Annotated in this window: 78 protein-coding genes, 2 tRNA genes and 1 other RNA gene; 45 read left to right on the forward strand and 36 right to left on the reverse strand. The window is 64.8% G+C overall.

Going from position 1 to position 89,039, the window contains the following annotated elements; genetic code table 11:
• Positions 1-67 precede the first annotated feature (67 nt).
• Positions 68-1,207, forward strand: a complete 1,140-nt coding sequence (locus BLR75_RS12285; protein WP_084312583.1) for a DUF262 domain-containing protein — start codon at positions 68-70, stop codon at positions 1,205-1,207.
• A gap of 121 nt (positions 1,208-1,328) precedes the next feature.
• Positions 1,329-2,021, forward strand: coding sequence for an MAE_28990/MAE_18760 family HEPN-like nuclease (locus tag BLR75_RS26520; protein ID WP_245726140.1), 693 nt, complete (start codon positions 1,329-1,331; stop codon positions 2,019-2,021).
• A gap of 10 nt (positions 2,022-2,031) precedes the next feature.
• On the opposite strand, the gene BLR75_RS12290 is transcribed toward BLR75_RS26520, so the two are convergent.
• From BLR75_RS12290 to BLR75_RS12325, 8 genes are all read right to left on the reverse strand, one after another.
• Positions 2,032-3,921: a site-specific integrase gene (locus BLR75_RS12290; RefSeq protein ID WP_084312585.1), complete on the reverse strand. Its 1,890-nt coding sequence runs from the start codon at positions 3,919-3,921 to the stop codon at positions 2,032-2,034.
• A 113-nt stretch (positions 3,922-4,034) separates the two neighbouring features.
• Positions 4,035-4,392: a transfer-messenger RNA gene (gene ssrA / locus BLR75_RS12295) on the reverse strand.
• Between the two features lie 75 nt (positions 4,393-4,467).
• Positions 4,468-5,145, reverse strand: coding sequence for a type 1 glutamine amidotransferase domain-containing protein (locus BLR75_RS12300; RefSeq protein ID WP_084312587.1), 678 nt, complete (start codon positions 5,143-5,145; stop codon positions 4,468-4,470).
• A gap of 82 nt (positions 5,146-5,227) precedes the next feature.
• Positions 5,228-6,238 (reverse strand): sodium:calcium antiporter, encoded by a 1,011-nt coding sequence (locus BLR75_RS12305; protein ID WP_084312589.1) that lies wholly within the window; start codon positions 6,236-6,238, stop codon positions 5,228-5,230.
• Between the two features lie 169 nt (positions 6,239-6,407).
• A complete protein-coding gene (locus BLR75_RS12310; protein WP_371858129.1) occupies positions 6,408-6,689 on the reverse strand; it encodes a hypothetical protein in 282 nt (93 codons plus the stop codon).
• A gap of 142 nt (positions 6,690-6,831) precedes the next feature.
• Positions 6,832-9,636 carry an FAD-binding and (Fe-S)-binding domain-containing protein gene (locus BLR75_RS12315; protein WP_084312593.1) on the reverse strand — a complete coding sequence of 935 codons (2,805 nt, stop codon included), beginning with the start codon at positions 9,634-9,636 and terminating at the stop codon, positions 6,832-6,834.
• Between the two features lie 168 nt (positions 9,637-9,804).
• On the reverse strand, positions 9,805-10,950 hold the full coding sequence (gene lldD, locus BLR75_RS12320) for an FMN-dependent L-lactate dehydrogenase LldD (protein WP_084312595.1): 1,146 nt from the start codon (positions 10,948-10,950) through the stop codon (positions 9,805-9,807).
• 79 nt (positions 10,951-11,029) lie between these two features.
• Positions 11,030-12,703 carry a lactate permease LctP family transporter gene (locus tag BLR75_RS12325; protein WP_084312597.1) on the reverse strand — a complete coding sequence of 558 codons (1,674 nt, stop codon included), beginning with the start codon at positions 12,701-12,703 and terminating at the stop codon, positions 11,030-11,032.
• 311 nt (positions 12,704-13,014) lie between these two features.
• On the opposite strand from BLR75_RS12325, the gene BLR75_RS12330 reads away from it, so the two are divergent.
• Positions 13,015-13,782, forward strand: a complete 768-nt coding sequence (locus tag BLR75_RS12330) for an FCD domain-containing protein (protein WP_084312599.1) — start codon at positions 13,015-13,017, stop codon at positions 13,780-13,782.
• A gap of 31 nt (positions 13,783-13,813) precedes the next feature.
• Here the strand turns inward: BLR75_RS12330 and smpB are convergent, their stop codons facing one another.
• Positions 13,814-14,293, reverse strand: coding sequence for an SsrA-binding protein SmpB (smpB, locus tag BLR75_RS12335; RefSeq protein WP_084312601.1), 480 nt, complete (start codon positions 14,291-14,293; stop codon positions 13,814-13,816).
• Positions 14,294-14,473: 180 nt separating this feature from the next.
• On the opposite strand from smpB, the gene BLR75_RS12340 reads away from it, so the two are divergent.
• Together BLR75_RS12340 and BLR75_RS12345 are read left to right on the forward strand one after the other, a co-directional pair.
• A complete protein-coding gene (locus tag BLR75_RS12340) occupies positions 14,474-14,908 on the forward strand; it encodes a type II toxin-antitoxin system RatA family toxin (RefSeq protein ID WP_084312603.1) in 435 nt (144 codons plus the stop codon).
• On the forward strand, positions 14,901-15,215 hold the full coding sequence (locus BLR75_RS12345) for an RnfH family protein (RefSeq protein WP_084312605.1): 315 nt from the start codon (positions 14,901-14,903) through the stop codon (positions 15,213-15,215). The genes BLR75_RS12340 and BLR75_RS12345 overlap by 8 nt, the downstream gene beginning before the upstream one ends.
• Positions 15,216-15,254: 39 nt before the next feature.
• Here BLR75_RS12345 and BLR75_RS12350 read toward each other — a convergent pair whose 3' ends face one another.
• On the reverse strand, positions 15,255-15,788 hold the full coding sequence (locus tag BLR75_RS12350) for an outer membrane protein assembly factor BamE (protein WP_084312607.1): 534 nt from the start codon (positions 15,786-15,788) through the stop codon (positions 15,255-15,257).
• Positions 15,789-15,884: 96 nt separating this feature from the next.
• On the opposite strand from BLR75_RS12350, the gene fur reads away from it, so the two are divergent.
• Complete coding sequence (fur, locus tag BLR75_RS12355; RefSeq protein ID WP_084312609.1) at positions 15,885-16,289, forward strand: ferric iron uptake transcriptional regulator; 405 nt, start codon at positions 15,885-15,887, stop codon at positions 16,287-16,289.
• 64 nt (positions 16,290-16,353) lie between these two features.
• Here the strand turns inward: fur and recN are convergent, their stop codons facing one another.
• Positions 16,354-18,030, reverse strand: a complete 1,677-nt coding sequence (gene recN, locus BLR75_RS12360) for a DNA repair protein RecN (protein ID WP_084312610.1) — start codon at positions 18,028-18,030, stop codon at positions 16,354-16,356.
• Positions 18,031-18,198: 168 nt separating this feature from the next.
• Here recN and grpE point away from each other — a divergent pair, with 168 nt between their 5' ends.
• The 9 genes from grpE (at position 18,199) to BLR75_RS12405 (ending at position 29,016) form a co-directional block, all read left to right on the forward strand.
• Positions 18,199-18,762: a nucleotide exchange factor GrpE gene (grpE, locus tag BLR75_RS12365; RefSeq protein ID WP_084312612.1), complete on the forward strand. Its 564-nt coding sequence runs from the start codon at positions 18,199-18,201 to the stop codon at positions 18,760-18,762.
• A gap of 90 nt (positions 18,763-18,852) precedes the next feature.
• Positions 18,853-20,769, forward strand: coding sequence for a molecular chaperone DnaK (gene dnaK, locus BLR75_RS12370; RefSeq protein WP_084312614.1), 1,917 nt, complete (start codon positions 18,853-18,855; stop codon positions 20,767-20,769).
• Positions 20,770-20,891: 122 nt separating this feature from the next.
• Positions 20,892-22,025, forward strand: coding sequence for a molecular chaperone DnaJ (dnaJ, locus tag BLR75_RS12375; RefSeq protein ID WP_084312616.1), 1,134 nt, complete (start codon positions 20,892-20,894; stop codon positions 22,023-22,025).
• 79 nt (positions 22,026-22,104) lie between these two features.
• Positions 22,105-22,911, forward strand: a complete 807-nt coding sequence (gene dapB / locus BLR75_RS12380) for a 4-hydroxy-tetrahydrodipicolinate reductase (RefSeq protein ID WP_084312618.1) — start codon at positions 22,105-22,107, stop codon at positions 22,909-22,911.
• Positions 22,912-23,095: 184 nt separating this feature from the next.
• Entirely contained in the window at positions 23,096-24,232 is a 1,137-nt protein-coding gene (carA, locus tag BLR75_RS12385; protein ID WP_084312620.1) for a glutamine-hydrolyzing carbamoyl-phosphate synthase small subunit, read from the forward strand.
• A 10-nt stretch (positions 24,233-24,242) separates the two neighbouring features.
• On the forward strand, positions 24,243-24,893 hold the full coding sequence (gene leuE / locus BLR75_RS12390; RefSeq protein ID WP_084312622.1) for a leucine efflux protein LeuE: 651 nt from the start codon (positions 24,243-24,245) through the stop codon (positions 24,891-24,893).
• 19 nt (positions 24,894-24,912) lie between these two features.
• Positions 24,913-28,134 carry a carbamoyl-phosphate synthase large subunit gene (gene carB / locus BLR75_RS12395; protein WP_084312624.1) on the forward strand — a complete coding sequence of 1,074 codons (3,222 nt, stop codon included), beginning with the start codon at positions 24,913-24,915 and terminating at the stop codon, positions 28,132-28,134.
• On the forward strand, positions 28,131-28,607 hold the full coding sequence (gene greA, locus BLR75_RS12400) for a transcription elongation factor GreA (RefSeq protein WP_084312626.1): 477 nt from the start codon (positions 28,131-28,133) through the stop codon (positions 28,605-28,607). Before carB ends, greA begins: the two co-directional genes overlap by 4 nt.
• A gap of 10 nt (positions 28,608-28,617) precedes the next feature.
• On the forward strand, positions 28,618-29,016 hold the full coding sequence (locus tag BLR75_RS12405; protein ID WP_084312738.1) for a DUF4149 domain-containing protein: 399 nt from the start codon (positions 28,618-28,620) through the stop codon (positions 29,014-29,016).
• Between the two features lie 40 nt (positions 29,017-29,056).
• On the opposite strand, the gene yhbY is transcribed toward BLR75_RS12405, so the two are convergent.
• The gene (gene yhbY / locus BLR75_RS12410) at positions 29,057-29,371 is read right to left on the reverse strand and encodes a ribosome assembly RNA-binding protein YhbY (RefSeq protein WP_084312627.1); all 315 of its coding nucleotides are present in this window, start codon (positions 29,369-29,371) and stop codon (positions 29,057-29,059) included.
• Between the two features lie 78 nt (positions 29,372-29,449).
• Here yhbY and rlmE point away from each other — a divergent pair, with 78 nt between their 5' ends.
• From rlmE to BLR75_RS12490, 16 genes are all read left to right on the forward strand, one after another.
• The gene (gene rlmE / locus BLR75_RS12415; RefSeq protein WP_084312629.1) at positions 29,450-30,073 is read left to right on the forward strand and encodes a 23S rRNA (uridine(2552)-2'-O)-methyltransferase RlmE; all 624 of its coding nucleotides are present in this window, start codon (positions 29,450-29,452) and stop codon (positions 30,071-30,073) included.
• 199 nt (positions 30,074-30,272) lie between these two features.
• Positions 30,273-32,183: an ATP-dependent zinc metalloprotease FtsH gene (ftsH, locus tag BLR75_RS12420; RefSeq protein WP_084312631.1), complete on the forward strand. Its 1,911-nt coding sequence runs from the start codon at positions 30,273-30,275 to the stop codon at positions 32,181-32,183.
• Between the two features lie 9 nt (positions 32,184-32,192).
• Positions 32,193-33,062: a dihydropteroate synthase gene (folP, locus tag BLR75_RS12425; protein WP_084312633.1), complete on the forward strand. Its 870-nt coding sequence runs from the start codon at positions 32,193-32,195 to the stop codon at positions 33,060-33,062.
• Positions 33,059-34,399 (forward strand): phosphoglucosamine mutase, encoded by a 1,341-nt coding sequence (gene glmM / locus BLR75_RS12430; RefSeq protein ID WP_084312635.1) that lies wholly within the window; start codon positions 33,059-33,061, stop codon positions 34,397-34,399. The genes folP and glmM overlap by 4 nt, the downstream gene beginning before the upstream one ends.
• 65 nt (positions 34,400-34,464) lie before the next feature.
• Complete coding sequence (gene tpiA / locus BLR75_RS12435) at positions 34,465-35,220, forward strand: triose-phosphate isomerase (RefSeq protein WP_084312637.1); 756 nt, start codon at positions 34,465-34,467, stop codon at positions 35,218-35,220.
• 3 nt (positions 35,221-35,223) lie between these two features.
• Positions 35,224-35,613, forward strand: a complete 390-nt coding sequence (gene secG / locus BLR75_RS12440) for a preprotein translocase subunit SecG (protein WP_084312639.1) — start codon at positions 35,224-35,226, stop codon at positions 35,611-35,613.
• Positions 35,614-35,622: 9 nt separating this feature from the next.
• A tRNA-Leu gene (locus tag BLR75_RS12445) sits at positions 35,623-35,708 on the forward strand.
• Between the two features lie 93 nt (positions 35,709-35,801).
• Positions 35,802-35,878, forward strand: a tRNA-Met gene (locus BLR75_RS12450).
• A gap of 126 nt (positions 35,879-36,004) precedes the next feature.
• Positions 36,005-36,463, forward strand: a complete 459-nt coding sequence (gene rimP / locus BLR75_RS12455) for a ribosome maturation factor RimP (RefSeq protein ID WP_084312641.1) — start codon at positions 36,005-36,007, stop codon at positions 36,461-36,463.
• 45 nt (positions 36,464-36,508) lie between these two features.
• Positions 36,509-37,990 (forward strand): transcription termination factor NusA, encoded by a 1,482-nt coding sequence (gene nusA / locus BLR75_RS12460; RefSeq protein WP_084312643.1) that lies wholly within the window; start codon positions 36,509-36,511, stop codon positions 37,988-37,990.
• A 27-nt stretch (positions 37,991-38,017) separates the two neighbouring features.
• A complete protein-coding gene (gene infB, locus BLR75_RS12465) occupies positions 38,018-40,525 on the forward strand; it encodes a translation initiation factor IF-2 (protein ID WP_084312645.1) in 2,508 nt (835 codons plus the stop codon).
• A 104-nt stretch (positions 40,526-40,629) separates the two neighbouring features.
• Complete coding sequence (rbfA, locus tag BLR75_RS12470; protein WP_084312647.1) at positions 40,630-41,013, forward strand: 30S ribosome-binding factor RbfA; 384 nt, start codon at positions 40,630-40,632, stop codon at positions 41,011-41,013.
• A gap of 3 nt (positions 41,014-41,016) precedes the next feature.
• Positions 41,017-41,931 carry a tRNA pseudouridine(55) synthase TruB gene (gene truB, locus BLR75_RS12475; protein WP_084312649.1) on the forward strand — a complete coding sequence of 305 codons (915 nt, stop codon included), beginning with the start codon at positions 41,017-41,019 and terminating at the stop codon, positions 41,929-41,931.
• Positions 41,932-42,030: 99 nt separating this feature from the next.
• Complete coding sequence (rpsO, locus tag BLR75_RS12480; protein ID WP_017518939.1) at positions 42,031-42,300, forward strand: 30S ribosomal protein S15; 270 nt, start codon at positions 42,031-42,033, stop codon at positions 42,298-42,300.
• A 166-nt stretch (positions 42,301-42,466) separates the two neighbouring features.
• Complete coding sequence (gene pnp, locus BLR75_RS12485; RefSeq protein ID WP_084312651.1) at positions 42,467-44,572, forward strand: polyribonucleotide nucleotidyltransferase; 2,106 nt, start codon at positions 42,467-42,469, stop codon at positions 44,570-44,572.
• Between the two features lie 270 nt (positions 44,573-44,842).
• Positions 44,843-45,190, forward strand: coding sequence for a BON domain-containing protein (locus BLR75_RS12490; RefSeq protein WP_084312652.1), 348 nt, complete (start codon positions 44,843-44,845; stop codon positions 45,188-45,190).
• Positions 45,191-45,226: 36 nt separating this feature from the next.
• Here BLR75_RS12490 and BLR75_RS12495 read toward each other — a convergent pair whose 3' ends face one another.
• The 17 genes from BLR75_RS12495 to dksA all read right to left on the reverse strand — a co-directional run bounded on the left by BLR75_RS12495 (position 45,227) and on the right by dksA (position 66,166).
• Entirely contained in the window at positions 45,227-45,523 is a 297-nt protein-coding gene (locus BLR75_RS12495) for a DUF2845 domain-containing protein (RefSeq protein ID WP_084312740.1), read from the reverse strand.
• Positions 45,524-45,541: 18 nt separating this feature from the next.
• A complete protein-coding gene (locus tag BLR75_RS12500) occupies positions 45,542-45,832 on the reverse strand; it encodes a DUF2845 domain-containing protein (protein ID WP_084312654.1) in 291 nt (96 codons plus the stop codon).
• Positions 45,833-45,834: 2 nt separating this feature from the next.
• Complete coding sequence (locus BLR75_RS12505; RefSeq protein WP_084312656.1) at positions 45,835-48,945, reverse strand: DUF748 domain-containing protein; 3,111 nt, start codon at positions 48,943-48,945, stop codon at positions 45,835-45,837.
• Positions 48,946-49,106: 161 nt separating this feature from the next.
• Positions 49,107-50,285 carry an acetyl-CoA C-acetyltransferase gene (locus tag BLR75_RS12510; RefSeq protein WP_084312658.1) on the reverse strand — a complete coding sequence of 393 codons (1,179 nt, stop codon included), beginning with the start codon at positions 50,283-50,285 and terminating at the stop codon, positions 49,107-49,109.
• Between the two features lie 89 nt (positions 50,286-50,374).
• The gene (locus BLR75_RS12515; protein WP_084312660.1) at positions 50,375-51,253 is read right to left on the reverse strand and encodes an oxygenase MpaB family protein; all 879 of its coding nucleotides are present in this window, start codon (positions 51,251-51,253) and stop codon (positions 50,375-50,377) included.
• A 104-nt stretch (positions 51,254-51,357) separates the two neighbouring features.
• Positions 51,358-53,295 (reverse strand): acetate--CoA ligase, encoded by a 1,938-nt coding sequence (acs, locus tag BLR75_RS12520; RefSeq protein ID WP_084312662.1) that lies wholly within the window; start codon positions 53,293-53,295, stop codon positions 51,358-51,360.
• Between the two features lie 150 nt (positions 53,296-53,445).
• Positions 53,446-55,110 carry a glucose-6-phosphate isomerase gene (pgi, locus tag BLR75_RS12525; protein ID WP_084312663.1) on the reverse strand — a complete coding sequence of 555 codons (1,665 nt, stop codon included), beginning with the start codon at positions 55,108-55,110 and terminating at the stop codon, positions 53,446-53,448.
• 76 nt (positions 55,111-55,186) lie between these two features.
• Entirely contained in the window at positions 55,187-55,567 is a 381-nt protein-coding gene (panD, locus tag BLR75_RS12530; protein ID WP_084312665.1) for an aspartate 1-decarboxylase, read from the reverse strand.
• A gap of 77 nt (positions 55,568-55,644) precedes the next feature.
• Positions 55,645-56,496 (reverse strand): pantoate--beta-alanine ligase, encoded by an 852-nt coding sequence (gene panC / locus BLR75_RS12535; protein WP_084312667.1) that lies wholly within the window; start codon positions 56,494-56,496, stop codon positions 55,645-55,647.
• The gene (gene panB / locus BLR75_RS12540; protein WP_084312669.1) at positions 56,493-57,293 is read right to left on the reverse strand and encodes a 3-methyl-2-oxobutanoate hydroxymethyltransferase; all 801 of its coding nucleotides are present in this window, start codon (positions 57,291-57,293) and stop codon (positions 56,493-56,495) included. The genes panC and panB overlap by 4 nt, the downstream gene beginning before the upstream one ends.
• A gap of 174 nt (positions 57,294-57,467) precedes the next feature.
• The gene (gene folK / locus BLR75_RS12545) at positions 57,468-57,956 is read right to left on the reverse strand and encodes a 2-amino-4-hydroxy-6-hydroxymethyldihydropteridine diphosphokinase (RefSeq protein ID WP_084312671.1); all 489 of its coding nucleotides are present in this window, start codon (positions 57,954-57,956) and stop codon (positions 57,468-57,470) included.
• The gene (locus BLR75_RS12550) at positions 57,953-59,353 is read right to left on the reverse strand and encodes a polynucleotide adenylyltransferase PcnB (protein WP_084312673.1); all 1,401 of its coding nucleotides are present in this window, start codon (positions 59,351-59,353) and stop codon (positions 57,953-57,955) included. The genes folK and BLR75_RS12550 overlap by 4 nt, the downstream gene beginning before the upstream one ends.
• A 774-nt stretch (positions 59,354-60,127) precedes the next feature.
• A complete protein-coding gene (locus BLR75_RS12555; protein WP_084312675.1) occupies positions 60,128-61,561 on the reverse strand; it encodes a sigma-54-dependent transcriptional regulator in 1,434 nt (477 codons plus the stop codon).
• Positions 61,562-61,586: 25 nt separating this feature from the next.
• Positions 61,587-64,538 (reverse strand): sensor histidine kinase, encoded by a 2,952-nt coding sequence (locus tag BLR75_RS12560; RefSeq protein ID WP_084312677.1) that lies wholly within the window; start codon positions 64,536-64,538, stop codon positions 61,587-61,589.
• Positions 64,522-64,698, reverse strand: a complete 177-nt coding sequence (locus BLR75_RS12565) for a hypothetical protein (protein WP_090416064.1) — start codon at positions 64,696-64,698, stop codon at positions 64,522-64,524. Before BLR75_RS12565 ends, BLR75_RS12560 begins: the two co-directional genes overlap by 17 nt.
• A gap of 79 nt (positions 64,699-64,777) precedes the next feature.
• Positions 64,778-65,662, reverse strand: coding sequence for a tRNA glutamyl-Q(34) synthetase GluQRS (gene gluQRS, locus BLR75_RS12570; protein ID WP_084312678.1), 885 nt, complete (start codon positions 65,660-65,662; stop codon positions 64,778-64,780).
• Positions 65,663-65,722: 60 nt separating this feature from the next.
• On the reverse strand, positions 65,723-66,166 hold the full coding sequence (gene dksA / locus BLR75_RS12575) for an RNA polymerase-binding protein DksA (RefSeq protein ID WP_084312680.1): 444 nt from the start codon (positions 66,164-66,166) through the stop codon (positions 65,723-65,725).
• A 190-nt stretch (positions 66,167-66,356) separates the two neighbouring features.
• Here dksA and BLR75_RS12580 point away from each other — a divergent pair, with 190 nt between their 5' ends.
• Together BLR75_RS12580 and sfsA are read left to right on the forward strand one after the other, a co-directional pair.
• A complete protein-coding gene (locus tag BLR75_RS12580) occupies positions 66,357-67,529 on the forward strand; it encodes a pyridoxal phosphate-dependent aminotransferase (RefSeq protein WP_084312682.1) in 1,173 nt (390 codons plus the stop codon).
• On the forward strand, positions 67,529-68,236 hold the full coding sequence (gene sfsA, locus BLR75_RS12585) for a DNA/RNA nuclease SfsA (RefSeq protein WP_084312684.1): 708 nt from the start codon (positions 67,529-67,531) through the stop codon (positions 68,234-68,236). The genes BLR75_RS12580 and sfsA overlap by 1 nt, the downstream gene beginning before the upstream one ends.
• A 129-nt stretch (positions 68,237-68,365) precedes the next feature.
• Here the strand turns inward: sfsA and BLR75_RS12590 are convergent, their stop codons facing one another.
• Positions 68,366-68,686, reverse strand: a complete 321-nt coding sequence (locus BLR75_RS12590) for a Rieske (2Fe-2S) protein (RefSeq protein ID WP_084312686.1) — start codon at positions 68,684-68,686, stop codon at positions 68,366-68,368.
• Between the two features lie 86 nt (positions 68,687-68,772).
• Positions 68,773-70,977, reverse strand: coding sequence for a TonB-dependent hemoglobin/transferrin/lactoferrin family receptor (locus BLR75_RS12595; RefSeq protein ID WP_084312688.1), 2,205 nt, complete (start codon positions 70,975-70,977; stop codon positions 68,773-68,775).
• Between the two features lie 190 nt (positions 70,978-71,167).
• Here BLR75_RS12595 and BLR75_RS12600 point away from each other — a divergent pair, with 190 nt between their 5' ends.
• The 5 genes from BLR75_RS12600 to BLR75_RS12620 are packed head-to-tail and all read left to right on the forward strand — an operon-like array spanning position 71,168 to position 75,836.
• Positions 71,168-72,226: a hemin-degrading factor gene (locus BLR75_RS12600; protein WP_084312690.1), complete on the forward strand. Its 1,059-nt coding sequence runs from the start codon at positions 71,168-71,170 to the stop codon at positions 72,224-72,226.
• A gap of 10 nt (positions 72,227-72,236) precedes the next feature.
• On the forward strand, positions 72,237-73,127 hold the full coding sequence (locus tag BLR75_RS12605) for a heme/hemin ABC transporter substrate-binding protein (RefSeq protein WP_084312692.1): 891 nt from the start codon (positions 72,237-72,239) through the stop codon (positions 73,125-73,127).
• Positions 73,128-73,171: 44 nt separating this feature from the next.
• Positions 73,172-74,158 carry a FecCD family ABC transporter permease gene (locus tag BLR75_RS12610; RefSeq protein WP_255312801.1) on the forward strand — a complete coding sequence of 329 codons (987 nt, stop codon included), beginning with the start codon at positions 73,172-73,174 and terminating at the stop codon, positions 74,156-74,158.
• Positions 74,158-74,925 (forward strand): heme ABC transporter ATP-binding protein, encoded by a 768-nt coding sequence (locus BLR75_RS12615; RefSeq protein ID WP_084312696.1) that lies wholly within the window; start codon positions 74,158-74,160, stop codon positions 74,923-74,925. The genes BLR75_RS12610 and BLR75_RS12615 overlap by 1 nt, the downstream gene beginning before the upstream one ends.
• An 11-nt stretch (positions 74,926-74,936) precedes the next feature.
• The gene (locus BLR75_RS12620; RefSeq protein WP_084312698.1) at positions 74,937-75,836 is read left to right on the forward strand and encodes a ChaN family lipoprotein; all 900 of its coding nucleotides are present in this window, start codon (positions 74,937-74,939) and stop codon (positions 75,834-75,836) included.
• Between the two features lie 1,149 nt (positions 75,837-76,985).
• On the opposite strand, the gene BLR75_RS12625 is transcribed toward BLR75_RS12620, so the two are convergent.
• The 3 genes from BLR75_RS12625 to BLR75_RS12635 all read right to left on the reverse strand — a co-directional run bounded on the left by BLR75_RS12625 (position 76,986) and on the right by BLR75_RS12635 (position 79,895).
• On the reverse strand, positions 76,986-77,786 hold the full coding sequence (locus BLR75_RS12625) for a Crp/Fnr family transcriptional regulator (RefSeq protein ID WP_084312700.1): 801 nt from the start codon (positions 77,784-77,786) through the stop codon (positions 76,986-76,988).
• Between the two features lie 101 nt (positions 77,787-77,887).
• Positions 77,888-78,160 (reverse strand): TfoX/Sxy family protein, encoded by a 273-nt coding sequence (locus BLR75_RS12630; RefSeq protein WP_084312702.1) that lies wholly within the window; start codon positions 78,158-78,160, stop codon positions 77,888-77,890.
• A gap of 172 nt (positions 78,161-78,332) precedes the next feature.
• Complete coding sequence (locus BLR75_RS12635; RefSeq protein WP_084312704.1) at positions 78,333-79,895, reverse strand: bifunctional aminoglycoside phosphotransferase/ATP-binding protein; 1,563 nt, start codon at positions 79,893-79,895, stop codon at positions 78,333-78,335.
• Between the two features lie 216 nt (positions 79,896-80,111).
• On the opposite strand from BLR75_RS12635, the gene mrcB reads away from it, so the two are divergent.
• Genes mrcB through BLR75_RS12650 form a run of 3 tightly spaced genes read left to right on the forward strand, consistent with a single transcriptional unit; the run spans position 80,112 to position 83,534 of the window.
• Complete coding sequence (mrcB, locus tag BLR75_RS12640; protein WP_084312706.1) at positions 80,112-82,436, forward strand: penicillin-binding protein 1B; 2,325 nt, start codon at positions 80,112-80,114, stop codon at positions 82,434-82,436.
• 16 nt (positions 82,437-82,452) lie between these two features.
• Positions 82,453-83,202 (forward strand): tetratricopeptide repeat protein, encoded by a 750-nt coding sequence (locus tag BLR75_RS12645; protein ID WP_084312708.1) that lies wholly within the window; start codon positions 82,453-82,455, stop codon positions 83,200-83,202.
• Entirely contained in the window at positions 83,202-83,534 is a 333-nt protein-coding gene (locus tag BLR75_RS12650) for a YqcC family protein (RefSeq protein WP_084312710.1), read from the forward strand. The genes BLR75_RS12645 and BLR75_RS12650 overlap by 1 nt, the downstream gene beginning before the upstream one ends.
• Positions 83,535-83,547: 13 nt before the next feature.
• Here the strand turns inward: BLR75_RS12650 and BLR75_RS12655 are convergent, their stop codons facing one another.
• Positions 83,548-83,985 carry a DUF4124 domain-containing protein gene (locus tag BLR75_RS12655; protein WP_084312712.1) on the reverse strand — a complete coding sequence of 146 codons (438 nt, stop codon included), beginning with the start codon at positions 83,983-83,985 and terminating at the stop codon, positions 83,548-83,550.
• A 401-nt stretch (positions 83,986-84,386) separates the two neighbouring features.
• On the opposite strand from BLR75_RS12655, the gene BLR75_RS12660 reads away from it, so the two are divergent.
• From BLR75_RS12660 to pssA, 4 genes are all read left to right on the forward strand, one after another.
• The gene (locus BLR75_RS12660; protein ID WP_084312714.1) at positions 84,387-86,117 is read left to right on the forward strand and encodes an acetolactate synthase 3 large subunit; all 1,731 of its coding nucleotides are present in this window, start codon (positions 84,387-84,389) and stop codon (positions 86,115-86,117) included.
• Positions 86,118-86,119: 2 nt separating this feature from the next.
• Positions 86,120-86,611, forward strand: a complete 492-nt coding sequence (ilvN, locus tag BLR75_RS12665; protein WP_084312716.1) for an acetolactate synthase small subunit — start codon at positions 86,120-86,122, stop codon at positions 86,609-86,611.
• Between the two features lie 45 nt (positions 86,612-86,656).
• Positions 86,657-87,673 (forward strand): ketol-acid reductoisomerase, encoded by a 1,017-nt coding sequence (gene ilvC, locus BLR75_RS12670; protein WP_084312718.1) that lies wholly within the window; start codon positions 86,657-86,659, stop codon positions 87,671-87,673.
• A 139-nt stretch (positions 87,674-87,812) separates the two neighbouring features.
• A complete protein-coding gene (gene pssA, locus BLR75_RS12675) occupies positions 87,813-88,628 on the forward strand; it encodes a CDP-diacylglycerol--serine O-phosphatidyltransferase (RefSeq protein ID WP_084312720.1) in 816 nt (271 codons plus the stop codon).
• A 21-nt stretch (positions 88,629-88,649) separates the two neighbouring features.
• Here pssA and BLR75_RS26865 read toward each other — a convergent pair.
• A partial coding sequence (locus BLR75_RS26865) for a hypothetical protein (protein WP_217633608.1) occupies positions 88,650-89,039 on the reverse strand: 390 nt, incomplete at its 5' end.

Consider the following 89,039-nt stretch of genomic DNA (forward strand, 5'->3'; position numbering starts at 1 on the left):
AGCACGATGTCTGAGGTGTGAGTCGAAGGATTAGATTTCTTACTTAATTCATTTCAAAGGATAAAAAATGATCAACGAGGAAGAGGTTGACAGCTTCGGCGTAGAGGAGGCACTGGGGGATGCACCTTACGAGCCGGCTAGTGAGCGAAAAGTCCTTATTCAGCAGTACGATTACGCAGTCAGAACGCTAATGGATATGGTGATAGAGGGTGACCTAACTCTTGATCCTGACTATCAGCGGCAATATCGGTGGCCTGACGAAAAGGCCTCTAGGTTTATTGAATCTATACTTCTTAATATTCCGGTTCCGGTTGTCTATCTTGCTGAGGAGGCTGATGGGTCTTTTAGTGTGATTGATGGGCAACAACGGCTTACATCTTTGTTTCGGTTCCTAAAGCCGGCCGAGTTGGCTGGGCTTTTTGATGACGCTGGCGTTGAAGAGCTAACCCTTGAGGGATTAAAGGTTAGATCAGAGCTAAATGGAAAGAAATACATGGAGCTTCATCGTGTTGATCGCTCCGCCATAGCTAAACGGCCAATTAGATGTATTGTGGTTTTGAATGAGTCGGATTCAACGCTGAAGTTTGAGGTGTTCGAGCGCCTTAATACTGGTAGTGCGTCTCTGACGGATCAGGAGGTCAGGAATTGTATATATCGGGGTTCGCTGAACTCCTTGCTAAAGAAGCTTGCGCGCAATCCTAAGTTTCAAGAGATGATTGCTTTGCCAGAGGCCTCTCGGCGCGATATGAAAGACGCTGAATTGGTGCTTCGATTCTTCGCTTATAGAGAGCTTGCGGAGGCTACGGAATATTCTGATAACTATACAGAGTATTTGAACTCGTTCCTTGAGGAAAATAGGGAGGTCGGTGATGCCGTGTGCGAGCAGTTAGAGAGTTTGTTTAACTCTACTGTGGATCTGATTTATGAGGTTCTAGGCCCTGGTGTTGCATTCAGAAAGCCTTTGGCAAGAGAACATGCTGAAGATGAAGGGTTTGCATTAAATTTGATAAATGGCGCCATATATGAGTCCCAGATGATTGCCTTCTCACGATTGATAGAGGTTGGGCGCTCTGCCGAGGATGCTAGGGAGAATGCTTTTAGCGCATTCTGCGATGACGACTATTGGAGTGCTCTGTTCTCGGGTACGGCTCAAAAAAGTAAGGCTATTCGTCGAAGCAACGTATTAACCGCTCTTCTGCTTGGGTAACGCTATGGCTATGGATTGCTACTCGACTCTTCAGGACAGCCTCTCTGAAGTGCGATTGATTGTTGCAGCGGCAAGAGAGGCGTTAGAGGAAGGGGCGGAAGGGCGCGTAAAGTGCAATGCTATGACGAGAGCAGGGTTGGTTCTGCTCTGCGGTTATTTTGAGGGGTTTATACGTGACTTGGTAGAGGAGTACGTCGATGCCCTTAACGACGAGGGTGTGAGCGTTAGTTCGTTGCCTGATTCGCTTTTCTGTGCGGTGTTGGAAGGGCAGGTTTCTAGCTATAGAGGTAATTCGCTCACTGATTTTATAAGTTTGAAAGGGGCGATAACTAATAGTGGGGCGGTTAAACTTAACTCTAAAGTGTTGTCAAAGACCGGGGGTAATCCATCGGTAGATAATGTTGAGTCAATTTTCTCTGGGATTGGGATTGATGCAATTATTGATAGGCTAAGTATTGCTGACTATTCCGTTGACTCAACTTATGTTTTGGAGTCTCAGGTCGATGCTAAGTTTAAAAGGGCTATTGAGGCAGCGTTGGCGGATGTAGAGGGTGCGGCAGTTGACCCGGTGTCTCGCATAGTGGGGATAATAGAGGGGAAGTGGCAGCCAAGAAAGAAACGGCGCAAGGTCGGCTATGTTAGTGAGATTGAAGAGCTTCTTAAGAAGCGCAATCGCATAGCCCATGGAGAGGGGCGTGAGCAAGTCACGCCAGATGATCTACAGGGACACTGCGAAATGGTGGCTAAATTGTCTTCTGGTTTGCATGATGCCGTTTTCCAGGAATTAGGGAATATGACAGCGGTGGGGGCTTAGTCAATTAAGGTTAAGCTGTCCGAGGTCGCCTGCGTCGATGGCTAGCAATGCTTTTGATCAGCGTCTCGCCGAATCGATCCATAAAATCTACTTGATAGCTGGTAAGCCGTTTAATGGCATCAGGTATCGGTAGCAAATTTAGAGCTTCCAACTTTTGCCGAATCGAAGCGCCGCCATCGTAGTGCCTTCCTCCCATGTCCTGTGCGACTCGCCCTGAGATTGCATCGGTCACAGTCTTGTCGATTGACTTCTTCGCCTGGTCTTCGGGGGTATGACCTGTAATTGCGTCAATGAGGGACTGCTCTGCGTTGCGTTTCCCATCGCGACGGGCGTGTCGCAAGTTGGTTTCGAGTGTATGTCGGAATGAGTAGAGGCTCTTGCCATCGTGGGGCTTGTGAACGCCTATGGCGACCAAGTAACCCTTTTCGCCTTCGTTAAAGAACTTGCCGGCGCTCTTTGCCCATCCTTCTTTGTTGTGGTCAACGCCTTCGCTTCGCGGCGGTAGATAGGCGAGCCCATCTCCAAACAGCTTCTTCTGTCTAGCTTCCCGCTGGCTCTCCACATAGTCGAGAAAGCCGAGCTCAATCAAGCGTGGATGAATAGGAACCTGTCGAGCCTCCTCGGTCTTTACTCGTTTGGCCTCAAAAACCTTAGGATCGTCCGGGCAGATGTCGAAGCAGGGGTAACCGTCAATTTCTCGGATGTCAGCAGTGTCGAGCTGGGCAATTTCGTTTGTCCGGGCACCTGTGAAATAGGCGACCAGCGGGAGCCAGAACCAGAATGGGTAAGCCTTGGTTCTGTTCTCTGGCAGAGGGCCTTGGTAGATGTAGCCGGAGAAAATGGTTTCAATGTCAGTTGATGAGAACGGTACGCCATCATGAGTACGTGCTGTTTTCCGCTTTTGCACCGGCTTAATCAGCAACTCATCTGCTCGGATTGTGGTTAGGTCAAGAAAGCGTGCGTGATCCTGAATCTGCTTCATTGAACCAATAAGCGCGCTTACGCGCTGATGCCCGGTCATCTGTTCTGGGTCATCGGTTAGCAGTTCGCTGAGTGCCGTGGGCGGGTCGATTGATGCCGTGGCTCCGGCCTTCATTTTGCGAGCTGCATCGTAGGCAGCTTGCCAGTCTTGCTTGGTCAACTGGCATACGGGTTTATGTCGCGTAAGTACCGTCATTACTCGCGCGCGACGTTGGCGCTCTTCCAGCGTACCGCCATGCCTAGCCTGGCCTCCTCTCTCGGTGGCGTCTGCCCTATCGCGTTCCAACTGGTGTTGCCATACCTGATAGAGGGTCCAGTCGGCCATTGCCGGGTCATAGCTTGGCGATGATTGGGCTGCTCCCATTGCAACGTCGCTGCTGCCAGTGGGAGCAAGGCTGCGTAGCACCAGCTCATCCCGCAGCCTCGGCAATACTTTCCGGAGTTCGGTTGGTTGATAGGGGCGGGAGAGTTCCAGCAACTGCTTGGCCAGAGCCTCGTGTTCGTTTGGGATCGGCCGGCCATGGGCGCCAGTCAGCAGCCGTGCCACTTCTTGGCGACGTTGACGAGCCTCGATTTCCTCATTCGAAAGGATGGGCTCAGCAGGTTGACTGTCATCTTTGGGGCTGGAGAAGTCTGGGAACAGGCCCTTCATCTCTAGCTCCATCATCTCTAAGTAGTAGGCATCAGAAAAGCCAAGCTCGTCGCGCTTTGTCACGCTCATTACCTTGTCGCAGGCAGCTTCAAACCGGGCAGCATACTGGCGGGCTCGTTTTAGGGCCAAGCGTTGGCTGTCAGTTTTCAGGGTACGCCTGATTTCTCGCTGCCCGTTGAAAAGGCTACGCAGTGGACGAGGAATGACCGCACGGAAGTAATACGTACCGTGCCGACTGATGGTCAGATAGGAGGGGGATGGTTTCATGCTGGGCACCAGATGATGCCCCACAGGAATGTCACACCTCAGTGTCGCACCGGCCTGGGGTGGCCGGTGGACCTGAGCACAGAAGCCCGAAATCAGGCCACTGTGTAAGGATGTGGTGGAGCCGGGGGGATTTGAACCCCCGTCCGCCAGTTCTCCGCTGTTGGTTCTACATGCTTAGCCATCTCTACTGAGTTAACTCCGCGCCGCCCGAGTGGCAGGGTGCTTGGAGCGAGCTGTATGAGTTTTAGCCGTTACGTCTACAGCGAACTTGGCGGCGATCCTGTTCTATATGACTGACCAAATCTTCGGGTTTACAGGCATCCCCTAGGGTCAGCTAGCGGCACTTAGGCGGCTAGAGCGTAGTTGTCGTCGTTGGCAACTATGAGTTTGCAACAGTGGATTTACGAGTTCTGTTACCAACTCGGCATGCCCCTCGAGTTTTGTTACCGGCGTCGAATCCTAATCGGCCCCAAAACCTGTGAAGGTCCGGGCTAGTGTACGGCAAAGCCGCCCCGGGAGTCCATCCGGAGCGGCTACAGGATCCTCTCAGCTCAGGAGTTTCAGGACGGCCTGGGCCACCGCCTCGGAGGAGGCGGGGTTCTGGCCGGTGATCAGCAGGCGGTCGACCTCGACGTGGCTCTGCCAGTTCTCGGCCTTGCTGAAGCGCGCGCCGTTGGCCTTGAGCATGTCCTGGACGAGGAAGGGGACGACGTGGGTCAGGCCGACGGCTTCTTCCTCGCTGTTGGTGAAGCCGGTGACGTGCCGCCCCTGCACCAGCGGCTCGCCGTTCTCGTTGCGGACGTGGCGCAGCACGGCCGGCGCATGGCAGACGGCGGCGACCGGTTTGCCCTCGGCATGGAAGGCTTCGATCAGGGCGATGGAGTGGCGGTCCTCGGCCAGGTCCCAGAGCGGGCCGTGGCCGCCGGGGTAGAAGATCGCGTCATGGGCGTCGGCATTCACCTCGGCCAGCACCTGGGTGTTCGCCAGCGCGGCCTGGGCTGCGGGATCGCTGCGGAAGCGCTCGGTGGCCGGCGTCTGCGCGTCCGGTGCGTCGCTCTTCGGGTCCAATGGCGGCTGGCCGCCCCTGGGCGAGGCCAGGGTCAGTTCGGCGCCGGCGTCCTTGAACACGTAATAGGGCGCGGCGAATTCTTCGAGCCAGAAGCCGGTCTTTTCGCCTGTATCGCCAAGACGATCGTGGGAGGTGAGGACAACGAGGATTTTCATGGCCTTTCCTTCGCGAAGAGCAATGACGGTAGTTGCGTGGGCCGCCGGCCAAACACCGGCATGGAATCGTCAGTGTAGGCCGTCACCGTGACAGCGTGATCGTCAGGTAGACGAGGTAGAGCGCGCCGTTGCCCAGCAGTACCCACACCGGCAGGCCATTGCGGCGGGCGTTCAGGCGCAGCCAGAGCGCGGCGGCGAGGGTCACCAGAACGCCGGTCAGCACCTCGATGCGTGGCTGCCAGGGCGTGAGCAGGATGCCTATGGCCGGCAGCAGGGTGCCCTGGAAGACCATCGCGCCGGTGATGTTGCCGAAGGCCAGGGTGTCCTTGCCGCGGCGTACCCAGAGGATGCTGTTGACCTTTTCCGGCAGCTCGGTGGCGATCGGGATGATCAGCAGCGACAGCAGCAGCGCGGAGATTCCCAGCAGGTTCGATACGCCCTCGACGCCATGGATGAAGCCCCGGGCGCCCAGTACCAGCAGGGCCAGGCCGAGCAGCAGTTGCAGCAGGATGGTCGCGCCGTTGGTGGGCAGGCCGGTGTGCGACAGGTACATGTGGTCGCCGGCCTCGGTGCCGTGCCCGTTTTCCACCAGGCCCTGGGAAGCGCGCAGGGTCAGGGTGAGGTAGGCGACGTAGGTGAGCACCAGCAGCGCGCTGAGGCAGATGCGCAGCACCGGCAGGTACGGCGGGATGAACATGGCGATGGTGGCGAGGGAGAAGGCCACCAGGAAGAAGTTCAGGTCGCGCCGCAGGCCGCTGGATTCCGGGCGGACGCGGCCGGCGAGGCCGCGGCTCCTGAAGATCGCCAGCGCCATCAGGCTGGTGGACAGGGTGGACAGCATCAGCGGCGCGCCGAGGATGGCGCCGACCCCGACTTCCTGGTTGAGCTGGACGTTGCTGCCGCCGGCGAGCAGCGCCAGCAGCGGCACCAGGGTTTCCGGCATGGCGGTGCCGATGGCGGCGAACAGCGAGCCGGTGACGCCTTCGGAGATGCCCAGGCGTTCGCCGAGGTGTTCGAGGGCGTTGGTGAAGAGTTCGGCGGCGACCAGGATCACCAGCAGCATGCCAAGCAGCTCGAAAACGAAGGTCAGCATGCCCGGCTCTCCCTGGCGGTGGTTTCGGCGTCGCGACGATCCGCCCGGCGGCGGGCCGTCATTCCTGGAACGCCTGGAATTCTAGATGATCGCCGGGAGCCTCAATGGATCGGGATCAGGAAGGGTGAACCTGCGGCCAGTGCTGCCTCTGGCCGCAGGTGCGCCGGGGTCAGTTGCTGGTACCGCCGCTGTTGCCGCCGCCACCCTTCTGTTTCTCGAGCATGGTCAGCGCTTCGGTGGTGGTGGAGATGCAGGCCTTGGTGTCGCCGGCGGCCTGTTCCTGCGCGGCCTTGTCGCGTAGCGCGCCGATGCGCTGGTCGAGGGTGGTGTTGTTGGTCTCGGTCTTCAGGCTGTCGTCGATCTTCTGCAGGTTGGCGTCGCACAGGTCGCCTGCGGCGAATGCCGGCGAAACCGTCAGCGCGGCGGCGAGGAAGAGGAAGGTACGTTTCATGGCGGTTCTCCTCATGGGATAGGCCGGTTGGAAACATGCCCCGGTTTTTCGGGCCATACGCTGTGGACTTCCTGCGTTCGCGGCGGGTTCAGTCGAATTGGCGGGACGGCCGGCCGCTCCGCGGGGAACGGCCGGCGGGCGCTCAGCGGGCGCGGGTGACGCGGTCGACCAGATAGACCACGCCGCGGTAGTCGATACCGCCGTGGCCGCTCAGGCCGATCTCGCAGGTGCGGCTGGTGGAGACGCCTTCCTCGCAGTACTGCACGGCGTCCTTCAGCGTGCGCAGCGAGTGGGCGTTCAGCTCGGGCAGGGTGAAGCCCTTGTCGCCGGCGAAGCCGCAGCAGTGGATGCCTTCCGGGATCACCACCTGCGAGGTGCAGCGCTTCACCAGGTCGATCAGCGCCTGGCTTTCGCCGAGGTGCTGGGTGCTGCAGGTGACGTGCACTGCCACCGGCTTGTCCTGCGGCTGGAACTCCAGGCGCTCGACGAGGAAGGTGCGGATGAACTTCACCGGGTCGTAGATCTTCAGCCGGTCGTCCGCCAGGTCCTGCACCAGGCGCAGGGTGCAGGGGCTGGTGTCGCAGTAGATCGGATCGAGCCCGCCGCGGCTGGCGCGCAGCAGTTCGGCGAGCAGTTCGTCGCGCTTGGCGTCGGCCTGCTCCCTGTATCCCTTGGAGGCGAACGGCTGGCCGCAGCAGAGGTTGTCGGCGCTGTCCGGGAACACCACCTGGTAACCACCCTTCTCCAGCAACTGGCGGGTCTTGTCGAGCAGCGGCACCTGCTCCTCGTCGCCGGCTGCCGGACCCATGGCGCGGGAGACGCAGGCGGTGAGGTAGACCACCCGCGGGCGGCTGTCGTCCTGCACCGGCCGCGGCGCGGCGAGGCGCACTGGTTGCGGCATGGCCGGCGTCCATTGCGGCACGCGGCCGCCGGAAACATCGCTCAGCGCCGCGCTGATTTTGGCCAGGCGCGGTGCGCCGAGCAGCCGGCGCGTTCCGTCGGCGGCATGCAGCATGAAGCGCGCGCCCTTCATCGCCGTGGCGAAGTTGCGCGCCAGCCAGCGGGCGGTGCCGGGGTGGTGGGCCTGGGTGCCGCGCAGCTTGCGCACCAGGTCGCCGGTGTTGATGTTCACCGGGCAGCGCTGGGCGCACAGGCCGGTGGCGGCGCAGGTGTCGATGCCCTGGTACTGGTAGTCGCGTTCGAGCTGCGTGGTGTCGAGACCGGCGCGGCGCTTGGCCTGGATGTCGCGCCACATGACGATGCGCTGGCGCGGGCTGAGGGTCAGTCCCTTCGACGGGCAGACCGGCTCGCAGAAGCCGCATTCGATGCACTTGTCGACGATCTCGTCGGCGGCCGGCAGCGGCTTGAGGTTCTTCAGGTGGGTCTGCGGATCGTCGCTCAGCACCACGCCGGGATTGAGGATGCTGCGCGGGTCGAGCAGGCGCTTGAGCTGCCACATCAGCTGGTAGGCGTCGTGCCCCCACTCCAGCTCGACGAAGGGCGCCATGTTGCGCCCGGTGCCGTGCTCGGCCTTCAGCGAGCCGCCGTATTCGACCGCCACCAGCTGCGCCACGTCGTCCATGAAGGCGGAATAGCGGGCGGTCTGCTCCGGCGATTCGAAGCCCTGGGTGAAGACGAAGTGCAGGTTGCCTTCCAGCGCATGGCCGAACAGGATCGCCTCGTCGTAGCCGTGTTTGTCGAACAGTTCGATCAGGCGGTTGACGCCCTCGGCGAGCTTCTCGATGGGGAAGGTGACGTCCTCGATGATCACCGTGGTGCCGGTCTCGCGAACCGCGCCGACCGCCGGGAAGGTGTCCTTGCGGATGCGCCAGAGCTGGTTGTAGACCACCGGGTCTTCGCTGAAGTCGACCTGTTTCTCCACCGGGAAGCGGGCGATGGAAGCGCTGATCTGCGCCAGTTGCTCGTGCAGCAGCGACTGGCTGGCGGCGCGGGATTCGATCAGCAGCGCGCAGGCGTTGGCGGACAGGCTCCTCACCCATTCCGGCATGCCCTGCATGTTCTCCACCGAGCGCAGGCTGCGGCGGTCCAGCAGTTCCACGGCGGACACCGGCTGCTGCTTGAGCACGGTCACCGCGGTGCAGCAGGTCTCCACGTCGGGGAAGACGATCAGCGCGCTGGCCTTGTGCGGATGATCCGGCACCGTGTCGTAGGTCACCGCGCTGATGAAGCCGAGGGTGCCCTCGGAGCCGACCATCAGGTGGGTGAGGATGTCCAGCGGCTCGTCGTAGTCGACCAGCGCGTTCAGCGACAGGCCGGTGGTGTTCTTCAGCCGGTACTTGTGGCGGATCTTCGCGGCCAGTTCGGGGTTGGCGCGGGTCTGCCGGCCCAGTTCGGCCAGTTGGTCGAGCAGTTCGCCGTGGCTGTCGCGGAAGGCGGCGATGCTCGCCGGGTCTTCGCTGTCCAGCAGGGTGCCGTCGGCCAGCGCCAGGCGCATGCCGGCGAGGGTGTGGTAGGTGTTCTGCGCGGTGCCGCAGCACATGCCGCTGGCGTTGTTGGCGACGATGCCGCCGATCTTGCAGGCGTTGATCGAGGCCGGATCGGGGCCGATCTTGCGGCCGAACGGCACCAGCCAGGCGTTGGCCTGGGCGCCGATGACGCCGGGCTGCAGGCGGATCTGCGCACCCTGGTCGCGGATGTCGCGGCCGTTCCAGGAGTCGCCGAGGACGATCAGCACCGAATCGCTGACGGCCTGCCCGGAGAGGCTGGTGCCGGCGGCGCGGAAGGTCACCGGCACGCCCTGGGCGTGGGCGGCCTTGAGCAGTGTAGTGACTTCGTCTTCGCTCTCGACGCGCACCACCAGCTTGGGAATCAGCCGGTAGAAGCTGGCGTCGGTGCCGAAGGCGAGGGTGGACAGCGGATCGTCGAAGCGACGGTCGCGGGGGATCAGGTGTTCTACGGTATCGATGAATGCGGCGGGCAGGCTCATAACGGCTCCAGTCATCATCGCTGCGTGGGCCGCTGGGCGGCCCATCGGGTTCTTGTGATTCGATCGCGCCAGGCGCGCGCTTTTCGGTAGGAGCGAGCTTGCTCGCGAACCGGGCAGGCACGGAGTCAAGCGTTCGCGAGCAAGCTCGCTCCTACAAAAGAAAGGTCCTTACTTTCCGAATTCGCGCACCAGCGAGTCGCGGGTGATCTCGCCGATGGACTTGGCGCCGGTGAGCACCATGGCCACGCGCATTTCCTTCTCGAACAGCTCCAGCAGGTTCTTCACGCCGGCCTCGCCGTGGGTCGCCAGGGCGTAGAGGAAGGCGCGGCCGATGAGCACGGTGTCCGCGCCCAGGGCGATCATCCGTACCACGTCCAGGCCGTTGCGGATGCCGGAGTCGGCGAGGATCTTCAGGTCGCCCTTCACCGCATCGGCAATTGCCGGCAGGGCGCGGGCGCTGGAGAGCACGCCGTCGAGCTGGCGGCCGCCGTGGTTGGAGACGATGATGCCGTCGGCGCCGAACTTCACGGCGTCCCTGGCGTCGTCCGGATCGAGGATCCCCTTGATCACCATCGGGCCGTCCCAGAAGTCGCGAATCCACTCCAGGTCCTTCCAGGAAATCGACGGGTCGAAGTTGGCGCCCAGCCAGCCGATGTAGTCGGCCAGGCCGGTGGGGTTGCCACGGTACTTGGAGATGTTGCCCAGGTCGTGGGGCTTGCCCAGCAGGCCGACGTCCAGCGCCCACTGCGGGTGAGTCATGGCTTGCCAGACACGGCGCAGCGGCGCGTTCGGGCCGCTCATGCCGGAGTGCGCGTCGCGGTAGCGGGCGCCGGGCACCGGCATGTCGACGGTGAACACCAGGGTGGTGACGCCGGCGGCCTTGGCGCGCTCCAGGGCATTGCGCATGAAGCCACGATCCTTGAGCACGTAGAGCTGGAACCACATGGGCCGGTCGATGGCCGGCGCCACTTCCTCGATCGGGCACACCGACACCGTGGACAGGGTGAAGGGAATGCCTTTCGCCGCCGCCGCACGGGCCGCCTGCACCTCGCCGCGGCGCGCGTACATGCCGGTCAGGCCGACCGGCGCCAGGACCACGGGCATGCTCAGCGTCTCGCCGAACAGCTTCGTCTCCAGGCTCAGCTCGGACATGTTCTTCAGCACGCGCTGGCGCAGGGCGATGCCGGCCAGGTCGTCGACGTTGTTGCGCAGCGTGCGCTCGGCGTAGGCGCCACCGTCGGCGTAGTGGAACAGGAACGGCGGCAGCTTGCGTTGGGCTGCGGCGCGGTAGTCGGTAGAGGCAGAAATGATCATGTGGTTTCGCACCGGTGGTTGAGGGCGGTGTGGAAGCGCAAGGCCGGCGCGCGATCCCGCGCGGCCGGCCAGGTTCACTTTAGTGAACGAGCATGCCGGTGAAGATATAGGCCTGCGCCAGCGTGATCAGGCCGACCATGATGGCGAACATCAGGCTGTGCTTCAGGGTGAAGCGGAACAGGTTGGATTCCTTGCCGACCATGCCGGTGGCCGCGCAGGCCACGGCGATGGACTGCGGCGAGATCATCTTGCCGGTCACGCCGCCGCTGGTGTTGGCCGCTACCAGCAGGGTGTCGTTGACGCCGATCTGGTGCGCGGTGGTCGCCTGCAGCGAGCCGAACAGGGCGTTGGAGGAGGTATCCGAACCGGTGAGGAACACGCCCAGCCAGCCGAGGATCGGCGAGAAGAACGGGAACAGCGCGCCGGTGCCGGCCAGGACCAGGGCCAGGGTGGTGGACATGCCCGAGTAGTTGGTGACGAAGGCGAAGGCCAGCACCATGCCGATCGACAGGATCGGCCACTTCAGCTCGACCAGGGTCTCCTTGAATGTGGTCAGACCAATTTTGGCGCCGATGCGCAGGATGAACATCGAGATCACCGCGGAGAAGAAGATCGCGGTGCCGGTGGCGGAAACCGGGTCCAGCTTGAAGACCGCGGCGATCGGCGTCGGGTTGGCGACGATGGGCGCGGCTTTCACCACCAGTTGGTCGAGGTGCGGAATGGCGAAGTTGAACACCAGGCTGTACAGCGCGCCGCCCGGGGCGAACATGGCCTTGAACGGCTTCAGGGTCCAGATGGTGACCATCACGGTGAGCACCAGGAACGGCGACCAGGCCTTGAGAATTTCGCCGAAGCTGTAGGGCGTCGGTTCGGCGCCACGCGGGCCGCTACCGAGGACTGCAGCGCCGCCGGAGACGCCGACCACTTCGCGCTCGCTGGCCGGTTGCCAGACCTTGAGGAACAGGGTCAGGGAAATCAGGCTGACCAGGGCGGAGGTGATGTCCGGCAGTTCCGGGCCGATGAAGTTGGAAGTGAAGTACTGGGTGACGGCGAAGCTGCCGCCGGCGACCAGTGCGGCCGGCCAGGTTTCCTTCACGCCCTTCAGGCCGTCCATCATGAATACCAGCCAGAACGGTACCAGGACCGACAGGAATGGCAGCTGGCGGCCGGTCATGGCGCCGATCTTGAACGCGTCGATGCCGGTCACCTGGCCGGCCACGATGATCGGGATGCCCAGCGCGCCGAAGGCCACCGGCGCGGTATTGGCGATCAGGCACAGGCCGGCGGCGTACAGCGGATTGAAGCCGAGGCCGACCAGCAGGGCGGCGGTGATCGCCACCGGCGCGCCGAAGCCGGCCGCGCCTTCGAGGAAGGCGCCGAAGGAGAAGCCGATCAGCAGTACCTGCAGGCGCTGGTCGCCGGTGATCGACAACACCGAGCTGCGGATGACTTCGAACTGGCCGCTCTTGACCGTGAGTTTGTAGAGGAACACCGCCGCGACGATGATCCAGGCGATCGGCCACAGGCCGTAGGCGAAGCCGTAGCCGGCGGCGGCGAAGGCCATGTCGGCGGGCATCTGGAAGGCGAGGATGGCGACGGCGATGGACAGCGCCAGGGTGATGGTGCCGGCGACGTGGCCCTTCATGCGGAACACCGCGAGGGCGAGGAAGAAGAAGACGATCGGAATTACGGCGACCAGCGCCGACAGGCCGAGGCTGCCGAGCGGAGTGTAGATCTGCTGCCAGGTTTGCATCTGGTTGGCTCCCTAGTTGTTCTTGGTGAGTGCCTTGTGCCGGTCTGACGATTCCGGGTCGCTTGTGGCGTTCCGGCAGGCTGTCGACTGATCGCGGCGATCTGGTTTTGGACTGATTGTCGGAAAATTGGTAATACCAATTTACAAATCCGAGGTGCCAGCGTAAAAGCGTTGCGTGAGGCTGTCAATTTGCAGACTTACGACTTTTGTTGAACGGCGATTCCCCGACCCGGGCTTGTTGCCGGAAATGCGGATGGGTAGGCTGCCGCGCTTGCGGCTCGAAGGCCGGATATAGAGGGGCTGGGACGAAGATGGGATTTGGTCAGGTAAGACAGCGCCGCTTGTCGGACGACATCGTCGAGCGGCTCGAGGCGATGATTCTCGAAGGCACGCTCAAGGGCGGCGAGCGCCTGCCGCCCGAGCGCGCGCTGGCGGAACAGTTCGGCGTGTCACGGCCGTCGCTGCGCGAGGCGATCCAGAAGCTGGTGGCCAAGGGGCTGCTGATCAGCCGCCAGGGCGGCGGCAACTATGTCACCGAAGAACTCGGCTCGATGTTCAGCGATCCGCTGCTGCACCTGCTGGAGAACAATCCCGAGGCGCAGCGCGATCTGCTGGAGTTTCGCCATACGCTGGAAGGTTCCTGCGCCTTCTACGCGGCGCAGCGGGCGACGGCGGTGGATCACCAGCGCCTGAAGCAGGCCTTCGATACCCTGCAGGAATGCTATCGGCAGCACGGCAAGGTGAGCCGTGCGGAGGAGGGCGCCGCGGATGCGAACTTCCACCTGGCGATCGCCGAGGCCAGCCACAACGCGGTGTTGCTGCACACCATCCGCGGCCTGTTCGACCTGCTCAAGCGCAACGTGGTGACCAATATCGGCGGCATGTACGCCCAGCGCGACGAAACCCGCGAGCAGCTGATGCGCCAGCACAGCGACCTGTACGAAGCGATCGTCGGCGGGCATGCGGAGCTGGCGCGGGACGTGTCGCAACGGCACATCGACTATGTGCGGGAAGTGCTGACCGAGGCTCAGGCGGAAGCGCTGAGGCTGGAACGGGCGCAGCGCAGGCTCGGGGCCTGAGGTTCGGGGTCGATTGACCGGCAACTGCCGGTCAGTCGTCCTTGCCGTGGCGCATGGCGCGCTGGATCTCGCGATCGGAGTCGCGCACCTTCTCGGTGTCGCGCTTGTCGTATTCCTTCTTGCCCTTGGCCAGCGCGATCTCGCACTTGATCAGGTGCTTCTTCCAGTAGATCGACAGCGCGACGCAGGCGTAGCCCTTCTGCTGCACGGCGCCGAACAGCTTGCCCAGCTCGCGCTTGTGCAGCAGCAGCTTGCGGGTGCGGATCGGGTCGGCGATCACGTGGGTGCTGGCGGTCGTCAGCGGAGTGATGTGCGCACCGAACAACCAGGCTTCGCCGTCCTTGAGCAGGACGTAGCTGTCCACCAGCTGCGCCTTGCCGGCGCGCAGGCTCTTCACTTCCCAGCCGGAAAGGGCAATCCCCGCCTCGAAGCGTTGTTCGATGAAATAGTCGTGCAGAGCCTTCTTGTTCTGCGCGATGGTCCCCGAAGGGTGTTTCTTCTGTTTAGCCATAGGCCGCGCATTATAGGGAGTCGCTTGCGGGCCCGCCATCGGCGCATGTGCTCCTGATAAGGGATGCGCGCTTGAGAGGGCGTGACTAATCTCGGAGAATGCGCGCTGTTTTTTGCACAGGGGGCGCCCGCTGCCGCAAGGCCGCCAGAGCCCCGAAAAACGAGCAAGCGAGACTTTCCTATGAGCACGCATATCCAGCGTTCGGCGCTGCTGCCTTACCCCGCGCAAACGCTGTACGACCTGGTGAACGACGTGGCGCGTTACCCGGAGTTCCTGCCCTGGTGTTCGGCCAGCAAGGTGCTGGAGGCCAGCGAGGAAGCCATGCGCGCCGAAATCACGGTGGCCAAGGGCAGCCTCACCCAGCGCTTCACCACCCGCAACACGCTGGTTCCGGGGCAAAGCATCGAGATGAACCTGGAAGAAGGGCCGTTCACCGAGCTGCACGGCGTGTGGAACTTCAAGGCGCTTGGCGACAAGGCCTGCAAGATCACCCTGGACCTGCGCTTCGACTATGCCGGCGCACTGGTCAAGGCGACCCTCGGCCCGCTGTTCACCCAGGCGGCGAACACCATGGTCGACGCCTTCTGCCAGCGGGCCAAGCAACTGCATGGCTGAGACGCGCAACATCGCCGTCGAGGTGGTCTACGCGCTGCCGGACCGCCAGCGGCTGCTGCGCCTGACCGTACCCTACGGCACCAGCGTGCGGCAGGCGGTGGCGGCGTCGGGCATCGCCCGGGAATTCCCGGAAATAGATGTGCTGCACTGCCCGCTGGGCGTCTTCGGCAAGGCTGTCGCCGCGCCGGAACAGCGTGTGCTGGAAGAGGGCGAGCGGGTGGAGATCTACCGTCCGCTGATCGCCGATCCCAAGGAAGTGCGCAAGCAGCGCGCGGCGAGGGCGAAGGCGGCCAGGGCGGAGCGATAACGAAAGAGCCCGGCATCTGCCGGGCTCTTTTCCTATTTCCTACTGCGGATTTGTTTCCAAAGGTTCCGGAACCGGGACCGGTACGGTTTCCACCTGGTCCACTTCGCGCTGGATCTGCTCTTCCACGGAGCCAGGCTTGGCGGGCTGCTCCGGGGCCTGTTCGGGCTGCTGCCGGGTGGGCTCCTGCGGCGTGGCGGGAGCGCTTTCCTGGCCCATGATGGCCTCATCGCGGCTCACGCCGGGCATGAAGTCGCCGTTCAGGCCGATCAGCTGGTCGTTGTCGTTGAACTGCAGGGTCATCCGTTCCTGCTGGCGAACGCCGCCGCCGACCTGGATGCTGTACAGGTAATCCCAGCGATTGGGGTGGAAAGTATCGACGAGAAGCGGGTTACCCATGATAAACCGCACTTGCCGACGGGTCATTCCGGGCTTCAACTGGTCTATCATGTCTTGTGTTACGACGTTGCCCTGCTGGATGTCGATCTTGTAGACCCCCGGGAACGAGCAACCGGCGAGTGCGGCGAGTCCCAGTGCGAAAGCGAGACTGGTCAGCATGTGCTTGGCGTTTTGCATCAGGGGGTGACTTCCACTATCTTGGCTGGGCGACGAATTCCCGATCATACCTGCATTGAGGGAGGCTGCGAAGCATCCCGCGCCGAGAAAGCAAACATGGTTGAAAACAGCGAACTGCGGAAAGCCGGCCTGAAAGTCACGCTGCCGCGCGTCAAGATCCTCCAGATGCTCGACTCCACCGAGCAGCGCCACATGAGTGCGGAGGATGTCTACAAGGCACTGATGGAGGCGGGCGAAGATGTCGGTCTGGCCACGGTCTACCGTGTGCTGACCCAGTTCGAGGCCGCCGGCCTGGTGGTGCGCCACAACTTCGACGGCGGCCACGCGGTATTCGAGCTCGCCGACAGCGGTCACCATGACCACATGGTGTGCGTGGATACCGGCGAGGTCGTCGAATTCATGGATAGCCAGATCGAGAGTCGGCAGAGGGAGATCGTTGCCGAACGTGGCTTCGAGCTGGTCGATCACAATCTGGTGCTCTACGTGCGCAAGAAGAAATAAGCGCGCACAAACAGAGACGGCGACCTTCGGGTCGCCGTTTTCGTTTGCGGGCTTTCTGTAGGACCTACCCTTGGACGGCGGAGTCCACCATCTTCCGCGCATGGGCCAGCGATTCCTTGGTGAGGTCGACGCCGCCGAGCATGCGGGCGATCTCCTCGATGCGCTCGCTCTTCTTCAGGTTGGCCACCGCCGTGCGGGTCTCGCTGGTGCCGCGTTCCTTGTGCACGAACAGGTGCTGGTGGCCCTGGGCGGCTACCTGCGGCAGGTGGGTCACGGTCAGCACCTGGCCGCGCGCGCCGAGATTGCGCAGCAGCTGGCCGACCACCTCTGCGGTCGGGCCGCCGATGCCGACGTCCACTTCGTCGAACACCAGGGTCGGGATGCGCGAGGTCTGCGCGGTGATGACCTGGATCGCCAGGCTGATGCGCGACAGCTCGCCACCGGAGGCCACCTTGGCCAGGGTTTTCATCGGCTGGCCCGGGTTGGCGCTGACCTGGAACTCCACCTGCTCCAGCCCGTTGGCCTGTGGTTCCGCCTGAGCCAGTTCGCCCAGTTCGATGGCGAAACGCCCTCCCGGCATGCCGAGGCGCTGCATCTCGTGCTCCACTGCGGCGGCCAGCGGTGCGGCGGCGGCGCTGCGCAGGGCGCTGAGTTCGGCGGCCTTTTCCTGATAGTGGCGGGCGTAGGCGTCGAGTTCCTCGCCCAGGCGTTCCACTGCCTCGTCGTCCGCGTTCAGCGCTTCCAGTTCGTCGAGCAGGCGCTGCTGCAGTTCGAGCAATTCGCCCGGTTGCACGCGATGCTTGCGCGCCAGGCTGTAGATGGTGTCCAGCCGCTCTTCCAGCATCTGCAGGCGGTTGGGATCGGCATCGAAGTTGTCGATGAAGCGGTTCAGTTCGCCGACCGCTTCCTCCACCTGGATCTGCGCGCTGGACAGCAGGTTGACCGCCTCGGCCAGCGCCGCCGGCTGGCTCTGGAAGGCGGTCAGGCGGTTCAGGCTGGCGGTGAGTACGGACAGCACATTGCCGGCATCGCTTTCGCTGCACATGTCGATGACCTGATTGCAGGCATTGATCAGGCTGCCGGCGTTGCTCAGGGTCTTGTGTTCCTGCTCCAGTTCTTCCAGTTCGTTGTCGCCGAGGGCGAGGTTTTCCAGCTCGTCCAACTGGTAGCTGAGCAACTGGTGGCGGGCGCGCTGTTCGTCGCCGCTGCGCGACAGGCGGTCCAGCTCGGCGCGGGTCTGCTTCCAGCGCTGCGCGGCCAGTTGCACCTGGCGGGCCAGGTCCTGGCTGCCGGCGTATTCGTCGAGCAGGCGGCGGTGGGTGTCGGTCTTGAGCAGCGACTGGTGCTCGTGCTGGCTGTGGATGTCGATGAGCAGCTCGCCGAGGCTCTTCAGGTCGCCGAGCGGGCAGGGCGTGCCGTTGATGTAGGCACGCGAGCGGCCTTCGGCGGTGATCACCCGGCGCAGGATGCACGGCCCGTCCTGCTCCAGGTCGCGCTCGGCCAGCCAGTCGCGGGCTTCGGCAATCGCGGTGACATCGAAGCTGGCGAGAATGTCCGCCTTGTCCGCGCCCGGGCGCACCACGCCGCTGTCGGCGCGGTCGCCGAGGGCCAGGCCGAGGGCGTCGAGCATGATCGATTTGCCTGCGCCGGTTTCGCCGGTAATCACGGTCATGCCGGCGGCGAGTTCGAGATCGAGATGCTCGACGATGGCGTAGTTGTGCACGGACAGGTGAACCAGCATGGGCGGCGGCTCCAGGGATTTTTCTGGTTATTTATACAGTATTTTCCGCGCCTGGCAATTCTCCTTCCGACCCTTGAACTGCCGGATTCGGTCCCCATATAGGCTGCAAAGCCAGGAACCAGAGGGTTCACAGTGTTTTTCAAGGCTTATTTTTCGAAGGAGAGTGGTATGTCTGACGAACAACAGACCCTGGACCCGCAGAACGGCGAACAGCCGGGAGTCGCTGCTGCCGAGGATCTGAACGCCCGCGTGCTGGAGCTGGAAGAGCAGCTCGCCGCGACCAAGGACCAGAACCTGCGCGTCGCTGCCGAGCTGCAGAACATCCGTCGCCGCGCCGAGCAGGACGTGGAGAAGGCGCACAAGTTCGCCCTGGAGAAGTTCTCCGGCGACCTGCTGCCGGTGGTCGACACCCTGGAGCGCGCGCTGGAGATGTCCAGCCCGGACGACGAGGCGATCAAGCCGATGCGCGAAGGCATCGAGCTGACCCTGAAGATGTTCCACGACACCCTCAAGCGCTACAACCTCGAACCGGTCGACCCGCACGGCGAGCCGTTCAACCCTGAGCACCACCAGGCGATGGCGATGCAGGAAAGCGCGCACGTCGAGCCGGGCAGCGTGGTCAAGGTGTTCCAGAAGGGCTACCTGCTGAATGGTCGCCTGCTGCGTCCGGCGATGGTCGTGGTCAGCAAGGCACCCGAAGAAACCCCGCCTTCCATCGACGAGAAGGCTTGAAATCCGGCACCCGGTCCCCATCTGGGTAATCAACCGAGCGAAAGACCCGCGGCAGGGTCAGCACGGAATCAAATTTCTGGAGAGTGAAATATGGGCAAAATCATTGGTATCGACCTGGGGACCACCAACTCCTGTGTGTCCATCCTGGAGAACGGTAACGTCAAGGTCATCGAGAACGCCGAAGGCGCGCGCACCACGCCGTCGATCATCGGCTACGCCAACGATGGCGAGATTCTGGTAGGCCAGCCGGCCAAGCGCCAGGCGGTGACCAACCCGCGGAACACCCTGTACGCGGTGAAGCGCCTGATCGGTCGTCGCTTCGAAGAAGACGTCGTGCAGAAAGACATCAAGATGGTGCCGTACAGCATCGTCAAGGCCGACAACGGTGACGCCTGGGTAGAAGCCAAGGGCCAGAAGATGGCTCCGCCGCAGGTTTCCGCCGAAGTGCTGAAGAAGATGAAGAAGACCGCCGAAGACTACCTCGGCGAGCCGGTCACCGAAGCGGTGATCACCGTGCCGGCCTACTTCAACGACAGCCAGCGCCAGGCCACCAAGGACGCCGGCCGCATCGCCGGTCTGGACGTCAAGCGCATCATCAACGAGCCGACCGCGGCTGCGCTGGCCTATGGCATGGACAAGGCCAAGGGCGACCACACCGTCATCGTCTACGACCTGGGCGGCGGCACCTTCGACGTGTCGGTGATCGAGATCGCCGAAGTCGACGGCGAGCACCAGTTCGAAGTGCTGGCCACCAACGGCGACACCTTCCTCGGTGGTGAAGACTTCGACCTGCGCCTGATCGACTACCTCGTCGACGAGTTCAAGAAAGAGTCGGGCATCGATCTGAAGGGCGACCCGCTGGCCATGCAGCGTCTGAAGGAAGCTGCCGAGAAGGCCAAGATCGAGCTGTCCTCGACCCAGCAGACCGACGTCAACCTGCCGTACGTCACCGCCGACGCCAGCGGTCCGAAGCACCTGAACGTCAAGGTTTCCCGCGCCAAGCTGGAATCACTGGTGGAAGACCTGGTCACCCGTACCGTCGAGCCGTGCCGCATCGCGCTGAAGGATGCCGGCCTGGACGTGTCGAAGATCGACGAAGTGATCCTGGTTGGCGGCCAGACCCGCATGCCGCTGGTGCAGAAGACCGTTGCCGAGTTCTTCGGCAGGGAACCGCGCAAGGACGTCAACCCGGACGAAGCCGTGGCCATGGGTGCTGCCATCCAGGGCGCCGTGCTGGCCGGCGACGTCAAGGACGTGCTGCTGCTCGACGTCACCCCGCTGACCCTGGGCATCGAAACCCTGGGTGGCGTGATGACCGCGCTGATCGACAAGAACACCACCATCCCGACCAAGAAGTCGCAGGTGTTCTCCACCGCCGATGACAACCAGGGCGCCGTGACCATCCACGTGCTGCAGGGCGAGCGCAAGCAGGCCGCGCAGAACAAGTCGCTGGGCAAGTTCGACCTGGCTGACATCCCGCCGGCTCCGCGCGGCGTGCCGCAGATCGAAGTGACCTTCGACATCGACGCCAACGGCATCCTGCACGTCGGTGCGAAGGACAAGGCCACCGGCAAGCAGCAGTCCATCGTGATCAAGGCTTCCTCCGGTCTGTCCGAGGACGAGATCCAGCAGATGGTTCGCGATGCCGAGGCCAATGCCGAGGAAGACCGCAAGTTCGAGGAGCTGGCCGCTGCCCGCAACCAGGGTGACGCGCTGGTCCACGCGACTCGCAAGATGATCACCGAGGCTGGCGACAAGGCCACCGCCGAGGACAAGGCCGCCATCGAGAAGGCGCTGGGCGAGCTGGAAGTCGCCGTGAAGGGCGATGACAAGGCCGAGATCGAGGCGAAGATGAACGCGCTGTCCCAGGCGTCCACTCCGCTGGCGCAGAAGATGTATGCCGAACAGGCCCAGGCGGGTGCTTCCGCCCAGGCCGATACCGCGGAGAACAAGGCGGGCGACGATGTGGTCGACGCCGAGTTCGAAGAGGTCAAGGAGAACAAGTAAGCCGCGTGCTTGCTTCCGCTCCGGCGCACCGGCTTGCGGGCCGGTGCGCATGAACCGTCACGCGGGGGCTTGCTCCCGCGTCGGCGTGTCTGGGGGTGAGGTTTTCAGAGTGCAGGAAGGTTATGTCCAAGCGTGATTACTACGAGGTACTGGGTGTCGAGCGCGGCGCCAGCGAAGCGGAGCTGAAGAAGGCCTACCGCCGGCTGGCCATGAAGCACCACCCGGACCGCAATCCCGGCGACAAGGAGTCCGAGGAGAAATTCAAGGAGGCCAACGAGGCCTACGAGATCCTGTCCGACGCGAGCAAGCGTTCGGCCTACGATCAGTACGGTCATGCCGGTGTCGATCCGCAGATGGGGGCGGGCGCCGGCGCCGGATTCGGCGGCGCGAGCTTCTCGGACATCTTCGGCGATGTCTTCAGCGATTTCTTCGGCGGTGGTGGCGGTCGCGGTGGCCAGCGCGGCGGCGTGCAGCGCGGCGCGGACCTGCGCTATACCCTCGACCTGGACCTGGAAGACGCGGTGCGCGGCACCACCGTGACCATTCGCGTGCCGACCCTGGTCGGCTGCAAGACCTGCAGCGGCAGCGGCGCCAAGCCGGGCACTTCGCCGGTCACCTGCACCACCTGCGGCGGCATCGGCCAGGTGCGCATGCAGCAGGGCTTCTTCTCGGTGCAGCAGACCTGCCCGCGCTGCCACGGCAGCGGCAAGATGATTTCCGATCCGTGCGGCACCTGCCATGGCCAGGGTCGTGTGGAAGAGCACAAGACCCTGTCGGTGAAGGTGCCGGCCGGCGTCGATACCGGTGACCGCATCCGCCTCACCGGCGAGGGCGAGGCCGGTGCCCATGGCGGCCCGCCGGGCGACCTCTATGTGGTGGTGAACGTCCGCGAGCATTCGATCTTCCAGCGTGACGGCAAGCACCTGTACTGCGAAGTGCCGATCAGCTTCGCCGACGCGGCGCTGGGCGGCGAGCTGGAAGTGCCGACGCTGGACGGCCGGGTCAAGCTGAAGATTCCGGAAGGCACCCAGACCGGCAAGCTGTTCCGCCTGCGCGGCAAGGGCGTGGCCCCGGTGCGCGGCGGCGGCGCCGGCGACCTGATGTGCCGGGTCGTGGTGGAAACTCCGGTCAAGCTGGACAAGCGCCAGCGCGAACTGCTCGAGGAATTCCGCAGCACGCTGCAGAGCGACACTTCCCATTCGCCCAAGGCCAGCGGCTGGTTCGAGGGCATGAAGCGCTTCTTCGACGATCTTTAACCGCGGCGGCAGGCGGCAGGCGGCAGGCTTCAGGAGCTTGTGGTCTGTAGCCTGTGGCCTGCAGCCTGGAGCTGTTTTTATGCGACGTATAGCTGTTATGGGCGCCGCCGGGCGCATGGGCAAGAACCTGATCGAGGCGGTGCAGCAGACCGGCGGCAGCGCCGGCCTGACTGCGGCGATCGATCGTCCGGACAGCACCCTGGTCGGCGCCGACGCCGGCGAGCTGGCCGGGCTGGGGCGCATCGGCGTGCCGCTGTCGGGCGACCTGGCCAAGGTGGCCGACGAGTTCGACGTGCTGATCGACTTCACCCATCCGTCGGTGACCCTGAAGAACCTGGAGGTCTGCCGCAAGGCGGGCAAGGCCATGGTGATCGGCACCACCGGCTTCAGCGTCGAGGAGAAACAGCTGCTCGCCGATGCCGCGAAGGACATCCCGATCGTCTTCGCCGCCAACTTCAGCGTCGGCGTCAACCTCTGCCTGAAGCTGCTGGATACCGCCGCCCGCGTGCTGGGTGACGAAGTGGACATCGAGATCATCGAGGCGCACCACCGGCACAAGGTCGACGCTCCGTCCGGCACTGCCCTGCGCATGGGCGAGGTGGTGGCGCAGGCGCTGGGTCGCGACCTGCAGAAGGTGGCGGTCTACGGCCGTGAAGGCCAGACCGGCGCCCGCGAGCGCGAAACCATCGGCTTCGCCACCGTGCGCGCCGGCGATGTGGTCGGCGACCACACCGTGCTGTTCGCCTCCGAAGGCGAGCGCGTGGAAATCACCCACAAGGCCTCCAGCCGCATGACCTTCGCCCGCGGCGCGGTGCGTGCGGCAATGTGGCTGGACGGGAAGGACAACGGCCTGTTCGACATGCAGGACGTGCTGGGTTTGCGCTGAGCGGTATGCAGCCCGCCGGCCAGAAGGTGGACCGAATTGTCGCTTTTCTGTAAACTACAGATTTAGTGTGTCCACTAAAAGCAGCGCAGCATGAACCATAAAAAAGCGGGATGACTTTTCTTTGTCATCCCGCTTTTTTACAACCTGCGTACGCCCAGCCAGGCTTGATTTACGGGAGGTCTTCTTGACTAAGCCAGCCATACTTGCACTTGCCGACGGCAGCATTTTTCGCGGTGAAGCCATCGGTGCCGACGGTCATACCGTTGGCGAGGTGGTGTTCAACACCGCCATGACCGGCTACCAGGAAATCCTTACCGATCCTTCCTACGCCCAGCAGATCGTCACCCTGACCTATCCGCACATCGGCAACACCGGCACCACCCCGGAAGACGCCGAGTCGAACAAGGTCTGGGCCGCCGGCCTGATCATCCGCGACCTGCCGCTGCTCTCCAGCAGCTGGCGCGACAGGCAGTCCCTGCCGGACTACCTGAAGGAAAACGGCACCGTCGCCATCGCCGGCATCGATACCCGCCGTCTGACCCGTATCCTGCGCGAGAAGGGTTCGCAGCACGGCTGCATCCTCGCTGGCGACGATGCCACCGAAGAAAAAGCCCTCGAACTGGCGCGCAGTTTCCCGGGCATGAAGGGGCTGGACCTGGCCAAGGTGGTTTCCTGCACCGAGCGTTACCAATGGCGCTCCAGCGTGTGGAACCTGGAAACCGACAGCCACCCGGAAATCCCCGCCGCCGATCTGCCGTACCACGTGGTTGCCTATGACTTCGGCGTCAAGCTGAACATCCTGCGCATGCTGGTCGCCCGCGGCTGCCGCCTGACCGTGGTGCCGGCGCAGACTCCGGCGAGCGAAGTGCTGGCGCTGAATCCGGACGGCATCTTCCTCTCCAACGGCCCCGGCGACCCCGAGCCGTGCGACTACGCCATCCAGGCGATCCGCGAGTTCCTCGACACCGAGATCCCGGTCTTCGGCATCTGCCTCGGCCACCAGCTGCTCGGCCTGGCCTCCGGCGCCAAGACCATGAAGATGGGCCATGGCCACCATGGCGCCAACCACCCGGTGCAGGACCTCGACAGCGGCGTGGTGATGATCACCAGCCAGAACCACGGCTTCGCCGTCGACGAGACGACCCTGCCGGGCAACCTGCGCGCCACCCACAAGTCGCTGTTCGACGGCACCCTGCAGGGCATCGAGCGTACCGACAAGGTCGCCTTCAGCTTCCAGGGCCACCCGGAAGCCAGCCCGGGCCCGCACGACGTGGCTCCGCTGTTCGATCGCTTCATCTCGGCCATGGCCGAGCGCCGCTGAGGTACGCGTCATGACCACCCTGGGGATCACCGACCTCTGGACCTACGTCCTGGGTACGCTGTTCATCGTCCTGCTGCCCGGGCCGAACTCGATGTTCGTGCTCGCCACCGCCGCCCAGCGCGGCGTGGCGGCGGGCTACCGCGCGGCCAGTGCGGTGTTCCTCGGGGATGCGGTGCTGATGCTGCTGTCCGCCCTCGGCATCGCCTCGGTGCTGAAGACCGAACCGCTGCTGTTCCTGGCCCTGAAGTACCTCGGTGCGGCGTACCTGTTCTACCTCGGCATCGGCATGCTGCGCGGCGGCTGGAGGAAGCTCCACCAGTCGCAGGTGTCGAGCGAGGAAGTCGAACAGCTGGACGTCAACCAGCCATTCCGCAAGGCGCTGCTGCTCAGCCTGTCGAACCCCAAGGCGATCCTGTTCTTCGTCTCCTTCTTCATCCAGTTCGTCGACCCGGCATACGCCTACCCGGGACTGTCGTTCCTGGTGCTGGGGACGATCCTCGAGCTGCTCAGCGCCCTCTACCTGAGCTTCCTGATCTTTTCCGGCGTACGCCTGGCGGCCTGGTTCCGCCGGCGGCAACGCCTGGCTGCCGGCGCCTCGGGTGGCGTCGGCGCCCTGTTCGTCGGCTTTGGCGTGAAGCTGGCCAGCGCAACCCTTTCCTGAAATTTGCAACGAGAGTCCCATGCCCAAGCGTACAGACATCAAGAGCATCCTGATCCTCGGTGCCGGCCCCATCGTCATCGGCCAGGCGTGCGAGTTCGACTACTCCGGCGCACAGGCCTGCAAGGCCCTGAAGGAAGAAGGCTTCCGCGTCATCCTGGTGAACTCCAACCCGGCCACCATCATGACCGACCCGGCCATGGCCGACGCCACCTACATCGAGCCGATCAAGTGGCAGACCGTCGCCAAGATCATCGAGAAGGAGCGCCCTGACGCGCTGCTGCCGACCATGGGTGGCCAGACCGCGCTGAACTGCGCCCTGGACCTCGAGCACCACGGCGTGCTGGAGAAGTTCGGCGTGGAAATGATCGGCGCCAACGCCGACACCATCGACAAGGCCGAGGACCGCTCGCGCTTCGACAAGGCCATGCGCGCCATCGGCCTGGAGTGCCCGCGCTCCGGCATCGCCCACAGCATGGAGGAAGCCTATGGCGTCCTCGAGAAGGTCGGCTTCCCCTGCATCATCCGTCCGTCCTTCACCATGGGCGGCACCGGCGGCGGCATCGCCTACAACCGCGAGGAGTTCGAGGAAATCTGCGCCCGCGGCCTCGACCTGTCGCCGACCAAGGAACTGCTGATCGACGAATCGCTGATCGGCTGGAAGGAATACGAGATGGAGGTTGTCCGCGACAAGAAGGACAACTGCATCATCGTCTGCTCCATCGAGAACTTCGATCCGATGGGCGTGCACACCGGCGACTCGATCACCGTCGCCCCGGCGCAGACCCTGACTGACAAGGAATACCAGATCATGCGCAACGCCTCGCTGGCGGTGCTGCGTGAGATCGGCGTGGAAACCGGCGGCTCCAACGTGCAGTTCGGCATCAATCCGGACGACGGCCGCATGGTGGTGATCGAGATGAACCCGCGCGTGTCGCGTTCCTCGGCGCTGGCCTCCAAGGCCACCGGCTTCCCGATCGCCAAGATCGCCGCCAAGCTGGCTGTCGGCTATACCCTCGACGAACTGCAGAACGACATCACCGGCGGCCGTACCCCGGCGTCCTTCGAGCCTGCCATCGACTACGTCGTGACCAAGGTACCGCGCTTCGCCTTCGAGAAATTCCCGAAAGCCGATGCCCGCCTGACCACCCAGATGAAGTCCGTGGGCGAGGTCATGGCTATCGGCCGCACCTTCCAGGAGTCCATGCAGAAAGCCCTGCGCGGCCTGGAAGTCGGCGCCACCGGCTTCGATCCGAAGCTGGACCTGAACAGCGAGGAGGCTGAGAGCATCCTCAGGCGCGAACTGACCGTGCCCAGCGCCGAGCGTATCTGGTACGTGGCCGATGCCTTCCGCGCCGGCAAGACCATCGCCGAAGTGTTCGAGCTGACCAGGATCGACGAGTGGTTCCTGGTGCAGATCGAGGACCTGGTCAAGGACGAGGAGAAGGTCAAGACCCTCGGCCTGGCTTCCATCGATCGCGACCTGATGTTCAAGCTCAAGCGCAAGGGCTTCTCCGACGCGCGCCTGGCCAAGCTGCTCGGCGTCACCGAGAAGAACCTGCGCAGCCACCGCCACAAGCTGAAGGTCGTGCCGGTGTACAAGCGCGTGGACACCTGCGCCGCCGAATTCGCCACCGATACCGCCTACATGTACTCGACCTACGAGGAAGAGTGCGAGGCCAATCCGTCCGGCCGCGACAAGATCATGATCCTCGGCGGCGGTCCGAACCGCATCGGCCAGGGCATCGAGTTCGACTACTGCTGCGTGCACGCGGCGCTGGCGATGCGTGAAGACGGCTACGAGACCATCATGGTCAACTGCAACCCGGAAACCGTCTCCACCGACTACGACACCTCCGACCGCCTGTACTTCGAGCCGGTGACCCTGGAAGACGTGCTGGAGATCGTCCGCGTCGAGCAGCCCAAGGGCGTGATCGTGCAGTACGGCGGCCAGACCCCGCTGAAACTCTGCCGCGCCCTGGAAGAGGCCGGTGTGCCGATCATCGGTACCTCCCCGGACGCCATCGACCGCGCCGAAGACCGCGAGCGCTTCCAGCAGATGGTGCAGCGCCTCAACCTGCGCCAGCCGGCCAACGCCACCGCGCGCAGCGAGGACGAGGCCCTGGCCCTGTCGAAGGGCATCGGCTACCCGATGGTGGTGCGCCCGTCCTACGTACTGGGCGGCCGCGCGATGGAGATCGTCTACCAGGAAGAAGAGCTCAAGCGCTACATGCGCGAGGCGGTGAAAGTCTCCAACGACAGCCCGGTGCTGCTGGACCGCTTCCTCAACTGCGCCATCGAGGTCGACATCGACGCGGTCTGCGACGGCGAGACCGTGGTGATCGGCGCGATCATGCAGCACATCGAACAGGCCGGCGTGCACTCCGGCGACTCCGCCTGCTCGCTGCCGCCGTACTCGCTGCCCAAGCACATCCAGGACGAGATCCGCGAGCAGGTCAAGAAGATGGCCCTGGAGCTCGGCGTGGTCGGCCTGATGAATGTGCAGATGGCCGTGCAGGGCGAAGACATCTACGTCATCGAAGTGAACCCGCGCGCCTCGCGTACCGTGCCGTTCGTCTCCAAGTGCGTCGGCGAGTCGCTGGCCAAGGTGGCTGCCCGTGCCATGGCCGGCAAGTCCCTGAAAGAGATCGGCTACACCGAGGAAATCATTCCGCCGTACTTCAGCGTCAAGGAAGCGGTGTTCCCGTTCGCCAAGTTCCCCGGCGTCGACCCGATCCTCGGCCCGGAAATGAAGTCCACCGGCGAGGTGATGGGTGTCGGCGACACCTTCGGCGAGGCCTTCGCCAAGGCCCAGATGGGTGCCAGCGAGGTTCTGCCGAGCTCCGGCACCGTGTTCATCAGCGTGCGCGAGGACGACAAGCCGATGGTGGTCCAGGTCGCCCGTGACCTGATCGAGCTGGGCTTCGAGGTGGTCGCCACCTCCGGCACCGCCAAGGTGATCGAGGCGGCCGGCCTGCCGGTCCGTCGCGTGAACAAGGTGACGGAAGGCCGTCCCCATGTCGTTGACATGATCAAGAACGATGAGGTTACCCTCATCATCAACACCACCGAGGGGCGTCAGTCCATCGCCGACTCCTACTCGATCCGTCGTAACGCCCTGCAGCACAAGATCTACTGCACCACCACCATCGCGGCTGGTCAGGCGATCTGCGAGGCGCTCAAGTTCGGTCCTGAGAAGACCGTTCGCCGGCTGCAGGATCTGCATGCAGGAATCAACGCATGAGCAAGTTCCCCATGACCGTCCAGGGCGCCCGCGCCCTGGAAGAAGAGCTGAAACACCTGAAGACCGTGCTGCGCCCGCAGATCACCCAGGCCATCGCCGAAGCGCGTGAGCTGGGCGACCTCAAGGAAAACGCCGAGTACCATGCCGCCCGCGAGCAGCAGGGCATGTCCGAGGCGCGCATCCGCGATATCGAAGCCAAGCTGTCCAATGCCCAGATCATCGATGTCTCGGCGATCCCGCATACCGGCAAGGTGATCTTCGGTACCACGGTGGACATCGCCAACGTCGATACCGACGAGACCGTGACCTACCAGATCGTCGGTGACGACGAGGCCGACATCAAGCGCAGCAAGATCTCGGTGAACTCGCCCATCGCCCGCGCCCTGATCGGCAAGACCGAAGGGGACTCGGTGATCGTCAGGACGCCGGGCGGCGAAGTCGAGTACGAGATCGTTGAAGTCCGCCACGACTGACCGCCAATCCCTGCAAGCCGGAACCGCCAGTTGGCTGCTGGCCCAGACTTTCTGGGTCGGCGGTCTCTGGCTGTTGCGTTTCGTGGTCCTGCCTGCACTGGAGAAGATCGGCCTGGCGCCGCTGCTGGTGGAATCGGTGGCCGATACGCTGATTCCGCTGCTGGTGGGCTTCGCCGGCTTCTGCGCGGCGCTGCAGGCGCTGGTTCTGGTGCTGGCCCGCGGCTTCGCCAGCCTCTGGCGCGACCTGCGCGGCCAGTTGCTGCTCGCGGTGCTGGCGATGGTCGGCTGCTATTTCGCCGTGCACGGCATCGCGCCGGACGCCCAGCGCTGGCTGCTGTTCAACTATCTGGTGCTGGCGCTGTGCGGATTGCTGCTGGTGCTGCAGCCGGCGCCGGGAAGGGAAGCCTGAAGGCTTGCGAGAGCTCGTCGCTCTCGCATGGCCTTTGCGGTTACAGGCCGCTGTAGCGGCTGATGTTCGACAGGTTGCGGTTCGGCTTGGGATTGCGGCGATAGATCAGCGCCATCTTGCCGATGACCTGGACCAGTTCGCAGCTGCCATTCTGGCAGAGCTCGTCGATCAGCGCGCGACGGTCGTCGCGTTCGGCGATGCGGAACTGCACCTTGATCAGTTCATGATCGTTGAGCGCACGCTCGAGTTCGGCCATCACGCCTTCCGACAGACCGTTTTCAGCGACGGTCAATACGGGTTTCAGGTGATGCCCGATAGATTTGAACTGCTTTTTCTGCTCCTGAGAGAGCGCCATAATCTGACCCCTGGGAAAAAGGCGGATATTCTACCCGAGTTTCGGTTATACCGGGATGCCGCTCAGACGAGGTAATACGTGGCCCGTTCCAAGACTAGCCATCGCTGGCTGAAAGAACATTTCGACGATCCGTACGTGAAGATGGCACAGCGCGACGGCTATCGCTCGCGCGCCAGCTACAAGCTGCTGGAAATCCAGGAAAAGGATCGCATCCTGCGTCCGGGCATGACCGTGGTCGACCTCGGCGCCGCGCCGGGCGGCTGGTCCCAGGTCACCAGCCGGGTGATCGGCGACAAGGGCACCCTGATCGCCTCGGACATCCTGCCGATGGACAGCATCCCGGACGTCACCTTCATCCAGGGCGACTTCACCGAGGACGAGGTCTTCGCCAGATTGCTCGAGGCCATCGGCGAAAACCCGGTGGACCTTGTGATTTCGGACATGGCCCCCAATATGAGTGGATTGCCCGCCGTGGACATGCCCCGTGCCATGTTCCTCTGCGAGCTGGCGCTGGATCTCTGCACCCGGGTATTGCGTCCGGGCGGCGATTTCCTGATCAAGATCTTCCAGGGCGAAGGCTTCGATGCCTACCTGAAGAGCGTTCGCGAGAATTTCGACAAGGTGCAGATGCGCAAACCCCTGTCGTCGCGGGACCGCTCGCGCGAGCAATATCTGCTCGCACGGGGCTTTCGAGGCGCCTAGACTGCCCTGAATGGGCCGGCTGCCGGTCGGCAGCCCTCAAGCTTCGCTTGTGCCGGCGTGCTCCGGAGTTCATAAAGGGTTACAGACGGCTCCTGCTTGGGGCGGGAGTTGTGTAGTAATTTGGCCGGAAGGAGTCTGGCCGTCGTGCGAAGCGGTTTCCAGGGCGGAGCCGGCTTCAGAGGGTAGTCAATTGAACGACATGGCAAAGAACCTGATCCTGTGGCTGATCATCGCAGCGGTGCTGGTCACCGTGATGAACAACTTCTCCAGCCCCAGTGAGCCGCAGACACTGAATTATTCCGACTTCATCCAGCAGGTGAAGGACGGCAAGGTCGAGCGCGTGACCGTGGATGGCTACGTCATCACCGGCAAGCGTGCGGATGGCGACACCTTCAAGACCATCCGTCCGGCCATTCAGGACAACGGCCTGATCGGCGATCTGGTCAACAACAACGTGGTCGTCGAGGGCAAGCAGCCCGAGCAGCAGAGCATCTGGACCCAGTTGCTGGTCGCCAGCTTCCCGATTCTCGTGATCATTGCCGTGTTCATGTTCTTCATGCGCCAGATGCAGGGCGGCGGCGGTGGCCGCGGCGGCCCGATGAGCTTCGGCAAGAGCAAGGCGCGCCTGCTTTCCGAGGATCAGGTGAAGACCACCTTCGCCGACGTCGCCGGCTGCGACGAGGCCAAGGAAGAAGTCAGCGAACTGGTCGAATTCCTCCGCGATCCGGGCAAGTTCCAGCGCCTGGGTGGCCGCATCCCGCGTGGCGTGCTGATGGTCGGTCCGCCCGGCACCGGCAAGACCCTGCTGGCGAAAGCCATCGCCGGTGAGGCCAAGGTTCCGTTCTTCACCATTTCCGGTTCCGACTTCGTCGAGATGTTCGTCGGCGTGGGTGCGTCCCGTGTCCGCGACATGTTCGACCAGGCGAAGAAACACGCCCCCTGCATCATCTTCATCGACGAGATCGACGCCGTCGGCCGCCATCGTGGCGCCGGCCTGGGTGGCGGTCACGACGAGCGCGAACAGACCCTCAACCAGTTGCTGGTGGAGATGGACGGCTTCGAGATGAACGATGGCATCATCGTCATCGCCGCGACCAACCGTCCGGACGTGCTCGACCCGGCGCTACTGCGTCCGGGCCGCTTCGACCGCCAGGTGGTGGTCGGCCTGCCGGACATCCGTGGCCGCGAGCAGATCCTCAAGGTTCACATGCGCAAGGTGCCGCTGGGCGAGAACGTCGAGCCGGCGGTCATCGCGCGCGGTACTCCGGGTTTCTCCGGCGCCGACCTGGCCAACCTGGTCAACGAGGCTTCGCTGTTCGCCGCGCGCTCCAACAAGCGCATCGTCGACATGCGCGAGTTCGAACTGGCCAAGGACAAGATCATGATGGGCGCCGAGCGCAAGACCATGGTCATGTCCGAGAAGGAGAAGAAGAACACCGCCTTCCACGAGGCCGGCCACGCCATCGTCGGCCGCCTGGTGCCGGAGCACGACCCGGTCTACAAGGTTTCCATCATCCCGCGCGGCCGTGCGCTGGGTGTGACCATGTTCCTCCCGGAAGAGGACCGCTACAGCCTGTCCAAGCGCGCGCTGGAGAGCCAGATCTGCTCGCTGTTCGGTGGCCGTATCGCGGAAGAGATGACCCTCGGCTTCGAAGGCGTCACCACCGGAGCATCCAACGACATCATGCGCGCCACCCAGTTGGCGCGGAACATGGTGACCAAGTGGGGCCTGTCCGAGAAACTCGGTCCGCTGATGTATGCGGAAGAGGAGGGCGAGGTATTCCTCGGTCGCAGCGCTGGTGGTCAGCACGCCAGTCTGTCCGGTGAAACGGCGAAGGCGATCGACCAGGAAGTGCGGCGCATCATCGACGAGTGCTACGGCACCGCCAAGCGCCTGCTGGAAGAGAACCGCGACAAGCTGGACATGATGGCCGATGCGCTGATGAAGTACGAAACCATCGATGCCGATCAGATCGACGACATCATGGCGGGTCGTATTCCGCGCGAGCCGCGTGACTGGGAAGGTGGCGGCTCCGGCTCGGCGAGCACCCCTCACGAAGAAGGTGGCCGCAAGGAAACCCCCATCGGTGGTCCGGCTGGCGAGCACTGAGAGAACCAGATGAGTTTTCCGCAACACCCGACCCGGTTGCCCTGTGGCAACCGGGTTCTTGATTTAACGCGCCCGCATGTCATGGGCATCCTCAATGTCACCCCGGACTCCTTCTCGGACGGCGGTCGCTTCAATCAGCTGGATATTGCCCTGCGCCATGCGGCGGAGATGGTGGAGGCCGGTGCGACGCTGATCGACATCGGCGGCGAGTCCACTCGCCCCGGGGCCCGGCCGGTTTCTCCCAAGGAGGAGCTGGAGCGCGTGGCGCCGGTGGTCGAAGCGATCGCCCGCGAGCTGGATGTGGTCATCTCGGTGGACACTTCGACGCCGTCGGTGATGCGCGAATCCGCCCGCCTGGGTGCCGGTCTGATCAACGACGTGCGTTCCCTGCAACGTGACGGCGCGCTGGATGCGGCCGTCGATACCGGGTTGCCGGTGTGCCTGATGCACATGCGCGGGGAGCCGGGCAACATGCAGGACGATCCGCGTTATCCGGATATCTTCACCGAAGTGCACGACTTCCTGCTGCAGCGCATGCGGGTGTGCGCCGAGGCCGGGATTCCGCGGGAGCGGATCGTGCTGGACCCTGGCTTCGGCTTTGCCAAGACCCAGGTGCACAATCTCAGCCTGTTCCGGCAGATGGAAAGGCTTCTGCAACTGGGCTGCCCGTTGCTGGTCGGCGTCTCGCGCAAGAGCATGGTCGGCCGGGCCCTGGGGCGGGAAGTGGGTGAGCGACTGTATGGCAGCCTTGCCCTGGCCGCCCTGGCGGTAGCCAGGGGGGCAAGCATCATCCGGGTACATGATGTCGCCGAGACGGTGGACGTCATTCGAATGATTGACGCGGTGGAAAAATCGCGAGAGGAAGAGATTCAGGCATGAGCAGAAAATATTTCGGCACCGACGGGATTCGCGGGCGGGTAGGAACTCCGCCGATCACTCCGGATTTCGTGCTCAAGCTGGGTTGGGCAGTGGGCATGGCCTTCCGCAAGCAGGGCAAGTGCCGCGTACTGGTCGGCAAGGACACGCGGATTTCCGGTTACATGTTCGAGTCCGCGCTGGAGGCTGGTCTGTCGGCTGCCGGTGCCGACGTGATGCTGCTCGGGCCGATGCCGACTCCGGGCATCGCCTACCTGACCCGCACCTTCCACGCCGAGGCAGGCATCGTCATCAGCGCCTCGCACAACCCGCACGACGACAACGGCATCAAGTTCTTCTCCGGCCAGGGCACCAAGCTGCCGGACGAGGTAGAGCTGGTCATCGAGGAATTGCTCGACACGCCGATGTCGGTGGTCGAGTCCGCCCGTCTGGGCAAGGTTTCGCGGATCAACGATGCCGCGGGGCGCTATATCGAGTTCTGCAAGAGCAGCGTGCCCACCAGCACCGATTTCGCCGGGCTGAAAGTGGTTCTCGACTGCGCCCATGGTGCCACCTACAAGGTCGCGCCGAGCGTATTCCGCGAGCTGGGCGCGCAGGTGTCGGTGATCGGCGGGGAGCCGAACGGATTGAACATCAACGAGGGTTGCGGTTCGACTCATATCGAAACCCTGCGCAAGGCGGTGATCGCCGAGCATGCCGACATGGGTATCGCCTTCGATGGCGACGGCGACCGGGTGATGATGGTCGACCATACCGGCGCGGTGGTGGACGGCGACGAGATCCTCTTCCTGATCGCCCGCGACCTCAAGGAGCGTGGACGGCTGGACGGTGGCGTGGTCGGCACCCTGATGAGCAACCTGGGCCTCGAACTGGCCCTGAAGGAGATGGACATTCCCTTCGCCCGTGCCAAGGTCGGCGATCGCTATGTCATGGCCGAACTGCTGGCGCGGAACTGGACGCTCGGCGGCGAGAATTCCGGTCATGTGGTCTGCTGCCAGCATACGACCACCGGGGATGCGATCATCGCCGCGCTGCAGGTGCTGATGGCGCTGAAACATCGCGACCAGACCCTGGCCGAGGCGCGCACCGGCATTCGCATGTTCCCGCAGGTGCTGCTGAACGTGCGTTTCCAGGGCGGTGGCGTCGATCCGCTGGAGCATCCGGCGGTCAAGGACGCATGCGCCCGGGTAACCGAGAGCATGGCCGGGCGTGGTCGCGTGTTGCTGCGCAAGTCCGGGACCGAGCCGCTGGTGCGGGTGATGGTCGAAGGCGATGATGAGAAGCAGGTGCGTGCCCATGCGGAACAGCTCGCCAAGGTTGTTTCCGAGGTATGTGCTTGATTTCTCTTGCAACTCGTTTTTTCGTTGAGTAATATCTGCGCCCACTTTGCTCAGCGAGGTACAGCATGCGGCGAGCGTTAGTAGCCGGCAATTGGAAAATGCACGGTACCCGTTCCAGTGTTTCGGAACTGATCAAAGGCCTGCAAGAGCTGGCGTTGCCGAAAGATGTCGACGTCGCGGTGTTTCCGCCGTTCGTCTATGTCGACCAGGCCCTGCAAGGGCTGGAAGGCAAACCGGTTTCGGTCGGTGCGCAGAACTGCGCGGTCGAACCGGGGCAGGGCGCTCTCACGGGTGAGGTTGCTGCCAGCCAACTGGCTGATGTAGGTTGCAGCCTGGTTCTGGTCGGCCATTCCGAGCGCCGCCAGTTGCTGGGCGAAAGCGACGAAGTCGTCAGTCGGAAGTTTGCTGCGGCCCAGGCGTGCGGTCTTGTTCCGGTGCTCTGCATTGGCGAGACCCGCGAGGAGCGCGAGGCGGGCAGGACTCTTGAGGTTGTCGGGCGGCAGTTGGGCGCGATAATCGAGGATCTGGGCGTTGGGGTGTTTTCCCGCGCCATCGTGGCTTACGAGCCGGTATGGGCAATCGGGACGGGGCTGACCGCCTCGCCTGAACAGGCTCAGGAAGTGCATGCGGCGATCCGTGCGCAGTTGGCGGCGGAAAGTGCCGAAGTCGCCCAGGGAGTTCGTCTCCTCTACGGCGGCAGTGTCAAAGCGGCGAATGCTGCTGAGCTGTTCGGTATGCCGGATATAGACGGGGGGCTTGTTGGTGGAGCCTCTCTCAATGCGGACGAGTTCGGCGCAATTTGCTGCGCTGCGGGAAGCTGAGAAATGCTCGAAACAGTAGTAATCGTGGTGCATCTGGTAATGGCTCTGGGGCTGGTGGCTCTGGTGCTGCTGCAGCACGGCAAGGGCGCGGACGCGGGGGCCTCCTTCGGGGCAGGTGCTTCCGCCACGGTGTTCGGTAGTCAGGGTTCTGCTACCTTCCTGAGTCGTTTCACTGCTATACTTGCTGCGGTTTTTTTCATTACCAGCTTGGGTTTAGCGTATTTCGCTAAAGAAAAAGCTGATATGATACGCAACGTCGGGTTACCTGATCCGGCGGTGATCGAACAGAGGCAAGAGCAGGCGCCGGCAGCAAGCGATGTGCCGGTACCGCAAGAGCAGCAGAAGCCTGCTGCCAGCGAAGGCGACGTTCCGGCGGCGCCCGAGCAGAAGTAAAGGTTTGATGCCGAGGTGGTGGAATTGGTAGACACGCTACCTTGAGGTGGTAGTGGCCATAGGCTGTAGGGGTTCGAGTCCCCTCCTCGGTACCATTATACGAAGGGCCCGCGATGCGGGCCTTGTCGTTCAGGTGCGGTCGGTTGACCGGAAGTATCGGTAACTGTATAATTTTGCACCAGCTTTGACGCGGGATGGAGCAGTCTGGTAGCTCGTCGGGCTCATAACCCGAAGGTCGTTGGTTCAAATCCAGCTCCCGCAACCAGTTTGGCAGAGCCCCTTTTAAGGGGCTTTTTGCTAGCTGGACAGTCCGCGCCGCCGGTTCTGGGCGGCAAATAGGGATGGGCGTTTCGCCCATTTTTTGTTTCTACAGCATACGCGAGGCGATCAGGTGTCGAGCAAGCTAGATCAGTTGCAGGCCTTGTTGGCCCCTGTAGTAGAAGCGCTTGGCTATGAGTGCTGGGGCCTGGAATTCATCTCCCAGGGGCGCCATTCCCTGCTCCGGGTTTATATCGATCGTCCCGAAGGCATCCTGATCGACGACTGCGAGACGGTCAGCCGTCAGGTCAGCGGGGTGCTCGATGTCGAGGACCCCATCACTGGCGAATACACCCTCGAGGTGTCGTCGCCGGGCATGGACAGGCCGCTGTTCACCCTCGAACAGTTCGCGCGCTACGTTGGCGAGCAGGTCAAGATCAGATTGCGCACGCCCTACGAACGGCGGCGCAACTTCCAGGGCATTCTCCGTGGTGTGGAGGAGCAGGATGTGGTGGTCCTGGTGGATGATCATGAATACCTGCTGCCGATCGAGTCGATCGATAAGGCCAACATCATTCCCCGATTTGAGTGAGCCGCGAATCAGCGGGTTCCAATGGATTGAAAGGCGAGGCGTACGATGAGCAAAGAAGTACTGCTGGTTGTTGAGTCGGTATCCAACGAGAAGGGGGTACCGCCTGGCGTGATTTTCGAAGCGCTGGAACTGGCTCTGGCGACTGCCACCAAGAAGCGTTTCGAAGACGAGGTCGATCTGCGCGTGCAGATCAACCGCTCCAACGGCAACTACGATACTTTCCGCCGCTGGACCATCGTCGAGGACGAGGACTACTCCAACCCGTCGGCCGAACTGACCGTCGAGGACGTGCAGGAAAGCCACCCGGGCGCCAAGGCCGGTGACGTCATCGAGGAGAAGATCGAGTCCATCGAGTTCGGCCGCATCGCCGCACAGACCGCCAAGCAGGTCATCGTGCAGAAGGTTCGCGAAGCCGAGCGTGCCCAGGTGGTCGACGCCTACCGCGAGAAGGTCGGCGAGATCATCTCCGGTACCGTGAAGAAGGTCACCCGCGACAACGTCATCGTCGATCTCGGCAACAACGCCGAGGCGCTGCTGGCCCGCGACCAGATCATCCCGCGCGAGACCTTCCGCGTCGGTACCCGCGTACGCGCCCTGCTCAAGGAAATCCGCAGCGAGAACCGCGGTCCGCAGCTGGTCCTGTCGCGTACCGCGCCGGAAATGCTGGTGGAGCTGTTCCGCATCGAGGTGCCGGAAATCGCCGAGCAACTGATCGACGTGATGGCCGCCGCCCGTGACCCGGGTTCGCGCGCCAAGATCGCCGTTCGCTCCAAGGACAAGCGCATCGACCCGCAGGGCGCCTGCATCGGCATGCGTGGTTCCCGCGTCCAGGCCGTATCCGGCGAGCTGGGCGGCGAGCGTGTGGACATCGTGCTGTGGGATGACAACCCCGCACAATTCGTGATCAACGCCATGGCCCCGGCCGAGGTGGCGGCGATCATCGTCGACGAGGATACCCACACCATGGATATCGCCGTCGCCGAGGACAACCTGGCCCAGGCCATCGGCCGTAGCGGCCAGAACGTGCGTCTGGCCAGCCAGCTGACCGGCTGGACCCTGAACGTGATGACCGAGGCCGATATCCAGGCCAAGCAGCAGGCCGAGACTGGCGACGTCCTGCAGCGCTTCGTCGACGAGCTGGATGTCGATGAGGAACTCGCCCAGGTACTGGTTGAAGAAGGATTCACCACCCTGGAAGAAATTGCCTACGTACCGATGGAAGAGATGCTCAGCATCGAAGGCTTCGACGAGGAAATCGTCAACGAGCTGCGCTCGCGAGCCAAGGACCGCCTGCTGACCAAGGCCATCGCAACTGAAGAAAAGCTTGCCGACGCGCAACCGGCCGAAGACCTGCTCAGCCTCGATGGCATGACCAAGGAGCTGGCCCGCGACCTGGCGCTGCGTGGCGTAACCACCCGTGAAGATCTTGCCGAGCAGTCCATTGACGACCTGCTCGACATCGATGGAATGGATGAAGAGCGTGCTGGCAAGTTGATCATGGCCGCCCGGGCCCATTGGTTCGAGTAAGCATTCGCGGCCTGAGGAGAGAAATGCATGACGCAAGTCACGGTGAAAGAACTGGCCAAAACGGTCGATACGCCGGTGGAGCGCCTGCTGCAGCAGATGCGTGAGGCTGGACTGCCGCACACTACCGCTGAACAGGTGGTGACCGACGGCGAGAAGCAGGCGCTGCTGGCTCATCTGAAGGGCAGCCACGGTGATCGCCTGGAAGAACCGCGCAAGATTACCCTGCAGCGCAAGACCACCACGACCCTGAGGGTCGCTGGCAGCAAGACTGTGAGTGTCGAGGTTCGAAAGAAGAAAACCTACGTCAAGCGCAGCCCGGATGAGCTGGAAGCTGAGCGTCAGCGCGAGCTCGAAGAGCAGCGTGCCGCCGAGGAAGCTGCTCGCCTGAAAGCCGAGGAAGAGGCGCGTAAGCGTGCAGCCGAAGAGGAGGCTCGCCGTCAGGCCGAGGCTGCCCGTCAGACTACGGAAGCTCGCCAGGCCGCGCCTGCACCGGCAGTGGTTCCTGCGCCGGTTGCTGCAGCGCCTGCTCCCGCTCCGGCCGCCGACGAGCGCAAGAAGGAAGAAGTCCGTCGCGCACCGAAGCGCACGGAAGACGACGAGCGTCGCGATCGCAAGAATGCGCAGCATCGCCCGTCGATCAAGGAAAAGGAAAAGACCAGTGCTCCGCGCGTCGTGCGCAGTGGCGTGGACGACGACGAAGGCTTCGGCCGTCGTGGCGGTCGCGGCAAGGGGAAACTGAAGAAGCGCAATCAGCACGGCTTCCAGAGCCCGACCGGCCCCATCGTGCGCGAAGTCAGCATTGGCGAGACCATCACTGTGGGCGACCTTGCCCAGCAGATGGCGGTCAAGGGCGCTGATGTCGTCAAGTTCATGTTCAAGATGGGCACTCCGGTGACCATCAACCAGGTTCTTGACCAGGAAACCGCCCAGCTGGTCGCCGAAGAGTTTGGCCATAAGGTCAAGCTGGTCAGCGAGAACGCACTGGAAGAGCAACTCGCCGAGCTGTTGAAGTTCGAGGGTGAGCATGTGTCGCGTGCACCGGTGGTGACCGTGATGGGTCACGTCGACCACGGCAAGACTTCTCTGCTCGACTACATTCGGCGCGCCAAGGTCGCGGCCGGTGAGGCCGGTGGCATTACCCAGCACATCGGTGCCTACCACGTGGAAACCGAGCGTGGCATGGTCACCTTCCTCGACACCCCTGGCCATGCCGCGTTCACCGCGATGCGTGCCCGCGGTGCCCAGGCGACCGACATCGTGATTCTGGTCGTGGCGGCAGACGATGGTGTGATGCCGCAGACCCAGGAAGCCGTGCAGCACGCGAAAGCGGCAGGGGTTCCGATCGTGGTCGCGGTGAACAAGATCGACAAGCCGGACGCCAACCCGGACAACATCAAGAACGGCCTGGCCGCTCTGGACGTGATTCCGGAAGAGTGGGGTGGCGATGCTCCCTTTGTCCACGTATCCGCCAAGATGGGTACCGGCGTCGACGAGCTGCTCGAAGCCGTGCTTCTGCAGGCCGAGATTCTCGAGTTGACTGCCACTCCGTCGGCACCGGGTCGCGGTGTCGTCGTCGAATCGCGTCTGGACAAGGGCCGTGGCCCGGTAGCCACAGTGCTGGTTCAGGACGGTACCCTGCGTCAGGGCGACATGGTCCTCTGCGGCGTGAACTACGGCCGTGTGCGCGCCATGCTCGACGAGAACGGCAAGCCGGTGAAGGAAGCCGGTCCGGCCATTCCGGTCGAGATCCTCGGTCTGGATGGAACTCCGGAAGCCGGTGACGACCTGACCGTGGTTGCCGACGAGAAGAAGGCACGCGAAGTCGCTCTGTTCCGTCAGGGCAAGTTCCGCGAGGTCAAGCTCGCTCGCCAGCAGTCCTCGAAGCTGGAAAACATCTTCGAGAACATGGGCCAGGAAGAGAAGAAGACGCTCAACATCGTCCTCAAATCCGACGTCCGTGGTTCGCTGGAAGCGCTCCAGGGTTCCCTCAGCGGCCTGGGCAACGACGAAGTACAGGTTCGCGTGGTCGGCGGCGGTGTAGGTGGCATCACCGAGTCCGATGCCAACCTGGCGCTGGCCTCCAACGCTGTGCTGTTCGGCTTCAACGTGCGCGCCGATGCCGGTGCACGGAAGATCGTCGAGTCCGAAGGTCTGGATATGCGTTACTACAACGTTATCTACGACATCATCGAAGACGTGAAGAAGGCTCTGACCGGCATGCTTGGCAGCGATGTTCGCGAGAACATCCTGGGTATCGCCGAAGTCCGCGACGTGTTCCGTTCGCCGAAGTTCGGCGCCATCGCCGGCTGCATGGTGGTCGAGGGCCTCGTGCACCGCAACCGTCCGATCCGCGTACTGCGCGACGACGTGGTGATCTTCGAGGGCGAGCTGGAATCGCTGCGCCGCTTCAAGGACGACGTCGCCGAAGTCCGTGCCGGCATGGAGTGCGGTATCGGCGTGAAGAGCTACAACGACGTCAAGGTCGGCGACAAGATCGAAGTGTTCGAGAAGGTCGAGGTCGCTCGCAGCCTCTGATGAGGTGAGCGCAACCGCAGCGCCCGGGACGGCTTTCCGCTGTCCCGGGCGTTTGTCGCTTATTTGTCCGGTGGCCGCAGGGCCGCTGGAAGCAGGTTAGGAAAATGGCAAAAGACTACAGCCGCACCCAGCGCATCGGCGATCAGATGCAGCGTGAACTGGCTCTGCTGATCCAGCGCGAGATCAAGGATCCGCGCCTCGGCCTGGTGACCATCACCGGGGTCGACGTGAGCCGCGACCTGGCTCACGCCAAGGTGTTCGTCACCGTGATGGGCCAGGATGACGCGCAGAAGATCGCGCTGAACATGGAGATTCTCAAGGAAGCCGCCGGCTTCCTGCGCATGATGCTGGGCAAGGTGATGAAGCTGCGCAGCGTGCCGCAGTTGCATTTCCACTATGACGAAAGCATCCGCCGCGGCGCCGAGCTGTCCGCGCTGATCGATCGGGCGGTGGCGGAAGATCGCCGCCATGGCGATTCCGAGGAGTAAGGCGTGGCCCAGGTGAAACGTATTCGCCGCGCGGTCAGCGGCGTGCTGGTGCTGGACAAGCCGCGCGGCATGAGCTCCAACCAGGCGCTGCAGAAGGTGCGCTGGCTGCTCAATGCGGAGAAGGCCGGCCACACCGGCAGCCTCGATCCGCTGGCCACCGGGGTGCTGCCGCTGTGCTTCGGCGAGGCGACCAAGTTCTCCCAGTACCTGCTGGATGCCGACAAGTGCTACGAGACGGTCGCCCATCTGGGCGTGACCACCACCACCGGCGACGCCGAGGGCGAAGTCCTCGAAGAGCGCGAGGTGACCGTCGGTCGGGAGCAGCTGGAGGCCGTGCTGCCACGCTTCCGTGGCGAGATAGAGCAGGTCCCGCCGATGTACTCGGCGCTGAAGAAGGACGGCCAGCCGCTTTACAAGCTGGCGCGTGCAGGAGAGGTAGTGGAGCGCGAGGCGCGTTCTGTTACTATTGCGCGCCTGGATCTGCTCGCCTTCCAGTCGCCCTGTGCGACCCTGGCGGTAGCCTGCAGCAAGGGCACCTACGTGCGCACGCTGGTCGAGGACATCGGCCAGGCCCTCGGTTGCGGTGCGCATGTGGCGGCGCTGCGGCGCACCCAGGCAGGTCCGTTCGGACTGGCCCAGGCGATCAGCCTGGATGTCCTGGAGCAGGCCCATGCCGAAGGCGGCAACGAAGCGCTCGATCGCTTCATGATGCCGGTGGATGCGGGTCTGGAACACTGGCCGCTGATCCAGCTTTCCGAACACAGCGCCTATTACTGGCTGCACGGCCAACCGGTGCGTGCACCGGAGGCGCCGAAGTTCGGCTGGATGCGCGTGCAGGATCATGAAGGTCGCTTCATCGGTATCGGTGAGGTGACGGACGACGGGCGAATCGCCCCGCGTCGACTGATTCGGTCGTAAGGATCGAAAACCGAGGATGGCTGTCAACAGGCACGGTCACTCCTCTTATATGAACACAGGGAGAAGTCCCTGGCCTGTTACCTCAGAGGAAGCCCCATCATGGCACTGAGCGTCCAAGAAAAAGCCCAGATCGTTAACGAGTACAAGCAGGCTGAAGGCGACACCGGTTCCCCGGAAGTGCAGGTTGCACTGCTGTCCGCCAACATCAACAAGCTCCAGGATCACTTCAAGGCCAACGGCAAGGACCACCACTCCCGTCGTGGCCTGATCCGTATGGTCAACCAGCGCCGCAAGCTGCTGGACTACCTGAAGAGCAAGGACACCTCTCGTTACAGCGCCCTGATCGGTCGCCTGGGCCTGCGTCGCTAAGACGTACGCCTGAAGTGGAGGGCTGGGAGCTTGAAGCTGAAAGTCGGTATCAACCGGCCTTCGGCTTCGGGCTCCCAGCTTTCCGCTTTTTGAAGGGAATGAAACGGGTCCGACTCCCGGCATTTCCACAGTTTCCCCCAAGGCAACAAAGAGAAGGAAAAACACCGTGAACCCGGTAATCAAGAAATTCCAGTTCGGTCAATCGACCGTCACCCTCGAGACCGGCCGCATCGCCCGTCAGGCCACCGGCGCCGTGCTGGTCACCATGGACGACGTCACCGTGCTGGTCACCGTCGTGGGTGCCAAGCAGGCCGACCCGAACAAGGGCTTCTTCCCGCTGTCCGTCCACTACCAGGAAAAGACCTACGCCGCCGGCCGCATCCCGGGTGGCTTCTTCAAGCGTGAAGGCCGTCCTTCCGAGAAGGAAACCCTGACCTCGCGCCTGATCGACCGTCCGATCCGCCCGCTGTTCCCCGAAGGTTTCATGAACGAAGTGCAGGTCGTCTGCACCGTCGTTTCGACCAACAAGAAGTCCGATCCGGACATCGCCGCCATGATCGGCACCTCTGCCGCCCTGGCGATCTCCGGCATCCCGTTCGCCGGTCCGATCGGCGCCGCCCGCGTCGGCTTCCACCCGGAAATCGGCTACATCCTCAACCCGACCTACGAGCAACTGCAGAGCTCCAGCCTCGACATGGTCGTGGCCGGTACCTCCGATGCCGTGCTGATGGTTGAATCCGAAGCCGACGAGCTGACCGAAGACCAGATGCTGGGCGCCGTGCTGTTCGCCCACGACGAGTTCCAGTCGGTCATCCGCGCCGTCGCCGAGCTGGCTACCGAAGCCGGCAAGCCGACCTGGAACTGGAGTGCTCCGGTCGAGAACACCGCCCTGGTCAACGCGATCAAGGCTGAGTTCGGTGCCGCCATCTCCGAAGCCTACACCGTTACCGTCAAGCAGGACCGTTATGCGGCCCTGGACGCCCTGCGCGAAGAGATCGTCGCCAAGTTCGCCGGTGAGGGCGAAGGCCAATTCCCGGCCGGTGAAGTCAAGGACGTGTTCGGCCTGCTGGAATACCGCACCGTTCGCGAGAACATCGTCAACGGCAAACCGCGTATCGACGGCCGCGACACCCGCACCGTCCGCCCGCTGAAGATCGAAGTCGGCGTCCTCGGCAAGACCCACGGTTCGGCCCTGTTCACCCGCGGCGAAACCCAGGCCCTGGTCGTTGCCACCCTTGGCACCGCCCGTGATGCCCAGCTGCTCGACACCCTGGAAGGCGAGCGCAAGGACCCCTTCATGCTGCACTACAACTTCCCGCCGTTCTCGGTGGGCGAGTGCGGCCGCATGGGCAGCCCGGGCCGTCGTGAAATCGGCCACGGCCGTCTGGCGCGTCGCAGCGTTGCTGCCATGCTGCCGAACCAGGCTGACTTCCCGTACACAATCCGTGTCGTCTCGGAAATCACCGAGTCCAACGGCTCCAGCTCCATGGCTTCGGTTTGCGGTGCTTCCCTGGCCCTGATGGACGCCGGTGTGCCGGTCAAGGCGCCGGTTGCCGGCATCGCCATGGGTCTGGTGAAGGAAGGCGACAAGTTCGCCGTCCTGACCGACATCCTGGGTGACGAAGACCACCTGGGCGACATGGACTTCAAGGTCGCCGGTACCGACAAGGGCGTCACCGCCCTGCAGATGGACATCAAGATCAACGGCATCACCGAAGAGATCATGGAGATCGCCCTGGGCCAGGCCCTGGAAGCTCGCCTGAACATCCTCGGCCAGATGAACCAGGTCATTGCCCAGCCGCGCGCCGAGCTGTCGGAAAACGCTCCGACCATGATTCAGATGAAGATCGACTCGGACAAGATCCGTGACGTCATCGGCAAGGGCGGCGCCACCATCCGCGCCATCTGCGAAGAGACCAAGGCTTCGATCGACATCGAAGACGATGGCAGCGTGAAGATCTACGGCGAAACCAAGGAAGCCGCTGAAGCTGCCAAGCAGCGCGTCCTCGGCATCACCGCCGAAGCCGAGATCGGCAAGATCTACGTCGGCAAGGTCGAGCGCATCGTCGACTTTGGCGCCTTCGTCAACATCCTGCCGGGCAAGGACGGTCTGGTGCACATCTCGCAGATCAGCGACAAGCGCATCGACAAGGTCACCGACGTTCTGCAGGAAGGCCAGGAGGTCAAGGTCCTGGTTCTCGACGTGGACAACCGTGGCCGCATCAAGCTGTCCATCAAGGACGTAGCTGCCGCAGAAGCCTCTGGCGTTTAAGTTTTTTAGCCGAGTCTGAAGAAGGGCCTCCATCGTGAGGCCCTTTTTTATTGTCCGTGCAAAAGCTCGCGGAAAATCATGCAATCTGCACGGGGTGCCGGCCGGCGCCTTGCAGAATGCCAATTCCTCCGATTTCTAGCTGGATCGCAACTCGTTGACCCAAAAGGTTTTTTTCTTTGCCGCTGGGCTGGCACGGCTGTTGCGACGGTCATCGTGCAACTGTCGCCAGGAACCGGCCGCAGTTTTCCCAAGAGCACAGGAGAAACCGTAATGAAACCACGTTTCCACAAGCTGGCCCTTGCAGCTGCCACAGCCACCGCTCTGAGCTTCTCCGCCAGTCAGGTGTTCGCCGAGCCAACGACGCTGGCCGCGAATGACACGGTGCAAAAAGCCGAGGAAGCGGTTTCCGACACCTGGATCACCAGCAAGGTGAAATCCAGCCTCATCGCCAACAAGGACATCAGCGGCACCAATATCAAGGTGGAAACCAACAAGGGTGTGGTTTCCCTGTCCGGCACCGTCAAGTCCGACGCCGAGCGCGACCTGGCCGTCCAGACCGCCCAGGGCATCAAGGGCGTCAGGGATGTCTCCGCCGATGCCCTGAAGTCCGTCGAGTGAATCGATGACGCGCCCCGCTTGGCGGGGCGCGTTCGTTCACTGGCCGCGCCTGCTCTGGATGGTGGTGAGGCGGTTGCCTTCGAAACGCACGAAATAGACCATCCCGTTCCACGGGCCGTAGATCCATTCCTCGACCAGCACTTCGTTGCGCATGCCCCAGTCGCCGACCACTTCCTTGTAGCCCAGGCTCGAACGGTCGACGGGCTCGCCGCAGCGCGCCAGCACATCGCTGGTGCTGTCGCCGGTGCTGATCAGCTTGCTGTTGCAGCGCAGGCTGGCGGCCTGGAGGTCGAGTCCGGCGAGCAGGAGCAGCGGGAGCAGGAGATAGGGCATGCGCATGTCGAAGCGGCCTCAGTTGCGCTTGAATTCGATTCTCTTCAGGCGATTGGCTTCGAAGGTGAGGATATAGGTGGAGCCGTTGCGCGGTCCGTAGACCCATTCCTCGATGCGGAACTCCCGGCGGTCGTAGCCGCCCAGGGTGTAGCCCACCTCGTCGCGGTGGGTCGGCGCGCCGCATTTCTGCTCCACTTCCCAGGCGCGGTCGCCGACGCTGACCAGGGCGCTGCCGCAGCGCATGGTTTCGGCCTGGGCCGCGCCGGCAAGCAGCAGGGCGGCCCAGCACAGATGGAGGGGGAACTTCATGTTCACTCGCTGTCCAGATGCAGTTGGGTGATGACATCCCCGTTATTCTCCGCCTCTCCCAGGCTGACGTCGATCAGATAGATGCGGTCGTCCGGGAGCCCTCCGCGGGACACCAGGTAGTCCTTGATCTGCTTGGCGCGCTCCTGGCCGAGCTTGCGCAGCAGCGCCTGGCTTTGCGACCAGGAGTCGACGGCCGCCTTGCGCAGTCTGGCCGTGCGCTCGTCCTCGTCGAGTTCCTTCCATTCCGCCGGCGGCTGCTGCTTCAGGCGCGTGCGGTAGATGCCTTCGAGCAGGGCCGGTTGCATGTCTTCCGGTACTTCCAGCTGGCTGGCGTCGGCCGGCAGCTTCTCGCCGCGGCGCTGCAGGATGCGGTAGTAGTTGGCCTGGAATTCCTGCTGCAGGCGCTGTTCCGCCAGCGGTGGTCCGTCGCTGGCGGCGGCGCTGACGCCTTCCACCTCCAGGCGCAGGGCGGGGCGCTGCTTGAGGGCTTCGGCCAGCTTGTCCAGGTTGGCCTGGGCGTCGCCGGAGAGTTCGCTGGAGCCGGCGGCGAAGGTCACGTTGCCGAGGTCGGGGCCTTCCCCGCCGGCCAGGCCGGCGATGAACTTGAACGGCGCCTGCACCGCACGCACCACCAGGTTGCGCAGGGTCTGCCAGACGATCGGCATGACGCTGAACTGCGGGTTGTTCAGGTCGCCCTGCACCGGCAGGGAGATGTCGATATTGCCGTTGGCGTCCTTGAGCAGGGCGACCGCCAGCTTGACCGGCAGGTCGACGGCGTCCGGGCTTTCGACCTTCTCGCCGAGCTGCAGGTGTTCGACCAGCACCCTGTTCTCCGCCTGCAGCTGGCCCTTGGTGATCCGGTAGTGCAGGTCGAGGTTCAGCCGGCCCTTGCGGATGCGGTAGCCGGCGAACTTGCCGGAGTAGGGCGTCAGGGTGGTCAGCTCGACGCGCTTGAAGCTGGTGGCGATGTCCAGTTTCTCCAGCGGCGAGAAGGGGTTCAGGCTGCCCTTGATGCTCACCGGCGCGTACCTGTCGACCCGGCCCTTGACGTCGACGCTGGCCGGCTGCGGGTTGCGGTTGTCGATGCTGCCGATGGTGCCGCCGAGCTGCTGGATCGCCGTGGCGAAGTCGGGGCGCAGGGTGAGGTCGGCGAAGTTGGCCGAGCCGTCGTTGATGCGCACGCCACCGACGTGGATGCCCAGCGGCTTGCCGGCGGCCTGGGCGGAGCCGGAGCTGGAGGCCGTGCTCTGGCCGGAGGCGGCCGGCTGCTCGACGATCAGCTCGCTGACGTTGGTGCTGCGGTCCTCGTTGATGATGAAGCGCGCATAGGGCTGCTCGAGCGACACGCGCTGGATCGCCAGGCTGTCGCCGTGGCGATAGGCGAGGCCGTCCAGGGTCAGCAACTGCCATTTGACGAAGTCGCGGCTCTTCAGGGTGTCCAGGGTATGCAGCTGGCTCACCTCGGCCTTGCCGTCGACGCTGAAGGCCAGAGGCTCGACGCTCTTCAGGTCCACGGCGAGATCGCTGCCGAGGAAGCCGCTGCGCAGTTCCAGGCGAATGAATGGAGACAGGTAGGACTGGGCGACACGCAGGTCGATGTCGCGGGTGACCACCTTCAGTTTCGCGCTGAGCGGCTCCAGCACGACCTGGCCGCTGGTTTCGAGCTGGCCGCGGTTGCCCAGGCCGGTCTTCAGCTTGAGCTCGAATGGCGTGGTCCGCAGGCTGTCGAGGTTCTGCAGGTCAAGATCGAGCGGACCGACTTCCAGCGGCACTTCCGGAGAGGGCACGCGGTCGGCGAGGTGCACCTTGTAGCCGCGCAGCTGGGTGTCGCGGATCACCACATGCCAGGGCTTCTCGGCGGCCTCGGGTGCTGGTGTCGCGGGCTCGGCGACTTCAGGCTGTGCGGCAGGTGCAGGTGCAGGTGCAGGTGCAGGTGCAGGTGCAGGTGCAGGTTCGGCCGTTTGCGCCTGCTGCTGTTCGGCATTCTTCTGGTCGGCATTGGCGGGCGCTTCCGCTGCCGTGGGCGGTGTTGCCTCGGTCGCCGGCGGCTGTGCGCCGGGTTCGGCAGCGGGAACGGGGTCCGGCGCCGGAGCGGGCTTGCGCACCGGCGGCTGGAAGTTGGCGAACAGCTTCTGCCAGTCCAGCTGGCCGTCCTTTTCCCGGGCGGCCCAGGTTTCCAGGCCGTTGCTGCGGACCTGGCCCACCAGCACCTCGCGCTTGGCCAGGTCCAGGCTGGTTTCGGCCACGTCCAGGCTGGCCAGCCTGAGCAGGGGGCGGTCGTCCGGCGCCTTGAGCGACAGGTCCTTCAGGTTCAGCGCGGTCTTGTCCAGCAGCAGTTGGGTGCCTTCGGACAGGTCCAGGCGATAGTCGGAGGAAAGGTCGACCATACCCTGTTCGAGGACCAGCGGGGCGTTGTCGCGCACGTAGGGCCACCAGGCCTTGAGCGGGATGCCCTTGACCGTGAGGGTGCCGCTGGAGGTGATCGGCACCAGGCTGACGTCGCCCTTCCAGTCCAGCCGGCCGCCGTGCGGGCCGGTGGCGACCAGGGTCATGTCGGCGCCCTGGTCGGGCAGGGTGGTCAGGTTGTGCAGTTCGAAGCCGAACGGATCGAAGACGAACTCCACCGGCTCGCTGGGACGCTGGTCGAGGAAGTGCAGGCTGCCCTCGGCCACCTGGATGCGCTCGATGCGCAGCGGGAAGGGCTCGCCGGCGGGTGCGGCGTCCGGCTGGCTGGGCGGCAGGCGGAACAGCCGGGTCAGGTTGAGGGTGCCGTTCTCGGCGAACAGCACCTCGCTGTGCGGGCCTTCCAGCTGCACATCGGCAAGGTGCAGCTGGCGCTGCCAGAGGCTGTCCCATTGCAGATCGGCGTAGAGGCGGCGGAAGCCCACCTGCTGCACTTCGGGCTGGCCGATGTGCAGGCCCCAGAGGGTCAGCTCCAGGCTGAGCGGGTTGAGCTCGATGCGTTCCAGACGGGCCGGAACCGTCGCGTAGTTGGCGAGCTGCTGGTTGGCGACGCGCAGGGCGATGCCGGGGACGATCAGGAAACCCAGCAGGCAATAAAGAAGGAACACCAGCACCAGGGCGCCGATGAAACGTTTCAATCCTTTGGACATGGCGAGTGTCGTTTTCCGTCGTGACGTGCCTAGGAGTATGGCACGGGGTTGAAGTTCCACGGCGGAATATGGCGGAGCTGGCTGGGCGGAGTATTGCGGGCGGACAAGGGGCGGTTTTGCAGCTTCCCCTCTCCCTGCGGAAGAGGGGAAGCGAAGCTCGCCTAGCGCTCGATAGCCAGCGCCACGCCCTGGCCGCCGCCGATGCACAGGGTCGCCAGGCCCTTCTTCGCGTCGCGGCGGATCATCTCGTGCAGCAGGGTCACCAGCACGCGGCAGCCGGAAGCGCCGATCGGGTGGCCGAGGGCGATGGCGCCGCCGTTGACGTTCACTTTCGCAGCGTCCCAGCCGAGTTCCTTGCCGACCGACAGGGCCTGGGCGGCGAAGGCTTCGTTGGCCTCGATCAGGTCGAGGTCGTCCAGCGACCAGCCGGCCTTTTCCAGGCAACGGCGGGTGGCGGATACCGGGCCGATGCCCATGATCGACGGATCGACGCCGGCATTGGCGTAGGCGGCGATCCTGGCCAGCACCGGCAGGCCCAGTTGCCCGGCCTTGCGTGCGCTCATCAGCAGCACCGCGGCGGCGCCGTCGTTGAGGGTCGAGGCGTTGCCGGCGGTGACGCTGCCGTCCTTCCTGAACGCCGGCTTCAGCTTGGCCAGGGACTCGGCGGTGGTGCCGGCGCGGACCTGCTCGTCGGTGTCGAAGGCCAGCGGCTCGCCCTTGCGCTGCGGGATCAGGATCGGGGTGATCTCGTCCCTGAAGCGGCCGGCCTCGATGGCGGCTGCTGCCTTGCGCTGGGATTCGGCGGCGAAGGCGTCCTGCTCTTCGCGGCTGAGGCCGTACTTCTCCACCAGGTTCTCGGCGGTGATGCCCATGTGGTAGTCGTTGAAGGCGTCCCACAGGCCGTCGTTGATCATGCTGTCGACCATCTTCGCGTGGCCCATGCGCAAGCCGGTGCGTGCTCCGGGCATGACGTAGGGCGCCAGGCTCATGCTCTCCTGGCCACCGGCGATGATCGCCTCGGCGTCGCCGCAGCGGATCGCCTGGGCGGCCAGGTGCAGCGCCTTGAGGCCGGAGCCGCAGACCTTGTTGACGGTCATCGCCGGCACGCCGACCGGCAGGCCGGCCTTGATCGCGGCCTGGCGCGCCGGGTTCTGGCCGGCGCCGGCGGTGAGGGTCTGGCCGAGGATCACTTCGTCCAGCTGCTCGGCGGCGAGGCCGGTCTGTTCGAGCAGGCGGCGAATGACCGCGGCGCCCAGTTCCGCAGCCGGAATGGACGACAGGGAGCCCTGGAAGCTGCCGATGGCGGTGCGGGTGGCAGCGACGATAACGACTTCTTGCATGACGCAGGTCCTCTGGAGGAATGACGCGAGACAGGCATGGTGACACAGGCAGGGGAGCGCGGCACCACTCCAGGTGAGGGGCGGCGCCGTCAGCGCAGCGGCGGCAGGCCCATGCGCCGCCTGGCCCGGTGCAGCGAGCCGTTGCGCACGGCCCAGCGCAGCAGGGGCACGCTGCGCCTGACGCTGGCGCGGATCAGCTGGCGCTGCACGGTGTTCATGCTCAGGCCGAGCATGTCGCCGGCCCAGTCCGGCAGCAGGTCGATGCCGGCGCGCAGCATCAGGGCGCCGAAGGGGCGGGCGAAGTGGCTCGGCGCCGGGGCATCGAGCAGCACCTCGACGACTTCGCGGGTGCGCTCGTCGCAGTGCAGCTGGGGGCGCATGTCCTGCAGGTAGTCGGCGACCTGCTGGCGACTCCGCGGCACGTTGCGCGCGCCGAGGCGTTCGGCGACCAGGGCGATCTCGTCGTAGTAGCGGTCCTGCTCGCTGCCCGGCAGGTCCGGGTTGAGGTAGCGCAGGTGCGACTTGAGGAAGCAGCTCACCTCGGCGACGTGGACCCAGGTCAGCAGGTCCGGATCGCTGGCGGAATAGGCGCGGCCGTCGGGCAGGGTGCCGTGCACGTTGTCGTGGATGCGCCGCACGCGGTCGATCAGCTTCTCCGCGTCGGCGCGCGGGCCATAGGTGGTGGCGGAGATGAACTGGCCGGTGCGGCGCAGGCGGCCGAGCATGTCGGCGCGGAAGTTGGAGTGGTCCCAGACGCCGCCGAGGGCCAGCGGATGCAGCATCTGCAGGAGCAGCGCGCTGACCCCGCCGATCAGCATCGAGCTGAAGTCGCCGTGCACCTTCCAGCAGGCCGAATCCGGCCCGAACAGTCCGGGGTCGCCCTTGGGCGATTCGAAATCGACTCCGCCGAGGGCGAGGCCGGTCAGGCTCAGCACCTGGCTTTCGATGTGACGGCGAATGCTTTCCATGGCGAATAGCTTCGAGCTTCAGGCGGAAAGCTGCAAGTTAGAGCGCACAGACAACTGTAACCTCTTGCTTGCCGCTTGCCGCTGAAGCTTGTCGCCAGGGCCGGCTACTGGTTCAGCCGGCTGTCGATCAGCCCCTGCACCACGCCGGGATCGGCCAGCGTCGAGGTGTCGCCGAGGTTTTCCAACTCGTTGCAGGCGATCTTGCGCAGGATGCGCCGCATGATCTTGCCCGAACGGGTCTTCGGCAGGGCCGGCGCCCACTGGATCAGTTCGGGCTTGGCGAAACTGCCGATCTCCTTGCCGACCAGGGCGAGCAGTTCCTGCTTCAGCTCGTCGCTGGGCTGGATGCCGCTCATGGCGGTGACGAAGGCGTAGATGCCCTGGCCCTTGAGATCGTGCGGGTAGCCCACCACGGCTGCCTCGGCGACCGCGTCGTGCAGCACCAGCGCGCTTTCCACCTCGGCGGTGCCGATGCGGTGGCCGGAGACGTTGATCACGTCGTCGACCCGGCCGGTGATCCAGTAGTAGCCATCCTCGTCGCGGCGCGCGCCGTCGCCGGTGAAGTAGTAGCCGGGGTAGGGCTTGAAGTAGGTATCGACCATCCGCTGGTGATCGCCGTACACGCTGCGGATCTGGCTCGGCCAGCTGGCCTTGATCGTCAGCACGCCGGCGCCGGGGCCGTCGATTTCCTCGCCCTTCTCGTCGAGCAGCACCGGCTGCACGCCGAAGAACGGACGGGTCGCCGAGCCGGGCTTGAGCGCGGTGGCGCCCGGCAGCGGGCTGATCAGGATGCAGCCGGTCTCGGTCTGCCACCAGGTGTCGACGATCGGGCAGCGCCGTTCTCCGACCACGTTGTAGTACCACTCCCAGGCTTCCGGGTTGATCGGCTCGCCCACCGAGCCGAGCAGGCGCAGGCTGGCGCGGGAGGTCTTCCGCACCGGCGCCTCGCCTTCGCGCATCAGCGCGCGCAGGGCGGTGGGAGCGGTGTAGAAGACGTTCACCTGATGCTTGTCGATCACCTGCCAGAAGCGCGAGGAATCCGGATAGTTCGGCACGCCCTCGAACATCAGGGTGGTGGCGCCGTTGGCCAGCGGGCCGTAGACGATGTAGCTGTGGCCGGTGACCCAGCCGACATCGGCGGTGCACCAGAAGATGTCGCCGTCGTGGTAGTCGAACACGTACTTGTGGGTCATCGCCGAGCCCAGCAGGTAGCCGCCGGTGGTGTGCAGCACGCCCTTGGGTTTGCCGGTGGAGCCGGAGGTGTAGAGGATGAACAGCGGGTCCTCGGCGTCCATCGGCTCCGGCGCGCAGTCGTCGCTCGCCGCCTTCAGCGCCTCGTGGTACCAGAGGTCGCGGCCTTCGACCCAGGGAATCTCGCCCCTGGTGCGCTCGACCACCACCACGGTGGAAACCTTCGGGCAGTCCTTCAGGGCCTTTTCCACGTTCTGCTTGAGCGGGATGTACTTGCCGCCGCGCACGCCCTCGTCGGCGGTGATCACGGTGCGGCAGTCGGAATCGAGGATGCGGTCGCGCAGGGAGTCCGGCGAGAAGCCGCCGAACACCACCGAGTGGATCGCGCCGATCCGCGCGCAGGCGAGCATGGCGTAGGCGGCTTCCGGGATCATCGGCATGTAGATGCACACCCGGTCGCCTTTCTCCACGCCGCGGCTCTTCAGCACGTTGGCCAGGCGGCAGACGTGGTGGTGCAGCTTGCGGTAGGTGATGTGCGCGGATTCGCTGGGATTGTCGCCTTCCCAGATGATGGCGATCTGGTCGGCGCGCTTTTCCAGGTGGCGGTCGATGCAGTTGTAGGCGACGTTCAGCTGGCCGCCCTTGAACCAGGTGGCCTGGCCCTTGGCGAAGTCGCCATGGTGTACGGAGTTCCACGGCTTGAACCAGTCGAGGAAGGCCTTGGCCTGTTCGCCCCAGAAGGTTTCCGGCTGCTCGACGGACTGGCGGTAGAGGCGCTGGTAGGCCTCGTCGTCGAGGTAGGCACGCTTGCGAACGGCGTCCGGCACCGGGTGAACGGTGATTTCGAACATGACTGCTTCCTTGTTTTTGTGAGTGCGCAGGAATGGAGGTCTGGACCAAGACTGGTCCAATGCGGGGATGTGTTCAAGTGCCGGAGGGGCGAACGGGGCTGGTAACGAAGAGCCCGGCGCGGGGCCGGGCTCTGTCGTTGCGTATCGGGTTCAGCCGCGATGCCGCCCGCGGAAGTAGTCGATCAGCCCTTGGGTGGACGCATCCTCGGCTGCAGAGTCCTCGCTGCCCACCAGGCGCCCGTAGACGCCCTTGCCCAGTTCCTTGCCCAGCTCCACGCCCCACTGGTCGAAGGCGTTGATGCCCCACAGCACGCTCTGCACGTAGACCTTGTGCTCGTACATGGCGATCAGCGCGCCGAGGCGGCGGGGGCTGATGCGTTCCATCACCAGGGTGTTGCTCGGGCGATTGCCGGGGATCACCTTGTGCGGCGCCAGGCGCTGCACCTCGGCCTCGTCCAGGCCGCCGGCGCGCAGTTCGGCCTCGGCCTCGGCGCGGGTCTTGCCGAGCATCAGCGCCTGGCTCTGCGACAGGCAGTTGGCGTACAGCCACTGGTGATGATCGGCCACCGGGTTGTAGCTCGACACCGGGACGATGAAGTCGGCCGGGATCAGGTGCGTGCCCTGGTGCAGCAACTGGTGGTAGGCGTGCTGGCCGTTGCAGCCGACGCCGCCCCAGATCACCGGGCCGGTGCCGGCGGAAACCGGGGTGCCGTCCTGGCGCACGCTCTTGCCGTTGGACTCCATGTCCAGCTGCTGCAGGTGGTCGGTGATGTTCCGCAGGTAGTAGTCGTAGGGCAGGATCGCATGGCTGCGCGCGCCCCAGAAGTCGCCGTACCAGACGCCGAGCAGGGCCAGCAGCATCGGGATGTTGCCGGCGAAGGGCGCGGTGAGGAAGTGCTGGTCCATGCTGTGGGCGCCGGACAGCAGTTCCTTGAAGTTGGAGATGCCGATGGACATGGCGATCGGCAGGCCGATGGCCGACCATAGCGAATAGCGCCCGCCGACCCAGTCCCACATCGGGAACACGTTTTCCGGACGGATGCCGAAGGACGCCGCGGCCTCGCGGTTGCTCGATACCGCGATGAAGTGGCGGTACAGCTCGGCCTCGTTGCCGCCCATGGCCAGGTACCAGGCGCGCGCGGCCTGGGCATTCTTCAGGGTTTCCAGGGTGCCGAAGGACTTCGAGGACACGATGAACAGCGTGGTCTCGGCGCTCAGGCGCGAGGCCAGTTCGCGGAATTCGCTGCCGTCGATGTTCGCCAGGTAGTGACAGCGCACGCCCTTCTGGGCGAACGGCAGCAGCGCCTCGGAGACCAGTTGCGGGCCGAGGAAGGAGCCGCCGATGCCGATGTTCACCACGTCGGTGATCGGCTTCTCGGTATAGCCGCGCCACAGCCCGTTGTGCACCGCGCCGACCAGCTCGGTGATCTGGTGCAGCACGCGATGGACTTCCGGCATCACGTCGACGCCATCGACCAGCACCTTGTCGCCTATCGGCCGGCGCAGCGCGGTGTGCAGCACCGGACGGCGCTCGGAGGCGTTGATCACCTCGCCGCGGAACATCGCCTGGATCGCCTCGTCGAGATGCGCTTCCTTGGCCAGCGCCACCAGCAGGTCGAGGGTGTCGGTACGGATCAGGTTCTTCGAGAAGTCGAGGAACAGGCCGCAGGCGCTGATGGAGAAGCGCTGGAAGCGCTTGGGATCTTCGGCGAACGCCTGGCGCATGCTGAAGTTCTGCAGATCCTGGCGGTGCGCGGTGAGCGCCTGCCAGCTACCGAGGCGGGTTGCATCCAGCGGGGTGAGGTGATGTTCCATGTGATACCTGCGGAAGGGCTGTAACGGTGTTTCGAAAGCAAAAAAGCCCGGAGGGTTCCGGGCTTTTTCCAGTGGATCAGGCGACCTGCACCGGGATGGCGTTGCTGGTGTGGCTCAACTGGTTGCCCGGCGCCATGTAGAGCATGCGCGGCTGGTAGTTGGCCAGCTCGGCCTCGCTGTACTGCGCGTAGGCGCAGATGATCACGCGGTCGCCAACCTTGGCCTTGTGCGCCGCGGCGCCGTTCACCGAGATCATGCGCGAGCCTTCCTCGGCGCGGATCGCGTAGGTGGTGAAGCGCTCGCCGTTGTCGACGTTGTAGATCTGGATCTGTTCGTACTCGCGGATACCGGAGAGGTCCAGCCATTCGCCGTCGATGGCGCAGGAGCCTTCATAGTCGAGCACGGCATGGGTGACTTCGGCGCGGTGCAGTTTGGCCTTGAGCATGATGGCATGCATGACGGGGCTCCTCTTCTTTTGGTGGCGGCACGGGGGTGGCTGGGTGTTACCGAGGCCCGGGCGGGCCTCGTGTCGGGTTAGTCGAGCTGCAGCGCGAGATTGTCGATCAGGCGGGTGCTGCCGAGGAAGGCTGCTGCCAGGATGACCAGTTGCCTGTCTTCGGCACGGGCCGGCTTGAGGCCGACGGCTTCGCGGATTTCCAGGTAGTCGACGCGCAGGCCGGCCGCTTCGATCTGCTGGCGGCCGTCGGCGATCAGCTGCACGAAGTCGCGCTCGCCGGCCTGCAGGCGCGAGCCGAGCTGCTTCAGGGTGCGCTGGATCACCGGGGCGACGGCGCGCTGGTCTTCGTTCAGGTAGCCGTTGCGCGAGGACAGCGCCAGGCCGTCCTCGGCGCGCACGGTGGGCTCGCCGAAGATCTGCACGGGAATGTTCAGGTCGCGCACCAGCTTGCGGATCACCGCCAGTTGCTGGAAGTCCTTCTCGCCGAACAGCGCCATGTCCGGCTGCACCATGTTCAGCAGCTTGCAGACCACGGTGGCGACGCCGTCGAAATGGCCGGGGCGGCTGGCGCCGCACATGCCCTCGGAAACGCCGGGCACGCTGATGATGGTCTGGCCGTCGTTGCCGTCCGGGTACATCTCCTCGACGCCCGGGGCGAACAGCAGGTGGCAGCCGGCTTCGAGCAGCTTTTCCTGGTCGGCGGCGAGGGTGCGCGGATACTTGTCCAGGTCCTCGCTGGGGCCGAACTGCAGCGGGTTGACGAAGATGCTGGCGACCACGAAGTCGGCGCGCTGGCCGGCCTTGGCGACCAGTGCGGCGTGCCCGGCGTGCAGGTTGCCCATGGTCGGCACCAGGGCGATGCGCTTGCCTTCTCCGCGCGCGCGGGCGATGGCGGCGCGCAGTTCGCGGACGGTCTTGACTGTGTTCATGAGGAGAATCCGTGTTCGGGGCCCGGGAAGCTGCCGTCTTTCACGGCCTTGACGTAGGCGGCCATGGCCGAGGCGATGTCCGGCTGGCCTTCCATGAAGTTCCTGACGAATTTCGGGCTGCGGCCGGACAGCGACAGGCCGAGCATGTCGTGCATCACCAGCACCTGGCCGTCGGTGCCGTTGCCGGCGCCGATGCCGATCACCGGGATCTTCACCGCTTCGCTGATTTCCTGGGCCAGCGCCGAGGGCACGCATTCCAGCAGCAGCATGGCGGCGCCGGCCTGTTCCAGGGCGATGGCGTCGGCGCGCAGCTGGCGCGCCTGGGCTTCCTGGCGGCCCTGGACCTTGAAGCCGCCGAACAGGTTCACCGACTGCGGGGTCAGGCCGAGGTGCGCGCACACCGGCACGCCCATCTGCGCCAGGCGGATGATCGGCTCGGCCAGCCAGGCGCCGCCTTCCAGCTTGACCATCTGCGCGCCGGCCTGCATGACCGCGACCGAGTCGGCCAGGGTCTGCTGCAGCGAGGTGGCGGAGGAGAACGGCAGGTCGGTGAGGATCAGCGAGCCCTTGTTGCCGCGCTTCACGCAGGCGGTGTGGTAGGCCATTTCGCCGACCGTCACCGGCAGGGTGCTGTCATGACCTTGCAGCACCATGCCCAGGGAATCGCCGATGAGCAGAACGTCGGCTCCCGCCGTGCTCGCGATATGCGCGAATGTCGCATCGTAGGCCGTCAGCATGGCGATCTTTTCGCCGCTCTGCTTCATGCCCTGCAGGGTGGTCAAGGTTACATCAGGCATCAAAGTGTTCCTCGTAACAGGCCATGTGCGACATTTTTTCACATTGCCTGGTTAGGCCGGTTCTGCGCCGGCGCATGGCAAACGGGCACTTATAGTCCTGATGGGGGGACCCGAAGTCAATTACGGGGTGTTACCGGACTGTTACTGAGCAACCCGTTCGTCGCCCAGTGCTGTTCATCCGGGCAATCGCTCGATTCCTTCGAACGGACAGGCGGCCAGCATCTCCGCCAGCATCCGGCCGTCCGCCAGGCGCAGGTCCGGGGCCAGGTCGGCCAGTGGGTAGAGCACGAAGGCGCGCGCCTGCATGTGGTAGTGCGGCACGCGCAGGCGCGGCTCGTCGATCAGCCGCTCGCCGAACAGCAGGATGTCCAGGTCCAGCGTGCGCGGGCCCCAGCGTTCGTCCTTGCGGACCCGGCCCTGTTCCAGCTCGATCTTCTGCAGCGCGTCGAGCAGTTGCAGCGGCTCCAGCCCGGTATCCAGCGCGGCGACGGCGTTGACGTAGCGCGGCTGGTCCGGCGGACCGAGCGGATCGCTGGCGTAGAGCGGGGAAACGCCGGCCAGACGGCAGCCGGGGAGGGCGCCGATGGCGTCCAGGGCGGTTTCCAGTTGGCGGCGCGGCTCGGCGAGGTTGCTGCCGAGGCCGATGTAGACGCGCTCGCTCATTCGTCAGCGGCTCCCTCGCCGGCACCGCGCGGGCCGCGACGCCGGCGATTGCCGCCGCGACGGCGCTTGCGCGGGGCCGCGCCGTCTTCCTGGCTGGCGAGGCCGCGGATCATGCCGCGGCGTTCGCTGTCGCTGGCGTCCTGGTAGTCGGTCCACCAGTCGCCGAGGCCGCCGGTTTCCTCGCCGGCGCTCTCGCGCAGCAGGAGGAAGTCATAGCCGGCGCGGAAACGCGGGTTTTCCAGCAGCAGGTCGGCGCGCTTGCCCTGGCGGCGCGGCAGGCGTTCCTGCATGTCCCAGATCTCGCGGATCGGGATGGTGAAGCGCTTGGGAATCGCGGTGCGCTGGCACTGCTGGTAGACGATGTCCTGGGCCGCCTCCTGCATCGCCGGGATCGGCGGCATGCCGCGCTCCTGCAGCTGCAGCACGCGCGCGGGCAGGGCCGGCCAGAGCAGGGCGGCGAAGAGGAACGCCGGTGTTACCGGCTTGCCCTGGTGGATGCGCGCATCGGTATTGGCCAGCGCCTGGCGGATCAGCTTGCCGGTGTATTCGGGATCGCGTTCCAGGGCCTTGGCGCTGGCCGGGAACAGCGGGGCGAACAGGTCGTACTCGACCAGCAGTTCGAAGGTGCGCTCGGCATGGCCGCTGAGGAACAGCTTGAGCACTTCGTCGAACAGCCGCGCCGAGGGGATTTCCCGCAGCAGGTGGGCCAGGCGGCGGATCGGCTCGGCGCTGTGCTTCTCGATCTCGAAGTCGAGCTTCGCCGCGAAGCGCACCGCCCGCAGCATGCGCACCGGGTCTTCGAGGTAACGCTGCTCGGGCGTGCCGATCAGGCGCACCAGGCGGTTGCGGATGTCGCGCACGCCGCTGGCGTAGTCGAGGATGCGTTCGTTGGTGACGTCGAAGTACAGCGCGTTGATGGTGAAGTCGCGGCGCTGGGCATCGTCTTCCAGGGTGCCGTAGACGTTGTCGCGGAGGATGCGTCCGGCCTCGTTGCGCGACGCCTTGCTGCTGTCGCCGTCCTCGTCGTCCTGCGGATGGTGGGCGCGGAAGGTGGCGACCTCGATGATCTCGCGGCCGAAATGCACATGCACCAGCTTGAAGCGGCGGCCGATCACCCGCGCATTGCGGAATTCGGCGCGGACCTGCTCGGGCGTGGCGCTGGTGGCCACGTCGAAATCCTTCGGCGGGATGCCGAGCAGCGGGTCGCGCACGCCGCCGCCGACGATGTAGGCCAGGTAGCCGGCCTTCTGCAGGCGCTCCACCACGTTCACCGCGTTGCGGCTGAACTGCTCGCGCCGCAGCGCATGCTGGTGATTGCTGAAGACTTCCGGGGTAGTGCGGATGGCGCGCTGGCGGCGCAGCGGGGAACGGATGGACTGGATCAGCTTTTTCAGCATGGATGCACTAATCGGAAGCTTGTTGGATTGGGTTGCACGCTGGCGGCTCCGTGGCGATCGTGAGCGGGATGAGCTCGTATCGTCTGCCGTACCGCTTGCACGAGCAAGTGCGAGCGTGCCTCTCGGCAACCAATGGCGGCGTGTTCTATGCCGGCAAACGGCGCAGATTCTAGCATCCGGGGCGGAGATGGTGAACGAAAGCGGGAAATGCGGGGTAGGAAAGCGGCGGGGGAGGCAGAAGCTACTGGGGGAGCCGAAGCTCCCCCCCAAATAGGTGCGTGCTTTTATTTTTATTATTTGCCGGGCTTGTTGTTCTTGTTTGTCTACCCGTCCCGCGAGGCCAGTCGCCTCGGGGTTCCCCAGTTGTGGGGATGTGAATAGTTAACGGATTGCTTTGGTCGCTGAGCTACGGCGATCTTGCGATCCAACCAGTTTCGTCGCTGCCTCGGGGCAGTTTTATTGTTCTTCGACTGGTTGCGGGATTGCTCCCGGCTTTCACCCTTCTCCAAGGGAATCAGTTAGCTGCGCCTCCGCGATTTTGTTTTTGTTGTGCTGGAGTCGATACGTGTTGTTTTTATTGTCTTGTCTGTCGCTTGTTATTGTTGTTGTGCCAATACAGTAAGCAGGTGGCGTGCCAACTTTTTGAAATCCTTTATTTTCAATGGCTTGCGAGGAGTGGGTGGTTCCGTGAGGGCACAAAAAAGCCGGGTTCCCGTTACCGATGAACCCGGCTTCTGTTACGGCGCATGTCCGCGGTAACAGCTTGGCACGCTGTTACGAGTCGGCCGAGGCCCCCGATTTGCGCCGCGGAATGCCCAGGCGCTGGCGGCGTTCCCACAGGCATTTGCGGCTGATGCCGAGCTTGCGCGCCAGCTCGGTCTCGGTCATGTGGTCCTGGTGCTCGAGGACGAAGTGCTGGAAGTAGTCCTCCAGCGACAGGTCCTCGGTGGGTTCGAGGTTGGTGACGATGCTGGCGTTGCGGTTCTCCGGCTCCTCGCCCAGGTCGTCATCCAGGTCGTCGAGTTCGACGTCGATGCCCAGCAGGTCGGCGGGGATTTCCTGGCCCTCGCTGAGGATCACCGCGCGCTCGATGGCGTTTTCCAGTTCGCGCACGTTGCCCGGCCACGCGTAGTGGCGGATGGCCTGTTCCGCTTCGTGGGAGAAGCGCAGTTCGCTGCGCCCCATCTGCGCGCACTGGCGCGCCAGGAAGGAACGGGCGATTTCCATCACGTCGGCGCCGCGCTCGCGCAGCGGCGGCAGCTTCAGGGAAATCACGTGCAGGCGGTAATAGAGGTCCTCGCGGAACTGGCCGGTCTTGGCCAGCATCTTCAGGTCGCGGTGGGTGGCGGCGATCAGGCGCACGTCGACCTTCTGCGACTGCACCGAGCCGACCCGGCGGATCTCGCCTTCCTGCAGCACGCGCAGCAGGCGGGCCTGGGCTTCCAGCGGCAGTTCGCCGATCTCGTCGAGGAACAGGGTGCCGCCGTCGGCAGCTTCCACCAGGCCGGCGCGGCCGGCGCTGGCGCCAGTGAAGGCACCCTTCTCGTGGCCGAACAGTTCGGATTCGATCAGGGTTTCCGGGATCGCCGCGCAGTTCACCGAGATCAGCGGCGCCTTGGTGCGGCGCGACAGGTTGTGCAGGGCGCGGGCGACCAGTTCCTTGCCGGTGCCCGACTCGCCCTGGATCAGGACATTGGAGTCGGTCGGCGCGACCTTGCGGATCTTCACGAAGAGTTCCTGCATCGGCGCACAGGAGCCGATGATGCCGATCTCGCCGTCGATCTCCGCGGCGCTGCCGGCGGCGCGTTCGGCGGCCGGCTTGGCGCTGCCGCTGGCGGCCGGGGCGCTGCGGGCTTCCTGGCGGTCCTTGAGGATGCGCGCCACCGCCTGGAGCATCTCGTCATGGTCGAAGGGCTTGGCGATGTAGTCCACCGCGCCCATCTTCATCGAGTCGACCGCCGAGCGCAGGCTGGCGTAGCTGGTCATGATCAGCACCGGAGTGCCCTGCGCCAGCTTGATCAGTTCTGTGCCGGGCGCACCGGGCAGGCGCAGGTCGCTGACGATCATGTCGAAGGAGGGGATGCTGTAGCGCTCTTGCGCCTCCTGTACCGAGCCGGCCTCGCTGACCTGGTACTGGTTGCGCTCGAGCAACCGTCGCAGGGCGGAACGGATGATGGTTTCGTCTTCGACGATGAGGATATGTGCCATTTATTCAGCTCTCTCGACGTGCTCGTTACTGCTCGGCCGTCGGGCCAGGATGCCGCGGCAAGGTCACACGAATGCGGGTACCGCGCTCGTGTTCGGGGTCAGCCGGGCTGTCTATGGTGATCTGCCCATAATGCTCTTCCACGATCGAATAGACCAGCGCGAGCCCCAGGCCGGTTCCCTTGCCCGGATCCTTGGTGGTGAAGAACGGCTCGAACAGGCGATCGACGATCGCCTTGGGAATGCCGCTGCCTTCGTCTTCCACTATGAGGTCGATGGTCTGCTCCGATGCTTCGCTGCGTACGCGAATGGCGCCGCCGGGCGGGGAGGCATCGCGGGCGTTGGACAACAGGTTGATCAGTACTTGCGCCAGGCGCTGGGAATCGCCTTCCACCCAGTGGTCCGGGTCGCACAGGTTGTAGAACTGCACTTCGACGCTGCGCCGGTTCAGTGATAGCAGACTGATGGCCTCCTGGGCAACGTCGGCCAGGCACACCGGCTCCACATTCACCTGCTTGCCGCCGGCATGGGCGAAGCTCATCAGCGACTGGACGATGCGCGAGACGCGCTTGGTCTGCTCGAGGATCTGCCCGCTGATCTCCTTCAGCTCGCCGTCGCCCTCGCGCTCCTCGCGCAGGTTCTGCGCCAGGCAGGCGATGCCGGTGATGGGGTTGCCGATCTCGTGGGCGACCCCGGCGGCGAGGCGGCCGATGGAAGCCAGGCGTTCGGAATGGACCAGCTTGTCTTCCAGCGCCTGGGTCTCGGTGAGGTCCTCGACCAGCAGCACCAGGCCGCTGTTGCCCGGCGCCAGGGGTTCCTCGATCGCCGCCTTGTGCAGGTTGAGCCAGCGGACCTGCCCGTCGACGGACAGGCGCTGCTTGTGCAGGTGCTCGTCGCCGCAGTCGATGAAGTCTTCCAGCAGGCTGCGCCAGGGCTCGCCGAGGGCGGACAGGCGCGAGCCGACCACGCCCTGCGCGCTGACCCCGGTCAGCTCCTCCATGGCGCGGTTCCACATGAGGATTTCCTGGTCCTTGGCCAGCGAGCAGACGCCCATCGGCAGGTCCTGCAGGGTCTGCCGGTGGTAGCGGCGCAGGGCGTCGAGTTCCGCGGCGAGGCCGGTGAGGCGCGAGTGGTAGTCCTCCAGCCGGCTCTCGACGAAGTGGATGTCCTCGGTGACGTAGCTTTCGCTGCCGGCCTTGTAGGGCAGGAAGGTTTCCACGATGTCCTGGGCCACGCTCGGCCCCATCAGCCCGGACAGGTTCGCCTCGATGCGGTCGCGCAGGCGGCGCAGGGCGTAGGGGCGGCTCTCGTCGAAGCGCAGGTGCAGGTCGCGCAGGGCCTGTTCCACTTCCTTCTGCGCGGTCTTGGCGCCGAGCGGCTTGGCCAGCTGGCTGGCGAATTCCTGCGGCGAGCCGGCCAGCAGTGCGCGGCGCTGCGGACGGCGGACGTTGTCCACGGCACAGGCTTCGGCGGCGCTCTTTTCCTCGTCGCTGGCCTCGGTGAACAGCGAGACCAGGGTGAACACCAGCACGTTGGCCGCCAGCGAGGCGAGGGCGGCAAGGTGCCAGTTGCCTTCTTCGAGCACGTAGACCGAGCCGAACGCGGACAGCTGCAGGCCCGGCACGTCGCTCAGCAGCGGCAGCAGCAGGGTGATCGCCCACACCGCCATGCCGGCCAGCAGGCCGGCGATGAAGCCGCGGCGGTTGGCGGTCTGCCAGTACAGTACGGCCAGCGCGCCGGGGAGGAACTGCAGGGTGCCGACGAAGGAGACGATGCCCAGGTCCGACAGTTCCTGGTCGGCGCCGAGCAGGCTGTAGAAGGCGTAGCCGGCGAGGACGATGGTCACCACCAGCACGCGGCGGGTCCACTTCAGCCAGCGGTAGATGTTGCCCTCGGTGGGCGGCTGGTACAGCGGCAGCACCAGGTGGTTGAGCACCATGCCCGACAGCGCCAGGGTCATCACGATGATCAGCCCGCTGGCCGCCGAGACGCCGCCGATATAGGCGGCCAGCGCCAGGCCGGGGCTGTCGGCGGCGAGACCGAGGCCGAGGGTGAAGTAATCCGGATTCAGCGGCAGCCCGAGGTACAGGCCGGCCCAGAGGATCGGCGGCACCGCCAGGCTCATCGGCAGCAGGAGCAGCGGCAGGCCCCAACTGGCGCTGAGCAGCGAGCGCGGGCGGAGGTTCTCGGTGAAGCCCATGTGGAACATGTGCGGCATGACGATCGCCGAGGCGAAGAACATCAGCAGCAGGGTGCGCCACGGGCCTTCGGCGAGCGGCGTATGCAGGGTGTTGAGCGCCGACTGGTTCTGCATCAGCCAGAATTCCAGGCCGTCCGGGCCGTCGAACACGCCATACAGGGCGAACACACCGATGGAGCCGAGCGCCACCACCTTCACCAGGGACTCGAAGGCCATCGCCATGACCAGCCCTTCATGGCGCTCGCGGGTGGTGATGCGGCGGGCGCCGAAGAGGATGGCGACCAGGCTGATCAGCACACAGAAGGCCAGGCCGGCGTGGGGCTGGTCCGGCTGGCGGGTGAGCAGGCGGACGGAATCGGTCACCGCCTGGATCTGCAGGGCCAGCATCGGCAGCACGGCGATCAGCATGAACAGGGTGGTCAGCGCGCCGGCCCAGGTGCTGCGGAAGCGGAAGGCGAACAGGTCGGCCAGAGAAGAAAGCTGGAACGAGCGGGTGATGCGCAGCATCGGCGAGAGCAGCACCGGCGCCAGGAGGAAGGCGCCGGACACCCCGAGGTAGATCGCCAGGAAGCCGTAGCCGTACTCGTAGGCCAGCCCCACGGTGCCGTAGAACGCCCAGGCGCTGGCGTACACGCCCAGCGACAGGGTGTAGACCACCGGGTGGCGCACCAGCCAGCGCGGCACCAGGCCGCGTTCGGTGATCCAGGCGATGCCGAACAGGACCGCCAGGTAGATGGCGCTGATCAGGATCAGCTGGGCAAGGCTAAAGGTCGTCGACATCGCGCTGGCTCTGCAGGATGAAGGTCACGACGATCAGGATCAGCCACAGCAGATACGGGCGGTACCAGGCGCCGTTGGGAGCGGTCCACCAATCCATGATCGCGGGCGAGAACAGGTAGATGCCCACTACCAGGATCAGCACCAGTCGGTAGATGTACATGACATGCCTCTCGAAGTTCGGCCGGCAGGCTACAGGCAGCGGATATGCGCCGGCAAGGGAGCCGCCTGCCTTGAATAGCTTAGAGGCGCGCGTCCTCTATCGTCAGTCGGCGGGGAATGCGCGTGGCGTCCCAGTGCGCGGTGCCCCAGGCGAGTACCTCGTGCGGCATGGTCGCGGCCAGTTCGGCCGGCGGCTGCTGCCCCAGGGCGCGCAGGGCGCGGACCAGCAGCGGGCCGGCCCGGTCCGCCGGCAGCGGCGGGGAGCGGTAGGACTTGCCGAGCTTGTGGCCGTCCGGCTGGATGATCAGCGGCACGTGCAGGTAGCTCGGCTGCGGAAGGCCGAGCAGTTCCTGCAGGTAGAGCTGGCGCGGGGTGTTGTCCAGCAGGTCGGCGCCGCGGACGATGTCGGTCACGCCCTGCCAGGCATCGTCGGCCACCACCGCCAGCTGGTAGGCGTACAGGCCGTCGCGGCGGCGGATGATGAAGTCGCCGACCTCGCGGCCGAGATGCTGGCGGAACTCGCCCTGCACGCGGTCGACGAAGGCGTATTCCAGTTCCGGCACGCGGATGCGGATGGCCGCGTCTTCCAGGCCGTGGCCGGCGTTGCGGCAGGTGCCCGGATAGACGCCATGGCCACCGCCCAGCTGCTTGCGCGAGCAGGTGCAGGCGTAGGCCAGGCCGCTCTGCAGCCATTGCTGGATGACCGCCGCGTAGGCGTCGCCGCGCTCGCTCTGCCGCTCCACCGCGCCATCCCATTCGAAGCCGTAGCGCTCCAGGGTTTCCAGGATCGCCGCCTGGGCGCCGGGGACTTCCCGCGGCGGGTCGAGGTCTTCCATGCGCACCAGCCAGCGGCCGCCGACGGCGCGAGCGTCCAGGTAGGAGGCGACGGCGGCTACCAGCGAGCCGAAGTGCAGGTAGCCGCTGGGGGTCGGGGCGAAGCGGCCTACGTAGCGGGATGCGGACATGCGGTTTCTCGACACAAACGAAACGGGGCGCCGCAGCGCCCCGTCCGGGAATCGATCGACTCAGGAGCCGATCTGTTTTTCCTTGATTTCCGCCAGGGTCTTGCAGTCGATGCAGAGGGTGGCGGTGGGACGGGCTTCGAGGCGGCGGATGCCGATTTCCACGCCACACGAGTCGCACCAGCCGTAATCGTTGTCTTCGATCAGCTGCAGGGTCTCGTCGATCTTCTTGATCAGCTTGCGCTCGCGGTCGCGGGCGCGCAGCTCGAGGCTGAACTCTTCTTCCTGACTGGCGCGGTCGGCCGGGTCGGGGAAGTTCGCCGCTTCGTCCTGCATGTGGTGCACGGTGCGGTCCACTTCTTCCATCAGCTCAACCTTCCACTTGTTGAGGATTGAGGTGAAGTGGGCGCGCATGGGTTCACTCATGTACTCCTCGCCCTTCTTTTCCTGGTAGGGCTCGAAGCCACGAACAAGGTGGCTGCTCTGTTGCTTTGCTTTGGTGGGCATGGATGACCGCCTCTCACTCTCGCTAATCCAGTCGCGGATGATCCCTCTCCGGCATCGCCGGCCCCGCGCTTGCAAGCGGGCGAACTTACCAGATAGATAACCGTGATGCTACTCCCGGTTATCGAGCCTGCTGCCACCCGCTGATGGCTTGGTTAGAATCGCCTCTTTGTCCACAAGTTCGGAATGAATTATGGCCACTTCCTACAGTGCGCGCAGTCGCGCCATCGAGCCGTTCCATGTCATGGCGTTGCTGGCGCGCGCCAACGAGCTGCAGGCCGCGGGCCATGACGTCATCCACCTGGAGATCGGCGAGCCGGATTTCACCACCGCCGCGCCCATCGTCGCCGCCGGCCAGGCCGCCCTCGCCGCCGGGCACACCCGCTATACCGCCGCCCGCGGCATCCCGCAACTGCGCCAGGCGATCGCCGGCTTCTACGCCGCGCGCTACGGCCTGAGCATCGACCCGGAGCGCATCCTCGTCACTCCCGGCGGCTCCGGCGCGCTGCTGCTGGCCAGCAGCCTGCTGGTCGATCCGGGCAGGCACTGGTTGCTTGCCGATCCCGGCTACCCGTGCAACCGGCATTTCCTGCGCCTGGTGGAAGGCGCCGCGCAACTGGTGCCGGTCGGGCCGGAGAGTCGCTACCAGCTGACTCCCGAGCTGGTCGAGCGGCACTGGAATCATGACAGTGTAGGCGTTCTGGCGGCGTCGCCGGCGAATCCTACTGGCACTCTGCTGCATCGCGACGAGCTGGCCGCGCTGTCGGCCAGCGTGAAGGCGCGCGGCGGCCATCTGGTGCTGGACGAGATCTACCACGGCCTGACCTACGGCGTGGACGCGCCCAGCGTGCTGGAAGTGGACGACAGCGCCTTCGTCCTCAACAGTTTCTCCAAATATTTCGGCATGACCGGCTGGCGCCTGGGCTGGCTGGTGGCGCCGCCGGAAGCGGTGGCGGACCTCGAGAAGCTGGCGCAGAACCTCTACATCAGCGCGCCGAGCATGGCCCAGCACGCGGCGCTGGCCTGCTTCGAGCCGGCCACCCTGGAAATCCTCGAGCAGCGCCGCGGCGAATTCGCCCGCCGCCGCGACTTCCTCCTGCCGGCCCTGCGCGACCTCGGCTTCCGCATCGCCGTGGAGCCCGAGGGGGCCTTCTATCTATATGCCGATATCAGCGCATTCGGCGGCGATGCCTTCATGTTCTGCCGGCACTTCATCGAGACCGAACACGTCGCCTTCACCCCGGGGCTGGATTTCGGCCGCCACCTGGCCTCGCACCACGTGCGTTTCGCCTACACCCAGGACCTGGATCGCCTGCAGCAGGCGGTCGACCGCATCGCCCGCGGCCTGAAGAGCTGGCAGCCCTGATGCGGTTCCAGCCGGAATTGCAGGAGGGGCGCCTGCTGCGTCGCTACAAGCGCTTCCTCGCCGACATCGAGACCGCCGGTGGCGAGCGCCTGACCATCCACTGCCCGAACACCGGCTCGATGCTCAACTGCATGAGCGAGGGCTGCCGGGTGTGGTTCAGCCGCTCCGACGATCCCAGGCGCAAGCTGCCGGGCACCTGGGAAATCAGCGAGACGCCGCAGGGGCGGCTGGCCTGCGTGAACACCGGGCGCGCCAACCGCATCGTCGAGGAAGCGTTGCTCGGCGGAGTGATCGGGGAGCTGGCCGGCTTCACCGCGCTGCGCCGCGAGGTGGCCTACGGCGTGGAGAACAGCCGCGCGGACTTCCGCCTGGATTTCGCCGGCGAGCCGCTGTTCGTCGAGGTGAAGAGCGTCACCCTGGGCTTCGACGGCACGGCACTGGCGGCCTTCCCCGACGCCGTGACCACCCGCGGCGCCAAGCACCTGCGCGAACTGGCCGCGCTGGCCCGGCAGGGTGCGCGGGCGGTGTTGCTGTATTGCGTGAATCTCACCGGCATCGACGCGGTGCGCCCGGCGGAGGAAATCGACCCGCTCTACGCCGCGGCCCTGCGCGAGGCGCATACGGCGGGGGTGGAGGTGCTGGCCTATGGGGTCGAGCTGAGCCCGTTCGAAGTGCGGTTGCAGCGGCGGCTGGACGTGCATCTATAAGATGTAGGTGTGCGGTCGCGGGCATGGCCCGCTCCTACACGGGATTCGCGAGATACCAAGACAGTTGCTCCTACGGTTCGATGGGATGTCCGGGTAGGGCGCATAACGCAGCGTTATCCGCCGCGATGGTTACGCCCGTTCCACCCAGATCCCCCGCTCATCCTCCCGGCACTCCAGCGCTTCGAGCACTTCGCCGAAGCACGGCCCCTGGATGCATTCGCCGGATTCGATGAGGAACAGCGCGCCGTGATGGGCGCAGCGCAGCAGGTTGCCGCTGTCGTCGAGGAAGCGGTCGTCTTCCCATTCCAGCGGGATTTCGCGATGCGGGCAGCGGTTGCGGTAGACATGGACCTGTCCGCGCTTGCGTACCGCGAGCACGGCCAGTTTGTCGATACGGAAGCCGCGGCTCTGGCCTTCGGCCAGTTCATCCGGGCGGCACAGCAGGATCATCGGGAGGTCTCCGGTCGGGAGCGGCATTATCGCCTTCCCGACACAGAGGCCAAGAGGGGCACGTCCATGTGCGAAGAGGTTGCTCGTCAGATTTCCCAGACGATATTGGCGGCGGCGTAGCGGCCCGGCTGCGTCAGGCGGCCGAGTTGCGGGCTGGTTTCGGTGAAGCCGCGCACGTCGCCCCACTGCCAGTACTTCTTGTCGGTCAGGTTGAACAGGCCGACGTTGAGGGTCACGCCCTCGCCAAGGCGCACGTAGCTGTTGAGGTCGAGCAGGCCGTAGCCGCCCGGCTTGTACTGGTTGGCCACTTCGCTGTCGTCGATGCGCTCCTTGCCCTGCACCAGGGTCCAGGCCAGCTCGCTGCCGAAACGGCCGCTCGGGGCGTCGTAGCCGAGGCCGAACACGCCGCGCAGCGGGTCGACGCTGTTGAGCGGTTCGCCGTTTTCCTCGTTCTTGCCACGGGCATAGGAAACCGCGCCGCGCAGGTAGGTGCCGGCGGGCATGCCGATCGCCTTGTCCAGTTGCAGATCGCCACGCGCCTCGGCGCCGCGGATGGTGACCTTGTCCAGGTTGACGGACTGGAAGGTCATGAGGCCGTTGCCGGTCGGGTCGTTGGGCAGGACGACCTGCTCGATGAAGTCGTCGTAGCGGTTGTAGAAGCCGGCGACGCCGAAGCTGCCCATGTCGAACTTGCCGCGCAGGCCGATCTCGTAGCTGTCGCTGGTTTCCGGCTTCAGGCTGGTGTTGGCGATGGTCTGGTAGCCGAAGTCGACGTTGATGAACTCGCCGAAGATGTCGATCGCTTCCGGCGCGCGGAAACCGGCGGCGTACTGGCCGTAGGCGCTGTAGTTGTCGTTGAAGCGGTAGGTCACGCCGAATTTCGGCGAAACGGCATGGTCGCTGAAGTTGGACGGATCGGCGTCCACCGGGTTGCTGTTCAGGTAGCGCTGGGTGACGTGCGGTTTCAGTTCGTAGTAGTCGTAGCGCAGGCCCGGCAGCAGGGTCCAGTCGCCGATCTCGATGCTGTCCTGGATGAACGCGGCGTATTCGTTGGTGACCGGGTCCGGGAAATCGCTGAGCGGCATGGTTTCCGCGCCGGGCCCCGGCGGGACGGGCAGGCCGGTATCGCGGAAGGTTTCGCCGCCCTTGCGCAGGTCGCTGTTCTCGGTGCGCTTGGCGTCGAAGCCGTAGATCAGGTGATGGCTGGTGTCGCTCAGCTGGAAGCGCTTGTCCATCTGCGAGTTCAGCGCCCACAGCTCTTCCTGGTACTTCGAGTCGCGGGTGCGGTCGCGCAGGCGGCCGGCGCTGAGGCGTTCCTGGAAGGTTTCCTGGCGGATCTGGCTATCCTGATGGCTCAGCTGCCATTGCACCTGGTCGGCCAGCGGGCTGCTGACCTGGAAGCGGTGGTTCAGGCTGATGCGCTCGCGGTCGGTGCTGTCGGTGGCCAGCGAACTGTGGATGGCGCTGGTGATGTCGCTGAGCACGTCGGTGTCGGCGTCGTCGGCGTAGCGCTCGTAGGTCAGCTGTACGCGGTCGCCTTCCTTGTAGTCCCAGCCGACCTTGGCCAGCAGGTTGTCGGTGTCGAAGTCCACCGGGTTGGCGTCTTCGCGGGCCGAGCCGACGCCGCCGCGACCGCCGAAGGATTCGGTTTCGTTGCCGCTGCGGCGGCTGACGGTGAGCAGGCCGTCGACCGGGCCGCTGCGGCCGGCGAAGGTCGCGCTGCCCAGCCAGGCTTCGTCGGAGCCGTCGAAGCCGGTCTTGAAGCGGGCGTAGACGTCGTCGCCGTCTCCCAGGTAGTCGGCCGGGTCCTTGGTGATGAAGCTCACCGCGCCGCCGATGGCGTCGCTGCCGTACAGCGAGCTGGCCGGGCCGCGGAGGATCTCGACGCGCTTCACGGTGTCGAGGTCGATGTAGTTGCGGCGCGCGTCGAGGAACGGGCCGAAGGCGAAGGCCGCGGGCACGCCGACGCCGTCGATCTGGGTCAGTACGCGGTTGCCGTCGATGCCGCGGATGTTGAAGCCGGACAGGCCGAAGCGGCTCCCCGTGCCGCTGACCGACACGCCCGGCTCGTAGCGCACCAGATCCTTGATGTTGTTCGCATTGGTGCGGTCGATGTCCTGTTCCGTCTGCACGGTCACGGTGCTGGGGACGGCGTCGATCGGCTGCTCGGTGCGGGTGGCGGTGATCGTGGTTTCCCCCAGGGAAACCGCGTCGTTCGCCAGGACCAGAGAGGGACTCAGCAACAGCAGGCCCAGCCAGTGGCGGCGGGCGAAAGGCGGAGTGATCGACATGAAGGCACCTTGTGTTTTCTAGGAAGTGGCAAATGGCCGGTCTTTAGGAATCGGAGGAGACGGTAATTGTTTGCGAATACAAATGCAAATAATTATCAAATAGATTTTATGCATCGGATATGGCAAAGTGCGTCCATGCCGCCATTGCGGCCACAGGGACCCCAGAGAACGAAACGAGGAAAGATCCGTGATGAATACCCCGACCCAACCGCACGCTTCCGAGCTTTATGGTGCCTGGCAGGCCCTGCGCGCCGAGCAGCCGCACCTGCGCGCCCGCGACGCCGCGCTGCGCCTGGAGGTGAGCGAGGCCGAACTGGTCGCCAGCCGTCTCGGGGTGGACGCCGTGCGCCTGCGCCCGGAATGGAGCGCGCTGCTGCCGGCCCTCGGCGAGCTGGGCCCGATCATGGCGCTGACCCGCAACGAGCACTGCGTGCACGAGCGCAAGGGCCCGTACCGCGACGTGACCGTCTCCGCGGGCGGGCAGATCGGCCTGGTGGTGTCCCCGGACATCGACCTGCGCCTGTTCCTCGCCGGCTGGAGCAGCGTGTTCGCCATCGCCGAGGAAGGCGAGCGCGGCACCCAGCGCAGCATCCAGATCTTCGACGCCCAGGGCACCGCCGTGCACAAGGTGTTCCTCACCAACCGCAGCCAGGAAGAAGCCTGGGCGCCGCTGGTCGAGCGCTTCCGTGCCGAAGAACAGTCCGCCGATCTCGACCTGCGTCCCGCCGAGCCGAAGAAGGCCGCGCGCCCGGACGAGCAGATCGACGCCGCCAGCCTGAAGGAAGGCTGGGCCGCGCTGAAGGACACCCACCACTTCTTCGCGCTGTTGAAGAAGCATGAGGTCGAGCGTACTCAGGCGCTGCGCCTGGCCGGCCGCGAGTGGGCCGAGCCGCTGGACGCCGCCGAGCTGCCGCGCCTGTTCGAGGCCGCCGGCGAGAAGCAGCTGCCGATCATGGTCTTCGTCGGCAACCAGCATTGCATCCAGATCCACACCGGCACCGTCAGCAACCTGAAGTGGATGAACGACTGGTTCAACGTGCTCGATCCGGAATTCAACCTGCACCTGAAAACCCCAGCGGTGCGCGAGCTGTGGCGCGTGCGCAAGCCGAGCAGCGACGGCGTGATCACCAGTTGGGAAGCCTTCGACGAGGACGGCGAGCTGATCATGCAGGTATTCGGCGCCCGCAAGCCGGGCATCCCGGAGCGCGACGACTGGCGCGCCCTGGCCGAATCCTTCGCGGCGCAGTAAGGAGACGGCGATGCGCGGGAAACGCCTGCTGTTCGGACTGTTCGCCGCCCTCTGCGTCGGCGGCAGTGCCCTGGCGGAGAGCCTGCCGCAGCGCTGGGTCAGCGCTGGCGGTTCGCTGAGCGAATGGGTGGTCGCCCTCGGTGGCGAAGCGAAGCTGGTGGGTGTCGATACCACCAGCCTGCACCCGGCCAGCCTCAAGTCGCTGCCGAAGATCGGCTACCAGCGCCAGTTGGCGGCCGAAGGCATCCTCGCCCTGCGTCCGGACGTGCTGCTCGGCACCGAGGAAATGGGGCCGCCGCCGGTGCTGCAGCAGTTGCGCGCGGCGGGCGTGCGCATCGAGACGCTGCCCGCGCATGCCGACCTGCAGACCCTGCAGGGCAACCTCAAGCGCATCGGCGAACTGCTCGGCCAGCCCGAGCAGGCCGCCAGGGTGGCCGCGAACTTCCAGCGCCAGCTGGATGGCCAGGCCGCCTGGGTGAGCAAGGCGCAGCAGGGCAGGCAGGGGCCGGGGGTGATCCTGCTGGTCGGGCATGCCGGCGGCAACCTGCTGGTGGCCGGCCAGGACACTTCGGCCGACTGGATCCTGCAGCGGGCCGGCGGGCGCAACCTGGTTGCGCACAAGGGCTACAAGAACCTGTCGACCGAGGCGCTGACCGCGCTGGACCCGGAAGTCGTGGTGCTGGCCGACCGCAGCCTGGAGGACGAGGCGGCGAAGGCCGCGCTGGTCAGGCAGAACCCCGGGCTGGCGGCGACCCGCGCGGTGCGTGACGGCCGCCTGATCAGCCTGGATCCGACCCTGCTGGTGGGCGGTCTCGGCCCGCGGGTGCCGGATGCGCTGGCGAGGCTGTCCCATGCCTTTTATCCTTCCGCGCAACCCCTGATATCGGAAGGCCGTCCTTGACCCAGGTTGTTCCCGCTCGTCCCCTACTGATCGCCCTGGTTTCGCTGCTTCTACTGGTCCTCTGGCTGTCGCTGGCCATGGGACCGGTCAGCCTGCCGCTGGGCGACACCCTGACCGCACTGCTGCGCCTCGTCGGCGCGCCGCTGTCCATCGATAGCAGCCAGGCCGAACTGATCGTCGGCCAGATCCGCCTGCCGCGCACCCTGATGGGGATGGCGGTGGGCGGCGTGCTGGCGCTTTCCGGCGTGGCCATGCAGGGCCTGTTCCGCAACCCGCTGGCCGACCCCGGGCTGGTCGGCGTATCCAGCGGCGCTGCGCTGGGTGCGGCGATCGCCATCGTCTTCGGCGCCGCCATCGGCGGCCTGCCGGAGGCGTTCTCGCCGTATCTGCTGTCGGTCAGCGCCTTCGCCGGCGGCCTGCTGGTGACCTGGCTGGTCTACCGGCTGGGCCGGCACAACGGCCAGACCAGCGTGGCGACCATGCTTCTCGCCGGCATCGCCATGACCGCGCTGGCCGGCGCGCTGATCGGCCTGTTCACCTACCTGGCCGACGACGCGACGCTGCGCACCCTGACCTTCTGGAACCTCGGCAGCCTCAACGGCGCCAGCTACCCGCGGCTGTGGCCGCTGCTGCTGATCACGCTGCTGGTAGCCTGCTGGCTGCCGCGCCGGGTGGATGCGCTGAACGCGCTGCTGCTCGGCGAGTCCGAGGCGCGTCATCTCGGCTTCGACGTCGAGCGCCTGAAGCTGGAGCTGGTGCTGTGCACCGCGCTGGGCGTCGGCGCGGCGGTGGCGGCGGCCGGCATGATCGGCTTCATCGGCCTGGTGGTGCCGCACCTGCTGCGCCTGATCGTCGGCCCTGACCACCGCATCCTGGTGCCGGCCTCGATGTTCGGCGGGGCTATCCTGCTGCTGTTCGCCGACCTGCTGGCGCGCCTGGCGCTGGCGCCGGCGGAGCTGCCGATCGGCATCGTCACCGCGATGATCGGCGCGCCGTTCTTCCTTTATCTGCTGATGCGGGGACGTTCCTGATGCTGCGCGCCGAGAATCTGCTGGTGCGGCGCGGCCGCACCACCGTGCTGCAGGGCGTATCCCTGGAACTGCAACCGGGCGAGGTGCTCGGCGTGCTGGGGCCGAACGGCGCCGGCAAGAGCACCCTGCTGGGCGCGCTGAACGGCGAACTGGGAACCGCCGAAGGGCGGGTGACCCTGGCCGGCCAGGAACTGTCGGCGTGGAAGGGCACCGCCCGTGCACAGCGCCTGGCGGTGCTGCCGCAGTCCTCGACGCTGAACTTCGGCTTCGCCGTGGAATCGGTGGTCGGCTTCGGCCGCCTGCCCCACGACAGCGGCCGCCAGCGCGACCAGGAAATCATCGCCGAGGCCCTGCGTGCGGCGGATGCCAGCCATCTGGCCGGGCGCAGCTACCTGTCGCTGTCCGGCGGCGAACGCCAGCGCGTGCACCTGGCGCGGGTGCTGGCGCAGCTCTGGCCGGGCAGCGCCGAGCAGGTGCTGCTGCTGGACGAGCCGACCTCGATGCTCGACCCGCTGCACCAGCACACCATCCTGCATGCCGTGCGCGAATTCGCCGGCCGCGGGGCGGCGGTGCTGGTGATCCTGCACGATCTCAACCTGGCGGCACGCTACTGCGACCGGCTGTTGCTGCTGCGCGACGGTCGTCCGCACCTGCTCGGTCGTCCGGACGAGGTCCTGCGTCCGGAACCTCTGCGTGAAGTTTTCGGTCTGGACGTTCTCGTCCAACGTCATCCCGAGCGCGGTCATCCGCTGATCGTCGCCCGCTGAAAGGAATCCCCATGCGTCTCCTTGCACTCGCTTCCGTGCTATTCCTCGCTGCCTGCCAGAGCATTTCCCCTTCCAAGGCGCCGCCGCTGCCGGAGTGGCAGAGCCCTGAAGGCCGCGACAGCGCCGATCTCGGCGTGATCCGCGACCTGCGCAGCGGCGCCGAACTGACCCCGGCGCAACTGCTCGACCGCCTGGCCGGCGCACCGCGCGTGCTGGTCGGCGAGCAGCACGACAATCCCGACCACCATGCCCTGGAGTTGTGGCTGGCGCAGGGCCTCGCCGAGCGCCGTCCGCAGGGCAGCATCCTGATGGAGATGATCAACCCGGACCAGCAGCAGCGCGTGCTGCGCGCCCAGGCGGGAACCGCCGCGGGGGAGCCGCCGGCCGACCTGCAGAAGGCGCTGGCCTGGCAGAAGGGCTGGGACTGGTCGCTGTACGGGCCGCTGGTCGGCTGGCTGGTGGAACAGCCGGCGCCGCTGCTGTCGGCCAACCTGGACCGCTCGGAGATCACGCGCATCTACAGGTCCCCCAGGAAGCTGCCGGGCAAGGTCTCGACCACTGCCGAGGTGCGCAAGGCGTTGCAGGAGGATATCCGCGAATCCCATTGCGGCCTGCTGCCGAAGAAGCAGATCCCGGCGATGCTGGCGGTGCAGCAGCAGCGCGACCGGCGCATGGCCGAACAGCTCAAGCGCGCCCCGCAGCCGGCTTTGCTGTTCGCCGGCGGCTTCCACGTGCGCCGCGACCTGAGCGTGCCGCTGCACCTGCAGGACCTCGGCGCGGAGGAGGGCGCCCGGGTGCTGATGCTGGCCGAGGTCGGCAAGCCGGTCAGCCAGGCCCAGGCCGACTACGTCTGGTACACCCCGGCCCTGCCGCCGCAGGATCACTGCGCGAAGATCAGGAAGAAGCCGTAAGGGCCTCATCGCTCCCGGACGCTCCTGCGTCCGCCTGGAAGCAAATGGCGCGGCTCGGCGTAGGAGCGGGCCATGCCCGCGACCTATCTCCGCACCAGAACATCACGCGCATTCCCGACCGTTCCCACACTCCCGTGCGGGAACCCATCCGGGGACGCTCTGCGTCCCTCGAAAGCTGCATTCCCACGCGGGAGCGTGGGAATGATAAGGAACCGTGTAGGGACCATGCCCGCTCCGGCAGGCCGCTTTCCCGCAGGCAAAAAAAGACCCGGCAAGAGCCGGGTCGAAAACCGTGATTAGCCTGATGAGGAGATAATCTGAAGAAATCCGACTGCGTTTGAATCTCTCAGCTTATCGGCTGGCCTCGCGGCCAGGTGAGGTAATAATAACAATTCTCATTTTCACGTCAACAATATTTTTCAATTCGTTGAGATTTGTAAATTCCATCGGGGCGGGGTTCATCCCCGGGACGCTCCTGCGTCCGCCCGGACGCGAATGGTGCGTTTTTCATGGTTCCCATGCTCCCGCGTGGTAACCCCTCCGGGGACGCTCCGCATCCCATCGACGCGGGAGCGTCGAGAGCTGCATTCCCACGCAGGAGCGTGGGCACGATAGGGGTGGGCGACGTTGTAGCGCCATGGCCAATCGTTGGTGTAGGGCGGATGAAGCGGAACGTTTCATCCGCCGACAAGACCACGCCGCTGGGATGGCGGATAACGCTGGCGCGTTATGCACCCTACGCAGGGTGGTCGTGCAGAACCTGTAGGAGCAACTGTCTTGGTATCTCAGCGCATTTTGTTCGCGAGCAAGCTCGCAGCGGGAACGTGCCTGTAGGAGCGAGCTCGCTCGCGAATCCTGTGTAGGAGCGGGCCATGCCCGCGACCGTCCCCGCAGCGGAATACCACGCCGCTCCGGCAGGTCACTTTCCCGCAGGCAAAAAAAGACCCGGCAAGAGCCGGGTCGAAACCGTGATTAGCCTGATGAGGAGATAATCTGAAAGGTCCGACTGCGTTGGGTCTCTCAGCTTACCGACCAGTCTCGCGACCAGCTGAGTTAATAATAACAATTCTCATTATCGAGTCAAGCGCTGTGCGCAACTTTTCTTCCGCGGGGCGCTTCGACAGCGCCGGCGCGTCCGTAGCGGGGGATTCAGGCGAGGTTGGTGTGCTGGCGCAGCCGCGTCACTTCCTTGTTCAGCAGGTCGATGCGGCGGGCCATGCTTTCCACCAGGCTGTGGGCGATGCGCGGATTGCTCTGCATCAGGTTGAGGAACTGGTCCTTGGGAATCAGCATCACCGTGCAGGGCTCGCTGGCGATCACCGTGGCGCTGCGTTTCTCGCCGGTGAAGACGGCCATGGCGCCGAAGATCTCGTCCTTCTGCACGTCGCCGACCTTCTGCCCGTCGACGTAGGCATCGGCGTGCCCCTCGATGATGATGAACACGTGCTGGGCATCGTCGCCCTGCTGGATCAGCTGGTCGCCGGTGGCGAAATGCTGGAAGCCGGTGGAAGGGTGGATGTCCGGCTGCTTGAGGTGGGCGAGCGCTTCGGAGAGCAGCACGGTGTGGCCCAGCAGGTAGTGCAGGAACTGCTCCTGGCGCTGTTCGCTGGCGTGCAGGTGACGGAACACTTCGCTGCGCGAGTAGGGAATCAGGCACAGCGGTTCGTCGCTGCTGTAGCGGCAGGGCGGCAGGTCGACGCCCTGCCGCAGGCCGACGAGGTCGCCCTCCTGCAGATAGAACAGCGGCCGTTCATCGACCAGTGCATGCAGCAGGCCGTTCTCGATCAGGAAAAGCTGGTTGTTGGGCAGTTCTGCGCCCAGGTCTTCGGTGCGCTCGAGGCGGATGGGCTCGGCGCAGGGCGCCAGGCCGGCCAGGAATTGGCTCGGGATGCGCTGCAGGTGATTGATCAACTGGTCGGCATAAGCCGGTTGTTCACCGAGTAGGTACATAGCCGTTATTCCTTGAACTGGCTGTCGAGGGCGTACGAATGCCCTTGGAACGATAGGCGTGTCGGACTCGGCGGTAAATGTTTTCCTACACCTGCTGTGAGCTAGCTCTTGTTCCTCGTCGGAAATGTCTCCAATTCTCCGAGAAGGGCGGCCTTGTGGGCTGCAGGCAGGTCGTTCCAGTGCACGTCCAGCAACGCCCCTTCGATGGCGTACAGCAGCACCTTGGAAGCCCGGAACCCGCGCGCCCTGACCGCGCGGTAGGCACCGACGGCGCCCAGGCGGCGCAGGTCGGAAGCGGTGTGGATGCCAACGGCATGCAGCCATTGGGCCGAGGTTTTGCCGAGGTTCTTCAGCAGCAGCAGTTCGTCGTTCATCTCGATCCTTGCGATGGGCACGATTGGCAGTGTGAAGGCACACCGGCCGTGAACTGCTACCGACGGCTGGGCGCTTGCTGGAAGTGTAGCGGCCAGTCCGGAAAGTGTGGCGTTCTGATGTCGCTGGACGGCGTGCCACGCATGGCGCCGCCGTCCGCTGCGGGAGAGGGGGTCAGAGGTTGGGCAGGCGCTGACGGATGCTTTCCACCAGTCCGTCCAGGCTGGCGGCGTCGGGAGTGTCGACGCGCCTGCTGTGCGCCTGTTCCTCGGCGCTCAGCGGCTCGCGGCTGGCCTGCTGGGAGTGGATGACGTCCAGCGTGGCGTCGGACGGGTCGCTGCCTTCCGCCTGGCGCTGGGCGAGCCAGCCGGCGAGCACGCTTTCCGGCGCTTCGCAGTCGAGGATCAGGAAGGGCACGCCGGTTTCCTCGGCGACCTCCCAGGCCGCGGCGCGTTGCGCCTGCTTGAGATAGGTGGCGTCGAGCACTACCGGGTAGCCGGCGCGGAGAATGCCGCCGGCCAGCTGGTGCAGGTGCTGGTAGGTCGCTTCGCTGGCGCCGGGGGAATAGATGCCGGCGCCCAGTTGGTCCTGGCTGTCCGCCTTCTGCTCGCCGAACAGGCGCTTGCGTTCGACGTCGGAACGCAGGCGGATGGCGCCCAGCGCTTCGACCAGGCGCAGTGCCACCTGGCTCTTGCCCACCGCCGAGACGCCGTGGGTGATCGCCAGGAAGGGCGAGGGGATGGCGCTGTAGCTTTCCGCCAGGTTGGCGTAGTTGCGGTACTGGCGCAGGGTCGCGGCCTTCTGCACCGCGTCGCTCAGGTGCGCCAGGCTGAACAGCGCGATCTTGGCGCGGACCAGGGCGCGGTAGGCCTTGTAGAAGTTCAGCAGTTCCAGCGCCTGGTAATCGCCGGTGTATTCCAGGTACTGGCTGACGAAGCGCCGCGAGTGGCATTTCAGGCCGCGGTCTTCGAGGTCCATGGCGAGGAAGGCGAAGTCGGCGGTGACGTCGGTGAAGCGGAACGGTTCGTTGAATTCGATGCAGTCGAACAGCACCACGCGCTCGTCGATGATCGCGGCATTGCCCAGGTGGATGTCGCCGTGGCATTCGCGGATGAAGCCGTTCGCCTTGCGCGCCTGGAATACCGGAAGCAGGCGCTCGAAGGAGGTTTCCGCCCAGGCTTCCAGGGCGTCCAGCTGCTGCAGGTCGGCCTTCTCGGTGAGCAGCGGACGGATCTGCTCGAAGTTCTGCCGCACCGGCGCCATGCAGGCTTCCGGGGTGCCCAGCGGGTTTTCCTGGGGGACCTGCGGCGTGCGCTGGTGGAAATCGGCGATCTGCTGGGCCAGGGCGTCGATATGCGCCGAGCTCAGCTCGCCGCGGGCCTGGACGTCGCTGAGCAGGCCGGTCTGGGAGAACTCGCGGCACTTCAGCAGGTATTCGATGGCCGGGCCGTCGCCGCCCAGCACGGGGGCTTCTTCACTGCCGGTGATCGGCAGGACTTCCAGGTACAGGCCTTCGGTGAGGCGCTGGTTGAGGCGCAGCTCTTCCTCGCAGAAATGCTTGCGCGCTTCCAGGCTGGTGAAGTCGAGGAAGCCGAAGTTCACCGGCTTCTTGATCTTGTAGGCATAGCGGCCGGTGAGCAGGACCCAGGAGATGTGGGTTTCGATCAGTCGGAAACTCTCCACCGGGTGCGGAAAGAGGGCCGGGTTCTGCAGGGCGGCAATCAGCGTCTGGCTCACGGCGGGTCCTTGGTCATCTGTATTGGAAAGCGTCGCATTATGGCGGCTGGGGCGGGCTGTGCAAACTTTGCCGCGCGTCGGCAACCAATCGACGGGCGGCTGGTCGAAGCTCCGACGGGCCCGGCCGCTCCCTGCGGTGCCGGGCGTCGAAGAGCCCGGATACCGCCTTGCGGCGATGTCTGTCCCCTGTGGATAAAGTACGTATAATGCGCCGCCATGACGCGTTCCCGATCCCCCCGTTCCCGTAATCGCGGTAAAAAATCCTCGCCCCAACTGCGCAAGTGGCTGGGCTGGGCTGCAAAGCTCGGTCTGGTCGGCCTCGTGGTTCTCGCGGGTTTTGCCGTCTATCTCGATGCCGTCGTCCAGGAGAAGTTCTCCGGCAGGCGCTGGACCATCCCTGCCAAGGTCTATGCCCGACCGCTGGAGCTGTTCGTCGGCCTGAAGCTGAACAAGCAAGACTTCCTGCGCGAGCTGGATGCCCTCGGCTACCGCCGCGAAAGCGCCGCCAACGGCCCGGGCGCCGCCTCGGTGTCCGGCAACGCGGTGGAGCTGAACACCCGCGGCTTCCAGTTCTACGAAGGCGCCGAGCCGGCGCAGCGCATCCGCGTGCGCTTCTCCGGCGACTACGTCGCCGGGCTCAGTCGCGCGGATGGCGGCGAGCTGGCCGTGGCGCGCATGGAGCCGCTGCTGATCGGCGGCCTGTACCCGGCGCACCACGAGGACCGCATCCTGATCAAGCTGGATCAGGTGCCGCCGTACCTGATCGATACCCTGGTGGCGGTGGAAGACCGCGAGTTCTGGAACCACCACGGCGTCTCGCTGAAGTCCATCGCCCGCGCGGTGTGGGTCAACACCACCGCCGGCGAGCTGCGCCAGGGCGGCAGCACCCTGACCCAGCAGTTGGTGAAGAACTTCTTCCTCAGCAACGAACGCAGTCTCGCGCGCAAGCTCAACGAGGCGATGATGGCGGTGCTGCTGGAGCTGCACTACGACAAGCGCGACATCCTCGAGTCCTACCTCAACGAGGTATTCCTCGGCCAGGACGGGCAGCGTGCGGTGCATGGCTTCGGCCTGGCCAGCCAGTACTTCTTCAGCCAGCCGCTGGCCGAGCTGAAGGTGGACCAGGTGGCGCTGCTGGTCGGCATGGTCAAGGGACCGTCCTACTACAACCCGCGCCGCCATCCGGAGCGCGCCCTGCAGCGGCGCAACCTGGTGCTCGACGTGCTGGCCGAGCAGGGCGTGGTCACCGCGGCCGAGGCCGAGGCGGCGAAGAAGCGTCCGCTGGGCGTCACCAAAAAAGGCAGCATGGCCGACAGCTCCTATCCGGCCTTCGTCGACCTGGTCAAGCGCCAGCTGCGCGAGGACTACCGCGACGAGGACCTGACCGAGGAAGGCCTGCGCATCTTCACCAGCTTCGACCCGATCCTGCAGGAGAAGGCGGAAAACTCGGTCAAGGAGACCTTCAAGCGCCTGGACGGCCGCAAGGGCGTCGACCAGACCGAAACCGCGATGGTCGTGACCAACCCGGAAACCGGTGAAATCCTCGCCCTGATCGGCAGCCGCGATCCGCGCTTCGCCGGCTTCAACCGCGCGATCGACGCGGTGCGGCCGATCGGTTCGCTGGTCAAGCCGGCGGTCTACCTGACCGCGCTGGAGCGTCCCAGCGAGTACACCCTGACCAGCTGGATCGAGGACGAGCCGTTCTCGGTGAAGGGCAGGGACGGCCAGGTCTGGCGGCCGCAGAACTACGATCACCGCGCGCGTGGGACGATCTTCCTTTATCAGGGATTGGCCAACTCGCTGAACCTGTCCACCGCCAAGCTCGGCCTGAGCCTCGGCGTGCCCAACGTGATCAAGACCCTGGAGCGCCTGGGCGTATCGCCGAACTGGCCGGCCTATCCGTCGATGCTGCTGGGCGCCGGCGCGCTGAGCCCGATGCAGGTGGCGACCATGTACCAGACCATCGCCAGCGGCGGCTTCAACACGCCGCTGCGCAGCATCCGCAGCGTGCTGACCGCCGATGGCCAGCCGCTCAAGCGCTATCCTTTCCAGGTGCAGCAGCGTTTCGACCCGGGCGCCATCTATCTGGTGCAGAACGCCATGCAGCGGGTGATGCGCGAGGGTACCGCGCGTTCGGTGTACAGCCAGTTGCCGTCGTCGCTGACCCTGGCCGGCAAGACCGGCACCACCAACGACTCCCGCGACAGCTGGTTCACCGGCTTCGGTCGCGACCTGCTGGCGGTGGTGTGGATCGGCCGCGACGACAACGGCAAGACCCCGCTCACCGGCGCCACCGGCGCCCTGCAGGTCTGGACCAGCTTCATGCGCAAGGCCGATCCGCTGCCACTCGACACGCCAATGCCGGATAATGTGGTCATGGCCTGGGTCGATTCCCATTCCGGCCAGGGTATCGACCCCAACTGCCCGGGGGCTGTGCAGATGCCCTATATTCGGGGCAGCGAGCCGGCGCCGGGTCCCGGCTGCGGCATCCAGGCGCCGGCCGGCGAAGTGATGGACTGGGTTCGGGGCTGGCTGAACTGAGGCGAGAGGATTCGAAGTGAGAAAGGCGTGGTTCGCGGCGTTGGCCGCATCGGCATTGCTGTCCGGTTGTGCGACTCCCCAGCGTGGGGCGATTCCCGTGCAGGACGCGGGGGCGCCGGTATCCAATCAGGAACAGGTCGGCTCGAACGGCCGTGGCCAGCCGGCTCCGGCAGCGGGGCAGGGCATTCCCCAGGGTGATTCGGGCGTGATGGTGATGGTGCCGCAGGACGCCGGCGCCGCTCCGATCCAGACCTTCCCGGCGCAGACCGGCGCGCCGCAGCTGTCCACCTCCGCGCCGATCACGCCCGGCCCGCAGTACGGCGCTGCCGAGGGCATGTCGCCGCCGCCTTCTGCCGGCACCACCTATCAGCCGCCGGCGTCGCAGCCTTCGGGCATCCCGACGGGCAACAGCGGCAGCGGCACCCTGGCCGCCGATGAACAGCTCGACGGGCCGGTGCTGGCGCTGCTGACCACCGCCCAGCAACAGCAGGGCGGCGGTGACCTGAATGGCGCCGCCGCCAGCCTGGAGCGCGCCCAGCGCATCGCTCCGCGCGAGCCGCAGGTGCTCTACAAGCTGGCCCAGGTGCGCCTTGCCCAGGGCGATGCCGCCCAGGCCGAACAACTCGCCCGTCGCGGTCTGTCCTATGCTAGCGGCCGGCCGACCCTGCAGGCCAGCCTGTGGGAACTGATAGCGCAGTCCCGCGAGCGCCAGGGCGATCCTGCCGGTGCGGCGCAGGCGCGACAGAACGCCAAGGTCACACTCTGATGGATAGACGACTGCCTGAACTCGCCGATCAGCTCCTGCTGATCGAGCGGGAACTCCGTGCCCTCGGCATGTGGGCGGCGGAACCGCCGAGCGATGCCGCGCTGGCCAGCCCGGAACCGTTCTGCGTGGATACGCTGGCGCTGGAAGAGTGGCTGCAGTGGATCTTCCTGCCGCGTATGAAGCTGATCATCGAGTCGGAAGCGGACCTTCCACATGTCTCGGGCATTCGCGCCATGGCCGAGATGGCCTATGCCGACCAGGGCGCACGGATGCTGCCACTGCTGGAGGCGCTGGGCGCCTTCGATCATCTGATCAGCGATTTTTCCAGCTGAAAAACTACAACGCTCAGTCGCAGTTCTCCCGGATGTCCCGCTCGGCCTGGACGATCCGGGCCTGCCGCTCCTCCTCCGGAATCCGGCGCATCTCGCCGTTTTCCTCGATTCGCACACGCGGATTGTTCTTCAACTGCGCCAGGTTGTTCCGCAAGCCCGCGCAATACTTGCTGCGTTCGGCTTCCTGCCGGGCGACGTCGCGTCTGACCTTCTCGTCCACCGCCTTCTGCTTGTCGTCTCTCGGCGGCTGGGGAGCGGGTGCGGGCGGCAGCGGGAAGGTGGCTTTCGGCGGGGCGGTATTGGTGTTGATGGCGGCGGCGTTGGTGCCTTCCGGCGGCTGGGCGCTGAAATGGGTGACGCCTTTCTCGTCCACCCATTTGTAGACCTGTGCTGCCATTGCCGGAGAAGCCACGACGAGCAGCAGACTGCTCATGAGAACGAACCGTCGCATGCTGTTTCTGTCCTTGGGATGCGGAGTCTTGCCCGTACTATAACCAAAACGCCAGGGGGGCCATGTGGAGAAAGTTCACAGCGCAGGCCGGAATGGCGCCAGATATGGCTTGACTTGACGCAGATGAATGCGAAGAATCCCAAGTTCGCTGCAGTGGGCCGGCCGCAAGCTGGTTTTACTCGGCAGACAAGGGGCGCTACCCGCGCCGCTCAGTTTCACCCTGCTTCGCGTTACCTCGCGCTGGGTGGATGCGTTCCGGAACAGTTAGGGACGCCTCCAAGTTCTGCTCTATCGGCAGTCGACGTAACCGGCGATCACAATCGCCCACTGTCTGCCGGGCAGCCATCCAAGTTTCGGTCACCCGCCCCTGGGTGGCCGTTTAGCGTTCTAGAGGTGAAAACGTGGAGCTTTTATCCGGCGCTGAAATGGTCGTCCGCTCGTTGCGTGACGAAGGCGTTAAGTACATCTACGGGTACCCGGGCGGTGCCCTGCTGCACATCTATGACGCGCTCTTCAAGGAGCACGAGGTCACCCACATCCTGGTTCGCCATGAGCAGGCGGCCACCCACATGGCCGACGGCTACGCCCGCGCCACCGGCAAGGCCGGCGTGGTGATGGTGACTTCCGGCCCGGGCGCGACCAATGCCGTCACCGGCATCGCCACCGCCTACATGGACTCGATTCCCATGGTGGTGATCTCCGGCCAGGTTTCCAGCAACATGGTCGGCACCGACGCCTTCCAGGAAACCGACATGGTCGGCATCTCCCGGCCGATCGTGAAGCACAGCTTCATCATCAAGCATCCCTCGGAAATCCCCGAGGTGATCAAGAAGGCCTTCTACATCGCCCAGTCCGGCCGTCCCGGCCCGGTGGTGGTCGACATTCCGAAGGACATGGGCGACCCGACCCAGAAGTTCGAGTATTCCTACCCGAAGAAGGTCAAGCTGCGTTCCTACAACCCTGCGGTTCGCGGTCATTCCGGCCAGATCCGCAAGGCTGCCGAGATGCTGCTGGCCGCCAAGCGCCCGATCATCTATTCCGGTGGCGGCGTGATCATGGGCAATGCCGCCGAGCCGCTCACCGAAGTGGCGCGCATGCTCAACGTGCCGGTGACCAACACCCTGATGGGCCTGGGTGGCTATCCGGGCACCGACCGCCAGTTCGTCGGCATGCTCGGCATGCACGGCAGCTACACCGCCAACCTGGCGATGCACCACGCTGACGTGATCTTCGCTGTCGGCGCGCGTTTCGACGATCGCGTGATCAACGGCGAGACCGCGGCCAAGTTCTGCCCGAACGCCAAGATCATCCACGTCGACATCGACCCGGCCTCGATCTCCAAGACCGTCAAGGCCGACATCCCGATCGTCGGCCCGGTGGACAGCGTCCTGACCGAAATGGTCGCGATCCTCAAGGAAATCGGCGAGACCCCGAACAAGGAAGCCCAGGCTGCCTGGTGGAAGCAGATCGAGGAGTGGCGCGGCAACCGCGGCCTGTTCCCCTACAGCATGGGCGACGGCAGCATCATCAAGCCGCAGACCGTGATCGAGACCCTCTGCGAAGTCACCCATGGCGACGCCTTCGTTGCGTCCGACGTGGGCCAGCACCAGATGTTCGCGGCGCAGTACTACCGCTTCAACAAGCCCAATCGCTGGATCAACTCCGGCGGCCTGGGCACCATGGGCTTCGGCTTCCCGGCCGCCATGGGCGTGAAGCTGAACTTCCCCGAAGCCGATGTCGCCTGCGTGACCGGCGAGGGCAGCATCCAGATGAACATCCAGGAACTGTCCACCTGTCTGCAGTACGACCTGCCGGTGAAGATCATCAACCTGAACAACGGTGCGCTGGGCATGGTCCGCCAATGGCAGGACATGCAGTACAACAGCCGCTACTCGCACTCCTACATGGAATCCCTGCCGGACTTCGTCAAGCTGGCCGAGGCCTATGGCCACGTCGGCATGCGCATCACCGAGCTGAAGGACCTGAAGCCGAAGATGGAAGAAGCCTTCGCGATGAAGAATCGCCTGGTCTTCCTCGACATCCAGGTCGATACCAGCGAGCACGTCTACCCGATGCAGATCCGGGGCGGCACGATGCGCGACATGTGGCTGAGCAAGACGGAGCGTACCTGATCATGCGACACATCATTTCCCTGCTGCTGGAAAACGAGCCAGGCGCACTGTCCCGCGTGGTCGGCCTGTTCTCCCAGCGCAACTACAACATCGAGACTCTGACCGTCGCTCCGACCGAGGACCCGACCCTGTCGCGCCTGACCCTGACCACCGTCGGGCAGGACGAGGTCATCGAGCAGATCACCAAGAACCTCAACAAGCTCATCGAGGTGGTGAAGCTGGTCAACCTGTCGGAAAGCGCCCACATCGAGCGGGAGCTGATGCTGGTGAAGATCAAGGCCACCGGCGCCCAGCGCGCCGAGGTCAAGCGCACCACCGACATCTTCCGCGGCCAGATCGTCGACGTCACCAGCAGCGTCTACACCGTGCAACTGGCGGGCACCAGCGATAAGCTGGACAGCTTCATCCAGGCCATCGGCACTGCGTCGATCCTCGAAGTCGTCCGCAGTGGCGTCACCGGCATCGCCCGTGGCGACAAGACACTGAGCATCTGAATCTGAAAGACGGCCCACGAGGCCACATTGAACAGGGGATTACCCATGCGCGTTTTCTACGATAAAGACTGTGACCTCTCCATCATCCAGGGCAAGAAAGTTGCCATCATTGGTTACGGTTCCCAGGGCCATGCCCATGCCTGCAACCTGAAGGACTCCGGCGTCGACGTCACCGTCGGCCTGCGTGCGGGTTCTTCCTCCGTTGCCAAGGCTCAGAACCACGGCCTGAAAGTCGCTGAAGTAGCCGAAGCCGTCGCTGCCGCCGACCTGGTCATGATCCTGACCCCGGACGAGTTCCAGGGCCGCCTGTACAAGGACGAGATCGAGCCGAACCTGAAGAAGGGCGCCACCCTGGCCTTCGCCCACGGCTTCTCCATCCATTACAACCAGGTCGTTCCGCGTGCCGACCTCGACGTGATCATGATCGCGCCGAAGGCTCCGGGTCACACCGTGCGCTCCGAGTTCGTCAAGGGCGGCGGCATCCCTGACCTGATCGCCATCTACCAGGACGCTTCCGGCAATGCCAAGAACGTCGCCCTGTCCTACGCCTGCGGCGTCGGCGGCGGCCGTACCGGCATCATCGAAACCACCTTCAAGGACGAGACCGAAACCGACCTGTTCGGCGAGCAGGCCGTTCTCTGCGGCGGTTGCGTAGAGCTGGTCAAGGCCGGCTTCGAAACCCTGGTCGAAGCCGGTTACGCTCCGGAAATGGCCTACTTCGAGTGCCTGCACGAACTGAAGCTGATCGTTGACCTCATGTTCGAAGGCGGCATCGCCAACATGAACTACTCGATCTCCAACAATGCCGAATACGGCGAGTACGTGACCGGTCCGGAAGTGATCAACGCAGAATCCCGTGCTGCCATGCGCAATGCCCTGAAGCGCATCCAGAACGGCGAATACGCCAAGATGTTCATCTCCGAAGGCGCCACCAACTACCCGTCGATGACCGCCTACCGCCGCAACAACGCTGCCCACGGCATCGAAGTCATCGGCGAGAAGCTGCGTGCCATGATGCCGTGGATCGCTGCCAACAAGATCGTCGACAAGACCAAGAACTGAGGTCTGTTCGACATACGAAGAAACGCGGCCCCGGCCGCGTTTTTTCTTTCCCGCCCGGCGATCTGGTATAAAAACCACTGCACCGTGGCCATCTCCGCCTCGGTATCTTCAAGTCAATGCGTTCCCAAGGAATCCATCCATGAGTGAACAACCCGAGGAGCCGAACAAGGCTCCCGAAACCGAAAGCCTGCTGCCGATCGATGAGCACATCGAAGAAGAGCAGGACGCCGAAGGACGCAAGGTCCGCCACCGGGGCATCTATCTGCTGCCGAACCTGTTTACCACCGCTGCACTCTTCACCGGCCTGTACGCGATCATCAATGCCATGAGCGGGCAGTTCTCCAATGCCGCCATCGCCATCTTCGTGGCAATGGTCCTGGACGGGCTGGATGGCCGCGTCGCGCGCCTGACCAATACGCAAAGCGCCTTCGGCGCCGAGTACGACTCCCTGTCCGACATGGTCGCCTTCGGCGTCGCACCGGCCCTGGTGGCATTCGAGTGGGCGCTGAGCAGTCTCGGCAAGGTCGGCTGGATGGTCGCCTTCATCTATGTCGCGGGTGCTGCGCTGCGTCTGGCACGCTTCAATACCCAGGTCGGCAAGGCGGACAAGCGTTTCTTCATCGGCCTGGCCAGTCCGGCCGCGGCCGCGCTGGTCGCCGGCACCGTCTGGGCCTTCGCCGATTTCGAGATACAGGGTGCCAAGGTCTCCTTGCTGGTGGCGCTGATGGTCGCTGCCGCCGGCATGCTGATGGTCAGCAACATCAAGTACTACAGCTTCAAGGATCTGGATCTGCGTGGCCGCGTGCCGTTCGTGGCGATCCTGATCGTGGTGCTGGCCTTCGCCGTGGTCTTCACCGACCCGCCGCGTATTCTGCTGCTGCTGTTCCTGGCATATGCCGGCTCCGGCCCGGTGCAGTATCTGCTGCAGCTGCGCCGGCGCAAGCAGTCGACCTGATGTGCTTCCCAGGCCCCGCAGTCATTTGGCTGCGGGGCTTTTGCTTTCTGGGGGACGGGGTTGATCCTGCTCAGGCCGCCGGGGAGTTTCAGAAAATTCTTTCAGAAAGCCGTTGACGGGAATTTTCAGGTCCCTATAATGCGCCCCACTCCAGTCGACGACGCCGACGAAGTTCTTGAAAATCAAGCACTTAAGCTTGGCGAGACGGCTGGAGTGGTGATCGGCGACGATCATCGAGGTGCTTGACAGCGAAACTGATCGCTGTAGAATGCGCCTCCCGCTGATGCGAAGGTCTCGACCTTCACGGAAGCGCAAGCGATTGAGTAGAAACGAAAATTTCGAAAATAACGCTTGACGGAAAGAGAGGTTAGCGTAGAATGCGCGCCTCGGTTGAAGCGAAGGCCTCAACCA

The organism is Pseudomonas jinjuensis, assembly GCF_900103845.1.
Lineage (GTDB): Bacteria > Pseudomonadota > Gammaproteobacteria > Pseudomonadales > Pseudomonadaceae > Pseudomonas > Pseudomonas jinjuensis.

Coding starts and splice junctions, on each gene's coding strand:
- BLR75_RS12650 (WP_084312710.1), top strand. CDS start 83,202: ATGGATAGACGACTGCCTGAACTCGCCGATCAGCTCCTGCTGATCGAG.
- yhbY (WP_084312627.1), bottom strand. CDS start 29,371: ATGGCGCTCTCTCAGGAGCAGAAAAAGCAGTTCAAATCTATCGGGCAT.
- BLR75_RS12560 (WP_084312677.1), bottom strand. CDS start 64,538: ATGTCGACGACCTTTAGCCTTGCCCAGCTGATCCTGATCAGCGCCATC.
- glmM (WP_084312635.1), top strand. CDS start 33,059: ATGAGCAGAAAATATTTCGGCACCGACGGGATTCGCGGGCGGGTAGGA.
- BLR75_RS12315 (WP_084312593.1), bottom strand. CDS start 9,636: ATGAGCCTGCCCGCCGCATTCATCGATACCGTAGAACACCTGATCCCC.
- ilvN (WP_084312716.1), top strand. CDS start 86,120: ATGCGACACATCATTTCCCTGCTGCTGGAAAACGAGCCAGGCGCACTG.
- carB (WP_084312624.1), top strand. CDS start 24,913: ATGCCCAAGCGTACAGACATCAAGAGCATCCTGATCCTCGGTGCCGGC.
- rpsO (WP_017518939.1), top strand. CDS start 42,031: ATGGCACTGAGCGTCCAAGAAAAAGCCCAGATCGTTAACGAGTACAAG.
- BLR75_RS12340 (WP_084312603.1), top strand. CDS start 14,474: ATGAGCACGCATATCCAGCGTTCGGCGCTGCTGCCTTACCCCGCGCAA.
- mrcB (WP_084312706.1), top strand. CDS start 80,112: ATGACGCGTTCCCGATCCCCCCGTTCCCGTAATCGCGGTAAAAAATCC.
- folP (WP_084312633.1), top strand. CDS start 32,193: ATGAGTTTTCCGCAACACCCGACCCGGTTGCCCTGTGGCAACCGGGTT.
- recN (WP_084312610.1), bottom strand. CDS start 18,030: ATGCTGGTTCACCTGTCCGTGCACAACTACGCCATCGTCGAGCATCTC.
- BLR75_RS12595 (WP_084312688.1), bottom strand. CDS start 70,977: ATGTCGATCACTCCGCCTTTCGCCCGCCGCCACTGGCTGGGCCTGCTG.
- gluQRS (WP_084312678.1), bottom strand. CDS start 65,662: ATGTCCGCATCCCGCTACGTAGGCCGCTTCGCCCCGACCCCCAGCGGC.
- BLR75_RS26520 (WP_245726140.1), top strand. CDS start 1,329: ATGACGAGAGCAGGGTTGGTTCTGCTCTGCGGTTATTTTGAGGGGTTT.
- BLR75_RS12345 (WP_084312605.1), top strand. CDS start 14,901: ATGGCTGAGACGCGCAACATCGCCGTCGAGGTGGTCTACGCGCTGCCG.
- BLR75_RS12515 (WP_084312660.1), bottom strand. CDS start 51,253: ATGGAAAGCATTCGCCGTCACATCGAAAGCCAGGTGCTGAGCCTGACC.
- lldD (WP_084312595.1), bottom strand. CDS start 10,950: ATGATCATTTCTGCCTCTACCGACTACCGCGCCGCAGCCCAACGCAAG.
- panC (WP_084312667.1), bottom strand. CDS start 56,496: ATGAACACAGTCAAGACCGTCCGCGAACTGCGCGCCGCCATCGCCCGC.
- greA (WP_084312626.1), top strand. CDS start 28,131: ATGAGCAAGTTCCCCATGACCGTCCAGGGCGCCCGCGCCCTGGAAGAA.
- BLR75_RS12325 (WP_084312597.1), bottom strand. CDS start 12,703: ATGCAAACCTGGCAGCAGATCTACACTCCGCTCGGCAGCCTCGGCCTG.
- BLR75_RS12625 (WP_084312700.1), bottom strand. CDS start 77,786: ATGTACCTACTCGGTGAACAACCGGCTTATGCCGACCAGTTGATCAAT.
- BLR75_RS12500 (WP_084312654.1), bottom strand. CDS start 45,832: ATGAAGTTCCCCCTCCATCTGTGCTGGGCCGCCCTGCTGCTTGCCGGC.
- smpB (WP_084312601.1), bottom strand. CDS start 14,293: ATGGCTAAACAGAAGAAACACCCTTCGGGGACCATCGCGCAGAACAAG.
- BLR75_RS12620 (WP_084312698.1), top strand. CDS start 74,937: ATGCGTCTCCTTGCACTCGCTTCCGTGCTATTCCTCGCTGCCTGCCAG.
- BLR75_RS12310 (WP_371858129.1), bottom strand. CDS start 6,689: ATGAAACGTACCTTCCTCTTCCTCGCCGCCGCGCTGACGGTTTCGCCG.
- dnaK (WP_084312614.1), top strand. CDS start 18,853: ATGGGCAAAATCATTGGTATCGACCTGGGGACCACCAACTCCTGTGTG.
- BLR75_RS12555 (WP_084312675.1), bottom strand. CDS start 61,561: ATGGCACATATCCTCATCGTCGAAGACGAAACCATCATCCGTTCCGCC.
- dapB (WP_084312618.1), top strand. CDS start 22,105: ATGCGACGTATAGCTGTTATGGGCGCCGCCGGGCGCATGGGCAAGAAC.
- BLR75_RS12305 (WP_084312589.1), bottom strand. CDS start 6,238: ATGCTGACCTTCGTTTTCGAGCTGCTTGGCATGCTGCTGGTGATCCTG.
- dnaJ (WP_084312616.1), top strand. CDS start 20,892: ATGTCCAAGCGTGATTACTACGAGGTACTGGGTGTCGAGCGCGGCGCC.
- BLR75_RS12495 (WP_084312740.1), bottom strand. CDS start 45,523: ATGCCCTATCTCCTGCTCCCGCTGCTCCTGCTCGCCGGACTCGACCTC.
- nusA (WP_084312643.1), top strand. CDS start 36,509: ATGAGCAAAGAAGTACTGCTGGTTGTTGAGTCGGTATCCAACGAGAAG.
- acs (WP_084312662.1), bottom strand. CDS start 53,295: ATGTTCGAAATCACCGTTCACCCGGTGCCGGACGCCGTTCGCAAGCGT.
- BLR75_RS12350 (WP_084312607.1), bottom strand. CDS start 15,788: ATGCAAAACGCCAAGCACATGCTGACCAGTCTCGCTTTCGCACTGGGA.
- pssA (WP_084312720.1), top strand. CDS start 87,813: ATGAGTGAACAACCCGAGGAGCCGAACAAGGCTCCCGAAACCGAAAGC.
- BLR75_RS12330 (WP_084312599.1), top strand. CDS start 13,015: ATGGGATTTGGTCAGGTAAGACAGCGCCGCTTGTCGGACGACATCGTC.
- rbfA (WP_084312647.1), top strand. CDS start 40,630: ATGGCAAAAGACTACAGCCGCACCCAGCGCATCGGCGATCAGATGCAG.
- panD (WP_084312665.1), bottom strand. CDS start 55,567: ATGCATGCCATCATGCTCAAGGCCAAACTGCACCGCGCCGAAGTCACC.
- sfsA (WP_084312684.1), top strand. CDS start 67,529: ATGCGGTTCCAGCCGGAATTGCAGGAGGGGCGCCTGCTGCGTCGCTAC.
- secG (WP_084312639.1), top strand. CDS start 35,224: ATGCTCGAAACAGTAGTAATCGTGGTGCATCTGGTAATGGCTCTGGGG.
- BLR75_RS12630 (WP_084312702.1), bottom strand. CDS start 78,160: ATGAACGACGAACTGCTGCTGCTGAAGAACCTCGGCAAAACCTCGGCC.
- BLR75_RS12285 (WP_084312583.1), top strand. CDS start 68: ATGATCAACGAGGAAGAGGTTGACAGCTTCGGCGTAGAGGAGGCACTG.
- panB (WP_084312669.1), bottom strand. CDS start 57,293: ATGCCTGATGTAACCTTGACCACCCTGCAGGGCATGAAGCAGAGCGGC.
- BLR75_RS12550 (WP_084312673.1), bottom strand. CDS start 59,353: ATGCTGAAAAAGCTGATCCAGTCCATCCGTTCCCCGCTGCGCCGCCAG.
- fur (WP_084312609.1), top strand. CDS start 15,885: ATGGTTGAAAACAGCGAACTGCGGAAAGCCGGCCTGAAAGTCACGCTG.
- BLR75_RS12490 (WP_084312652.1), top strand. CDS start 44,843: ATGAAACCACGTTTCCACAAGCTGGCCCTTGCAGCTGCCACAGCCACC.
- BLR75_RS12600 (WP_084312690.1), top strand. CDS start 71,168: ATGAATACCCCGACCCAACCGCACGCTTCCGAGCTTTATGGTGCCTGG.
- BLR75_RS12580 (WP_084312682.1), top strand. CDS start 66,357: ATGGCCACTTCCTACAGTGCGCGCAGTCGCGCCATCGAGCCGTTCCAT.
- leuE (WP_084312622.1), top strand. CDS start 24,243: ATGACCACCCTGGGGATCACCGACCTCTGGACCTACGTCCTGGGTACG.
- BLR75_RS12590 (WP_084312686.1), bottom strand. CDS start 68,686: ATGATCCTGCTGTGCCGCCCGGATGAACTGGCCGAAGGCCAGAGCCGC.
- BLR75_RS12300 (WP_084312587.1), bottom strand. CDS start 5,145: ATGAAAATCCTCGTTGTCCTCACCTCCCACGATCGTCTTGGCGATACA.
- BLR75_RS12605 (WP_084312692.1), top strand. CDS start 72,237: ATGCGCGGGAAACGCCTGCTGTTCGGACTGTTCGCCGCCCTCTGCGTC.
- BLR75_RS12655 (WP_084312712.1), bottom strand. CDS start 83,985: ATGCGACGGTTCGTTCTCATGAGCAGTCTGCTGCTCGTCGTGGCTTCT.
- BLR75_RS12615 (WP_084312696.1), top strand. CDS start 74,158: ATGCTGCGCGCCGAGAATCTGCTGGTGCGGCGCGGCCGCACCACCGTG.
- grpE (WP_084312612.1), top strand. CDS start 18,199: ATGTCTGACGAACAACAGACCCTGGACCCGCAGAACGGCGAACAGCCG.
- dksA (WP_084312680.1), bottom strand. CDS start 66,166: ATGCCCACCAAAGCAAAGCAACAGAGCAGCCACCTTGTTCGTGGCTTC.
- infB (WP_084312645.1), top strand. CDS start 38,018: ATGACGCAAGTCACGGTGAAAGAACTGGCCAAAACGGTCGATACGCCG.
- ilvC (WP_084312718.1), top strand. CDS start 86,657: ATGCGCGTTTTCTACGATAAAGACTGTGACCTCTCCATCATCCAGGGC.
- pgi (WP_084312663.1), bottom strand. CDS start 55,110: ATGGAACATCACCTCACCCCGCTGGATGCAACCCGCCTCGGTAGCTGG.
- BLR75_RS12565 (WP_090416064.1), bottom strand. CDS start 64,698: ATGTACATCTACCGACTGGTGCTGATCCTGGTAGTGGGCATCTACCTG.
- BLR75_RS12290 (WP_084312585.1), bottom strand. CDS start 3,921: ATGAAACCATCCCCCTCCTATCTGACCATCAGTCGGCACGGTACGTAT.
- folK (WP_084312671.1), bottom strand. CDS start 57,956: ATGAGCGAGCGCGTCTACATCGGCCTCGGCAGCAACCTCGCCGAGCCG.
- BLR75_RS12505 (WP_084312656.1), bottom strand. CDS start 48,945: ATGTCCAAAGGATTGAAACGTTTCATCGGCGCCCTGGTGCTGGTGTTC.
- tpiA (WP_084312637.1), top strand. CDS start 34,465: ATGCGGCGAGCGTTAGTAGCCGGCAATTGGAAAATGCACGGTACCCGT.
- BLR75_RS12510 (WP_084312658.1), bottom strand. CDS start 50,285: ATGCAAGAAGTCGTTATCGTCGCTGCCACCCGCACCGCCATCGGCAGC.
- ftsH (WP_084312631.1), top strand. CDS start 30,273: ATGGCAAAGAACCTGATCCTGTGGCTGATCATCGCAGCGGTGCTGGTC.